General features: G+C 69.1%; 108 protein-coding genes and 4 pseudogenes (2 of these 112 running past the window's edge). 51 read left to right on the top strand and 61 right to left on the bottom strand.

Annotated elements, in window-relative coordinates:
• The 4 genes from NV348_RS09315 to NV348_RS09300 form a co-directional block, all read left to right on the top strand.
• Positions 1-101, top strand: partial view of an isoprenyl transferase gene (locus NV348_RS09315; protein WP_218719531.1) — the 3' end only. 679 nt of this gene lie to the left of the window's left edge; only the last 101 of its 780 coding nucleotides appear in the window; the start codon falls outside the window, past its left edge; it ends in the stop codon at positions 99-101.
• Positions 102-130: 29 nt separating this feature from the next.
• The gene (locus NV348_RS09310) at positions 131-472 is read left to right on the top strand and encodes a hypothetical protein (RefSeq protein WP_447146678.1); all 342 of its coding nucleotides are present in this window, start codon (positions 131-133) and stop codon (positions 470-472) included.
• Between the two features lie 89 nt (positions 473-561).
• Positions 562-1,680 (top strand): hypothetical protein, encoded by a 1,119-nt coding sequence (locus tag NV348_RS09305; RefSeq protein ID WP_447146677.1) that lies wholly within the window; start codon positions 562-564, stop codon positions 1,678-1,680.
• A 278-nt stretch (positions 1,681-1,958) separates the two neighbouring features.
• Positions 1,959-3,026 (top strand): hypothetical protein, encoded by a 1,068-nt coding sequence (locus NV348_RS09300; RefSeq protein ID WP_447146676.1) that lies wholly within the window; start codon positions 1,959-1,961, stop codon positions 3,024-3,026.
• Here NV348_RS09300 and coaA read toward each other — a convergent pair whose 3' ends face one another.
• On the bottom strand, positions 3,027-3,959 hold the full coding sequence (gene coaA, locus NV348_RS09295; protein WP_447146675.1) for a type I pantothenate kinase: 933 nt from the start codon (positions 3,957-3,959) through the stop codon (positions 3,027-3,029).
• A 200-nt stretch (positions 3,960-4,159) separates the two neighbouring features.
• Here coaA and NV348_RS09290 point away from each other — a divergent pair, with 200 nt between their 5' ends.
• Together NV348_RS09290 and glyA are read left to right on the top strand one after the other, a co-directional pair.
• On the top strand, positions 4,160-5,362 hold the full coding sequence (locus NV348_RS09290) for a DUF885 domain-containing protein (protein ID WP_447146674.1): 1,203 nt from the start codon (positions 4,160-4,162) through the stop codon (positions 5,360-5,362).
• 205 nt (positions 5,363-5,567) lie between these two features.
• Positions 5,568-6,863, top strand: a complete 1,296-nt coding sequence (glyA, locus tag NV348_RS09285; protein ID WP_357343028.1) for a serine hydroxymethyltransferase — start codon at positions 5,568-5,570, stop codon at positions 6,861-6,863.
• A gap of 65 nt (positions 6,864-6,928) precedes the next feature.
• On the opposite strand, the gene NV348_RS09280 is transcribed toward glyA, so the two are convergent.
• From NV348_RS09280 to NV348_RS09250, 7 genes are all read right to left on the bottom strand, one after another.
• Positions 6,929-7,096, bottom strand: a complete 168-nt coding sequence (locus NV348_RS09280) for a hypothetical protein (protein WP_447146673.1) — start codon at positions 7,094-7,096, stop codon at positions 6,929-6,931.
• Positions 7,097-7,370: 274 nt separating this feature from the next.
• Positions 7,371-8,480 (bottom strand): RDD family protein, encoded by a 1,110-nt coding sequence (locus NV348_RS09275; protein WP_447146672.1) that lies wholly within the window; start codon positions 8,478-8,480, stop codon positions 7,371-7,373.
• Positions 8,477-9,082 carry a hypothetical protein gene (locus NV348_RS09270; RefSeq protein WP_447146671.1) on the bottom strand — a complete coding sequence of 202 codons (606 nt, stop codon included), beginning with the start codon at positions 9,080-9,082 and terminating at the stop codon, positions 8,477-8,479. Before NV348_RS09270 ends, NV348_RS09275 begins: the two co-directional genes overlap by 4 nt.
• On the bottom strand, positions 9,079-10,380 hold the full coding sequence (locus NV348_RS09265) for a hypothetical protein (protein WP_447146670.1): 1,302 nt from the start codon (positions 10,378-10,380) through the stop codon (positions 9,079-9,081). The genes NV348_RS09270 and NV348_RS09265 overlap by 4 nt, the downstream gene beginning before the upstream one ends.
• On the bottom strand, positions 10,377-10,715 hold the full coding sequence (locus tag NV348_RS09260; protein WP_447146669.1) for a hypothetical protein: 339 nt from the start codon (positions 10,713-10,715) through the stop codon (positions 10,377-10,379). The genes NV348_RS09265 and NV348_RS09260 overlap by 4 nt, the downstream gene beginning before the upstream one ends.
• A 181-nt stretch (positions 10,716-10,896) precedes the next feature.
• A complete protein-coding gene (locus NV348_RS09255) occupies positions 10,897-11,880 on the bottom strand; it encodes an LLM class F420-dependent oxidoreductase (RefSeq protein WP_447146668.1) in 984 nt (327 codons plus the stop codon).
• Between the two features lie 46 nt (positions 11,881-11,926).
• A complete protein-coding gene (locus tag NV348_RS09250) occupies positions 11,927-13,120 on the bottom strand; it encodes an FAD-dependent monooxygenase (protein WP_447146667.1) in 1,194 nt (397 codons plus the stop codon).
• Between the two features lie 116 nt (positions 13,121-13,236).
• On the opposite strand from NV348_RS09250, the gene NV348_RS09245 reads away from it, so the two are divergent.
• Both NV348_RS09245 and NV348_RS09240 read left to right on the top strand, forming a co-directional pair.
• Positions 13,237-13,959, top strand: a complete 723-nt coding sequence (locus NV348_RS09245) for a TetR/AcrR family transcriptional regulator (protein ID WP_447146666.1) — start codon at positions 13,237-13,239, stop codon at positions 13,957-13,959.
• 45 nt (positions 13,960-14,004) lie between these two features.
• Complete coding sequence (locus NV348_RS09240; RefSeq protein ID WP_447146665.1) at positions 14,005-14,424, top strand: limonene-1,2-epoxide hydrolase family protein; 420 nt, start codon at positions 14,005-14,007, stop codon at positions 14,422-14,424.
• Positions 14,425-14,436: 12 nt separating this feature from the next.
• On the opposite strand, the gene NV348_RS09235 is transcribed toward NV348_RS09240, so the two are convergent.
• Complete coding sequence (locus tag NV348_RS09235; protein ID WP_447146664.1) at positions 14,437-14,709, bottom strand: hypothetical protein; 273 nt, start codon at positions 14,707-14,709, stop codon at positions 14,437-14,439.
• Between the two features lie 310 nt (positions 14,710-15,019).
• Here NV348_RS09235 and phoH2 point away from each other — a divergent pair, with 310 nt between their 5' ends.
• The 3 genes from phoH2 (at position 15,020) to NV348_RS09220 (ending at position 18,138) form a co-directional block, all read left to right on the top strand.
• On the top strand, positions 15,020-16,396 hold the full coding sequence (phoH2, locus tag NV348_RS09230; RefSeq protein WP_447146663.1) for an RNA 5'-3' helicase PhoH2: 1,377 nt from the start codon (positions 15,020-15,022) through the stop codon (positions 16,394-16,396).
• A gap of 184 nt (positions 16,397-16,580) precedes the next feature.
• Positions 16,581-17,204 (top strand): LGFP repeat-containing protein, encoded by a 624-nt coding sequence (locus NV348_RS09225; protein ID WP_447146662.1) that lies wholly within the window; start codon positions 16,581-16,583, stop codon positions 17,202-17,204.
• Between the two features lie 79 nt (positions 17,205-17,283).
• Positions 17,284-18,138 (top strand): acyl-ACP desaturase, encoded by an 855-nt coding sequence (locus NV348_RS09220; protein ID WP_447146661.1) that lies wholly within the window; start codon positions 17,284-17,286, stop codon positions 18,136-18,138.
• A 51-nt stretch (positions 18,139-18,189) separates the two neighbouring features.
• On the opposite strand, the gene NV348_RS09215 is transcribed toward NV348_RS09220, so the two are convergent.
• From NV348_RS09215 to NV348_RS09200, 4 genes are all read right to left on the bottom strand, one after another.
• Positions 18,190-19,593 (bottom strand): class II fumarate hydratase, encoded by a 1,404-nt coding sequence (locus tag NV348_RS09215; protein ID WP_447146660.1) that lies wholly within the window; start codon positions 19,591-19,593, stop codon positions 18,190-18,192.
• 81 nt (positions 19,594-19,674) lie between these two features.
• The gene (locus tag NV348_RS09210) at positions 19,675-20,079 is read right to left on the bottom strand and encodes a type II toxin-antitoxin system VapC family toxin (RefSeq protein ID WP_447146659.1); all 405 of its coding nucleotides are present in this window, start codon (positions 20,077-20,079) and stop codon (positions 19,675-19,677) included.
• The gene (locus NV348_RS09205; protein WP_447146658.1) at positions 20,067-20,333 is read right to left on the bottom strand and encodes a type II toxin-antitoxin system Phd/YefM family antitoxin; all 267 of its coding nucleotides are present in this window, start codon (positions 20,331-20,333) and stop codon (positions 20,067-20,069) included. The genes NV348_RS09210 and NV348_RS09205 overlap by 13 nt, the downstream gene beginning before the upstream one ends.
• A 638-nt stretch (positions 20,334-20,971) precedes the next feature.
• Positions 20,972-21,256, bottom strand: coding sequence for a hypothetical protein (locus tag NV348_RS09200; protein ID WP_447146657.1), 285 nt, complete (start codon positions 21,254-21,256; stop codon positions 20,972-20,974).
• Positions 21,257-21,426: 170 nt separating this feature from the next.
• On the opposite strand from NV348_RS09200, the gene NV348_RS09195 reads away from it, so the two are divergent.
• The gene (locus tag NV348_RS09195) at positions 21,427-22,053 is read left to right on the top strand and encodes a DUF4291 domain-containing protein (protein ID WP_447146656.1); all 627 of its coding nucleotides are present in this window, start codon (positions 21,427-21,429) and stop codon (positions 22,051-22,053) included.
• A 2-nt stretch (positions 22,054-22,055) separates the two neighbouring features.
• Here NV348_RS09195 and NV348_RS09190 read toward each other — a convergent pair whose 3' ends face one another.
• The 5 genes from NV348_RS09190 to glpX form a co-directional block, all read right to left on the bottom strand.
• A complete protein-coding gene (locus tag NV348_RS09190) occupies positions 22,056-22,586 on the bottom strand; it encodes a hypothetical protein (protein WP_447146655.1) in 531 nt (176 codons plus the stop codon).
• Positions 22,583-28,003 (bottom strand): putative T7SS-secreted protein, encoded by a 5,421-nt coding sequence (locus NV348_RS09185; RefSeq protein ID WP_447146654.1) that lies wholly within the window; start codon positions 28,001-28,003, stop codon positions 22,583-22,585. Before NV348_RS09185 ends, NV348_RS09190 begins: the two co-directional genes overlap by 4 nt.
• A gap of 3 nt (positions 28,004-28,006) precedes the next feature.
• Positions 28,007-28,606, bottom strand: a complete 600-nt coding sequence (locus tag NV348_RS09180; protein WP_447146653.1) for a type VII secretion target — start codon at positions 28,604-28,606, stop codon at positions 28,007-28,009.
• A complete protein-coding gene (locus NV348_RS09175; RefSeq protein WP_447146652.1) occupies positions 28,606-29,007 on the bottom strand; it encodes a hypothetical protein in 402 nt (133 codons plus the stop codon). Before NV348_RS09175 ends, NV348_RS09180 begins: the two co-directional genes overlap by 1 nt.
• A 103-nt stretch (positions 29,008-29,110) precedes the next feature.
• Positions 29,111-30,154, bottom strand: coding sequence for a class II fructose-bisphosphatase (glpX, locus tag NV348_RS09170; RefSeq protein WP_379089034.1), 1,044 nt, complete (start codon positions 30,152-30,154; stop codon positions 29,111-29,113).
• Between the two features lie 124 nt (positions 30,155-30,278).
• On the opposite strand from glpX, the gene NV348_RS09165 reads away from it, so the two are divergent.
• Positions 30,279-30,845: a DUF4245 domain-containing protein gene (locus tag NV348_RS09165; RefSeq protein ID WP_447146651.1), complete on the top strand. Its 567-nt coding sequence runs from the start codon at positions 30,279-30,281 to the stop codon at positions 30,843-30,845.
• Position 30,846: 1 nt separating this feature from the next.
• Here the strand turns inward: NV348_RS09165 and NV348_RS09160 are convergent, their stop codons facing one another.
• From NV348_RS09160 to NV348_RS09145, 4 genes are all read right to left on the bottom strand, one after another.
• Positions 30,847-32,283 carry an FAD-binding oxidoreductase gene (locus NV348_RS09160; protein WP_447146650.1) on the bottom strand — a complete coding sequence of 479 codons (1,437 nt, stop codon included), beginning with the start codon at positions 32,281-32,283 and terminating at the stop codon, positions 30,847-30,849.
• 83 nt (positions 32,284-32,366) lie between these two features.
• Complete coding sequence (locus NV348_RS09155; protein WP_447146649.1) at positions 32,367-32,618, bottom strand: exodeoxyribonuclease VII small subunit; 252 nt, start codon at positions 32,616-32,618, stop codon at positions 32,367-32,369.
• Positions 32,615-33,919: an exodeoxyribonuclease VII large subunit gene (gene xseA / locus NV348_RS09150; protein WP_447146648.1), complete on the bottom strand. Its 1,305-nt coding sequence runs from the start codon at positions 33,917-33,919 to the stop codon at positions 32,615-32,617. Before xseA ends, NV348_RS09155 begins: the two co-directional genes overlap by 4 nt.
• 90 nt (positions 33,920-34,009) lie before the next feature.
• A complete protein-coding gene (locus NV348_RS09145) occupies positions 34,010-34,612 on the bottom strand; it encodes a lipid droplet-associated protein (protein WP_447146647.1) in 603 nt (200 codons plus the stop codon).
• A 114-nt stretch (positions 34,613-34,726) separates the two neighbouring features.
• Here NV348_RS09145 and NV348_RS09140 point away from each other — a divergent pair, with 114 nt between their 5' ends.
• Positions 34,727-35,746 (top strand): 4-hydroxy-3-methylbut-2-enyl diphosphate reductase, encoded by a 1,020-nt coding sequence (locus NV348_RS09140; protein WP_447146646.1) that lies wholly within the window; start codon positions 34,727-34,729, stop codon positions 35,744-35,746.
• 63 nt (positions 35,747-35,809) lie between these two features.
• On the opposite strand, the gene NV348_RS09135 is transcribed toward NV348_RS09140, so the two are convergent.
• Complete coding sequence (locus NV348_RS09135; RefSeq protein WP_447146645.1) at positions 35,810-36,631, bottom strand: DUF6542 domain-containing protein; 822 nt, start codon at positions 36,629-36,631, stop codon at positions 35,810-35,812.
• Positions 36,632-36,682: 51 nt separating this feature from the next.
• Positions 36,683-37,831 carry a DNA recombination protein RmuC gene (locus NV348_RS09130; RefSeq protein ID WP_447146644.1) on the bottom strand — a complete coding sequence of 383 codons (1,149 nt, stop codon included), beginning with the start codon at positions 37,829-37,831 and terminating at the stop codon, positions 36,683-36,685.
• 134 nt (positions 37,832-37,965) lie between these two features.
• On the opposite strand from NV348_RS09130, the gene NV348_RS09125 reads away from it, so the two are divergent.
• Positions 37,966-39,162 carry an exonuclease SbcCD subunit D gene (locus NV348_RS09125; RefSeq protein WP_447146643.1) on the top strand — a complete coding sequence of 399 codons (1,197 nt, stop codon included), beginning with the start codon at positions 37,966-37,968 and terminating at the stop codon, positions 39,160-39,162.
• Positions 39,163-39,196: 34 nt separating this feature from the next.
• Positions 39,197-43,105 carry an AAA family ATPase gene (locus NV348_RS09120; protein WP_447146642.1) on the top strand — a complete coding sequence of 1,303 codons (3,909 nt, stop codon included), beginning with the start codon at positions 39,197-39,199 and terminating at the stop codon, positions 43,103-43,105.
• 62 nt (positions 43,106-43,167) lie between these two features.
• On the opposite strand, the gene yczE is transcribed toward NV348_RS09120, so the two are convergent.
• The 7 genes from yczE to NV348_RS09085 form a co-directional block, all read right to left on the bottom strand.
• Positions 43,168-43,809: a membrane protein YczE gene (yczE, locus tag NV348_RS09115; protein WP_447146641.1), complete on the bottom strand. Its 642-nt coding sequence runs from the start codon at positions 43,807-43,809 to the stop codon at positions 43,168-43,170.
• 150 nt (positions 43,810-43,959) lie between these two features.
• Positions 43,960-44,472, bottom strand: a complete 513-nt coding sequence (locus NV348_RS09110) for a methylated-DNA--[protein]-cysteine S-methyltransferase (protein ID WP_447146640.1) — start codon at positions 44,470-44,472, stop codon at positions 43,960-43,962.
• The gene (locus NV348_RS09105; RefSeq protein ID WP_447146639.1) at positions 44,469-46,034 is read right to left on the bottom strand and encodes an Ada metal-binding domain-containing protein; all 1,566 of its coding nucleotides are present in this window, start codon (positions 46,032-46,034) and stop codon (positions 44,469-44,471) included. The genes NV348_RS09110 and NV348_RS09105 overlap by 4 nt, the downstream gene beginning before the upstream one ends.
• 161 nt (positions 46,035-46,195) lie before the next feature.
• Entirely contained in the window at positions 46,196-46,393 is a 198-nt protein-coding gene (locus NV348_RS09100; RefSeq protein WP_447150986.1) for a YbdD/YjiX family protein, read from the bottom strand.
• 83 nt (positions 46,394-46,476) lie between these two features.
• Positions 46,477-48,729, bottom strand: coding sequence for a carbon starvation CstA family protein (locus NV348_RS09095; RefSeq protein WP_447146638.1), 2,253 nt, complete (start codon positions 48,727-48,729; stop codon positions 46,477-46,479).
• Positions 48,730-48,853: 124 nt separating this feature from the next.
• Complete coding sequence (locus NV348_RS09090) at positions 48,854-49,264, bottom strand: VOC family protein (RefSeq protein ID WP_447146637.1); 411 nt, start codon at positions 49,262-49,264, stop codon at positions 48,854-48,856.
• A 4-nt stretch (positions 49,265-49,268) separates the two neighbouring features.
• Positions 49,269-50,111 (bottom strand): AraC family transcriptional regulator, encoded by an 843-nt coding sequence (locus NV348_RS09085; protein ID WP_447146636.1) that lies wholly within the window; start codon positions 50,109-50,111, stop codon positions 49,269-49,271.
• A 311-nt stretch (positions 50,112-50,422) separates the two neighbouring features.
• Between NV348_RS09085 and NV348_RS09080 the strand changes: the two genes are divergently transcribed.
• A complete protein-coding gene (locus tag NV348_RS09080; RefSeq protein ID WP_447146635.1) occupies positions 50,423-51,334 on the top strand; it encodes a quinone oxidoreductase family protein in 912 nt (303 codons plus the stop codon).
• A gap of 80 nt (positions 51,335-51,414) precedes the next feature.
• Positions 51,415-52,494 carry a redox-regulated ATPase YchF gene (gene ychF / locus NV348_RS09075; RefSeq protein WP_447146634.1) on the top strand — a complete coding sequence of 360 codons (1,080 nt, stop codon included), beginning with the start codon at positions 51,415-51,417 and terminating at the stop codon, positions 52,492-52,494.
• 70 nt (positions 52,495-52,564) lie between these two features.
• Here ychF and NV348_RS09070 read toward each other — a convergent pair whose 3' ends face one another.
• Together NV348_RS09070 and NV348_RS09065 are read right to left on the bottom strand one after the other, a co-directional pair.
• Positions 52,565-53,221: a response regulator gene (locus NV348_RS09070; RefSeq protein WP_447146633.1), complete on the bottom strand. Its 657-nt coding sequence runs from the start codon at positions 53,219-53,221 to the stop codon at positions 52,565-52,567.
• A complete protein-coding gene (locus NV348_RS09065; RefSeq protein WP_447146632.1) occupies positions 53,218-54,357 on the bottom strand; it encodes a sensor histidine kinase in 1,140 nt (379 codons plus the stop codon). Before NV348_RS09065 ends, NV348_RS09070 begins: the two co-directional genes overlap by 4 nt.
• Positions 54,358-54,517: 160 nt before the next feature.
• Between NV348_RS09065 and NV348_RS09060 the strand changes: the two genes are divergently transcribed.
• The 4 genes from NV348_RS09060 to NV348_RS09045 all read left to right on the top strand — a co-directional run bounded on the left by NV348_RS09060 (position 54,518) and on the right by NV348_RS09045 (position 58,464).
• Entirely contained in the window at positions 54,518-55,015 is a 498-nt protein-coding gene (locus NV348_RS09060) for a DUF6326 family protein (RefSeq protein WP_447146631.1), read from the top strand.
• 90 nt (positions 55,016-55,105) lie between these two features.
• Positions 55,106-55,471 (top strand): BlaI/MecI/CopY family transcriptional regulator, encoded by a 366-nt coding sequence (locus NV348_RS09055; RefSeq protein ID WP_447146630.1) that lies wholly within the window; start codon positions 55,106-55,108, stop codon positions 55,469-55,471.
• The gene (locus NV348_RS09050) at positions 55,468-56,418 is read left to right on the top strand and encodes a M56 family metallopeptidase (protein ID WP_447146629.1); all 951 of its coding nucleotides are present in this window, start codon (positions 55,468-55,470) and stop codon (positions 56,416-56,418) included. Before NV348_RS09055 ends, NV348_RS09050 begins: the two co-directional genes overlap by 4 nt.
• 132 nt (positions 56,419-56,550) lie before the next feature.
• Positions 56,551-58,464, top strand: coding sequence for a peptidase (locus NV348_RS09045; protein WP_447146628.1), 1,914 nt, complete (start codon positions 56,551-56,553; stop codon positions 58,462-58,464).
• A gap of 8 nt (positions 58,465-58,472) precedes the next feature.
• Here NV348_RS09045 and NV348_RS09040 read toward each other — a convergent pair whose 3' ends face one another.
• Positions 58,473-59,051, bottom strand: a complete 579-nt coding sequence (locus NV348_RS09040; protein ID WP_447146627.1) for a TetR/AcrR family transcriptional regulator — start codon at positions 59,049-59,051, stop codon at positions 58,473-58,475.
• A 44-nt stretch (positions 59,052-59,095) separates the two neighbouring features.
• Here NV348_RS09040 and NV348_RS09035 point away from each other — a divergent pair, with 44 nt between their 5' ends.
• The 3 genes from NV348_RS09035 to NV348_RS09025 all read left to right on the top strand — a co-directional run bounded on the left by NV348_RS09035 (position 59,096) and on the right by NV348_RS09025 (position 61,205).
• Complete coding sequence (locus NV348_RS09035; protein ID WP_447146626.1) at positions 59,096-59,950, top strand: phytanoyl-CoA dioxygenase family protein; 855 nt, start codon at positions 59,096-59,098, stop codon at positions 59,948-59,950.
• A 125-nt stretch (positions 59,951-60,075) separates the two neighbouring features.
• A complete protein-coding gene (locus NV348_RS09030; RefSeq protein WP_447146625.1) occupies positions 60,076-61,026 on the top strand; it encodes an alpha/beta fold hydrolase in 951 nt (316 codons plus the stop codon).
• Between the two features lie 23 nt (positions 61,027-61,049).
• Positions 61,050-61,205 carry an AraC family transcriptional regulator gene (locus NV348_RS09025; RefSeq protein ID WP_447146624.1) on the top strand — a complete coding sequence of 52 codons (156 nt, stop codon included), beginning with the start codon at positions 61,050-61,052 and terminating at the stop codon, positions 61,203-61,205.
• Here NV348_RS09025 and NV348_RS09020 read toward each other — a convergent pair.
• Complete coding sequence (locus NV348_RS09020; RefSeq protein WP_447146623.1) at positions 61,188-61,799, bottom strand: class I SAM-dependent methyltransferase; 612 nt, start codon at positions 61,797-61,799, stop codon at positions 61,188-61,190. The genes NV348_RS09025 and NV348_RS09020 overlap by 18 nt on opposite strands.
• A 119-nt stretch (positions 61,800-61,918) precedes the next feature.
• On the opposite strand from NV348_RS09020, the gene NV348_RS09015 reads away from it, so the two are divergent.
• Both NV348_RS09015 and NV348_RS09010 read left to right on the top strand, forming a co-directional pair.
• Positions 61,919-62,848, top strand: a complete 930-nt coding sequence (locus tag NV348_RS09015) for a DoxX family protein (protein WP_447146622.1) — start codon at positions 61,919-61,921, stop codon at positions 62,846-62,848.
• Positions 62,849-63,099: 251 nt separating this feature from the next.
• Positions 63,100-63,387, top strand: coding sequence for a hypothetical protein (locus NV348_RS09010; RefSeq protein ID WP_447146621.1), 288 nt, complete (start codon positions 63,100-63,102; stop codon positions 63,385-63,387).
• 5 nt (positions 63,388-63,392) lie between these two features.
• On the opposite strand, the gene NV348_RS09005 is transcribed toward NV348_RS09010, so the two are convergent.
• Together NV348_RS09005 and NV348_RS09000 are read right to left on the bottom strand one after the other, a co-directional pair.
• Positions 63,393-63,716, bottom strand: coding sequence for a hypothetical protein (locus tag NV348_RS09005; protein ID WP_447146620.1), 324 nt, complete (start codon positions 63,714-63,716; stop codon positions 63,393-63,395).
• A 19-nt stretch (positions 63,717-63,735) separates the two neighbouring features.
• Positions 63,736-64,221, bottom strand: coding sequence for a MarR family winged helix-turn-helix transcriptional regulator (locus tag NV348_RS09000; RefSeq protein WP_447146619.1), 486 nt, complete (start codon positions 64,219-64,221; stop codon positions 63,736-63,738).
• Positions 64,222-64,273: 52 nt separating this feature from the next.
• Between NV348_RS09000 and NV348_RS08995 the strand changes: the two genes are divergently transcribed.
• Complete coding sequence (locus NV348_RS08995; RefSeq protein WP_447146618.1) at positions 64,274-65,719, top strand: MFS transporter; 1,446 nt, start codon at positions 64,274-64,276, stop codon at positions 65,717-65,719.
• A 3-nt stretch (positions 65,720-65,722) separates the two neighbouring features.
• Here the strand turns inward: NV348_RS08995 and NV348_RS08990 are convergent, their stop codons facing one another.
• A complete protein-coding gene (locus tag NV348_RS08990) occupies positions 65,723-66,454 on the bottom strand; it encodes a helix-turn-helix domain-containing protein (protein WP_447146617.1) in 732 nt (243 codons plus the stop codon).
• A gap of 17 nt (positions 66,455-66,471) precedes the next feature.
• A complete protein-coding gene (locus NV348_RS08985) occupies positions 66,472-67,245 on the bottom strand; it encodes a helix-turn-helix domain-containing protein (protein ID WP_447146616.1) in 774 nt (257 codons plus the stop codon).
• Between the two features lie 390 nt (positions 67,246-67,635).
• On the opposite strand from NV348_RS08985, the gene NV348_RS08980 reads away from it, so the two are divergent.
• From NV348_RS08980 to NV348_RS08970, 3 genes are all read left to right on the top strand, one after another.
• The gene (locus NV348_RS08980; protein ID WP_447146615.1) at positions 67,636-68,220 is read left to right on the top strand and encodes a CHAP domain-containing protein; all 585 of its coding nucleotides are present in this window, start codon (positions 67,636-67,638) and stop codon (positions 68,218-68,220) included.
• Between the two features lie 188 nt (positions 68,221-68,408).
• Positions 68,409-69,557: a hypothetical protein gene (locus tag NV348_RS08975; protein WP_447146614.1), complete on the top strand. Its 1,149-nt coding sequence runs from the start codon at positions 68,409-68,411 to the stop codon at positions 69,555-69,557.
• 161 nt (positions 69,558-69,718) lie between these two features.
• Positions 69,719-70,438, top strand: a complete 720-nt coding sequence (locus NV348_RS08970; RefSeq protein WP_447146613.1) for a DUF1906 domain-containing protein — start codon at positions 69,719-69,721, stop codon at positions 70,436-70,438.
• Position 70,439: 1 nt separating this feature from the next.
• On the opposite strand, the gene NV348_RS08965 is transcribed toward NV348_RS08970, so the two are convergent.
• Both NV348_RS08965 and NV348_RS08960 read right to left on the bottom strand, forming a co-directional pair.
• Positions 70,440-70,799 carry a hypothetical protein gene (locus NV348_RS08965; RefSeq protein ID WP_447146612.1) on the bottom strand — a complete coding sequence of 120 codons (360 nt, stop codon included), beginning with the start codon at positions 70,797-70,799 and terminating at the stop codon, positions 70,440-70,442.
• Positions 70,800-70,901: 102 nt separating this feature from the next.
• Positions 70,902-71,621, bottom strand: coding sequence for an Rv1157c family protein (locus tag NV348_RS08960; protein WP_447146611.1), 720 nt, complete (start codon positions 71,619-71,621; stop codon positions 70,902-70,904).
• Positions 71,622-71,947: 326 nt separating this feature from the next.
• Here NV348_RS08960 and NV348_RS08955 point away from each other — a divergent pair.
• Positions 71,948-73,204: pseudogene (locus tag NV348_RS08955) on the top strand (mannosyltransferase); the annotation flags it as partial.
• A 4-nt stretch (positions 73,205-73,208) separates the two neighbouring features.
• On the opposite strand, the gene NV348_RS08950 reads toward NV348_RS08955, so the two are convergent.
• Both NV348_RS08950 and NV348_RS08945 read right to left on the bottom strand, forming a co-directional pair.
• Positions 73,209-73,508, bottom strand: coding sequence for a 4a-hydroxytetrahydrobiopterin dehydratase (locus NV348_RS08950; RefSeq protein ID WP_447146610.1), 300 nt, complete (start codon positions 73,506-73,508; stop codon positions 73,209-73,211).
• Positions 73,509-73,562: 54 nt separating this feature from the next.
• The gene (locus NV348_RS08945) at positions 73,563-73,739 is read right to left on the bottom strand and encodes a hypothetical protein (RefSeq protein WP_167456179.1); all 177 of its coding nucleotides are present in this window, start codon (positions 73,737-73,739) and stop codon (positions 73,563-73,565) included.
• A gap of 124 nt (positions 73,740-73,863) precedes the next feature.
• Between NV348_RS08945 and typA the strand changes: the two genes are divergently transcribed.
• From typA to NV348_RS08925, 4 genes are all read left to right on the top strand, one after another.
• Positions 73,864-75,768, top strand: coding sequence for a translational GTPase TypA (gene typA / locus NV348_RS08940; protein WP_447146609.1), 1,905 nt, complete (start codon positions 73,864-73,866; stop codon positions 75,766-75,768).
• 149 nt (positions 75,769-75,917) lie between these two features.
• On the top strand, positions 75,918-77,639 hold the full coding sequence (locus NV348_RS08935; RefSeq protein WP_447146608.1) for an ABC transporter family substrate-binding protein: 1,722 nt from the start codon (positions 75,918-75,920) through the stop codon (positions 77,637-77,639).
• Positions 77,621-78,529: an N-acetyl-1-D-myo-inositol-2-amino-2-deoxy-alpha-D-glucopyranoside deacetylase gene (mshB, locus tag NV348_RS08930; RefSeq protein WP_447146607.1), complete on the top strand. Its 909-nt coding sequence runs from the start codon at positions 77,621-77,623 to the stop codon at positions 78,527-78,529. Before NV348_RS08935 ends, mshB begins: the two co-directional genes overlap by 19 nt.
• A gap of 91 nt (positions 78,530-78,620) precedes the next feature.
• Complete coding sequence (locus NV348_RS08925) at positions 78,621-79,061, top strand: hypothetical protein (protein ID WP_447146606.1); 441 nt, start codon at positions 78,621-78,623, stop codon at positions 79,059-79,061.
• Positions 79,062-79,065: 4 nt separating this feature from the next.
• Here the strand turns inward: NV348_RS08925 and NV348_RS08920 are convergent, their stop codons facing one another.
• Positions 79,066-79,809, bottom strand: coding sequence for a TetR/AcrR family transcriptional regulator (locus tag NV348_RS08920; RefSeq protein ID WP_447146605.1), 744 nt, complete (start codon positions 79,807-79,809; stop codon positions 79,066-79,068).
• 175 nt (positions 79,810-79,984) lie between these two features.
• Here NV348_RS08920 and NV348_RS08915 point away from each other — a divergent pair, with 175 nt between their 5' ends.
• On the top strand, positions 79,985-81,508 hold the full coding sequence (locus NV348_RS08915; RefSeq protein WP_447146604.1) for an MFS transporter: 1,524 nt from the start codon (positions 79,985-79,987) through the stop codon (positions 81,506-81,508).
• Position 81,509: 1 nt separating this feature from the next.
• Here NV348_RS08915 and NV348_RS08910 read toward each other — a convergent pair whose 3' ends face one another.
• The 3 genes from NV348_RS08910 to NV348_RS08900 all read right to left on the bottom strand — a co-directional run bounded on the left by NV348_RS08910 (position 81,510) and on the right by NV348_RS08900 (position 84,161).
• A complete protein-coding gene (locus NV348_RS08910) occupies positions 81,510-81,875 on the bottom strand; it encodes a DUF1622 domain-containing protein (protein WP_447146603.1) in 366 nt (121 codons plus the stop codon).
• Between the two features lie 124 nt (positions 81,876-81,999).
• Positions 82,000-83,664: a PH domain-containing protein gene (locus NV348_RS08905; protein WP_447146602.1), complete on the bottom strand. Its 1,665-nt coding sequence runs from the start codon at positions 83,662-83,664 to the stop codon at positions 82,000-82,002.
• On the bottom strand, positions 83,661-84,161 hold the full coding sequence (locus NV348_RS08900) for a PH domain-containing protein (protein ID WP_447146601.1): 501 nt from the start codon (positions 84,159-84,161) through the stop codon (positions 83,661-83,663). Before NV348_RS08900 ends, NV348_RS08905 begins: the two co-directional genes overlap by 4 nt.
• Positions 84,162-84,309: 148 nt before the next feature.
• On the opposite strand from NV348_RS08900, the gene NV348_RS08895 reads away from it, so the two are divergent.
• Positions 84,310-86,910, top strand: a complete 2,601-nt coding sequence (locus NV348_RS08895) for a bifunctional FO biosynthesis protein CofGH (RefSeq protein WP_447146600.1) — start codon at positions 84,310-84,312, stop codon at positions 86,908-86,910.
• 4 nt (positions 86,911-86,914) lie between these two features.
• Here the strand turns inward: NV348_RS08895 and NV348_RS08890 are convergent.
• The 3 pseudogenes from NV348_RS08890 to NV348_RS08880 all read right to left on the bottom strand — a co-directional run.
• Positions 86,915-87,154, bottom strand: a pseudogene (locus tag NV348_RS08890) (thiocyanate hydrolase); the annotation flags it as partial.
• A 38-nt stretch (positions 87,155-87,192) separates the two neighbouring features.
• Positions 87,193-87,276, bottom strand: a pseudogene (locus NV348_RS08885) (hypothetical protein); the annotation flags it as partial.
• Positions 87,239-87,552: pseudogene (locus NV348_RS08880) on the bottom strand (nitrile hydratase subunit beta); the annotation flags it as partial. The pseudogenes NV348_RS08880 and NV348_RS08885, both read right to left, overlap by 38 nt.
• Before the next feature lie 195 nt (positions 87,553-87,747).
• Here NV348_RS08880 and fdxA point away from each other — a divergent pair.
• From fdxA to pruA, 5 genes are all read left to right on the top strand, one after another.
• Positions 87,748-88,071, top strand: coding sequence for a ferredoxin (gene fdxA, locus NV348_RS08875; RefSeq protein ID WP_379028119.1), 324 nt, complete (start codon positions 87,748-87,750; stop codon positions 88,069-88,071).
• A complete protein-coding gene (gene dapC, locus NV348_RS08870; RefSeq protein WP_447146599.1) occupies positions 88,068-89,159 on the top strand; it encodes a succinyldiaminopimelate transaminase in 1,092 nt (363 codons plus the stop codon). Before fdxA ends, dapC begins: the two co-directional genes overlap by 4 nt.
• Before the next feature lie 175 nt (positions 89,160-89,334).
• Complete coding sequence (locus NV348_RS08865) at positions 89,335-90,924, top strand: GMC oxidoreductase (RefSeq protein ID WP_447146598.1); 1,590 nt, start codon at positions 89,335-89,337, stop codon at positions 90,922-90,924.
• A gap of 73 nt (positions 90,925-90,997) precedes the next feature.
• On the top strand, positions 90,998-92,620 hold the full coding sequence (locus NV348_RS08860) for a serine/threonine-protein kinase (RefSeq protein ID WP_447146597.1): 1,623 nt from the start codon (positions 90,998-91,000) through the stop codon (positions 92,618-92,620).
• 74 nt (positions 92,621-92,694) lie between these two features.
• Positions 92,695-94,326, top strand: coding sequence for an L-glutamate gamma-semialdehyde dehydrogenase (pruA, locus tag NV348_RS08855; protein ID WP_447146596.1), 1,632 nt, complete (start codon positions 92,695-92,697; stop codon positions 94,324-94,326).
• Between the two features lie 183 nt (positions 94,327-94,509).
• On the opposite strand, the gene NV348_RS08850 is transcribed toward pruA, so the two are convergent.
• Positions 94,510-95,361: an oxygenase MpaB family protein gene (locus NV348_RS08850; RefSeq protein ID WP_447146595.1), complete on the bottom strand. Its 852-nt coding sequence runs from the start codon at positions 95,359-95,361 to the stop codon at positions 94,510-94,512.
• Between the two features lie 114 nt (positions 95,362-95,475).
• On the opposite strand from NV348_RS08850, the gene NV348_RS08845 reads away from it, so the two are divergent.
• A complete protein-coding gene (locus NV348_RS08845) occupies positions 95,476-96,903 on the top strand; it encodes an acyl-CoA synthetase (RefSeq protein WP_447146594.1) in 1,428 nt (475 codons plus the stop codon).
• 1 nt (position 96,904) lies between these two features.
• Here the strand turns inward: NV348_RS08845 and NV348_RS08840 are convergent, their stop codons facing one another.
• From NV348_RS08840 to NV348_RS08820, 5 genes are all read right to left on the bottom strand, one after another.
• A complete protein-coding gene (locus NV348_RS08840; protein ID WP_447146593.1) occupies positions 96,905-97,576 on the bottom strand; it encodes a molybdopterin-dependent oxidoreductase in 672 nt (223 codons plus the stop codon).
• 144 nt (positions 97,577-97,720) lie between these two features.
• The gene (locus NV348_RS08835; RefSeq protein WP_447146592.1) at positions 97,721-98,599 is read right to left on the bottom strand and encodes an RNA polymerase sigma-70 factor; all 879 of its coding nucleotides are present in this window, start codon (positions 98,597-98,599) and stop codon (positions 97,721-97,723) included.
• The gene (locus tag NV348_RS08830) at positions 98,596-99,675 is read right to left on the bottom strand and encodes an NAD(P)/FAD-dependent oxidoreductase (RefSeq protein WP_447146591.1); all 1,080 of its coding nucleotides are present in this window, start codon (positions 99,673-99,675) and stop codon (positions 98,596-98,598) included. Before NV348_RS08830 ends, NV348_RS08835 begins: the two co-directional genes overlap by 4 nt.
• A 164-nt stretch (positions 99,676-99,839) precedes the next feature.
• Positions 99,840-100,790, bottom strand: coding sequence for a 2,3,4,5-tetrahydropyridine-2,6-dicarboxylate N-succinyltransferase (gene dapD, locus NV348_RS08825; RefSeq protein WP_447146590.1), 951 nt, complete (start codon positions 100,788-100,790; stop codon positions 99,840-99,842).
• A gap of 116 nt (positions 100,791-100,906) precedes the next feature.
• Positions 100,907-101,524, bottom strand: a complete 618-nt coding sequence (locus NV348_RS08820; protein WP_447146589.1) for a DUF8020 domain-containing protein — start codon at positions 101,522-101,524, stop codon at positions 100,907-100,909.
• Positions 101,525-101,749: 225 nt separating this feature from the next.
• Here NV348_RS08820 and dapE point away from each other — a divergent pair, with 225 nt between their 5' ends.
• From dapE to NV348_RS08785, 7 genes are all read left to right on the top strand, one after another.
• Positions 101,750-102,844 (top strand): succinyl-diaminopimelate desuccinylase, encoded by a 1,095-nt coding sequence (gene dapE / locus NV348_RS08815; RefSeq protein ID WP_447146588.1) that lies wholly within the window; start codon positions 101,750-101,752, stop codon positions 102,842-102,844.
• A 36-nt stretch (positions 102,845-102,880) separates the two neighbouring features.
• Positions 102,881-103,684 carry an LOG family protein gene (locus tag NV348_RS08810; protein WP_447146587.1) on the top strand — a complete coding sequence of 268 codons (804 nt, stop codon included), beginning with the start codon at positions 102,881-102,883 and terminating at the stop codon, positions 103,682-103,684.
• Complete coding sequence (locus NV348_RS08805; protein ID WP_447146586.1) at positions 103,681-104,232, top strand: LOG family protein; 552 nt, start codon at positions 103,681-103,683, stop codon at positions 104,230-104,232. The genes NV348_RS08810 and NV348_RS08805 overlap by 4 nt, the downstream gene beginning before the upstream one ends.
• A gap of 11 nt (positions 104,233-104,243) precedes the next feature.
• Positions 104,244-106,010 (top strand): long-chain-acyl-CoA synthetase, encoded by a 1,767-nt coding sequence (locus NV348_RS08800; protein WP_447146585.1) that lies wholly within the window; start codon positions 104,244-104,246, stop codon positions 106,008-106,010.
• Between the two features lie 159 nt (positions 106,011-106,169).
• Positions 106,170-107,054, top strand: a complete 885-nt coding sequence (folP, locus tag NV348_RS08795; RefSeq protein WP_447150985.1) for a dihydropteroate synthase — start codon at positions 106,170-106,172, stop codon at positions 107,052-107,054.
• On the top strand, positions 107,051-107,989 hold the full coding sequence (locus NV348_RS08790; RefSeq protein WP_447146584.1) for a glucosyl-3-phosphoglycerate synthase: 939 nt from the start codon (positions 107,051-107,053) through the stop codon (positions 107,987-107,989). Before folP ends, NV348_RS08790 begins: the two co-directional genes overlap by 4 nt.
• A gap of 159 nt (positions 107,990-108,148) precedes the next feature.
• Positions 108,149-108,472 (top strand): hypothetical protein, encoded by a 324-nt coding sequence (locus NV348_RS08785; RefSeq protein ID WP_447146583.1) that lies wholly within the window; start codon positions 108,149-108,151, stop codon positions 108,470-108,472.
• Positions 108,473-108,624: 152 nt separating this feature from the next.
• Here the strand turns inward: NV348_RS08785 and NV348_RS08780 are convergent, their stop codons facing one another.
• The 5 genes from NV348_RS08780 to NV348_RS08760 form a co-directional block, all read right to left on the bottom strand.
• Positions 108,625-109,719, bottom strand: a complete 1,095-nt coding sequence (locus tag NV348_RS08780) for an XdhC family protein (protein WP_447146582.1) — start codon at positions 109,717-109,719, stop codon at positions 108,625-108,627.
• A gap of 93 nt (positions 109,720-109,812) precedes the next feature.
• Positions 109,813-110,385: a hypothetical protein gene (locus NV348_RS08775; RefSeq protein ID WP_447146581.1), complete on the bottom strand. Its 573-nt coding sequence runs from the start codon at positions 110,383-110,385 to the stop codon at positions 109,813-109,815.
• A gap of 116 nt (positions 110,386-110,501) precedes the next feature.
• Positions 110,502-111,359, bottom strand: coding sequence for a hypothetical protein (locus NV348_RS08770; RefSeq protein ID WP_447146580.1), 858 nt, complete (start codon positions 111,357-111,359; stop codon positions 110,502-110,504).
• Positions 111,360-111,541: 182 nt separating this feature from the next.
• Entirely contained in the window at positions 111,542-111,967 is a 426-nt protein-coding gene (gene tatB / locus NV348_RS08765; RefSeq protein ID WP_447146579.1) for a Sec-independent protein translocase protein TatB, read from the bottom strand.
• A 34-nt stretch (positions 111,968-112,001) separates the two neighbouring features.
• On the bottom strand, positions 112,002-112,698 hold the 3' portion of the coding sequence (locus NV348_RS08760) for a S1C family serine protease (RefSeq protein ID WP_447146578.1). It continues 839 nt past the right edge of the window; only the last 697 of its 1,536 coding nucleotides appear in the window; its start codon lies beyond the right edge, outside the window — the gene reads right to left on this strand; it ends in the stop codon at positions 112,002-112,004.

Here is a 112,698-nt window from a genome sequence, read left to right as displayed (position 1 = left end):
AAATCTGGTTCACCGAGGCGTATTGGCCGGAGTTCCGGCGGGTCGACTTCTTGCGCGCGCTGCGCGATTACGCCGCGCGGCACCGTCGTTTCGGCGTGTGATGCCGTAACGTTCGCGTACTCTGCGGGCAGTGGACCCCGAACAGCCTTCTTATATCAGTTATGAGGAATTCGGCAGGCGTTTCCTGGAATACGCCGTCTCCGAGCAGCGGATCGCCGCGGCCTTCGGTGAACTCACCGGCGCGGCTTTCGATTTCGGGCCGATCGGGGTGGGACCGGGTCGCCTGGCGAAGGTCATCGATATCGCGGAGCCGCGGGCCGGTGATGTGCGGGTGAATGTGGCGAGTGCGACCAAGCGGGGGCAGTTGCTGCGGGTACTGGCCAGTGTCGATCACGAGATCCGGAAGCCGGAGATCGCGGCGGTCCGCAATATCGATGTGGCGACCAGGCTCGACGCGGCCTGGAAGTTGTAGGAGAGTCGCCCCGATCGCGGGCGGGCGCGGGCTACGCTGCTGCCCGGGACCAGGCCCGACGACACGTGCAGGGGTGAGCTGTGGGAGTTGTGACCAAGCCAGGATCGAGTCGGCGCGCGCGGATCGCGGCGCTCGGCGCGGTGTCGAGTGCCGTGCTGCTCGTCGCGGGCTGCGGCGCCGACCGCACGGCGCCGCCCCGGATCACGCCCGAGGACCAGCCGCAGGCATCGGGCGCGGTGTTCGCCTATCGCACCGAGGGGGAACTGGCGGTGGTGCGCGGGGCCGACACCCTCCGTGCGCCGGGGAGCTTCGGCTATTCGTCGGCCACGGTCGGTTTCACCAGGGATGGGAAGTTCGCGTTCGCGGTGGAGTCGGGGTCCAAGGCACTGGTGGCGTTACGGGTTGCCGATGGCGCGGTGTCGCGAATCGAATGCGATTGCACCGATGCTGTCGCCTTGCGCGGGTCGGTGCTGGCGTGGTGGCGGGAGCCGGGTCAGATCATGACCATGGATCTGTCCGGCACCGCGCCCCCGGCACCGGAACAGGATGTGACGCTGCCGGATTCGCCGAGTCCGCTCTCGGGCGGCAGGTGGGACGGGGCCCGGCTGGTCGCGGCGACCGACGAGTTCCTGCTGCTGGCCCGGGTGGAGTCGCGCGGCCTGTGGTGGGAGAAGAACCACCTGTACGCGATCGGCACCGAGGCGATCCTGCCACTGGGCCGGGTGCCCGGCATCGATGCCAACCTGTCGGCCGCCGCCGGACCCGACGGCCACACCTTCGTGCTGGCGGGCACGACCGCGCGCAGCGCGTCCTGCGGCACCGGCCACGTGGCGACCATCGACGCCCGCTCCAACGCCGTGCAGGCACTGCCCGAACTGCCGGGCGAGTGCTCGTCGGCCTACAGCCCGCGCTGGGGCGGGGACGGCACGATGACCGTCGCCACCAGGAAGTGGGCCGACCTGGCGGGCGCGCCCAGCGCCGTCGACCGGTTGCAGTCGGCGGCCCAGGGCTGGGCGCCGGTCGGCGAGCAGCCGGTGGTCGACATGCTGCCGCGAGCCCAGGAGTCGGTGATCCAGGTCGTCGCGGGTGATCCGACCGCCGCGCGCGATACCCCGCGCGGGGTGCTCGTCGTCGAGAAGGGCGGCACGCGAACCGAACTCGCCACCCAGGTGGTATCGCTGGGCGCGCCTGCCGCGACGCAAAGGTAGATCTGCCCCACGATCCGACGGTGGCGCGACCGATCCATGCGGCTCCGCGCCCGTCGCGGCTTCGGCCGTGGTGATCGACCGCAACACGTCGCGGGCGGTCCCGCCGCTGCCGGGCAGTGCTGGAGCGCGACGGCGATCGAATTCCCAGGCATGAGTTCCGGCTCCGGAAGCCGATCGAACCAATGCGGCGTTGGGTCCGTATATCCGCGCGCCGGGCACAGTGCCCGGTCGATCGGCGCTGCACGGTGGCGCCGAGGCGGGGAGCGCCGGAGGTCGTGATGCGGATCAGTGGGTTACGGATGGTCGTCGCCGCGGCGGCGGTCGCGGTCCTCGGGGCGGGGTGCGCGACCGCTACGCCGCAGGGGCCGCAGATCGTGACGACGGCACCGCAGTCGGCGCCGCTGTTCGCGGTGCGCACGACGACCGGAATGGGAGTGGCCGATGCCTCGGGGATGCGCGGCGACCGGGTCGGCGACTATCGCGATATCGGCTTCAGCCAGGATAATTCGCTGGCCTACGCGGTCGACGGCGACGGCGTGGTGACCGCGCTCGAGGTCGCCGAGTTGCTGGTCGCCTCGGGCCGCGTCGACTGCCACTGCACCAGGGTGTTCCCGCTGCACGACGCGGTGGTCGGCTGGTGGCGCGACGGCGCGATCATGCAGGCCGACCTGCGCACGCCCGATCCCACTGTGCTGCGGTCGATCTCGCTGCCCATACCGCGTGATCCGCTGGGGGAGGGCGCTTCCCTCACCGGCACCGAGCTGATCGCTCTGGACCGGAACCTGGCCGTGCTCACGCGGATCGAGTCCATCCCCGGCGCGAACTGGGGCATCAACCACCTCTACGTCGTCGACCTGAATTCCGGTGCGGTGCAGCAGTTCGGCCGCATCGCCGACGTGAACACCCCGTTCCGCCAGGCGGTGATCGCACCCGGCGGCCGGTCGGTCGTCGTGGCGGGCTACAGCCGTGACAATGTCGCCTGCGGCGCGGCTTCGGTGCACCGGCTCGATCTGACCACCGGGACAGTCGATTCCGCGGGTCCGCCCTTCCCGTCGTGCAGCTCGATCGCCGACATCCGCGGTGACGGCACGGATGTCGTGCTGACCCGCCTGGTCTGGCACCGCGACGAGCCGCAGCTGCTCGTGTCCTCGACGGTCTGGCGCTACCGCGACGGCTGGACCCAGGCCGGCGCCGACCCGGCCCTGCGCGTCCTCACCGATCCGATCGCCGTCGAACTACGGCATACCGGCGCGGCGGCCCCGTTCGGCACCATCGCCGGCGACCTGTCCATCGACGGGAAGCCGGTGCTGCGCGACGTGATCGAGGTGCTGGCCACGCACCGCTGATCAGAGCTTGCGCAGCCGCAACCGGTTGATCGTGTGGTCGGCGTCCTTGCGCAGCACCAGCGTCGCGCGCGGGCGGGTCGGCAGGATGTTCTCCACCAGGTTGGGTCGGTTGGTGGAGTTCCAGATGTCGCGCGCGGCCGCGGTGGCCTGCTCGTCGCTGAACCCGGCGTAGTGGTGGAAGTGCGCGTCGGGGTCGGCGAAGCCGGTCTCGCGTAGCGCGAGAAAGCGCTGCACGTACCAGTTCTCGATGTCCTCGATCCTGGCGTCGACGTAGATGGAGAAGTCGAACAGATCCGACACCATCAGCCGCGGTCCGGTTTGCAGCACATTGAGGCCCTCGACGATGAGGATGTCGGGCTGCCGCACACAGTGCTTCTCGTCCGGCACGATGTCGTAGGACTTGTGCGAATAGACCGGCGCGCACACCTCTTCGGCGCCGGATTTCACCTCGGTGACGAAGCGCAGTAGCTTGCGCCGGTCGTAGCTCTCCGGGAACCCCTTGCGGTGCATGATGCCGCGGCGGGTGAGTTCGGCGGTGGAGTAGAGGAACCCGTCGGTGGTTACCAGGTCGACCCGGGGATGGTGGTCCCAGCGGGCCAGCAGCGCCTGGAGCACGCGCGCGGTGGTCGACTTGCCCACCGCGACACTGCCCGCGACGCCGATCACGAACGGCACCTGTTTGTCGGGATGCTTCTCCCCGAGAAAGGTCGCGGTGGCGGCGAACAGCCGCTGGCGGGCCGCGACCTGCAGGTGGATGAGCCGGGCGAGCGGCAGGTAGACCTCGGCGACTTCCTCGAGATCGATCTGCTCGCCGAGACCACGTAGGCCGGTCAGTTCCTCCTCGGTCAGGACCAGGGGAGTCGACTTGCGCAGGGTGCGCCACTGCTTCCGGTCGAACTCCACATACGGGCTCGGCTCGCTCATCCGTGCCACCTACCCGACGCTCCGTTCGGGCGCACACGCACAGCTGGGCTGCCCGTCCAGTGAGATCCGGGATAACTCTGACCGCATGTCGCGATTGTGCTCCGTCCCGGCCATCCGCGCGCAACAGGGGGTTTGGCTACCCGTCGGTAACGAGCAACAACGCCGAGGTAGGGCCCGCTTTTCCGAATTACCCCGTAAGGTCGGACGGCATGGGGTCACATCCACTCGTCACTGAATACCTGCGGCTCGGACTGGCTTTCGATCGGCTCGAGGAAGGCTTCGTCGACGCCTACACCGGCGATCCGCAGCTGCGTCGCGACAGCGAGAACGCGCCGGTCCCCGACCCGGCGGAGCTGGTGAAGCGGGCCGTCGACCTGCGTGCCGGCCTGGCCGACGCCGGGCTGTCGGCACGGCGCACCGAATTCCTCGACGCCCATCTGGTCGCGATGGAGTGCTCGGCGCGCAAGTTCGCCGGGGAGGAGATCGGGTTCGTCGACGAGGTCCGCGCCTACTTCGACGTCGACATCGCGCCCGGCGACCCCGACGACTACCGCGAGGCGCACCGCCGGATGGACGAGGTACTCGGCGGGGAGGGTCCGCTGGCCGAGCGCGCGGCCGCCTACCGGCGCGGCGACGAGATCCCGCCGGACAAGCTCGCGGTCTGCGTCGAGGCGTTCTCCAGTGCGCTGCGCGAGCGGGTCCGCGAGCGCTACCCGCTGCCCGACCACGAGACCGTCACCTACGAGGTGGTCGGCGACAAGCCGTGGTCCGGATTCAACTACTACCTGGGCAATTTCCACTCCAAGGTCGCGATCAACTCCGACCTCAAGCAGCACATGGCGCACCTGCCCGCGCTCATCGCGCACGAGGCCTACCCGGGTCATCACACCGAGCACTGCCGCAAGGAGGCCGGGCTGGTCGCCGCGGGCGAGGACGAGCAGACGCTGTTCCTGGTCAACACCCCGCAGTGCCTGATGGCCGAGGGCCTGGCCGACCTGGCGCTGCAGTCGATCATCGGGCCGGGCTGGGGACTGTGGGCGCAGGAGATCTACGCCGATCTGGGGCTGCGCTTCGACGGTGAACGGGCCGAGCGCTTCTCGACCGCGGCGGCGAAACTGCTGAGTGTGCGTCAGGACGCGGCACTGCTGCTGCACGATCAGCATCGCGGGGAGGACGAGGTCGCGGCGTTCCTGCAACGGTGGAGTCTGGCCACGCCGGAGCGGGCACGGCAGTCGCTGCGGTTCCTGTCCTCGCCGCTGTGGCGGGCCTACATCAGCACCTACGTGGAGGGCTACCGCCTGCTCGGTGGCTGGCTCGACACCGCGGTCGACGCGCAGGATCGGGTCGAGCGATTCGGCCGTCTGCTCGACGAGCCGCTCACGCCGGGCGCCATCCGGCGCATGCCGGTGTGAACTACACCGATGACGGCGCAGCCGCCGGGTCCATGACTGTGTCATCGGTCACCGATGGAGTGGCTGTTACGGCCGCCGGTGCTGCTCGCTGGGGGTCGTCGGTGCGGCCGCAGGGCTGTGAGCTGCGTCTCCCGGGTAGCGGCCGGGTCGGTGTTGCGCTATCCCCGTGCTCGGGCGTCCGCGCGCGGCCCATAGACTGAGGGTCGTGACGCAGACGACCGCTTCGGTGAATACCCAGTCTCTCGGTGAGCTCGATCCCGAGTTGGCCGCCGCGATGGCGGGCGAGCTCGCCCGCGAACGCGACACCCTCGAGATGATCGCCTCGGAGAACTTCGTGCCGCGCGCGGTCCTGCAGGCGCAGGGTTCCGTGCTCACCAACAAGTACGCCGAGGGCTACCCGGGCCGCCGCTACTACGGTGGCTGCGAGGCCGTCGACGTGGTGGAGACCCTGGCGCGCGACCGCGCCAAGGAGCTCTTCGGCGCCGAGTTCGCCAACGTGCAGCCCCACTCCGGCGCGCAGGCCAACGCCGCGGTGCTGATGGCGCTGATGAATCCGGGCGAGACCCTGCTGGGCCTGGACCTGGCCCACGGTGGTCACCTCACCCACGGCATGCGCCTGAACTTCTCGGGCAAGCTCTACGACGTCCACTCCTACGGTGTGTCGAAGGAAGACCACCGCATCGACATGGACGAGGTGCGTGACATCGCCAAGGCGTCCAAGCCGAAGGTGATCGTCGCGGGCTGGTCGGCCTACCCGCGGCACCAGGACTTCGCGAAGTTCCGCGAGATCGCCGACGAGGTCGGCGCCTACCTGTGGGTCGACATGGCGCACTTCGCCGGTCTGGTCGCCGCCGGTCTGCACCCCTCGCCCGTGCCGTACGCCGACGTGGTGTCCTCCACCGTGCACAAGACCCTCGGCGGCCCCCGCTCCGGCCTGATCCTGGCCAAGCAGGAATTCGCCAAGAAGCTGAACTCGGCGGTGTTCCCGGGTCAGCAGGGTGGCCCGCTCATGCACGTGATCGCCGCCAAGGCCGCCGCGTTCAAGATCGCCGCCACCGAGGAGTTCAAGGACCGCCAGGTGCGCACCCTGTCCGGCTCGCGCATCCTCGCCGAGCGCCTGACCGGCGCCGACGTCAAGGACAAGGGCGTCTCGGTCCTGACCGGCGGCACCGACGTGCACCTGGTCCTGGTCGACCTGCGCAACTCCGAGCTCGACGGCCAGCAGGCCGAGGACCTCCTGCACGAGGTCGGCATCACCGTCAACCGCAACGCCGTGCCGTTCGACCCGCGCCCGCCGATGGTCACCTCCGGCCTGCGCATCGGCACCGCCGCCCTGGCCACCCGCGGCTTCGGCGACGCCGAGTTCACCGAGGTCGCCGACATCATCGCCGCCGCGCTGGCCGGCACCTCCGACACCGAGTCGCTGCGCGCCCGCGTCGCCAAGCTGGCCCAGAGCGTCCCGCTCTACCAGGGCCTGGAGGACTGGCGCCTGCTCGGCTGAGCCGACACCCCGACCGAACGCCCTCGCCCGCTGATTCATCCAGCGGGCGAGGGCGTTTCGTTGTTTCAGGACAGGTCGATGCCTTTGTCGGCAGCCAGCCCCGCCAGCTTGGCGGCCTCGTCGATGGCGACGGCCACGTAGGCGTGCCAGCCGTCGTCGTCGCGCCGCAGCAGGTATTCGTAGTCGCTGTCGACCAGCGGTTCGCCCGCCGTGTCCCGGAAGTGCCAGCGCACGCGCAGCCGCGCGATCCGCTCGGTCAGCGCGGCGTGTTCGAGCAGGGTGTGCTCGACGCCGCCCCATCCCCAGCTCGCGATACAGCGGATAGGACTGCGCGAGCCCCCGCGCCATCAGCGCACGCGAGTCCAGTGCCCCGGCGAACTCGTCGCTCAGGATCATGCCCGGTAGACCCCACAGCGCGGCCGACCGTTCGGAATCGAAGGCCGCCAGCGCGGCCTGATAGTCGTCGAGGAACCGCTCGAGCTCATCTACGATCGCCATCCTCCGAACCTAGCGAGCGACGGTATCGCCCACCAGGTGATCGGACCGTGTCCCGAAGACCTGCCGCGCGTCACGCCGCCGCACCGAGGGGAGCAGATAACGCTCCGGCCGTTCGGGGACAGAGCTGTCTCCGAGGACCAGCAGCGGCATGATCACGCCGATCAACCAGGCCGCGAGCAGCCTGCGCGCCCGGGGGTAGCAGCCGGTGTCGCGGTCGATGACGACCAGTCCGAAAACGGCTTTGCCGAGCGTCGTCCGCGTCACGGACTGGAGCACGACCCGGTCGACGAACGATGCGAGCAGGAAGTACCCGATCATCGTCCACCACGCGATCTGCGTGCTGTTCCAATCCTGGCGCGTCACGGCATGACGCGTCACCTCGTCGCTGAGGAACACGACACCGAACCCGATCGCCAGGTGCACGACGATGTCGAGCAGGTAGGCCAGCGTTCGGCGCAGCTTCCGCGGTGACGGGAAGGTGGCATCGTCGAGTCCGCCGTGCTTGCCCGGCGGTTCGGGCGTGCTCGCGGGAGAAGCGTTGTGCGGCTGGGGAACCGGAGCCGCCGATTTGTCCTTGACCAGCAAGGTGGTACCGAAGCGCGGCGCCACGTAGAACAGCGACCGATAAGCCAGCTGCGCGCCGGCTCCGCCCGGTTTCGCGATGAGACCCGCCTTGTTCGGTACCCCGGCGAACCAGGCGACCCGGTCGTCGCTGTCGAATGTTCGTGACGTCCACTTGCGCAGCACCAGAGTTCCCGCGACCGTCCCCCGGTCATCCAGCAGATTGACCCATTCCTGAACTTCGGGCCGAAGGGTCTCGATATTCCACACCTGCCAGCGATGCCGCGCCGACAACCACCGGCGAAACGCGGTTCGCGTCATGACCAGTCCGGTGATCGTCAGCGGCAGAAAGGCTAGAAGAAAGAACACCGCGGCATCGGAGTCCCGCCCATCAGCCTCGGCCGCCGAGCTGGAAATTCCGGCCGAATGCAGAAACGCGGGAACGCAAGCAATTCCGCAGGTCAGCACCACCAACGCCCGCGCAGTCGTCCACACCAGCGTCCACAAAGTGCGCGGCGTACGCCACGCCCGCGCCTCCAACTGCTCCCGAACCGTCATGACATGTCCAGGGTGACTGTGGCCGGGGCGCCGAAGACTACCGAGCCGGCCATGTCGGCCACCATCTTGCGGCACAGCGCTCCTCGTTCGGTATCAGGGGACGCGAGCTGGATCGCTGCGAGCACGGTGCCGTCGTCGGACGACACGACTGCTTCCAGCTGGTACACCGAATGGGCGCGTTCGGTACCCGCCAGCTGTGCAGGTACTTCCCCGACCTTCTCGGTGAACAAGATCGGATGTCGTTCCGACTCGATCAGCGCCGAATGCCCGGTGGCGCTGTCGTTGCTCCGCGATCGGACCACCGCGGCCAATGCCAGGCGGGGGCTGCGCGGTCCGCCCGGTGCGTCGACTACCGACACGGTCAGGCAGGAATACAGCGGCTGCCCGCCCGGGATCTGGTGGCCGCCGATCCCGATATACCGGGTGCCGTTGTCCACGAGATTTCCGATGAGCGCGGTGACGGCGCCCAGGATCGTCGGCTTGTCGGACGGCGGTTGCTTGCCGGTGAAGTCGAACAGGTGCTGGGCATGGGTTACGACGTCGGCCAGCGGAATCTCCGAATAGCCTTCGGGAATCGCGACAGTGACTACTTGTTCACTCATTCGGACTCCCCAACGGACATGAGTTGACCACCGCTCGCGGCACCGAGGCCGGCCTTGACCGCGCGGTTGATCATCTCGATGCCACCGACTGTCGTATCGATGCTGTCCGTGTGGCGGCTTGCCTGACTGAAGTCGAGAAGAACGTCGGTCACCTCGACCCCACCGAATCGCGCGGGTATCGCCGATGCGAGCGGATCCAGCACCTTGTTCGACAGAATTCCCGGACTTTGCGCACCGTCGGTGAACGCGCCCATCACCTGGCTGAACTTTGACGACGACGTGGCGGCATCGGTGGCCGAGTTCGCCAGCGCCGCAGCGGTATCAGCTTCGGCGAACAGTGCCTTGCCACCCTTGACGACGCCACCGACACCGGGCAGGACCGAGAGCGTGTCGGTGGTCAGTGTGGCGCCCATGCTGCCGATCGCGGCCATGTCGAACTCGCCGTTCATGATGTCGCCCACCGTATCCTGGTACTCCGGGTTCAGAGCGTTCATGCCGAGTGCGCCGAGCCCACTGGCCAACGCGACCACACCGAAGACCGCGCTCACCGGAGGTGGCGTGACCAGCGCGAGAAGGCCGGTGACCGCCGACGTCGCGGCGAGAGCATCGTGAATCGTCTCCTGGTTGTCGTTGAGCCAGTCCCAGAGTCCTTCGAACAGACCCTTGTCCGGTTCGCTCGGCGCGAAGTTCGCCCCGGCCGCGTCCAGCTCGGTTGCGGTCGTGGTGGCGGCGGAATTGTGGGTCGTCTGTAGTTCCTTCGCGCGGGTGATGATCGCATCGATCGCGCGCTGCGCGTCGGTCACCGCTGTGGTGGCAGCGGTGACCTTGTTGTTGGCCGCGTCGAGGCGGGCCTGAGCGGATGCGAGCGCGTCCGCATCGGTGAACGTCTGGCCGGCGAGATCGAGATCTGGATTGGCCCGGGCCTGCTGGAGCGCGGTGACCGCTTGCCCGTGGGTGGCGCGGGCTGTGGCAGCCTCGGTCTCGAGGCCTGCGGCGGTGTCCTGGTATCCGACGAGGTTGGTGTGCCATGCCTGGATGACGGTGGCGGCACCGTCGAGCGATTTCTTCGCGTAGGTCAGATCTTGGAGGAGAGTCGCGTCGAGACTCTCCCGGAAGGCATCGCCCGCTTCGCCCTTCCAGACGTCGTCGTTGCTGTTGCGCAAGCGGTACAGCAAGATGCTCAGCTCGTCGATCTTGTCGGCGGCGCTGCGGACCTTCGTGCCGAGCGTGCCGACCTCGGTGGCGGAACCGGGAGCGGGATTGAAACCGAGATTGGGATAGGGGTTCTGGGGAGTCACTGGCCGCCCTCACCCGGTGCGGCCGGTGTGGTCCCGATGCCGTTGCCGTACAGCGTGAGCAGGGTGGCGATGGTCGTGTCGAGGTCCTGGTAGGCGGTCAGACACTCATCGACGCCGTCCGCGGTGGTGCCGGCCGACTCGCCGATCCGTTCGATGCCGAACTTCCAACGCGTCTGGAAGCTGTCGGCGGCATCGTTGAGAGCCGCGGTACCGAGATCGAGCTTGCTGTCCTTGGACATCGAGTTCATCACGTCGGTCAACACCTGCTCGGCACCGCGCAACGACTGAACAGTCTTGATCAGGACATCGACATCGACGTCCAGAAACCCGGTCATCTACCCTCCCCAATTGCTCGTTCTGTTGGTTGGACGCACGAAGGCTCGGTTCGGTTCCCTCGGTGAGGTGAGGATTGCGCATCGGTTCTTCGGATCCGGACTGCCAACATAGCCGCAGACGCGGAACCGCCCGCGGTGCCGTGGTGGGCAGCGCGGGCGGGGTGAGCGTGGGTGGGGTGGGTCAGCTCACCAAGGGGCGCAACGCCTTGGCTGCTGCTTCGATGACCCCCGGTTCGTGGCCGTTGGTGATCATGTTGACGATGATGCCGTCGATGCCGTGGTCGAGGACACGGGTCTGGATCTGCTCGGCGACCTCGTCGGGGGTGCCGACGAACTGGCGGTCGGCGGGGGAGTTGCGGATCTCCTCGGGCGACAGCGCGGACAGGTCGATGCCGGCGCGGGCGAGCATGTCGGACTGGAGTTTCCGGGCGCGGTCGCCGTCTTCGTCGGCGATGACGAAGGCGAGGAAGCTGGTCTCGAGGGTGGCCGGGTCGCGGTCGGCCTCGGCGCAGCGCTGGTGCAGTGCCGCGATTTTCTGGGGCAGCAGGGAGGCGTTGCTGATGATGTTGAGGTGGTCGGCGAAGCGGGCCGCCAGCGCGAAGGTCTTCTTCTCGCCACCGCCGCCGAGCATGATCGGCAGGTCGTCGCGGACGCGGGGCTCGTTCATGGCGTTCTCGGTGTGATACCAGGCGCCGTCGAAGGTGGGCCGCTGTCCGTGCAGCATCGGGGCGATGATCCGCAGCGCCTCCTCCAGTCGCTGGAAGCGCTCGGTGAAGGTGCCGAACTCGAAACCGTACTGCTGGTGCTCGAGCTCGAACCAGCCCGCGCCGATGCCGAGCACGGCCCGTCCGCCGCTGACCACGTCGAGGGTGGTGACGGTCTTGGCGAGCAGCGCGGGATTGCGGTAGGTGTTGCCGGTGACCAAGGCGGACAACTGGATTCGATCGGTCGCCGTCGCCAGTGCGCCGAGCGCCGTGTAGGCCTCCAGCATCGGCTCGTCCGGCGCGCCGATGCCGGGTAGCTGGTAGAAGTGGTCCATCACGAAGGCGGCGTCGAATCCGGCCGCCTCCGCCGCCGCGGCCTGCGCGATCACCGTGGGGAACAGCTCGCGCACCGAGGACGTGTTGCTGAAGTTGGGCATCTGGTAACCGAGACGAATGCTCATAGCGGCGACGATATGACTTGGAGTGCACTCCAAGTCAAGGCCGGATTCAGGGCGCTTCGGTGACTCCGGCCAGCGCCGGGTAGTCGATCAGGTCGATGTCGTTGGCGGCCTTGTCGCCGTATTTCAGCATCAGCGAGAAGCCGCGCGAGCCGAGGAACCGGTTGCGGACCTTGATGCCGAGCGCGGTCTTCGGGGCGAGGAACGGGCCTGCGTTGCTGTTGCCCGCGATCTTGGCGTAGCGCTTCATGATTCGGTCGTAGGCGGCGAACGCGGTGACGTGGTCGCCGCCGGCGACGGCCAGTTCGCCCGCGAGCACATACGCGCCGACAACGGCCAGACCGGTGCCGAACCCGCCGAGGGTGTTGCCGTAGGCGGAGTCGCCGACCAGGGCGACGCGGCCGCGCGTGTAGGCGCCCTTCATCCGCACCTGGCTGATCGAGTCGAGGTAGATGTCGTCGAAGTCGGCCAGCTCGGCGAGCATGCGCGGAACGTGCCAGCCGATGCCCGCGTAGGTCTGCTCGATGATGCGCCGCTGGGCGGCGGTGTCCTCGCGGGAGTAGTCCAGCGGCGCGGACGCGAACATGTACAACTGCTGGGCCTTGGAGCCGCCGTCGATCGCGAGCTTTCCGGGGGAGTTGTGGGCGAAACCGCGAGCCCGCTCGCGGGGGAGGTCGGTGTCGCTCCAGCGGCTGGCGCCCGCCACGCCGTAGTAGTACCCGAGATGCTTGACGAACTCGGCCTCGGGTCCGAACGCCAGTTTCCTTACCCGAGAGTGGATTCCGTCGGCGCCGAGGACGAGGTCGAAGGTGCGCGTCGCCCCGTGTTCGAACTCCACCCGCACGCCGCCCGCGGTGTCGGTGAGTGCGGTGATGGTGTCGCCGAAGACGTATTCGCAGTGCTTCTCGGTCTGCCGGTACATGACCTCGGCCAGGTCGCCGCGCAGGATCTCGATGTCGCCGCCGGTGAAGTCGCCGGACAGGAAGGCCAGTTCGCGCTCGTTCTCGTCGACGAAGACCACGTCGGTGGTGCCGGTGCGGCGGGCGCGCACCTCGTCGAGGATGCCCATCCGCTCGAGCACGGTCAGGTGGGTCGCGCCCTTGAAGTCGACGGCCTGGCCGCCGGGACGCAGCGCGGGGGCGCGCTCGACCACGGTGACGGTGCAGCCGTAGCGATGCAGCCAGTAGGCCAGGGCAGGCCCCGCCACGCTGGCGCCGGAGATGAGGACGGTCTGGTTACGCATGGTGTGCTCCTGTGTGGTCGGGATCTGTGTCCGATGGAATCTGTATCCGGTGGACGCGAATAAGAGTATGGTAGACACAGTTTTGCGTCAACCGGAGTTCTCGAGAGGATGGACCGATGCCGCCGCCGACCACCGTCGACCTGCTGTGGGGCACCGCCCAGCGCCCCAAACGTGGGCCCAAACCCGCGCTCACCCTGGACGGGATCGTCGCCGAGGCGATCGCGCTGGCCGATGCCGAAGGTCTGGCCGCGCTGTCGATGCAGCGACTGGCCGAACGGCTCGGCTTCACCAAGATGTCGCTGTACCGGTACGTGCCGGGTAAGGAACAGCTCACGGCGCTGATGCTCGACGCCGCGATGGGTGCACCACCCGCGATCGACGCGGTGCCCGGCCGCTGGCGCGACGGCCTGCGGAGCTGGGTCGAGGCGATCTTCGAGCGCTTCCGCGCCCACCCGTGGGCCATCGAACTCACCCTCGGTATCCGGCCGTTCGGCCCGAACGAGATGGGCTGGACCGAGGCCGCGCTCACCGCGCTCGACGACACCGGCCTGACCGGCCCCGAACGGCTCGACACGATCGTGCTGCTCAACGGGCATGCCCGCAGCTTGGCCCAGGTGTTCGCCTCGGTCGGCGGCGACGCGCAGGAGCAGTTCACCGACCAGTTCACCGCGATGATGACCGCGGCGGGTGACCGTTATCCGGCGGTCACCGCGGCCTTCGCGGAAGAGGCGGCAGCAGTCTCCGCGGGCACTACCGAGGCGGGCGCTGCCTTCGACTACGGCGTCGACCGCATCCTGGACGGTCTCGCGGTGCTGATCGCGCAGCGGGCGGATCGGTAGCGCCGAGGTCTGGTCTGGGAACGGCGAAGGTCCTAGGCTCGCCTCATGACCGACCAACCGGAGCTGCCGGAGAACGCCGTCACCGTCGTGCGGGAGTTCTTCGTCGCGCTCGAACTCGGCTCCGTCGACGAAGCGCTCGAGCTACTCGACCCGGCGATCGTCTGGCAGAACACTGGACTGCCGACCGTGCGCGGCAAGAAGCGGGTCGCCGGCTTGCTGCGCGGGCTCGACCGGCCGCAGCTGGGGTTCGCGGCGGACATGCACCACATCGCCGCGGACGGCGACATCGTGCTCACCGACCGCACCGACTACCTGCGCGCGGGACCGGTGAACATCGGCTTCTGGGTGAGCGGCACCTTCGCACTGCGCGAGGGCCGAATCGTGCTGTGGGACGACCACTTCAGCATGGGCAACGTGTTGCGCGGCACGGTCGTCGGAGCGGCGCGGGCGGTGCTGCGCCGCTGAACCCGGCCCGGACTACCCGTGCTTGCTCAGGTAGTCCAGGTAGGTCGGTCGCAGGACATCGGCCAGTTTGCCGTCACCCGCGTGGATGTAGTCGTCGATCATCGGCAGCACGTACTTGATGTCGGCCGCGCTCTCGCCGAGGTCGCCCGCTTCGGCCTGGGCCGCCGGGATCGACTTGAGCAGGTTCCACAGGAACTTCACGTCGCCGCGCCGCACGGCCGTCTTCACCGCGCGATCGTGCAGTTCCTTCGACGACAGCTTCTCCAGATCCTGGTCTTCGGCCATGCCTCGACTCTAGCGCTCGGCGGCTCACCTGGCGCGGATCCGCGGCGTCGGCGCCGGTTAACGACAAATTCACGGACACGTCCGGCTGTCCGGCAGCGCGGCCGGGAGTTGGACGGTAGCGTCGGTGATGCGGGTCGCGTCGGTGTGGCTCGTACGGGAGGTCCTGACCGTGACTGAGCAACTCAGTGCGAGAGGGCCGAACGGCACCCGGCCCTCGTGGCGGTTGACCAGCGCGTCACCGCCTACCAGGACGGACCGGTCCAGCGAGATCGTTCGCGCGGGTGCCGTGCGAACACATAAGGAGCCCACCGTGACTGCTGCACGCTCCGTTTCCGCCCCCGCGATGCACACGGCCTCGGCCTCGAAGAAGGGGGTCCGCCCCTCGCGTTCCGGTCGCAAGACTTTCATCGTCGACACCTCGGTCCTGCTCTCGGATCCGTGGGCCGTCACCAGGTTCGGCGAACACAAGGTGGTTCTACCGCTGGTCGTGATCAGTGAATTGGAGGCCAAGCGACACCACCACGAACTCGGCTGGTTCGCCAGGGAAGCCCTGCGGATGCTCGACGACCTGCGGGTCAACCACGGCAGGCTCGACCAGGCACTGCCGATCGGCACCGAGGGCGGCACACTGCAGGTGGAGCTCAACCACACCGATCCGTCGGTGTTGCCCGCCGGATTCCGTTCGGAGACCAACGATTCCCGCATCCTGGCCTGCGCGCTGAACTTCTCGGCCGAGGGCGAGGACGTGGTGCTGGTGTCCAAGGACATCCCGCTGCGAGTCAAGGCGAGCGCGGTCGGCCTGTCCGCCGACGAGTACCACGCCCAGGACGTGGTGACCTCCGGCTGGAGCGGCATGGTCGAACTCGATGTCGCGGGCACCCGGATCGACCAGCTCTACGCCGATTCGGTGATCGACCTGGACGAGGCGCGGGAACTGCCCTGCCACACCGGGATCCGGCTGCTGGGCAGCAGCTCCAGCGCGCTGGGCCGGGTCACCGCCGACAAGCGGGTCCAGCTGGTCCGGGAGCGGGAGGCGTTCGGCCTGCACGGCCGCTCGGCCGAACAGCGGATCGCGCTCGATCTGCTGCTCGACGAGAGCATCGGCATCGTGTCGATGGGTGGCCGGGCCGGCACCGGTAAGTCGGCGCTCGCGCTGACCGCCGGTCTGGAGGCCGTGCTGGAGCGGCGGACCCAGCGCAAGGTGGTCGTGTTCCGGCCGCTGTACGCGGTGGGCGGCCAGGAACTGGGCTACCTGCCCGGTTCGGAGAGCGAGAAGATGGGCCCGTGGGCGCAGGCCGTCTTCGACACGCTCGACGGGCTGGCCAGCCGCGAGGTGATGGAGGAGGTGCTCAGCCGCGACATGCTCGAAGTGCTGCCGCTGACCCACATCCGCGGGCGCTCGCTGCACGATTCCTTCGTGATCGTCGACGAGGCGCAGTCGCTCGAGCGCAATGTGCTGCTGACGGTGCTGAGCCGACGGCTGGGCACCGGTTCGCGCGTCGTGCTCACCCACGATGTCGCCCAGCGCGACAATCTGCGGGTCGGCAGGCACGACGGCGTGGCCGCGGTGATCGAAAAGCTCAAGGGGCATCCGCTTTTCGCGCACATCACGCTCACCCGTTCCGAGCGCTCGCCGATCGCGGCGCTGGTGACCGAAATGCTCGAGGAGTACGGACCGAACGCCTGATCTCCCGGCAATCAGGCCGCGTCACGGCCTGAATCCGTTTGATTACGGCGAACTGTGGGTATTATCCGCGGCGACACCAATCCAGCAACGGCTCGGCGAACAAGATTCCGCCGGGCCGTTGCGGATGTCGGCCAGGCTCCATTCCGGGGGCGTGCCCCGGGGGGCCACTCGCGAGAGGATGGATATGAACCACTTCGCTCGACGTACTGCCGCCGGAGGCGCCGCCGTCATCGCCGCCGCCGGACTGTTGCTCGCCGCGGGGTGCGGCGACGAGGACAAGGACAACGCCACCGACACCGTCACCTCGGTGATGGGCAGCATGCCCATGAGCCCCGGCGAGAGCATGCCGATGACCCCCGGGGGCAGCATGCCCATGAGCCCTGGGGAGAGCATGCCGATGACCCCCGGTGGCGGCATGACCACCTCCGCGACGGCGGCCGGCGATTCGACCACCATCTCCACCCCGAACGGCGACATCACCGTCTCCGGTGAGGTCTACAAGAAGTACGTCGCCGCCGGCGGCGCGAGCAGCCCGCTCGGCGCGCCGGAGGAAGCGCAGGAGACCGGTCCCAACGGTGGCCAGTACCAGGACTTCACCGGCGGCACCATCTACTGGAGCAGCGACACCGGCGCGCACATCGTGTGGGGCGACATCCGCGAGACCTGGGAGGAAGAGGGCGGCGCCAACGGCCCGCTCGGCTACCCGACCAGCGACGAGACCAGCACCGCCAACGGCGGCAAGCAGAGCGAGTTCACCGGCGGCACCATCGTCTGGGTCAACGGCGAGACCACGGTGACCAAGAAGTAGCTCGTGCGTCCGGCCCGGCGTGGGGACCCGATCGCCCCGTAGGTCCCCGCGCCGACGGCCGACCCACTATGTTGTCGGGGTGCAGAAAACTTTGACCGACCGTGAGCTGCTGGATTCGCTCGCGGATGTGGTGGAAACCAACCTGGCCCGGCACATCGAGGCCGCCGAAGGCTGGCAGCCGCACGACATGGTGCCCTGGGCGGACGGCCGCAACTTCGCCTTCCTCGGCGGCACCGACTGGACCCCCGAGCAGTCCGAGCTGAGCGAGACCGCCGAGCTCGCGCTGACGGTGAGCGTTCTGGTCGCCGACAACCTGCCGTCCTACCACCGTGAGCTCGGCAAGCACCTGCGCACCGGTCCGTGGTGGCGCTGGGTCGGCCGGTGGACGGCCGAGGAGAACCGCCACGAGATCCTGATCCGCAACTACCTGATGGTGACCCGCGCGGTGGATCCGGTCGCGCTCGAGCGCGCCCGCATGGCGCACATGACCGAGGGCTTCAACCGCCCGCCGCTGCACCTGATCGAGGTGCTGGCCACCTGCGCGTTCGAAGAGCTCGCCGCCGCCGTCCGGCACCGCAACACCGCCGCGCTCGGGGAGAACCCGATCGTCACCGCGCTGGCCGAGAAGCTGGCCGCCGACGACGAACTGCAGGCCGAGTTCTTCGCCGTCCTCGTCGGCGCCGCCCTCGACCTGGTCCCCGACCAGGCCGTGCGCGCCATCGCCGACCAGGTCGCCGCCTTCCGCGTCCCGCACGTCGACCTGCCCGGCGGCGGCTCCAGCGACGAGGCGCTGGCCGAGGCGGGCATCTACGACCCCGCCAAGGAAGGCGAGCTGGTGTTCAAGCCGCTGCTGCAGCGCTGGAACATCTTCACCCGCACCGACTTCAGCGAAGAAGGCGAGAAGGCCCGCGCCGAACTGGCACACCTGGCCTGATCTTGTCGTGCGAGCGGCCGTCACCGCATGAGGTGACGGCCGCTCGCCGTTTCAGTCGCGGTCCACGTCTGCCATCGCCAGCACGTCGAGCTTGCTGTCGAGTTCCTCGACCGAGAGCTTGTCCGGGGTCAGGCCGCGGTCGATGACGGTCTGCCGGATCGTCTTCTTCTCGCGCAGTGCCTGTTTGGCGACGGCGGCCGCCTCCTCGTACCCGATGGCCGAGTTCAGCGGCGTGACGATCGACGGGGACGACTCGGCCAGGGTGCGCAGGTGCTCCTCGTTTGCGACCAGGCCGACGACGCACTTGTCCGCGAACAGCCGAGAGACGTTGGCCAGCAGGCGAATCGACTCCAGCAGATTGCGCGCCATCACCGGGATGTAGACATTGAGCTCGAAGGCGCCGCTCGCGCCGCCGAACGCGATGGCCGCGTCGTTGCCGACGACCTGCACCGCGACCTGCGTCACCGCCTCGGGCAGTACCGGATTCACCTTGCCGGGCATGATCGAGCTACCCGGCTGCAGGTCCGGCAGCTGCAGTTCGCCCAGACCGGTCAGCGGGCCCGAACCCATCCAGCGGATGTCGTTGGCGATCTTGGTCAGGCTGACCGCGATGGTGCGCAGCGCGCCGGAGGCCTCGACCAATCCGTCGCGCGCCGCCTGCGCCTCGAAGTGGTCCTTCGCCTCACGCAGCGCGTCGATTCCGGTGCTGCGCACCAGTTCCGCGACCACCTTCGTGCCGAAACCGGCGGGCGCGTTGAGCCCCGTGCCCACCGCGGTGCCGCCGATCGGCAGCTCGCCCAGGCGCGGCAGCGTGGCCAGCGCCCGCTCGATGCCCGCCTCGATCTGGCGGGTGTAGCCGCCGAACTCCTGCCCCAGCGTCACCGGCACCGCGTCCATCAGATGCGTGCGGCCCGACTTCACCACCGTGCGCCACTGATCCGACTTGTCCAGCAGCGCCAGCCGCAGATGCTCCAGCGCGGGCACGAGGTCGGTGATGACGGCCTCGGTGGCGGCCAGATGCGTCGCGGTGGGGAAAGTGTCGTTGGACGACTGCGACATGTTCACATCGTCGTTGGGATGCACGGTCACCCCGTTGCGCGCCGCGATCGAGGCGATCACCTCGTTGGCGTTCATATTGGAACTGGTCCCCGACCCGGTCTGGAACACATCGATCGGGAACTGATCATCCTGGCGACCCTCGGCGATCTCGTTCGCCGCCGCGATGATCGCCGCCGCCTTCCCCGGATCCAGCAACCCCAAATCCTTGTTGACCTGCGCACAAGCGGCCTTCAACAGCCCCAGCGCCCGGATCTGCGCCCGCTCCAACCCCCGCCCACTGATCGGGAAGTTCTCCACGGCCCGCTGCGTCTGCGCCCGCCACAGCGCGTCGACCGGAACCCGAACCTCACCCATCGTGTCGTGCTCGATGCGGTACTGCACGTCGTCATCAGCCATGCCTCGACCCTAGGACGATCTCGCCCCGAGTGGGGTTCCCACACCACCGCAAAATCCCACACTCCGGTGGGGAATATGTCATCACCCGACCATGCGGACATCCACCCCGGGAAGTCCGCCGAAATCGGCGCGTTTGTCGGTAGTGACGACGGTGCGACCCGTCGCACGCGCAGTCGCCGCGAGGATCAGATCGTGTGCACCTCGGGGCGAACCCGTACTCCGGACGTGGGTCAGTAGCTCAGCATGATGCTCGGCGACCGTGTCGTCGTAAGGGATGCTCGGCACGATAGCCCGGAACTCGGTGAGGAAGGTTCGCGCGCTCGCTAGCTTCGCCGGGTTCGTCTGACCAGCCAGCCCGGTGAGGTACTCCGCGATGACGACCGCCGCGACAGCGACGTTGTCGTCATCGGCGATGACATCAGGAAGGGCGACAGTGCCACGATCGATGGCGATCAGAATGCCGGTATCGAGGATCAGCTTTCCCATGGATCGCTGTCCGCGTCGGCGCTCGCATAACGGTCGATCGACTCGACCGCAGCTTCGAACTCCGCATCCAAACCGATGTTGCCGGCCCACTGCTTTGCCAGCTTGTTCAAGCTCTTACCGTTCGCCCGTGGCGCCGGAACGAGGCGCGCCACGCACACGCCTTTACGGGTGATGACGAACTCTTCCCCCGCCTCGGCCTCATCGAGAACCCGCGCGAACGCCCGCGCGGCCTCGGTCGCGCTGATCTCCTTCATGCTGGCATGGTATCAGAATCTGATAATCAGATGCAGCCGTCTGCGGCGCCAGGTGCAAGGCGATGGGTCGGAGCTGGACGATCTTTGACGCAATGATCGCGTCACCACATCATTGAGGGCGTCTTACCGACCTGACCGGCACGTCTCCGATGAGCGGATCCTGTCCGCGCTCCATGACGTGGCGATGGCCGGGCGAGTGCGCAGGTCGCGGTACGGAACGAGCGAAGGGCTGAGCGTGCAGCAGGCCCAGCGCGATCTGAAGTCACTGGCACAGCGCCTTGCAGCCTGTTGCGCGAACAAGGGCGCGCTATTACGTTGCGGGGGAAAGCCTTCCTCAGAACGTATTGGAGGCTGTGTAATCATGCCGAAAAAGGGAAATCTTAACTATTGATTCGAATTCCTCTGAAATTACGCCCGAAAAATGCAGAAGGGCATTGTGCGGTGGGTCCAGTAGATCGCAGGTGCGGCCGTAGCGAAAAATGTTCGCGACCGTGAGTTCCGGAGCTATCTCGTGGCCATCTCTCAGGATTCCGCCGTACGCCGTGTCTCCGATCTTGACTGTTCCTGACAAGCATTGGACAATACACTCCGCCTGGCTCGGGCTGGTGATGGTGTGCTCGACGATTTCTATGGTTCCGCTAGTTGCCATGGGTGCCTACTCTGTCGATGAATTCTTCTATTTGGACTGGAGTCAGTTTCGGGGTCTCGCGCAGTAGTGGAGATAGGTCATCGATGCCGATGGATCTGGGAAGGTGGATTCCCATTTGTTCGAGTGCTGACCTGGCGACGGAGACTGGCACTTGCATGCTCGCACGCGCGGCGAACTCGCTTGCCGACAAACCCACGGCCACCTCCGCCTCTGCGGCAATGTATCCGCCCACGCGTTCAACCCCGGCGATGTCCTCTGGTCGCGCGATCTGCACGACAGCCTCTCCATATCGCTCGGAGTGAATGGCGAAGGCGGTGGCAACGCCCGGATCGCTAGATGTTGGGAGGTACCCGGAGAACTGCGTGCCAGAGCCCGAGAGATGCGGCGGTGCATTCTGACCCCGGGAGTTCTGGCCAGTCAAGTACTTATGGAAAGATGTCAGGCATGGGTACACCAGATCGTCAGATTCGCGCAAGCTATAAACAAGACTCAATCACCGTATATCAGGCGTATCAACCCGAGATCGCCACGCCGGCCATCAGAAATGGCCGCTTCTCCTCAGGGTTCAATCGGAATAGAATGACATGGATAAAGCCGTCATTTCTATGGATGATGTACCGGTCGGGATGGGCAACGAAACCTGGCCAAGTGAGCATCCTGGCCATCGATATATCAAGGGACGGTTTCGAATGGGCATTAGCCAATTCAACTCTATCGCATTTCGATTCCGACATGTATGCCTCGCGTGAGAGCTGGAAAACCAGCCTGTCTGCACCGGTGCGGATTCAATGGGACCCTGAGCGGGATATCTCCATGAACAAGTTGGCATATCGTTCTTTGCAAGTCGGACTTTCTGGTGAAGCGGTCGGGCGATATTGTGATGCCTGGATCGTCAACATCGAGGATAAGACGAGTCTTGCGCACCAGATCAACTACCTAATCAGGGATGGTAAGCGCAATCACGCTGCTGAATTGCTGCCAACGGAGAAGGTTTATCCAGTTTCAGGTGAGGTAGCTTCTCGCATCGGAATAACTCAGCCAGTCCAAGCAGATGGCCAAGAGAATTTCTGATGCTACGACTCCTTGGTAGATAAACGTCGCTTCAAATGGCGACGGGCAAAATTTGCAACCTCCTCGTCGGTTGACTCTGTAAGTCGTGTCAATGCCTTTTGGGCGTCAGCCCCAGGCGCGACCTCCAACGCTCTCACCGCCTTATTTGCTAGCGCGCGAGCTGAATCGAATTCCAGGTAATCCGGAACCCACTCAGCAAGCCGCGTCAGCGCTGCCACGGCTTCTGGAGAACGAATTTCCCCTAACATCGACGCAACATCTTCGTGCTTGTAGTGCCAATCACTAAAAGCCAGCTCGACAAGTTGGTCAATATAATCCAAATCGATGCCGAATTGGCTGGCAACTATTAGTGAAAGCTCGACACCATCGGCATCTTTCTCGTGTATTGCCTGGTCCAGTAGACTTAGCGAGAGGGATTTGCCATCAGAAGAGTTAAAGTGGCGTAACAGCTGATCCTTGGTGATTCGTGGTGCAGGATTGCTAGGCGAAGTGACCAGCTTGAGTATCTCGTCCTGATCTTCCGGCGCGATCATCGAATCGTCCTAAATCCTGCGATTCCACGGTTGAATATCTCAAGAGCTCGGCCGGTGCCGAGCCCAATGTTGATATGCGAGGGGCCCTCGCCCTTGAAGAAGGCGTTGTCGATTGCCCACCCCTTCGAAACGGTCGGCATCTCAGGATAGGCATCGCGCACTGCTCTGGACATGTCGCGCACTCCGATTTCTCTTAGTTCATCAATCGTTCCGGGATGGAGCTGAAACTCTACGAGTCGACCTGCGTAAGACTCGGAAAACCCCTGCGTTGGTGAAATGAAAGTCTCGCGCGTCGGAAGGAGTTCGCCCGTCGCATTTAGGTGATTGAAGTGGTCGTCACTCATGGTTCGATAGTACACATCGGCATCGGTGTAGTCCGGCGATAGCCCTAGTGGATCCGACCACAGGTTTGGGTTTAGTGAATAGCAAAACGGATTGTGACTGGGTGCCAGGCCGAGTGGATCGGGGGTGGTGTACCGAGACGATGAGGGGTCATATACGCGGAACCCATTATGGTAGAGACCGGTTTCGGTATCGAGGATTTGGCCAGCAAATCCCATCGGTATAGCTGCACTACCACTCCATGTTGCGAATCCCCACAAACTTCGAGTAGCGAACGCTTTCGAGACTGCATTCTCCACGTCGATGAGTTCGCTCGGAGCTCCCGAGGGATCGAGTAGTATTGCTACAGATTCACTGGTGCCGAAATTTCTGAATACTTTCGATTGTATCAGCGGTGAATCGGTGCCGGGACGGTAGTGCCATCGCATTTCTGCGTCGCCGGCCAGCTCTTCGATAAGTTGTGTTGAATCGTAGACGTATGATCGCGACTGAATAGTCTCGCCAGCGCTTGTGAGATGGCGTTTAGTTATTCTCCGTCCGAGCGCATCGTAGTCGTACTGCCACCAGTCAAAACTTGGGGTGTATACATCGGTCAGTTGATTGAGCGAATTGTAACGATAGTGCCAAACATCAGGCTTGCGGGAAATGCGAGTGGTGACTTTGCGGATCAGGCGACCGGCAGGATCGTAATAATAATGGTTGCGCCCGTCCCGGATCAGTAGATTGTTGTGGTATTCCCTGCCTCCCATCCGGTATTTTTTGGTTGGTTCGGGACCAGTTTCGTCGGTGTCTGCGACAAGGCTTGCGGTGATGTTGCTGACCGGGTCGTACTGATATGCTTCAGCAACCGCACTGTTTCGAGTGATGGTGTTGACTCGGCCGATGGAATCGAGGGCATAGATATTCCGGACCGTAGCTGTGCTCGGACGGATCGTGGTGTGCTCTGTGAGGTAGCCGTCGGGGCGGTAGGTGTAGTTGTCGCGGCGGATGGTAGATGGGGATGGGCGGTTCGACGCTGATGCACCGAAGTCGCCTAGATCGAGAGTGAATTCGTGGGCAGGGAAGCCAGTGACGTGTTGCGAGGCGACGTTGCCGGTACTGGTGAATGTGCGGTCGATTTGCACCTCGCCAATTCGCCAGCCGGCGAGACGTCCTGCTGAGTCGTGGTTGAACGTGACGTCGGTGCTGTCGGCGGACAGCGCGGTGACTAGGCCGCGGGCGTTGTGGCGCCAGGTTGTGGTGTTGCCTGTGGGGGTGGTACGTCGGATGCGACGACCGCGGTGGTCGTATTCATTGACCATGGGCGGCTGGTCGTCGAGCTTCTGGGTCGCGAGTTGGCCGGTGGGGGTGTAGGTGAATTCGAGTGTGTGAGTGCGGGTTTCGCCGGTGCCGTTGATGGCGGTGACGATTCGGCCTGCGGAGTCGTGCGTGTAGGCGAGGTACTCGCCGGTGTCGGCGGTGATCGAGGTGAGATTGCCGACGAGGTCGTAGCGGTGATGGCGGGTGACGCCGGTGGCGGGGGTGACGGTGGCGATGCGCCCGTTTGCGGAATGGGTGTAGGTGGTGGTCGCACCCGTGTAGTCGGTTTCGGACTGTAGGCGGCCGGTGGCGTCGTATTCGTAGGTCCAGCGTTGGCCGAGGGGGTTGATGACGGCGGTGAGGGCTCGTTCGGTGTTGTAGAGGTAGCGGTGGACCGAGCCGTCGGGGTCGGTGCGGGTGGCTACCTTGTCGAAGCCGCCATAGGTGTATGACGTGACGTGGCCGGCTCGGTTGGTGTGGGTGAGGAGGTTGTTCTCTCCGTCGTAGGTCCAGGATTCGGAGTAGCCGTCGGGGTCGATGCGGCGGGCGGGCCGGCCTTCGGGTGTCCATTCGTAGCGGGTGACGGCGCCGAGTTGGTCGGTGACCTGGGTGGGGCGGCCGAAGGCGTCGCGTTGGATTTCGGTGGATGCGCCGTAGGGGTCGGTCACCTTGATCGGCAGGCCCGCGGGGTCGACGTCGATCTGGGTTCGGGCGCCGTCGGGGTCGCGGATTTCGGCGACCGCGCCGCCTTCGTGGTGGCGGTACTCGGTTCGTGCGCCGGCGGGGTCGATGACCGCGACGAGATTGCCTGCCTTGTCCCACTCGCGGTGCTGCGTGGTGCCGTCGGCGTTGGTGATGGTCGACGGGCGGTTGGGGTAGGCGTAGTCGATGGTGATCTGGCGGCCGTCGGGGCGGGTGATGGCGGCTACATCGCCGTCGGGGGTGTAGTTGTAAGTGGTTGTCGCGCCGTCCGGTTCGGTGACCGAGAGCGGCTTGCGGGCCGCGTTGTAATCGATGTGCCGGTGGCCGCCGTCTGGTGCGCGGAGATCGCGCAGGCGGAGGTCGCTGTCGAATCCGTAGCCGGTGACCGCGCCTCGGGAGTCGGTCATGCGGGTCAGGCGGCCGGTGCCGTTGCCGAATTCCAGGTATTCGTATTCGGCGTCGAAGACGCCGTTGGTGCCGCGCTGGGAGGCCACCCGGCCGGATTCGTCGTAGGTGTTGGTGACCCAACTGCCGTTGGAATCGGTCCACGACAGCATGCGGTGCTCGTCGTCGTAGGCGAAGCGGGTGACGCCACCGATGCCGTTCGTAACAGTCGTCAGTTCGCCGTTTTCGTAGCCGAATTCGCGTACCAGCGTTGAGGTTTCGACGCCATCGAGCTCGCCGACGACGGAGATCGCGGTGACCCTGCCACCGGCGGAGTCGAGGACGACGCGATAGCCGCCGGAGTGGGTGACCTCGGTCGGATCGCCATTGTCGTTGTAGTGGAAGCGGATCCGGTTGTGGTGGCGGTCGGTGATCGCGGAAATCGCGAAGTTGCCGAGGAGAGTGTCGAGGCCGTCGAGCGTGGGTTCGGGTGCGAAATGCCAGACCAGTTCGCGATCCGGGTCCCAGAGCCGGTACCCGCCGGTGTCGGTGCGGGTGAGCTTCCAGCGTTGTCCACCGGTGATCGGTTCGACGCCGACGCCGACTTCCGCGTGCGGATAGGCGAGCAGCATGCCGTCTTCGAAAACAACCGTGACGCAGTCGTCGTCGACGACGACGCGCATATCCAGAGTGGCGGACCAGGACGGGCCGAACCAACGGCCGAACCGGTAGTTGGAGTGGTGTGCTCGCTTGAGGACCAACCGCAGAACACCGGGGAGATCAATGTCTGTCAGGGGGAGGAGGAAATCGCCGGTGGCGATCTTGACCGGGTCGCCGGCCTTCGGCGTTTGGTCGTCGGTGGCGGTCTTCGCGGGTCCGTCGGTCTGGGCGTCGTCGCCCACACTCGGCTTTCCCTCGCCGCCCCGGTCATTACCGTCCCGGTCGATCAGGGTGTCGGAGTTGTTCGGGGTGCCGCCGTCGGGACCGTTGTGCGCACCGGGTTGGGTATCGCCGTCGGTGTCACCCGGGCGATTTCCTGCGTCGTCGGCGTGGGGGACCGCGTTGTCGGGGTTCGCTGGCGGCGGCGCGTTGTCGGGATCCGGGGATGCCGCTCCCGGCGAATCCGAATCGGGCTTCCCGTCGCCCCGATCGTTGGGGACCTCCGGGTCGGTCTTGGGACCGTTGTCCGCATCGCCGTTGTGCGGAGTGCCGTCCTCGCGAGCGGGCGGCGCGTCGGGGTTCGTGTCGGCTCCCGGGCTGTCCGGCGAGGTCGCGGGCGATTCGGGTGAGCCATCGCGGGGGGCGCTGTCGTCGAGCGTGGGGGAAGCCGGATCGTTGGCGCGCAGGTTGTCCGGCGATTCAGGATTGGCGGGGGCAGGGTCGCCGTCTCGGGCGGGGACATCCGGGTCGCCGCCATGCCCCGCTGGGCTGGTCGGTGCTTCCGGGCTGGGGTTGGCCGGGTTCGATGCCGGCGCGTCACCGGCGGGATTCGTGCTCGGCGCCGCGGGGTTTTCCGGCGCATGGGCCGCGGGCTGGGTCGTGGGTGCCTCGGGCATATTGCGACTCGCGTTGCCGAGGCGTGCGGCATCGGTCGCCTTGTCGACCACATTCGCGCCGGCTTTGGCGGCACCACCGGCGCCACCCGTCGCGACGGTCATCAGTGCGTCGCCGGTCAGTGCGCCCAGCGCTTCGGATGGGTTGGTCTTGAACCCGGACAGCATGGCCGCCGCGGTCGCTTTGGGGTCGGCGGCGGCCAGCACCATGCCGGTGCCCAGGTCCGACATCTTCGACAGGTACTCGGCGGGATGGGTGACGTTGTAGGCGTCGATCGGTGAGATCGATCGCACGAACTGGACCATGCCGGTCAGTGAGGTCAGCAGGCCGGACGAGAAGTTCAGTTTCGCCTGGTCCAGTGCCGCGCCGAGGTCTTCGAAATTGCTGCCCCAGCGGGACAGGAACGGTGGTTCGGTGGGCGCGGTCTCGGTCGCCGCGGCGATCGCGGTCACGGCGGTGTTCGCGGCGTTGTCGCGTTGGGTGCGGGCGCCGGTCAGAATCGCGCGGGCCTCGTTGCGGATATCGGTCCAGGTGTCGGTGAGGTTCTTGCCCTTGCGATCCTCGTCGGATTTCGCGTTCCACTCGTTCTTGCGGTCGCGTTCCTCGCGGTCGGCGGCTTCCCACTTCGCGATGGCGTCGGAGGCTTTGGCTTGAGCGGCGGTGACCTCGGCCGACCAGGCGGCCAACGCGGTCTTGGCTTTGCCCATCGCATCCGCGCCGTCCCACCACAACTTGGGCTGCTTGGCGTATTCGTCGTGGAAGGCGGAGGCCGCCGAACCCGACCAGTCGGCGACGTCGATCTTGCGCAGCGCGTCACCGGTCTGATCGATCGCGGTTCCGATCGTGCCCAGGTGCTCGGCGACCTCGTTGATCTTGGCTACGTCACCGCGGATCAGCTCTGTGGGATCGGTGGTCTCGCCGAGTTCTTTCTCCGGGACCGCGCCGCCGGTGGCGTCGACGATCTTGTCGCCCAGATCGTCGAGGAAGTTCGACAACCCGTCGGCGCCGACAGCTTTCGCGACCTTGGACTCGGCGTCGAGGACGGTGTTGTAGGCCTGGCCGACCTTCTCGGTCGCGGTCTCCAGCCCGTCTTCGATCTTGTCACCGAGGTCGTTGAGGAAATCCCCGATACCCATGAACTACTGCCCCCCGGCCTTCTGCCTGTCTTCGTTGATCTGGGTGACCTTGGCGGCCACACCCGTGTCGAGGGAGTACGCCTTGTCCGGATTGGTCGCCAGGTACTGCCCGACCTGGCCCAATGTCGACACGTTGTCGCCCATGTGCGAAAACGCTTCGGAGAAGGAGGCTCCGCTGTAGTTGGGATCGGCGGCGAGATTCCAGGTGTTCTCGCTGAGGACCTGGTCCCAGGACTTCTTGTCGATCTCCTCGTCGGTGAGGTGCGGGTTACCGGCGAGGTGGGTGAACATCTCTTTGAGCGTGTTCGAGGCCTGCTGGTCCATGAGGTAGTAGCGGCCCGCGGACAGGTCGAGGACCTCGGCGATCTCGTTGCCGGATTGGACCAGCGCGCGTATGCCCCACGACCAGCGCTCGGTGAAGGTCTCGAACGTGGTCTGCACGTTCGCCTTTCCCGCTTCCATGGCCGACATCGTCAACTGTGAGAATCCTCGGCCGACCGCGCCGGTCTCGCCGACGCCCAGTTCCGAGAGCTCGCTGATAATGCTCGTGATGCCGGTCGCGGCCTGATTCAACAGGGCCGGGTCGACATTCAGATCCGACATCAGCCGTGTCCGTGACGGGTCGTCGGTTCCTCGGACACCTGCGGTGGGAAGACCATGGGCGCCGCGGACAGCATGTCGATCGCGACGCCGGTCGGGTCCGTCTGGGCCGCGGCGAACTCACGGAGGCGGCTGCCGAGGAATGTGTGGAATCGGTATTCCTGCTCGGCGACGACGCCGCGGGTCGTCATGAAATGCGCGTATTCTGCGACGCCGGTGAAGGCGCACAACCAGTGCACCGCACCGGATTCGAGGGTGTACACCCGATCCTCGGGGCCGATCAACGGCACGAGCAGAGCCGAGGATTCGAAGGCTGCCGACAACTCGGCCGGTGCCCCGAACCCGGCGTAGAACGCGGCGATCTCCGAGCGCAACCGCCCGGAATCCACGTCGATGACACTCATGTCGGTTCCCCCCATCCCCTGGTACCCCTGCGAGCCACCGTAGTGAACCGCGCAGGGATCGATCAAGGACAGGGCCGCGCACCGGGGTGCGCGGCCCGTCACATCACGGGAGGGGCGGGTTGGCGCTGTCGTCGCCGTCGAAGTCGACGGAAGAGTACTCGCGGAGCTTGGTGAGGCGGTGGTAGGCGTCGATCATGCGGACGGTGCCGGACTTGGAGCGCATGACGATCGACTGGGTGGAGGCGCCGCCGCCGAAGTAGCGGACGCCGCGCAGGAGGTCGCCGTCGGTGACGCCGGTGGCGCAGAAGAAGACGTTCTCGCCCGCGACCAGGTCGGTGGTGGACAGGACGCGGTCCAGGTCGTGGCCCGCGTCGATGGCCTTCTGGCGCTCCTCGTCGTCCTTGGGGGCGAGCATGCCCTGGAGTTCACCGCCGAGGCAGCGCAGCGCGGCGGCGGCGATGATGCCCTCGGGGGTGCCGCCGATGCCGACCAGGATGTCGACGCCGGACTCGGGGCGCGCGGCGGCGATGGCGCCGGCGACGTCACCGTCGGAGATCAGCCGGATGCGGGCGCCCGCGTCGCGGGTCTGCTGGATGATCTCGGCGTGGCGGGGGCGGTCCAGGATGCAGACCGTGAGGTCGGACACCGAGGACTTCTTGGCCTTGGCGACGCGGCGGATGTTCTCGCCGATCGGGGCGGTGATGTCGATCGAACCGGCGGCGTCGGGGCCGACGGCGATCTTGTGCATGTAGAACACGGCCGACGGGTCGAACATGGCGCCGCGCTCGGCGACCGCGAGCACCGCGATGGCGCCGGGGGAGCCCTTCGACATCAGCGTGGTGCCATCGATCGGGTCGACGGCGAAGTCGACCTCGGGACCGGTGCCGTCACCGACCGCTTCGCCGTTGTACAGCATCGGCGCTTCGTCCTTCTCGCCTTCGCCGATGACGACGACGCCCTTCATGGAGACAGAGCTGACGAGCTGACGCATGGCGTCGACGGCCGCGCCGTCGCCGCCTTCCTTGTCTCCGCGACCGACCCAGCGGCCCGCTGCCATCGCACCTGCCTCGGTGACGCGGACCAGCTCGAGGGCGAGGTTGCGGTCGGGTGCCTCGCGGCGGCTGGGGGCGGGCGATGATGCCGTCATTGCGAAGTGCCTCCTTGGGCGTTGGTGTACGGGGGCAATTGTCGCATTAGGATCGGCACGCCCGTGCATGACCTGCGATGCCCCGTCGGTGGCCTGGTCAGAGCCCGAGTGGATACTGGTAGCCGTGGCCCAGCAGAAGCACCGGATCTTCAACGACTATCGCGACCTGTTCTGGTCGCTGATTCCGCTGGTGCTGATCGCGATCGTGCTGGCGGGCGCGGCGAGCCAGTGCACCGTCGCGACGAACGGACCGACCCAAGGTCAGGTGCCGCATTTCGATGTCGACGGGGCGCTGAAGTCCGACGCCAAGACCCTGCCCTTCGCGATCCGCAACCCGGATCTGCCGCAGGACTGGGTGTCGAACTCGGGCAGCCGCGACACGATCGTCACCTCGGGCGGCGGCCCGGTGAGCACCGTCGGCTTCCTGACCCCGCAGGGCGCCTACATGCGGTACTCGCAGACCTCCGCCTCCGAGGAAGCGCTGTCCCGGCATGTGCTCGGCTCGCGCTACGCCACCGGCACCCAGGACATCGACGGGCAGAAGTGGGTCGTCTACACCGAGCCGACCGAGGAGACCGCCTGGATCACCGATCTCGGCGGCGTCCGGATCCTGATCACCGGCGCGGGCAACGAGGCCGCGTTCACGACGCTGGCGCGGGCGATCACCGCCGCGCAGCCGCTGTCGAAGTAGCTCAGCGGCTCGACGTGTCGCTGAGCCGGTAGGTCCAGCCGGAGGTGGGCAGGGCCGTCGAGGTCGTGATGACATCGGTGGCGAGAATGTCGTCGACCTTGCCCTGCGCGAGCAGGCCGTGCGGGTCGAAGGCGCGTTTGGTCGCGATCTCCCGCGGTCCCCACGGTTTCATGCCGCCCGCGCGGAGCACCGGCGTGTGCGGGTTGGCGATCGAGAGCCCGGCCCGCTGCAACCGCTCGGTGATCGCGGCCAGCTGGGCCTGATCCTCGTACTCGAACACCGGTGAGCCCTGGCAGGACAGGCCGCCGTCGATCCGCTTCATCTCCACGTGCAGCGGCCCGAGGTCGGCGAACTCCCGGTGCACCCGCACGATCGACTCGTACAGGTCCGCGTGCGGGAACAGCGCCATCAACCCGGTCAGCTTCTCGTTGCGGCGCTGGTAGTGCAGCATCGAATGGCCCCAGGTGAACTCGTAGAGCGGCACGCCGTAGACGCCCTTGCCCTCGAGGCAGCGGTAGCGGATCTGCCCGCCGCACGCGTGCACCAGATCCTCCACGTTCGGCACCGATTGCACCGCGGCCAGCACCAGCACCATCGCCGCGCCGTCGGGGACCAGCCCGGCCAGGCCGGGGAAGTACCGCGGGAGCGGGTGCGCGTGCGGGGAGACGACCTTCTTGAGCACGCCGTCGCTGGTGCCCAGGTCGACCGAGAAGCGGGCGGCCTGCTCGAACTCCGGGAACGAGATCACCAGTTCGTGCCACTCCCAGGCGGGCGCGACGGGCAGTTCGACCTCGGTGATGATGCCGTTGGCGCCGTAGGCGTGGTGCACGGTGTTGACCTCGCGGCCCCGCAACTCGACCAGCCGGGGTTGCTCCTCCACCGTCATCACCTCCAGCGCGGTGATATTGCCCGCGTCGCGCAGGATGCCCCACTGGCAGCTGCCGACACCGGCGTGCCCACCGGCGATGTAGCCGCCGATCGTGGCCTGCTGCGCGGTCGAGGGGTGCATGCGCAGTTCCCAGCCGGACGGGCGGATGGTCGCGTCGATGTCGGCGACGACGGTGCCGGTCAGCGCGCGCACCGTGCGGGGTGGCTGTCTGGCCCGGTCACCGTGCCAGCCGACGACACCGGCGATGGCGGTCACGTCGATGACCGCGCCGCCGGACAGCGGAACGCCCTGGCCGAACTGGCCGGAACCCGCGCCGCGCACCGTGATCGGGACCCGATGCCGCGCGCACGCCGCGACGGCGACGCGCAGTTCCTCCTTGGTGCGCGGGGCGATGAAGATCTCGGCATTGCGGCCGCGCAGCAGATCACGCAGGACCGGGCTCTGGGCGAACCGATCCCGGCTCTTGGTGCGCAGCCTGCGCGTGTCGACGGAATGGTCGACCGCGCCGAGTTCGGTGCGCAGTCGGGTCAGCGCTTCGGTACGTGACATCGCGGTGCCTCCCAGTGCTGTCGAGACGTGCGCACCAGGGTGCCCGCACCGTGTTTCGTCGCCGTAAAGGCGGCGTTGCCCGGCTACTCGCTCGCGTCGTCGGCGTGCGAGATGGCGTCCTCGACGCGTTTGCGGGCGCCGGCCAGGTGCTGTTCGCAGCGGGTGGCCAGGGCCTCGCCGCGTTCCCAGAGCGCCAGCGAGTCGTCGAGATCGAGACCGCCCTGTTCGAGCATCTTGACCACGTTGACGAGTTCGTCGCGGGCGCGCTCGTAGCCGAAGGCGGCGATCTCGGCGAGGGTGTCGGCGGGCTCGGTTCCGGCGTCGGGCACGGTCATTTCCCCTTGTCGTCGGTGGCGGGTGTCAGGCGCTGGGTGCCGAGCGCGGCGGCGGTGACCGCGCCGTCGGCGACGCGGATGCGGAGCTGGCTGCCCGCGGGGGCGTCCTCGATCGCGCGGACCACGTGACGTTGCGGTCCGGCGACGCGTTGCACGACAGCGTAGCCACGGGCCAGCGTCGCGGCGGGACCGACGGCGGTGAGCTTCTCGCGCAGGTGCGCGGCGGCGGTCGACTCGGTGCGCAGCGTCTGCTCGACGGTGCGCCGGGCCGCGGTGCGCAGCCGCTCCACCTCGTCGTGACGATGCCGCAGCTCGCGCAGCGGATCGGCGAGCACCGGGCGCGAACGCAACTGGGCGATGATGTGGGTCTCGCGCTGGACCCAGCCGCGCAGCGCCGCGGCCGAGCGAGCCCGCATCTCGCGCACGCCGGCGAGTTCGGCGGCGGCGTCGGGGACGATCCGCTTGGCGGCGTCGGTGGGGGTGGCGGCGCGCACGTCGGCGACGAGATCGCTCAGCGGAGCGTCGGGTTCGTGCCCGATCGCGCTGACGATCGGGGTGGTCGCGGCGGCGATGGCCCGGCACAGCGCCTCGTCGGAGAACGGCAGCAGGTCCTCGGTGCTGCCGCCGCCGCGGGCGAGCACGATCACGTCGACGGCCGGATCGCGATCGAGGGCGGCCAGCGCCTCCAGCATCTGCGGCACCGCCGTCGGACCCTGCACCGGCGTGTTCTTCACGACGAAACGCACTGCGGGCCAGCGGTTCTGGGCGACGGTGAGCACGTCGCGTTCGGCCGCGCTCGCCCGCCCGGTGATCAGCCCGACGGTGCCGGGCAGAAACGGCAACGGCCGCTTGCGCCGTGGATCGAACAGCCCCTCCGCCGACAGCAGCGCCTTGAGCCGCTCGATCCGGGCGAGCAGTTCGCCGATGCCGACCGGCCGGATCTCGGTGACCCGCAGCGACAGCGTGCCCCGGCCGGTGAAGAACTGCAGCTTGCCGTAGACCACCACCCGGCTGCCCTCGGTGAGCGGAACGGGGCTGCGCCGCAACAACTCCGGATCGCACGTCACCGACAGCGACATGTCCGCCGAGGTGTCGCGCAGCACCAGGAACGCCGTGCGGGTGCCGGGCCGCAGACTGATCTGGGTGACCTGGCCCTCCACCCACACACTGCCGAGCCGGTCGATCCACTGCGCGACCTTCACCGCGATCGAGCGCACCGGCCACGGCTGCTCCGCCGAACTGCCCGGTGCGCCCGCCTGCGCGGCCGCGTCGGAGCTCGCCGGGGAGCCGTCCTCAGTCATACGTCAGGTATACGCGGCGCTACCGACACAAACAAAAGCGACCGCAACCGGCGCGTCGGCGCGGATTGCGGTCGCTGCGAAGGCGGTGGGCTACTGCGCCTGGACCGTCGCGATCCGGTTGGTCAGCATGGTGACGAACGGCGCGCGGGCGCGGGTCTGCTGCTCGAAGTCCAGCAGCTGGGCCAGCTCCTCGACGGTCAGCATGCGCAGCCGGGCGCGCAGCTGAGCCAGCGTCATCGCCGGGTAGTCGTAGCGGATGGCGACCTCGGGGGCCTGCACCTCCTCGGGCTCCGGCTCGGCCGCAGGCTCCTCGGTGGGCGCCTCGGACTCGAGCAGCAGCAGCGACGCGGGCGCGGCCTTGCCGTTGGTCTGCTCGGCCGGGAGCTCCTCGGTGAACAGATCGAAGCGGCTGGCCTGGCCGTTGGCCGACACGGTCGGCTCGGGCGCGACGTCCTCGTCGAAGGTGGCCCACGCGGGCTGCTCCTGCGGGGCCGAACCCAGACGTTCGAACAGGCCGTCGCCCTTGAGCGCGAGGCTGGTGACGAACTGCTGCACGTGCATGGTGGTCTGCAGCACGCGGCTCAGCGCGGTGATCGGGAAGTTGACCGCGGCGACGGGCAGCCGCCTGGTCTCTTCTACGGCGTAGACAGCGGCACCGGCGGCGACCCGGGCCAGGTACGGAGGACGGAACATGGTCCCAGCCTGCCGCAAACCGCCTGTGATGCAAAGGTCCAGACCGCCCCGATGTGACTTTCGCCCCGCTATCCGCCCTGATCCCGCCCGCACGGCGCACGTAAGCTGTGCACTATGACCTCGGCAATTCCCTTGAACGTCGGTATCACGCGCTCCGCGGGCGCGTCCGCTGCCGGTGGCAAGCGCGTGCTGCTGGCCGAGCCGCGCGGCTACTGCGCAGGCGTCGACCGCGCCGTCGAGACCGTGGAGAAGGCGCTGGACAAGCACGGCGCCCCGATCTACGTGCGCAAGGAGATCGTGCACAACCGGCACGTGGTGGAGACGCTACGTGAGCGCGGCGTCGTCTTCGTGGACGAGACCGACGAGGTACCGGAGGGCGCGCTGGTCGTGTTCTCCGCTCACGGGGTGGCGCCGATCGTGCACGAGACCGCCGCCGAGCGGAACCTGCGGACCATCGACGCGACCTGCCCGCTGGTCACCAAGGTGCACCAGGAGGCCAAGCGCTTCGCCCGCGACGACTACGACATCCTGCTGATCGGCCACGAGGGCCACGAGGAGGTCGAGGGCACCGCGGGCGAGGCACCCGAGCACGTGCAGCTGGTCGACGGTCCCGACTCGGTGGACAAGGTCACCGTGCGCGATCCGTCGAAGGTGATCTGGCTCTCGCAGACCACGCTGTCGGTCGACGAGACCATGGAGACGGTCCAGCGGCTGCGCGAACGGTTCCCGACGCTGCAGGATCCGCCCAGCGACGACATCTGCTACGCCACCTCCAACCGGCAGACCGCGGTGAAGGCGATGGCGCCCGAATGCGATCTGGTGATCGTGGTCGGCTCGCGCAACTCCTCCAACTCGGTGCGGCTGGTCGAGGTCGCCCTCGGGGCGGGCGCACGGGCCGCGTACCTGGTCGACTACGCCCGCGAGGTCGATCTCGCCTGGCTCGACGGGGTGCGCACGATCGGCATCACCTCGGGCGCGTCGGTGCCGGAGATCCTGGTGACCGGCGTGCTCGATCTGCTGGCCGAGCACGGCTTCGGCGAGGTGCAGCCGGTGACGACGGCCAACGAGACGCTGGTGTTCGCGCTGCCGCGTGAGCTGCGCGCGTCGCGCCGCGATACTCCGGCCCAGGGCTGACGCCGGACCGACAGATAAAGAGAATCCCCCGTCGCGTGCTCGCGGCGGGGGATTGCTGGTTTCTCACCCGTTGTCGGGCCTGCGCCGTTCGGTGCGGCCGGTGTCGGCGCGATCGCGATAGCGCACCGTCGGCTGTGGGTGCGGCTGCGGCTGCGGGTCGGGTCTGCGGCGCGGGGCGCGCGCGGGTTCGGCCTCGCGGGGGGCGGCGTTGCGGCCGGCGCGCGGTTCCCTGGTCCTGGCCGCGGCGGGCGCGCGCTTGGGTTCGGTCGCGCGCGGGGCGCGGCGGGCCGGGCCGGCCATGTCGACCTCGGTGGCCGGGTCGTCCAGGACGGCGGTGGCGCGGCGGGTGCGCTGGCGACCGGTGTCGCTCGGGGTCTCGGGACGGCGGCGCTTGACCGGCTTGCGCTCGGTCTGGCGTTCGGCGGAGAGCGGGCGGGCGGTGGCGGGTGTGCGCTTGGCGATCGCGATCCGCGCGCCACCGATGGCCAGCACCAGCACGGTGGCCAGCATCATCGTCGGGAAGCGCTCCACCAGCGGGATGATCAGGTTCATCAGCACGTCTTTGATGGAGGTGGTGGCGCGCCCACCCAGCAGCTGGCAGGCCACCGGCACCGCGACGAACAGCAGCAGCGGCGGCATGACCATGGTGGAGAACAGCCCGCGGAACCGCACCGCGCAGACGGCCAGCACACAGCCGAGCACATACAGCGCGGAGAAGGTGCCCGTCGGGTAGGTCTCGCCCCCGATCGCGTCGATCACGAACCCGAACATCGTCATGCCCGCGGCAAGCAGAATCGCGGCCCAGGCGGGGATGCCGGGTACCGAGGGCAGGATCGAACGTTGCGGCGCGGGCACCCGGGGTCGCGCACGTTGGGAAGCAGCCACACCATGACACTAACCGCACAACGCGCCGTCAGGCGCTGCGGCACGGGGATCTCAGTGGCGATCCTCGGCGTCGGCGAAGGCCACGGCCCGCGGTCTGGCCTCGGTCAACCGAATTGCCGGGAGCTCCTGATCGCCGATGCCGTGATCGTGCATCCGGCGCGCGGTGACCAGCACCCGCGACTCGACCGAGCCGACGGTGGCGTTGAAAGCCGCTACCGCCTTACCGAGATTCACCCCGAGATTGTCCAGATGGTCGGCCACCTTGCCGACCCGGGTGTAGAGCTCCTTGCCCAATTGCTGCACCGTTGCCATATCGCGAGACAGCGCTTCCTGTCGCCAGCTGAACGCGACCGTCCGCAGCAGCGCGATGAGCGTAGTGGGGGTTGCCAGGATCACGTTCCGCCCGAACGCGTACTCCAGCAGGCCCGCGTCGGTGGTGAGCGCGGCGTCGAGGAACGGATCGCCCGGCACGAACAGGACGACGAACTCGGGCGCCGGATCGAACGCCGCCCAGTACGCCTTGTCGGCCAGCTGGTCGACGTGGGCGCGCAGATGCTTGGCGTGCCGGGCCAGCAGCTGGTCGCGGGCGGTGGGGTCGTCGGTGGTCGCGGCGTCGAGGTAGGCGGTGAACGGGACCTTCGCGTCGACCACGATGTGCCTGCCGCCCGCGAGCCGCACCACCAGATCCGGTCGCACCCCACCGCGATCGTCGGCGCCGGCCCGGTACACCTGGGTGTCGAAATCGCAGTGCCTGGTCATACCCGCCAGCTCGACCACCCGCTCCAGCTGGATCTCGCCCCAGCGGCCGCGGACCTGGGGCGCGCGCAGCGCCGCGACCAGCTGCCCGGTCTGATCGGAGAGCCGGTGCGAGGTGCGCTGCATTCCCGCGACCTGCTCCCGCAGACCCGAGTACGCGTCGATCCGATGGTGCTCGACCTGGCGGATCTGCTGCTCGAGCGCGCCGACCGCATCACGTAGCGGATCGACCATCGCGCCGATCGCGGCCGAATGCCTGCGCGCCGCATCCTCGTTCGCCGCGTGTAGTGATTGCTGCAGCAACCGTTGATTGTCCCCGGCCGCGGCGAGCCTGGCCTCCGCCGCGGCGGCACGCTGCCCGCCCCGGGCGGAATGCCCCAACCAGCCGAGACCGAACCCGGCAGCGAATACCAAGACGAGCGCGACGAGCATCGAGGCGGTCATAGCGGCGATAGTGCCGGAAGCCACCGACAAACTCGCAATCAGCGAGCAACCCGGGCGTGGTGACGCGCCGGTGCGGCACACTCGCAGGGTGCGTCGATTGAATTCTGTCGGGGGTGTGGCCTAAGTTTCGCGGCATGCGGATCCTGCACACCTCCGACTGGCACATCGGGCGCACCTTCCACGGTGTCGACCTGCTAGCCGACCAGGCGGCGGTGCTGGCATCGATCGCGGAGCTGGTCGCGTCGGAGTCGGTCGACGTGGTCGTCGTCCCGGGTGACGTCTACGACCGGTCCATCCCGAACGCCGACGCGATCGCGGTCTGCAATCGCGGGTTCGAGGCGATCCGGGCCGCGGGCGCGGTGATCGTCGCGACCTCGGGCAATCACGATTCGCCCGCCCGGCTGGGTGCGGGCGCCAGCTTCGCCGCGGCGGGTGGATTGCATCTGTGCACCCGGGTGGCCGATGCCGACCGGCCGGTCCTGCTGGCCGACGACGACGGCGAGGTGGCGTTCTACGGGATCCCGTATCTGGAGCCGGAGATCACCCGCGCCGAACTCGGTGTGCCGCAGGCCCGTTCGCACGCCGAAATTCTCGACGCCGCGATGGGCCGCATCCGCGCCGATCTGGCGGGCCGCCCCGGCACGCGCACCGTCGTGCTCGCGCACGCGTTCGTCGTCGGCGGGGAGGCGACGGGGTCGGAGCGATCGATCTCGGTGGGTGGGGTCGAGACGGTGTCGATGTCGGCGTTCGACGGGATCGACTATGTGGCGCTGGGCCACCTGCATTCGCCGCAGACCCTCTCGGAGTCGGTGCGCTACAGCGGTTCTCCACTGCCGTACTCGTTCGCCGAGAACACCCACCGCAAAGCGGTCTGGATCGTCGACCTCGACGCCGACGGCCTGGCCGCGGTGCGGCGCCGCGATCTACCGCTGGTGCGTGGGCTCAGCAAGCTCACCGGCACCCTCGACGAGTTGCTCACTGCGGCCGGATTCGCCGACGCCGAATCGCATTACGTCTCGGCGACGCTCACCGACAGCACCCGCCCGGTCGACCCGATGCGTAAACTGCGCGAGCGGTTCCCGCACGCGGTGCACGTGGAATGGGTTCGGCCCGAGGGCAATCCGGAGCTGCGCTACCGCGAGCGGGTGCACGGCCGCCGCGATGTCGAGGTCGCGGCGAGTTTCCTGACCGATGTGCGTGGGGAGCCGACCGGAGGCGAGATGAGGTGGGTGGAGCGTGCGCTGGCCGCCGCGGTGCGCGAGCCCGATGCGGGGCGTGCCGAAACCCGGCGTGCGACCGACGAATTCGAGGCCATGGAGGTGACCGCGTGAGCGCTGCGCGTGGCGGCGCGGACGGTGGCGCGGCGTGAGACTGCATCGACTGGAGATGGTCGCGTTCGGTCCCTTCGCCGAATCCACCGTCGTGGATTTCGATGTCCTCGGCGCGGACGGCCTGTTCCTGCTGCACGGCCACACCGGCGCGGGCAAGACCAGCATTCTCGACGCCATCGCCTTCGCGCTGTACGGGCGGGTGCCCGGCGCGCGCGGGGAGGGTAAGCGACTGCACTCCGATCACGCCGACCCGCAGACGCCGCCGAAGGTCACCCTCGAAGCCACCCTGGGCGGCCGCCGTCTGCGGCTCACCCGCAGCCCGGCGTTCGAACGGCCGAGCAGCCGCGACAGCACCCGGTTCACGGAGGTGCAGGCCAAGGGCACCCTGGAATGGCTCGACGGGTCGGGCGAGAACCTGTCCAGGCTCACCGATATCGGCGAGGAGGTCGTCCGCCTGCTCGGCATGAGCGCCGACCAGTTCTTCCAGGTCGTGCTGCTGCCCCAGGGTGATTTCGCCAAGTTCCTGCGCGCGGAGAACGAGGACCGGGAGAAGCTGCTCGAAAAGCTCTTCGACACCCAGCGATTCGGCACCGCCGAGACCTGGCTGGCGGACCGGCGCCGGGCGGCGGAGGCCGATCTCACCGCGCGCACGCAGGGCATCGATCGGTTGATCACCAAGGTCGGCATGGCCGCGGGCTACGGCGGCGCGGAATCCGTCGGGCTGCCCGACGCGGTGGCCTGGTCCCAGGACCTGCTGGCCACCGCACGCACCGCACTGGCCGAGGCGAACGCGAATGCCGAACTCCGCCAGAAGGAGTCGGCCGAAGCTCGCGCCGAGGCCGAGGAGCAGCGTCGCGTCGCCGGATTGCACGCCCGGATGGCGGCGGCCCGCGCGGAACTGACCACCTACACCGCCGATGCCCCGCGTCGGGCCGAGCTGGAACGCGAACTCGAACAGGCTCGCCGGGCCGAGCCGGTGGTGCACGCCATCGACGAGGCGCGCTCGGCGGTGCGCGCGCTGCGTCGCGCGGAGGCGTCGACCCGGGCCGTCGCCGGTGAACTGGCCGTTCAGCTGGGTGCCGAGGCCGCCGCCGATATCGCGGGGCTGGACTTGCTGACGGTGGTCCTCGATGACGCCACCGCCGTGCCTGCCGAGGGATTGAATTCCGCTGATGGCCTGGGGGATACGCGGGCCGATGGCGACGTGGGTACCGACAGCGGATCGCCGGAAATCGCCGGACGGCGATCCGGTCCACGCGGTGTGCGGCGAGCGGATCTCGGCCGGGTGCGCGAAGTCGAGGGTGACCTCGACGGCGCGGTGAGCCAGTGGAACGCCCTGCTCGGCGTGCTCGGTGAGGTCAGGGCCGATGCCGAGCTCGCTCGTCAGCTCGCCGTGGATCTCACCGCGCACGAGGCCGAAGCGGCGCGCCTGACCCAGCGTGCGGGCGAATTCGCGCAGCGCCGTGCCGATCTGCCCGCCGTGATCGCCGGCGCGGGGGAGCAGTTGCGCGAGGCCACCGATGCCGCCGCCGCACTGCCCGGGCTGCGGACCGAGCTCGGCAAGTGGCAGGAGTCCGCGGCGGCCGCCGTCGAGTTGGCCGCGCAGCGACCGGCCTTGGACCGGGCGCAGGCCGAGTTCGACGCTGCGCGACGGACCCATCTCGACGCCAGGGAGCGCGTGCTCGACCTGCGCACCCGCCGTTTGGCGGGCATGGCCGCCGAACTCGCGGGTGCGCTGTCGGCCGGCGCGCCGTGCACGGTGTGCGGATCGGCCGAGCATCCCGATCCCGCGCGCCCCACCGACGACGCGGTGTCCAAGGACGCCGAGGACGCCGCCACCGCCGCCGAGCAGGCGGCCGAGGCCGCGCGCGACCGGATCGCCGAGCGCATCGGCGTCATCGAACGCGAGATCGAGGCACTGACCGCCCGCGGCGGCGATGCCGACCCGGTCACCCTGGCCGACGCCGTCCGCACCGCCACCCACCGCTTCGACGACGCCGCCGACAGCGCCGCCCGCGTCGCCGCCCTCACCACCCGCCTCGACACCCTGCGGGCCGAGGAAACCACCCTGCACGAGCAGTCCCGCGACCTCGATGCCCGCCTCGGCACCGTCACCGCGACCATCACCGCCACCCGCACTCGCCTCGACGAACTCACCCTCCGCCTGCGCACCGCCGCAGGCGCCGACGATTCGGTCGACACCCGCACCACGCGCCTCGAATCCCTCATCACCGCCGCCACCACCCTGCGCACCGCCCGCACCGAGGAAGCCGCCGCCCGCGACGCCGTCCGCCGCATCGCCACCCGCGTCGAGAACCTCGCCCAGGCAGCCGGTTTCGTGCCCGAGGGATACGAACGGACCGGCACTACCCCGGTCGCCGTGCCGCACGAGGCGACGGCCGCTGGCGCGGTCACAGCTGCGACCGGCGACGGCAGTGCCACGGCCGCGGCTGGTGACGGTAGCGCTTCGGCTGCGACCGGCGACGGCAGTGCCACGGCTGCGGCTGGCGACGGTAGCGCCACGGCTGCGGCTGGCGACGGTAGCGCCACGGCTGCGGCTGGCGACGGTAGCGCCACGGCTGCGGCTGCCGACGGTAGCGCCACACCTGCGACTGCTGATGGCGCCGCCACAGCCGCGACTGCCCCGGCTGCTGACGGTTCCGGTGCGACTTCAACAACTGTCGACACCGTGGGGTCGGAGCCGAAGTCGTTGACTGCCAATGATGCTCGAGAGTTGACCTCCGACGACGGAGCTCGAGCCTCGGCACCCGATGATGGTGTGGCGGTTTCGGTGCCCGCGAACGGAGCGGCGGTAGTAGTCGACGGCAGCGGATCTTCGCCGTCCGACAGCGGAGTCGGGGTGGGGGAGTCCTCCGGTGACATCGACGCGCAGGCCGGCGATGACGAATCCGCTGACAGCGTGGACAATCCGCGATCCCGTCCCACACGAGCCGCGCGCCCGGTACGCGTAGAGCCCGAGATGCCCACCCTGTTCGACCTTTTCGACGACGATCCGACCGACGACGAACCCGAACCGGAGCCCGAACCCGTACCGCAGCGGGATGACATCGTCCTGCTCACGGCGTACGCCCAGCTCGTCACCGCGCTCGCACGCACCGCGGCGCAGCAGTCGGCGATCGAGGCCGAACTCACCGCGGCCGACCGGGCCCGCGCCCATGCCGAAGCTGTCCTCGCCGAACCGCAGATCCAGGCGGTGGCCGAGCAGGTCCCGGCCGACCTGGCCGCGCTGGAACAGCGCTTCGCCGACGCCCAGTCCGCGCTCACCGCGGCGGTGGCGGCCGAGTCGGCGGCCGCCGAGCGGGTCGCGCAGCTCGAACAGCTGGGGACCCAGCTCTGGGGCGAGGTCGAGCGAATCGCGCCCAAGCAGCGCGATTTCGACGAGCTGGCCACGCTGGCCGACGTGGTCGCGGGGCGGGGCGAGAACAATCGCCGGATGTCGTTGCGCTCCTATGTGCTCGCCGCGCGCCTCGAGGAGGTCGCGGTCGCGGGTTCGCTGCGGCTGCGCCGGATGTCGGGCGGCCGCTACGAATTCGTGCACTCCGACAAGGCGGGTCCGCGTGGCAGGCGCGGTGGTCTCGGCCTCGACGTCCGCGACGACTACACCGGTGCGGTCCGGTCCGCGAAGACCCTCTCCGGTGGTGAGACCTTCATGGCCTCACTGGCTTTGGCGCTGGGCCTGGCGGATGTGGTCGCAGCCGAGGCGGGCGGCCTGGTCCTGGACACCCTGTTCATCGACGAGGGCTTCGGCAGTCTCGACGCCGACACCCTCGACGCGGTGATGGGTGTCCTGGACGAACTGCGGGCCGGCGGTCGCGTCGTCGGAGTGGTCAGCCATGTCGACGAGATGCGTCAGCGGATTCCCAGCCGACTACACGTCCTGCGCGGCCGGACCGGCTCGCACCTCCAAGCGACTGTCGCCTGACGACGCCGCTCGCCCCGGGCAGCTGCCGATCAAGCGGTGGTTTCGCCCCGGGCCTGCGCCGATCAGGCGGTCGGTTCGGGCACCGGATCGGCCCGGACCTCGCCACCGGCCTTCGGCGCGAACCCCGGCAACCACCCGTCGACATACGGGATCATCAGCTGGATCAGCGGCCCGATGCCGAAGGCGTAGACCAGCGTGCCGATCCCGACACTGCCGCCGAGCAGCCACCCGGTGGTCAGCACTGTCGCCTCGATGCCGGTGCGGACCGACCAGACCGGCCACCCGGTCCGGGCGACCAGGCCAGTCATCAGTCCATCGCGAGGTCCTGGACCCATCCCGGCGCCGATGTAGAGCACGGTCGCCGCGGCGTTCACGGTCACGGCGAGCGCCATCGCCGCCACCCGCGTCCAGAGGGCATCGGCCTCCGGGATCAGCCACAGCCCGGCATCGACCGACACCCCGATCACGATCACATTGCTGACCGTGCCCAGGCCGGGCATCTGGCGGAGCGGAATCCACGCGAGCAGCACGACGACACCGGTCACCGCGGTGACGGCGCCGAAACTCAGGGGCACGTGCGCGGCGACACCCTGGTGGAAGACGTCCCACGGATCGAGCCCGAGCCCGGCCCGGATCATCACCGCCATCGACGTCCCGTACAACCACAGACCGGTGTAGAGCGCGATCAGGCGACGAGTGAGCATGGGTACCAGAATCCCGGCCCACTGGACCTCACAAAAGAGCCAATCGTGAGGTACTGGACTGATTCGTTGCGGCGTGTCGGCTATCCAGCGGCTCGGCTCTCGTATGTGAGCGGCCCATCCGGTCGCGAGCCCGCCTCGGTGCGCTCGACCTCAGGATTCGTGCGCGAGCAACCACCGCTTGGCATCGAGTCCCCAGCGGAATCCGCCCAGCGCCCCACCGATCCGCAGCACCCGATGACATGGCACGAACAGCGCCGCCGCATTGCGCGCGCAGGCGTTCGCGGCGGCCCTGGTCGCGTCCGGGCGACCGGACAGCCCGGCGAACTCGGTATAGGTGATCGGCTCGCCCGCGGGCACCTTGCGCAGGACCTCCCACGCGTGGGTCAGGAACTCGCCGGAGCGCTGTCGCACGGTGATCGCGTCGATCGCGGTCAACTCGCCTGCGTGATAGTCGGTCACCGCCCGGGTGACCTCGCCGAGCGAATCCCGCAGTCGCAGCTCGGTGGGACGCAACGTGGGGTGGATGACGCTGGTGAGTTCGGTCGGATCATCGGTCCAGCCCGAGCCGAGCACCGCACCGTCGGTATCGACGATCGTGGTGAACGGGCCGATCGGCGTGATGACGGTCGCGACGTCGGCGCGTCGAATGCTGTTGTCGGTCATGATGCTTCGCTTCCGTTGACGGGTCGGGAACGGCGGGACGCGGCGATGACGCCGCGATGTTCGAGCGCCGTCTTCCACAGGTGCATGGACAGGTAGGAGCGCCAGGGCGCCCAGCGGGTGGTGTGGTCGAGGTCGAGGCCGGCCAGCGCCGCGCCCTGGCGCACGACCAGGTCGGTGCCGAGCAGGATGTCCGGATCGGCGAGCAGGCGCATGGTGACGTAGTCGGCCGTCCACGGCCCGACGCCGGCCAGGGCGAGCAGGTCGCGGCGGAGCTCGGCCGTCGTGCGGCCGGAGTGCAGGACCAGTTCGCCGTCGGCCATCGCGCGCGCCGCCGCCACGATGGCCGACACCCGGCGGGCCGGGCCGGTCAGCACCTCCGCGCCGCGCTCGGCGATCGCTTCGGGTGTGGGGAACAGTCTGGGCGCCGGACCGTCGATCCGTTCGCCGAGCGCGTCGACCAGTCGCGCGGTGTGCGTCGCCGCCGCCTGGACCGAGATCTGCTGGCCGATCATGGTGCGAAGCAGCAGCTCCGGCCCGTCGAGACAGCCGGGGACCCGGATGCCGTGGCTCAACCCCTTGCCGGGAATCATTGCGGCTGTGGACGACACCGTCGCGAGATCGCGAAGTCCGTTGTCCGCGTGCGGCGCGGCGATGCCGAGACCTTCATCGATTCCCTGCGGATCGGCGTCCAGGTCGAGCAGGTGCCGCACCCGCGCCACCGTCGGCGCCAGATCGCGCATGTCCCGCAAGGTCAGTTCGGCGCGCACATGTCCGGGCTGGAACGACAGCCGAACGGTGGCGTGCCCGTGCGGAGTTCGCAGCCCGCGCGTGTAGACGCCGTCCTCCCACAGCTCCATGCCCGGCACCGTGTGCGCCGACAGGAACCACGACAGCCACGCGGTGTCGAGCGGCTCCCGATACGGCAGGCGCAGCGTGAGCAGCCCCGGCGCGGCGGGCGCGACCACATCGGAGCGCGGCGAGCGCCGTGACTCGGTGCGCATGGTCGTCGGGCTGACCGCGAACACCTCGCGCACGGTGTCGTTGAACTGGCGGATACTGGCGAATCCCGCCGCGAAGGCGATGTCGGACATGGGCATCTCGGTGGTCTGGATCAGCAGCCGCGCGGTGTGCGCGCGATGCGCCCTGGCCAGGGCCAGCGGGCCCGCGCCGAGCTCCGTGGTGAGTACCCGGGTGAGCTGTCGCTGGGAGTAGCCGAGGGTCGAGGCGAGCGCGGGCACCCCGCCGCGCTCGATCACCCCGTCCCCGATCAGCCGCATGGCCCGCGCGGCCAGATCGGCCCGGACATTCCACAGCGGCGAACCCGGCGCGGCATCGGGTAGGCACCGGCGACAGGCGCGATACCCGGCCTGCTGGGCCGCCGCGGCGGTGGGTAGGAACGAGACATTGGCCCGCTTGGGCGTGATCGCGGGGCAGGAGGGCCTGCAGTAGATGCCGGTCGTGCGCACCGCGGTGAAGAACTGCCCGTCGAAGCGGGAGTCCCGGGTCGAGACCGCCCGGTAGCAGCGCTCGAAGTCCAAAGCCGTGATCGTCACGGGTTCCACAATGCCCGCAGACCGAACGGGTCGCTAGCGGAAATCAGACACTAATCCCGGGTGCTCCGTGACGGGTATTCCGACGCGGATGAGGTCGCCCGGTCGGCATTCCCGGTCCCGGTACCGGGCCGCGGGGGTGGAGAACCGGATCGCCCGCGCGACCAGGGCGATCAGCAGCAGCGGGTGGTGGGGTTTCGCTCGGCCTCGGCGTAGCGGTCGCGCCAGTACTGGCGCTCGCTGGGGACCGGGCAGCCGGGGTGATTGCGCCGCAGGTGGTCGACGTAGCGCTGGTAGTCCTGGCCGCCGTTGATCGCGCTGTACCACCGGGCGACCCCACGCGCGCCCGCCCACAGCCGCGACAACAGCATCCGTGCGGGCGGGCGCGGCGCCGTGGCCGCAGGGCGGGGGGCGGCCGATCCGATGAACCGGCCGTCCCCGTCCCGCGACACACTCACGACACGTGCGCCGATCCGGGTGCGGTCACCTTGCCCTCGGCGATCAGCACGTCCCACTCCTTCTGCACGTCCTTCTCCGCGGCCGTCGAGACGAAACCGCTGGGCGCGAAGATCTTCGACGGCTGCTCCTCGGACTCGGTGCTCGACACCGTGCCCGAACGGATGGCCCTGGCGCACACGATCGCGCCGACCACGGTGACGATCAGCACCAGCACCGCGAACACGATCGAGAGCGTGCCCTGGATGAAGGTGTTGCGGATGGCGATGTCGACCTGCTCGGGCGTCTTCGCGGTCAGACAGCCCGTCCCCGCCTCCTTGGCGGCCTGGCACAGGCTGTGCTGCTTCCAGTAGCCGAGCTTGGGATCGTCGGAGAAGATCTTCTGCCAGGACGCGGTCATCGTGACGAGCAGATCCCAGACCAGCGGAATGCCGGGAATCCAGGCCCATTTCAGCAGGCCGCGCTTGATGATGATGGTCAGCACCACCGTCAGCGCGATCGCGGCGAGCAGCTGGTTGGCGATGCCGAACAGCGGGTAGAGCGCGTTGATGCCGCCGAACGGATCGTTGACGCCCATCAGCAGCACGCTGCCCCAGCCCGCGACGACCAGCAGCGAGCACAGCCACGCGCCGATCCGCCAGGACGGGTCACGGAACTTCGTGAACCCGCCGCCGAAGTTGCCCAGCGCGTCGGAGACCAGGAACCGGGCGACACGGGTGCCCGCGTCGATCGTGGTGAGGATGAACAGCGCCTCGAACATGATCGCGAAGTGGTACCAGAACGCCTTCATCGATTCGCCGCCGAGGAACTTGTGGAAGACCTCGGAGATACCGACCGCCAGCGTCGGCGCGCCACCGGTGCGCGAGATGATCGACTTCTCGCCCACGTCGGAGGCCGCGTCGGCGAACAGCTCCGGCGTCGCGGGCGGACCGGACAGGCCGAGCGTATTCGTGTAGGCCGCGGCCTTTTCCGGGGTGCCGCCGGTGAGACCGAGCGGGGCGTTCATGCCGAAGTACAGGTGCTGATCGATGATCGAGGCCGTGATGATCGCCATCACCGCGACGAACGACTCCATCAGCATGCCGCCGTAGCCGATCATCCTGGCATTGGATTCCTTGGCCAGCAGCTTGGGTGTGGTGCCGGAGGAGACCAGGGCGTGGAAGCCCGACAGCGCGCCACAGGCGATGGTGATGAACAGGAACGGGAACAGGCTGCCCGCGAACGCGGGACCCGTTCCGGTGTGCGCGAATTCGGAGACCGCGGGCGCCTTCAGCACCGGCATGGTGATCAGGATGCCGGCCGCCAGCAGCACGATGGTGCCGACCTTCATGAACGTCGACAGGTAGTCGCGCGGGGCGAGCAGCAGCCACACCGGCAGTACCGAGGCGAAGAAGCCGTAGGCGATCAGGCACCAGGCGATGGTGGTGCGCGAGAGGGTGAACCAGTCGGCGCCCCACTCGGTTTCCGACACCCAGCCGCCGCCGACGATCGCCGCCAGCAGCAGCACGATGCCGATCGCGGAGACCTCGCCGACCTTGCCCGGGCGCAGATACCGCAGGTACACACCCATGAACAGGGCGATCGGGATGGTCATCGCGATGGAGAACACACCCCACGGGCTCTCGCCGAGGGCATTGACGACGACCAGCGCCAGCACCGCGAGCAGGATCGTCATGATGGCCAGGATCGCCACGATCGCGGCGACACCGCCGACCGCGCCCAGCTCGTCGCGCGCCATCTGTCCGAGGCTGCGGCCGCGCCTGCGCGTCGAGGCCCACAGCACCAGGTAGTCCTGCACCGCGCCGGCGAACACCACGCCGACGACGATCCAGATCGTGCCGGGCAGGTAACCCATCTGCGCGGCGAGCACCGGGCCGACCAGCGGCCCGGCGCCGGCGATAGCGGCGAAGTGGTGACCGTAGAGCACCCGCCGGTCCATCGGCATGAAGTCTTTGCCGTTGTCGTAGATCTCGGCGGGCGTGGCGACATCGTCGCGCGGCTTGGTGATCTTCCATTCGATGAACCGCGCGTAGAACCGGTACGCGATGATGTAGGTACAGACCGCCGCGATGACGATCCACACCGCGTTGACCGACTCGCCGCGCACGAACGCGAGGATCGTCCACGCGATCGCGCCGAGCACGGCGATCCCCGCGAACACGGCCTTCTTGGCGGGCGTGATCGGGGTGCGATCGACGACACCGACCGGAGGCAAGTCCGGGTCGGTCCGCAGATATTCGATAGTCGCCATGTGCCAACTCTCCTGGTATAACGCGCAGAGCCTCGGGTGAAACATCGACAACGTAGCCGATCGCCCCAGCGCGCCGGACAGGATCACACACGGTCGCGGCGAAGATGAAATTTTGTTCAGCCGGTCATTCGCCGCGGTAGGTGCCGAAGCTCCAGAGGTTGCCTTCGGGGTCGGCGACGCTGAATCCACGCGAGCCGTAGTCCTCGTCGCGCAGGTCGCGGATGAGGCGCGCGCCGGCCGTGGTGGCCCGCGCGTGCAGTGCGTCGGGTTCGTCGGTGACCAGGTAGAGCGAGGCGACGCCGGCCGGGCGGGTGCCGAAGGGGCTGTCGTTGCGACCGGTGGAGCCGAACATGATGCCGCCGCCACCCGGCCAGCGCAGTTCGCCGTGTTCGACGACCGACGCGTCGTCTTCTCTGGCGTAGACGGCGACCTCTTCGAAACCGAAGGCGGTGGTGAGGAATTCGATCATGGCGCGAGCGTCGTCGAAGGCGAGGCAGGGCCAGACCGTGGTCTGGGTATTGGTTGAAGTGTCCATGGGTTCAGCCTCCCGCCGCGGGGGCGTTCGGGTCTTGGACGGATGGAATCTCCTCGGCCAGCCAGGTCGTCGGGGCGCAGCCGGCGAGCTCGGCGAAGTCGCGGTTCAGGTGGGCCTGGTCGTAGTAGCCGCAGGCGGCGGCGACCTGGGCGATGGAGACATACGACGGCGTGTTCGCCAGCATCCGGCGCGCCCGCTCGAACCGGATGATCCGCGCGGCCAGCTTCGGGCTCGTGCCGAACTCGGCGGTGAACTTGCGGGTCAGATGCTGCCTGCTCCAGCCGATCCGCTGTGCCAGCGGCGTGATCTCGCAGGTGCCGCCGGTACCGACGAGCGTGCGCCAGGCCCAGGACAGTTCGGGTCCGGCCAGGGTTTCGGTGCGCGCGGCCGCGGTCAGTGCCCGGTCGCAGGCGGCGAAGCGGCCGGGCCAATCCGGATGCGACTGCACGGCATCGGCGAGCTGGTCACCCAGCGGGCCACTGGCGTCGGCGCATTCGATCGAGACATCCCACAGCTCGCTCGCCGGCATGCCGAACAGGACCCGGCTGCCCAGCGGGGTCAGCTCGATCGCGATGCCCTCCTGGAAGCCGGTGTGCGCGATCATCGCCGGGCTCGCCTGCAGGCCACTCAGGACACAGCGGTAGCTGCCGGGCGTCTGGTGCGGATCGGTGTGCTCGACCACGTCGATCGTCGGGCCGATGGCGACGATGAAGGTCATGTGCCGGGAGGGCAGACCGCGGTGCAGGCCGGGCTCGAACCCCGCGAGCCGGTAGCCGAGGTAGCGGTCGATGAAGGCCGCCAGGATCGGCGCGGGGGCCGCGGTCACCACCTCCGTGGTCGACTCCATACGGTCACGCTACGCCGGGAGCGGTGGCGGCGGCCAGGGCCATGAGCACGCCTGAACTCGGGCGACGACCAGTCGCACTCGAGACTTCGCGTCGTCGGCCCGCCGACCGTTTCGCGCCTGCCGGCGGCGATGGGCGCGCGGGTGTGGCGTGGCCCACGCGTCCCTCGTTCCGCCGCAGGGTAACCATCCTGTGAAGGTGCTCTCCGTGCCCTGTGCGCGGCGGTGAGATTTAGCACTCACAGGTCCGTGAGCTGTGGTTACGCGCACTCAGCCGGTTACCGTTGCGCCTTCGCTCAAACTCAGGAGGTGTCATGCGGCGAGTTCGGTACGAGCGCAGCGGTGGTCCGGAGGTGCTCGAGGTCGTCGCGGCCGAGGTGCCGGTGGCCGGTCCCGGTGAACTGCTGGTCAAGGTCGAGGCCATCGGGGTCACCCTGTCGGCGATCCGGCGGATCAGTGGTCCGCAGGAGTTGCGGGCCGAGGTGGCCGGTGAGGTCGTCGCGGTCGGTGACGGGGTGGACGGATACGCGGAAGGTTACCGAGTCGTCGGCCTGTGCGCCGACGCCTACGCCGAGTACGTCGTGCTGCCCGTCGACCAGGCCTCGGCCATCCCCGACGGCGCGTCCGCGGTCGACGCCGTCGCGTTGATGCGCAGCGGTCTGGTCGCGCTCGGCGCGCTCGACACCGCGGCCCCGCGCGAGGGGGAGACCGCCCTGATCACCGCCGCCGCCGGTGGTGTGGGCCACCTCGCCGTGCAACTGGCCCGCGTCCGCGGCGCGGGCTGGGTCGTCGCGGCGGTGTCCGACGAGGCCAAGGCCGATTTCGTGCGTGGTCTCGGTGCCGACGAGGTCGTCATCTACGACCGGCTGCAGGCCGCCAAGCAGGCCGATCTCGCGCTCGACGGTGTCGGCGGCACCGGCCTGAGTGCCGCGCTCGGTGCGCTCGCCGAAGGTGGCCGGGTCGTCACTTACGGCACCGGCGGCGGACTCATCGACACCGAGGACCTGCTGGCCGGCGGCAAGACGCTGTCCGGCTTCCGGATCGGCCGCCTCGCCCAGCGCGACCCGGCCCGCTACGAGGACCTGCGCCAAGAGGTCTGGCAGTTCTACGCCTCCGGCTTGCTGCATCCGGTCGTGCACGCCGAGTTCGCCCTCGACGAGGCCGCCGCCGCGCACGCCGTCATCGAGCGGCGCGCCAACCTGGGCAAGGTCGTCCTGGTTCCGTGATCACCGTCGGCCCGTCCCGCCTGTGCGGGGCGGGTTCCGGTGGTTCGGCGACAGGTCGCACCGCGTAGACTCTGCTCCTCGTGAGCCTCACCCTCGGAATCGTCGGCCTGCCCAACGTCGGAAAGTCGACGCTGTTCAACGCGCTGACCAAGAACGACGTGCTGGCCGCGAACTACCCGTTCGCGACCATCGAGCCCAACGTCGGCGTGGTCCCGCTGCCGGACCCGCGCCTGGACAAGCTGGCCGAGATCTTCGGTTCCGAGAAGACCGTGCCCGCCGTGGTGTCCTTCGTCGACATCGCGGGCATCGTGAAGGGCGCCTCCGAGGGCGCGGGCCTGGGCAACAAGTTCCTGGCCAACATCCGCGAGGCCGACGCCATCTGCCAGGTGGTGCGCGTGTTCGCCGACGACGACGTGGTGCACGTCGACGGTCGCGTCGACCCCACCGCCGACATCGAGGTCATCGAGACCGAGCTGATCCTGGCCGACCTGCAGACCCTCGAGAAGGCCATCCCGCGCCTCGAGAAGGAAGCCAAGGTCAAGAAGGACCGCAAGCCGCTGCTCGACGCCGCCAAGGTCGCCCAGGAGTTCCTCAATGAGGGCACCACCCTGTTCGCGGCGGGCAAGAAGGTCGACGGCGAACTGCTGCGCGAACTCTCGCTGCTCACCATCAAGCCGTTCCTCTACGTCTTCAATGCCGACGAATCGGTGCTGACCGACGAGGCCAAGGTCGCCGAGCTCAAGGCCGCCGTCGCCCCCGCCGACGCCGTCTTCCTCGACGCCAAAGTCGAGGCCGAACTCCTCGAACTCGACGACGAGTCCGCCCTCGAACTCCTCGAGTCCATCGGCCAGACCGAGCCCGGCCTGCACGCCCTGGCCCGCGCCGGCTTCCACACCCTCGGACTGCAGACCTACCTCACCGCAGGCCCCAAGGAAGCTCGAGCCTGGACCATCCACCAGGGCGACACGGCCCCCAAGGCCGCCGGTGTCATCCACACCGATTTCGAGCGCGGTTTCATCAAGGCCGAACTCGTCGCCTTCGCCGACCTCGTCGACGCGGGATCGATGGCGGCAGCCAAGGCCGCGGGCAAGGTCCGCATGGAAGGCAAGGACTACGTCATGACCGACGGCGACGTCGTCGAATTCCGCTTCAACGTGTAATCCATTGCGCCTGGTGTCATCCGCACCGATTTCGAGCCCGGTCCCTCATCGGCGGTGACCGAGTGGTGCACTAGTCGGCTCGCACGCGTCTGGTGTCGTATGCCCACATCGCGATCTCGACGCGGTTGCGGGCGCCGAGCTTGGTCATCAACGATGCGACGTGGGTCTTGACCGTGCTCAGGCCGACGAAGAGCTCGGTGGCGATCTCGGCATTGGTCCGGCCCCGTGCCACCAGCGCGAGCACCTCCTCCTCGCGCTCGGTGAGCGGGTCGATGGGCTGGACCGGTACCACCGGCGCCTGGTCGGCGAAGGTCGCCAGCAGCCGGCGGGTGACGTTGGGGGCGATCAGCGCGTCTCCGTCGGCCGCCGCGTGGATGGCCTGCACGAGGAGCTCCGGCCCGGCGTCTTTGAGCAGGAAGCCGCGGGCACCGGCGCGTAGGGCGCCGAGGACGTACTCATCGAGGTCGAAGGTGGTGATCACGACGACCGCCATCGGGCCCGCTACGCCTGGCCCGGCCAGGCGCCGCGTCACCTCGATGCCGTCGAGCCCGGGCATGCGGATGTCGACGAGGAGGACATCGGGACGCAGCCGGGTTGCCAGGTCGAGCGCTGTGAGCCCGTCTGCTGCCTCCCCCACGACCTCGAGGTCGGGTTGCGCGCCGAGGATCATCACCAGCCCGGTCCGGACCAAGTCCTGGTCGTCGGCTACGACGACACGGATGGTCATGCCAGCGCCTCCACCGGCAGCACTGCCTCGACCACCCAGCCACCCTCGGGCCCCGGCCCCGCGGAGAGCGATCCGCCGAGGAGCTGGGCGCGTTCGGCCATGCCCAGGAGGCCGAACCCAGGCTCCGGGACCGACCCCGGCTCGGTCCGTCCATCGTCGGTGACACGCAGCCTGACGGTGTCGCCCTCCCGGCGTACGTCGATCCCGACGCGGGTCGCGCTCCGGGCGTGCCGGACGGCGTTGGTCAGCGACTCCTGCGCGAGCCGGTAGAGCGCGGCGTCAATGGGTCGTGCCAGCTGGGATAACGAACCGTCCAGCGAGACGTCGACGGTGGGCGTCGCGTCGGCGCGCGCCAGAGCAGGCAGGTCCGTGACACCCAGCTGCGGTGAGTAGGTGACGGCTTCGTCCTCACGCAGTACCCGCACCATGGATCTCATCTCTGCCAGGGTTCGCGACGCTTCGGACTCTATCGCGGCCAGGACCTCGGCAGCCTTCTCCGGCTGGATGCCGGCGACCACGCGACCGGCCTGCGCCTGCACCGCGATGGCCGAGACGTGGTGGGCCACGGTGTCGTGCAGCTCGCGGGCCAGCGCCACCCGCTCCTGATTGCGGATCTCGCGCTGTTGACGATGCCAGAGGTCCGCGCGGTAGCGGAACACCGCCGCGAGGGCGACGAGCAACAACAAGAGGACGCTGCCGCCGAAAACGTCGGCCCAGCCCGCGGCGGAGGCGTACATCCCCAGCGCGACGACGACTGTCACGAACGCCGTCCCCAAGACCATCTCGCGTCCCGAGCCCCACCGCACCAGGGAGTAGAGCAGGATCAGGACGGCCATCATGGAGTAGAGGCCGAGGTCCCCGGCGTGCGCGGTCAGCTGGAGGACCGAGAGCAGCCCGGCGACGCCCCACCCGACGAGGACGGCCATCAGGGGGCGGGCCCGCCGCCAGAGCAGGGCAGGTATCAGCGCCAGGGCGAGTACCGCCACCAGGGGTCGCCAGGCCGAGCCCGGCGCAACGATGCCCTCGACCAAGGCGGCGGCCGCGAACATGCCCACCAGCAGCCAGTCGAGACGACCGATGGGTGGGGCGTCAGCAGGCCGCGGCTCGTGCCAGAGGGAGCGCCGGACAGTGACCACAGCTCGAGTTTAGGGATCGGCGCGCCCTCGGCGTACCCGCCGAAAGTACGAGAGCGCGATCATGCCATCGGCCAGGTGAACTCCAGCCTCCGGGCCGGTGTGCCCGCCGCCGGGCTCAGCGATCGTGGACCTATCGATCCGCACCAGAACGGAGCCCATGATGAGAACACGTCAATCCACCACCACACTGGAAGACCAGCCGATGCCGGTGCGAGCCAAGCTCGCCGCGGCGTGGACGAGCTTCATGTTCCTGTACGCCTACGTGGACATTCTCAACTTCTTCACGCCCGGCACCATCGAAGACATCCTCGACGGCAGGGTCTTCGAATTCGACCTCTCCCAGACCTTTTCGACCACGGCGCTGACCCTCATGGCCATCCCGATCTTCATGGTCGTGCTGTCGATGACGCTGCCCGCCAGGGTGAACCGCATCGCGAACCTCATCGTGGCTTCGCTCTACGTCCCCGTCACGGTATTCAATGTGGTGGGCGCGTCCTGGCTGTACTTCTACGGCCTTGGCATCGTCTTGGAGGTGATCCTTCTCGCGCTCATCCTGCGGTACGCCTGGACCTGGCCCCGCACCGCACCTTCGGCGACCATGGCGACCGGCCCGGACCGTGAAACCGTTCGCGGCGAGCGCTTCGGCTCCTCGGTGTGATGTCGGCCCGGAAAACTATGTCGCATAGTAAATTGGGCGGCCGGCAGCTGTCGTGGTGACGTCGCCGGGAGGTGACCGAACGGGGGAGCGATGCAGGGGCTCGGGGCGCTCGAGAGTCAGGTGATGGCGGTGCTGTGGGAGGACTCGGGCGCGCTGTCGGTGCATGATCTGGTCGATCGGCTGGACGACGGGCGGCGGACCCCCGCGTACACCACGGTGCTGACGGTGGTGACGCATCTGTGGGAGAAGAACTGGGTGCAGCGGGAGAAGGTCGGTCGGTCCTACCGATACCGGCCGACCCGGACTCGGGCCGAAGCGACCACGGATCTGCTGCGCGAGATCCTCGATGCCAGTCCGGATTCCCCCGCGGTGCTGCTGCACCTGGCGCGCACCGCCAGCGCGCGTGAGGTCGACGCGCTGCGCCGGGGGCTCTCCGACGATGCGCACGGCCCATGATTCTCATCACCGCGCTGCTGGCCGCGGGTATCGCGCTGGCAGTGCTCGCGCCGTCGGTGCTGTCCAGGGCCGATTTCACCGCCGCCCCGGTGGTCGGGATGGCCGCGTGGCTCGGCGCGGTCGCCGCCACGGTCGGGTGTGGCGTGCTGGCGTTGATCGCGCTGGCGTGGCCGGGTGATCCGCCGGGAAATGTGCTGGCGGGCAGGCTGGTCGAGAACGTGGCCGCGGTCGAGCCGGTCGTCGTCACCTGGGTGGCGGGGCTGATCATGCCGGTCGCGGTGATCGGTGCGGTCGTGCCGACCGGGCAGCTGGCGCGGATCGCCGTCGGGCACCGGGGACGCGGTGCCGCGCTGCGTCGCAGGCACCGGGAACTGGTCGAGATCGTGGGCCGCGTCGATGCCGCGGGCACCAAACTGGTGCGGCTCGAGCATCCGGTTCCGCTGGCCTACAGCGTCGCCGGACGTGGTGGCTATGTGGTGGTCACCGACGGGCTGGAACGCTGTCTCACCGAGGCGCAGTGGCGCGCTGTCCTCGCGCACGAACACGCGCATCTGCGCTGGTTCCATCACCACATCCTCGGTGTCTGTCAGGTTCTCGCCCAAGCCTTTTCGTGGATTCCGCTGTTCGCCGCCGCACCGGCCGCGGTGACCACCCTGGTCGAATTCGCCGCCGACCGCGCGGCCGCGGCCTCGACCGACCCGCAGGCGCTGCACGCCGCGCTGCACGCCGTCGCCGCGCACGGGTCGGCCACGCCGGCGGCTCGGCTGGCCTTGATCGACGAGTCGCTGGCCATGCGTCTGGAATGTCTGTCGGCGGCGCCGGAGTCGCGCTCGGCCGCGCGCCGCACGGCCGCGACGATGCTTGTCGGGACGATGTTGCTCGCGCCTGCCGCCGCGGTCGTCGCGGTGGGGCTGAGCGCGGCGATGGTGTGCTTGATCGCGGTCTGAGAACCGCCACAAAAAACTATGCTCCATAGTATTTTGACGGGAGGTCATTGTGAAACATCTCTAGTTCAGAAATGAGAAGCCTTGCGTTCCAACCTCCCCCACACGGGTCGAGCGCGTTCGACATCCCTGCCGGTGCTCGCCGTAGCCGTGCTGGCCGCGGGGCTCACCGGGCCGGGGTCGGGGTCGGCCGTCGCCGAGCCCGCCGCCGAACAGACGCGCTATTCGCTGGTGAACGGCTGCTATCGGATCGACACTCCGGCCGGGCCGCTGGTTCCGGCGGCGGGCCCGTACCGGATGCGCGCGTCGGCGCTCGGCGAATATCTCCTCTATGGGCGACATCGCGAGGTGCTCGCGGTCTCGGACGGCGTGATCGGTCCCGCCGAGACCCCGTCGGCCGCCGCCGTATGGACGGTGGTCGGCTCCGGCGCGGGCGGATTCGTCCTCACCAACAGCGCGACCGGGACCAGCACGCCCGCCACCTTCGTCACGGACAGCGGTTGCGCGGATTTCCCCGAGGCGCAGACCGGCGCCGAAGGCACGCCGGGGCCCAGCGTCGGCGCCGACGGCTCGATCGTGGGCACCATCGACGCGCACGCGCACATCACCGCCTACGAGTTCATGGGCGGCAACTTCCACTGCGGTCGCCCCTGGCATCCCTACGGGGTGACCTACGCGTTGCCGGATTGCGCGCAATATCGCACCGGCACCAACGGTGTGGTCGCCGACTTCCTCGACTACGGCGAACCGTTCCACGGCTCCGATACCCGTGGCTGGCCCAGCTTCCGCGACTGGCCGAAACCCTCGGTGCTCACCGCCGAAGGCGCATACTGGACCAGCATCGAGCGCTCGTGGAAGGCCGGCCTGCGGGTGATGACGGTCGACCTGGTGGACAACGAATCGCTGTGCGCGATGCTGACCGACCGCCGAAACCCCTGCGACGACATGGCTTCCGTGCGCATCCAGGCCGACAGCCTGCGCGCGTTGCAGGACTACATCGATGCCCAGTCGGGCGGTCCGGGGCAGGGCTTCTTCCGGATCGTCACCGAGCCGGCCGAAGCGCGCCGGGTCGCCGCGTCCGGCAAGCTCGCCGTGGTCCTCGGCATGGAGTTGTCCGACCCCATGGGATGCGGTGTGTTCCTCGGGCAACCCGAATGCACCCGGGCCGACGTGGACCGCTGGCTGACCGAACTCCGGCGCATCGGTGTCAGCAGCTTCTTCCCCGTCCACAAATTCGACAACGCCTTCGGCGGCACGAAAATGGACCACGATGTCACCGGCCTGCTGGTGAACGCGGGCAACTTCATGCAGACCGGCACGTTCTGGAATGTCCAGCCGTGCCCCGGCCCCGAGCACGACAGCACTCAGCTTTCGGTGCCCATCGCGGGTCACCTCAATCAGTTCCTCGCCAACCTCACCGGACCACTGCTCGGCGGCGCACCGCTGCCGCTGTATCCGGCGGGCTCGCACTGCAACGCACGCGGACTCACCGATCTGGGCGCGTACCTGATCGACAAGATGATCGACCACGGCTTTCTCATCGAAGTCGATCACCTGAGCGAGGCCACGGCCGACGAGGTCATGAGCATCATCGAAAAGCGCGGCTACCCGGGCGTGCTGTCCTCACACGGCTGGGACTCGGCCAAGACCACCGCGCGTGTCTATGCCGCGGGTGGTTTCGCGACGCCCTATGCGGGCGGCCCGGCGAGTTTCGTGCAGGCCTGGCGCGAGGCACGGGTATTGCCCCGGCCCGCAGGCGATTTCGGCTTCGGTTTCGGCTCCGACATGAACGGGATCGCCGGGCAGGGTGCGGCGCCCGGCCCCGACACCGTTCGCTACCCCTTCGTCTCGCACGACGGTCGGGTGACCTTCCAGCGGGAACGCTGGGGCGATCGAACCTTCGACATCAACACCGACGGCACCGCGACCTACGGAACCTACGCCGACTGGCTCGAAGCGGTCCGGGTCCTCGGTGGTCCCGAGATCATGACCGACGTCTTCCACGGCGCGGAGGTGTACCTGCGGCTCTGGGATCAGGTCCGGCGATAACGGGCCGCTCAGGCGATGCCGAGGGTCGACGCGGTCAGGTGCCAGAGGCGGTCGGTCGCTTGCTGCCTGCCGGCGGGGGGCGTCGACTTCAGCTGCTGGGCGATGCCGTGGCGGAGCCCGCCGATGACGTAGGCGCCCGCGCTGGCGGGGTCGAGGTCGGCGGGCAGCTGGCCGATGGCCTGGCCGTGGCGGATGTTGTCGGCGGCCATGGCGCTCATGGTTTCGATGTGGACGGCTTCCAGTTCGGCCAGGTCGGGGTCGAGGGCGGCGCGGGTGAGGAGGATGGGGGCCAGCGGGTCGGCGTAGTGGTAGGCGACGAACAGGTGGGTGCGTTCGCGTTCGCGGGTGGCCCAATCGGCGTCGGCGGGCAGGTGGGCGTCGGCGATGGCGTGGCGCAGGCCGTCGTAGAAGCCGTCGTAGATCGCGGCGAGCAGGCCGCTCTTGGAGCCGAAATGGTGGTAGAGCGCGCCGGTGCTCAGCTTCGCCCTGCGGGTGAGCGCGCTCAGCTCCAGCACGCCGTTGCCGCGGACCAGTTCCTCGCGCGCGGCGGTGAGAAGTTGTTGACGTCCGATCGGGGCCCGTGCCATATTCGAAACATAACAGAACTCAGTTATGTTCAAGGGAGTGGCCCATGACCGGCGAAGTTTCCTCGTTGACGGACCTGGGTGGCGACCTGGCCGGCACGTATCGCAGGACCGTCAGCAGCGGGGCGGCGGTCGATCCGGCCGTCGCCGAGGCGGACCTGGCCGCGGTACTGCGCGACGGGTACGTCATCCTGCCGGACCTGCTCACGCCGGACCAGCTCGACGAGATCCGCGCCTCGGTGGCGCCGCTGCTGGATCGGCACGGGCGCAACCAGTTCGAGGGCCACACCACCCAGCGGGTGTACAGCGTGCTGAACAAGACGGCGAGCTGTGACCGCATCGCCGACCACCCGCGAGTCCTCGCCCTGCTCGACCGGCTGTTCCAGCCGAACTACCTGCTGTCCATGCTGCAGGTGATCAATATCCTGCCCGGCGAGCAGGCGCAGATGCTGCACACCGACGACGGCTTCTACCCGCTGCCGCGCCCGCGCGCCGCGCTCGGCGCGGCCACGATCTGGGCCATCGACGACTTCACCGCCGAGAACGGCGCCACCGACATCATCCCGGGCAGTCATATCTGGGACGATCGGCTGCCGAACGAAGCCGACCGCGAGCCCGTGGTGATGAGCGCGGGGTCGTGCGTGTTCTTCCCCGGAACGCTCTGGCACGGCGGCGGCGCGAACCGGTCCGATCGGCCGCGCCTGGCCGTCACCGCGCAGTACTGCGAGCCGTGGTTGCGGCCGCAGGAAGCGTTCACCCTGTCGACCACCCGTGACACCGTGCGCCGGGTCTCGGAGGACATCCGGCGCATGCTCGGCTACAGCATTCACCCGCCGTTCGTCGGCCAGGTCGACGGCATGCACCCGAAGCGGCTGCTCGAGCCGGGAGCCATGCCGCTGTAGCCGGGCGCACCAAGGTGGGGTTCCGCGCACCCTCGGGGGTTCGGCGCCAGCACTCGGGGCCCTGATGGCGGGGGCGGATTCGGCGCAGAGTTGAACCTGTCACCGTCAGCTATCCGGAGGTTCCGATGTCGATCAGCATCACCGCACACGCGGAGCGTCGGGTCACGGTCACGACCGGTGACGGCGTCGAGCTGGCGGTTCGCGAATACGGCCGCCGCCGCGCGGACCTCACCGTGGTCCTCATCCACGGGCACTGCCTGCGCACCGAGTCGTGGACCGATATGCGCGACGCCCTGCTGCGCGAGAACCCCGGCGCGCGGGTCGTCTGCTACGACCACCGCGGCCACGGCGACTCGGCGACGGCGCCGCGACAGACCTACCACCTCGAACAGCTCGGCAGCGACCTGCGCGATGTGCTCGACGCCGTCGCGCCGACCGGGCCGGTCGTGCTGGTCGGCCACTCGATGGGCGGGATGACCGTGCTGACCTACGCCGCCCGGTACCCCGAGGAGATCGGCACCCGCATCGTCGGCGTCGGGCTCGTCGCGACCGCGGCGAGCGGGCTCGCCGACGCGGGCTTCGGGCGGCTGCTGCGCAACCCGATCATCTCCGTCTTCCAAGCCGCGGTCCGGCGCGCGCCCCGGCTGATGCAGCAGGCGAAGGTGCTGGCCTGCAAGGTCTTCGCGCCGGTCGTGCGGACCGCCGAGTTCGGTGATCGCAAGGTCAGCGCGCAGGTGCTGGCGCTGGCCGAGGCGATGCACAACGCGACGTCGATCGTCACGATGGCGACCTTCCTGAGTGCCTTCAAGTCCTTCGACCGCACCGACGCGCTGCCCGTGCTGTCGCAGATCCCCACCCTGGTGCTGTGCGGCTCGGCCGATCTGATGACGCCGCCGTCGCATTCGGTCGCCATGGCCGCCGCCGTCGACTACGCGGATTTCGTGATGATCGACGGTGCCGGGCACTCGGTGATTCTCGAGCAGCCGGCGCTGGTCGCCGCGGCCGTCGCGCGACTGGTCGCGCGGGCGCGCGCGACCGAACGGGTCGAGGTCGCCGCTCTGGCGCTCGCGGCCTGATTCGGGTCGATCGGGCGCGGTCGGTGGTCAGGATCGCCGAGACCGGCGGGTTCTCCTCGGCGCGGCAGTTCTACCGTGTCTTCCAGCTCGAGACCGGCATGACGCCGGGGCAGTTCCGCGTGGTCAGGGCGACCTCGGTGTGGGTGCCCGCCCAGCCCGGACTACCGCTGGGCGCGTGAGCAGGCCAGGGCGGCATGCGGGCGGACATCGCCCTCGGCCGGGCGCTGCTGCCGTTCCAGTTCGGTGAAGCCGGCCGCGCGGAGCACCTCGGCCAGCTCGTCGACCGGCCAGCGATAGGCCGCGGTCACCTTGTGCGGGAACATCTCGACCTGCTCGGCGCTGTCGAAGAAGCCGATCACCAGGCGCCCGCCCGGTACGAGTACCCGGGCGAATTCGGCCAGGATCCCGGGGAGTTCGGCCGGGGTGAAGTGGATCAGGGAGTACCACGCGAGCAGGCCGCCGACCGAGGCGGCGGGCGCGTCGAGGGTGCGCAGGGAGCCGTCGCGGAACGGCACGTCGGGGTAGCGCGAGCGCGCGTGGGCGATGAACTCGGGGACCAGGTCGATACCGGTGACGGTGCTGCCCGCCGCGTGCAGGGTCTGGGTGAAGTGGCCGGGGCCGCACCCCAGATCGAGGACCGGGCCGGCGGCGTCGGCGAGATGGCGCAGGGCCAGGTCGGCGTCGTCGGGATGCAGGTCGGCGGGGCTGCCGAACAGGTCGATGTACAGCTCGTGGATCGCGGCGTAGGCCGTGCGGACGGTGGTGTCGGACACGGCGTCGACGGTAGCGCGGGTGTGATCGGATCGTTGTGTAGATCGTTTGTGGTGTGGGGTCGCGGGTAGTCGAATGGTGAGGAGCCGTTCTCCCCAGTCGTAGACGAAGGGATCTGACGATGCCGATCAAGCCCGTTCGCCGCGTTGCCCGCACACTGCTGGCGGCCACATTCGTCGCCGGTGGCGTCAACGCCCTGCTTCATTCGAAACCGCGTGCCGCGGCGGCGACCGCGCTCGCCGACCAGAGCCGGGCGAATCTGCCCGATTCGCTGGCCGCGCGGATCCCCGACGACCCGGGCCGCCTGGTCAAGGTCAATGCCGTGGCACAGATCGCGGGCGGTGTGCTGCTGGCCAGCGGCCGCGCGCCGCGACCGGCCGCGCTGGTGCTGGCTGCGACCGTGGTGCCGGGCACGGTCACCGAGCAGGACTTCTGGGCCGAATCGGATCCGGATCGCCGGGCCGCCAAGCGGGCGGGGTTCCTGAAGGATCTCGGGTTGCTCGGCGGATTGCTGATCACCGCGTCCGATACCGCGGGCAAGCCGTCGCTGGGCTGGCGCGCCAGGCAGGCGCTGGCGCGCCGGGAACCGCGCGTGGCGGCCGAGAGCGCGGCCATCGTCGATGCGGCCAAGGTCCGTGGCGCGCACTTCGCCGAGGTCGCCAACGAGCAGGGCGCACATCTGGCCGAGATCGCCCGCGACCGCGGCCCGCAGCTCGCCGAAGCGGCCCGGGAGCGTGGTGCGCAGCTGGCCGAGGTCGCCAAGGATCGTGGGCCGGAGTTGGCCGAGACCGCGCGGGAGCGTGGTGCGCAGCTGGCCGAGGTCGCCAAGGATCGTGGGCCGGAGTTGGCCGAAGCGGCGCGGGAGCGTGGTGCGCAGCTGGCCGAGGTCGCCAGGGAACGCGGGCCGGTGCTGGCGGAGGCCGCCAGGGAGCGGGGCGCGCATCTGCTCGATGTCGCCTGGACGCGTGGAGCGCAGGCGGCCGACATCGTGCGTGATCGCGCGGAGCGATTCGAGGAGGCTGCGCGGGAACGCCGGAACGCAGCCCACTGACACTCGGACCGCGCAGGGGCTGATCGAACCGACGCTCGACCGATGTCTCCTCGACGGCGCCTGCCCCGAGATCCGTGGTCTGTCAACGGTGCTCGGCCCGGCGGACAATGAACACGGGTCGGGCTGTATCGCCGAAAAATGCCCGCCGGGAACCGAGCAAAGTGGTCAATCCACGCGAATCGGGTTTGGCGGGTGGATTCGGCGTGAATACTGCATGTTCGCAGTGCTTTTCGGAGAGTGGGATTCAGCTGATGGTGTCCGGTCGTGAAACGTCCAAGTACGCAGTGCGCGCCGTCGTGGTCGGCGTCGCGATGACGATCGGGCTGCTCGGTGCCGCCGCGCCCGCGTCGGCGCTGCCGGGCTCGGGTTCGGCGACCGGCTCGGCCACGGGGTCGGCGGATCTGGCCACGGGCTCGGCCACCGGATCGTCGGGTGCCGCCGCCGCGGGTGCCGCCGGTGCCTACCTGACCTGGCAGTCGGCGCAGTTCATCCAGAAGACGATCCAGATGCTGCTCGCCCTCCCGCAAAATCAGCTGTAGGGCAACTACTTCCAGGCCCGTTCCCAGCGTTCGGCCGCCCAGTCCCGCACGTCGGGGCTGAGCGCGATCGCGGGCAGCAGCAGCGCGAAGCCGATGAGCAACACGGCCAGCCGGACCCAGACGCTGAGTTCGGCGACGGCGCGCAGCAGCGCGGGCAGCACGCAGATCGCCGCGAAGACGACCAGGATGATGGCCGCGAGATTGCGGCCGGGGCCCGCGATCAGCGCGGCGCAGGTGCCGAAGCACAGGCCGAGGACCAATCCGCCGACGCCGACGAAGTAGTTGTCCCAGGCGAGCCAGCTCGGGCGGGTAGACCGTTGAGTGACCACGCGGCGGAGCTTAGCGCGCTCAGCCTTTCGCGTGCGGAGGTCTGGGCCACGGATTTTCCTCGATCCGCTCGACCGAGTGGTTGAACTTCTGCATGAGCCTGCTCAATTCGGCGACGTCGTCGGGGTCCCAGTCGGCGACGACGATGCCGATCCCGGCGGCCCGATGCTGCTGATCTGCGGCCAGCGCCGCCTTGCCCGCGGCGGTCGCGCGCACCTTCCTGGCGACGCCGCCGTCCGGATCGGGGACCCGCTCCACCAGGTCCTGCTTCAGCATCGCGCCGACCTGGCGATTGATGGTGGAGATGTCCAGCTGGAACGCTTCCGACAGTTCCCGCAGGCTCAGCGGTTCGCCCAGGTCGAGGCGGGTGAGGATGAGGAACGCGGACCGGTCCAGCGCGAAGCCGGGGCGGCGGCGCGTCGTGGTGGGGAAGTGGCGCGAGATCAGGTTCAGCTCGAACACCAGGCGGGTGAACGGGGTGTCGTCGGCGGGGCCGGAATCGGACATATGCCAACTATGTCGCGTGGGTCATCGCGAAGACAAATTGTGTACTATACACATGCTGTGTACGGTGCATAAGGTGTCTGTTACCGCCGCCGACGTCACGCCGGCATCTCCCGAAACCCGCGGCGTTACGCCGGCCGTGCTCATCGCGGTACTCAGTACCGTCGGTATCGTCGTCTCGCTCATGCAGACGCTGGTCATCCCGATCATCCCGTCGCTGCCCGGCCTGCTGAACACCTCGGCGTCCAACGCTTCCTGGGTCGTCACCGCCACGCTGCTGGCCGGCGCGGTCGCCACGCCCATCTCGGGCAAGCTCGGCGACATGTTCGGCAAGCGGCTGGTGCTCGTCGTCAATCTCGGCTTCATGATCGTCGGCTCGGTGATCTGCGCGAGCTTCTCCTCGCTGCTGCCCGAGATCGTCGGCCGCTCGCTGCAGGGCGCCGCGGTGGGCGCGATCCCGCTGGGTATCAGCATCATGCGCGACGAACTGCCCGCCGAGAAGGTCGGCGGCGCGATGGCGGTGATGAGCGCGACCCTCGGTGTCGGCGGCGCGATCGGTCTGCCGTTCGCGGCCGTGATCGCGCAGCACGCGAACTGGCACGTGCTGTTCTGGACCGCCGCCGGGCTCGGCGCGGTGTGCGCGGTGCTGGTGTTCGTCTTCGTGCCGGAGTCGCCGGTGCGCACGCCGTCGCGGTTCGATTTCGGCGGCGCGGTCGGGCTGTCGATCGCGCTGCTCACGCTGCTGGTCGGCATCACCAAGGGCGCCGACTGGGGCTGGGCCAGCGCGTCCATCCTGACCCTGTTCGCCGTCTCGCTGGCGAGCTTCCTGCTCTGGGGGCTCTACGAACTGCGTCAGTCCGTGCCGCTGGTCGACCTGCGGGTCTCCGCGCGACCGCGGGTGCTGTTCACCAACCTCGCCTCGATCGCGGTCGGGTTCGCGCTCTACGGCATGTCGCTGACCTTCCCGCAGCTGCTGATGGCGCCCGAGGCGACCGGCTACGGCTTCGGTCTGTCGATGGTGGTCGCCGGCCTGGCGATGGCGCCGACCGGCCTGGTCATGATGCTGCTCTCGCCGGTCTCGGCGCGGCTGTCGGCGAAGAAGGGCCCCAAGCTGACGCTGGCCGTGGGCTCGGCGGTGATCGGCATCGGTTACCTGTGCGCGGTGGTGATGATGGACAGCGTCTGGCAGATCATGCTGTCCGCGGTGATCGTCGCCGGTGGCGTCGGCCTGGCCTACGCCGCGATGCCCGCGCTGATCATGGGCGCGGTGCCGATCAGCGAGACCGCCGCGGCCAACGGCCTGAACTCGCTCATGCGCTCGATCGGCACCTCCACCTCCGCGGCCGTGATGAGCGTCGTGCTCGCGCACATGACCATGCAGCTCGGCCCGCACGTGCTGCCCTCGCGCGAGGGTTTCCACACCGCCTTCTTCCTCGCGATGGCGGGTGCGGTGGTCGCGATCGTGCTGACCGCCTGTATCCCGGTCCGCAAGGCCGACTGAGGTTCAGCCGGCCGGGATCGGCGCGTAGACGACCAGCGACCAGTCCCGGCGCGGGACCAGCGACGAGCCCAGCGAGTGCACGGTCATGGCGGTCGTCGCGCCGGTCTCGGGGTCGCGCAGGTACATGACCGGTCCGTCCAGGCTGTGTGCCCCGGCCGGGTCGCTGGTCCAGAACTTCGTCCACTCGGGCGCCTGCGCGCAGGTCTCGACGATCTCGTCGATCCGCTGCTGCGGTGCCAGACCGGGCCCCATGATCCGGAACCCGTACACGCACATGTGTGTCTGGGTGTCCCAGTCGACGAGGGCGGTCTTGGCGCGCGGGTCGAGCAGCATCCACTCGAGCATGGAGGCGCCGGCCTCCAGACCGGGGAACCACTGCCGCCACGCGGTGTTGGTGGCCACCACGTCGAACGTCGGGTGCATCTGCATGCTGGCCGGATGGGTGATTCCGTCGAGCAGCACCAGGTCGGTCGGGCGCACCAGGGGCAGCGGCACGGATTCGTAGCGGGCGGCGATCGCCAGCGAGATCAGGTGGTCACGCATCACGTCCGGGACGGAGAGCGCGTCGAACAGCGCGGTCAGCGCCTCGAGCGTCGGTGGCCGGGTGCCCTGTTCGATCTTCTGGATGAGCGCGGGCGAGATGCCGGCGACGGCACTGAGCGCCGTGCGGGTCAGTCCCGCCGATTCGCGGCGTTCACGCAGGTACCGAGCGATCGGCGGATGCGGGTTCTCCACGTCGGATGCTCTTTCGGCTAGTCGGTCGTCTTCGGCGTGAACGTGATCATCGACCAGTTCCGCCGGGGCAGTGCGAAATCGAGGTTGTGCATGGCCATGGCGGTCGGCGCACCGGTCTCGGCGTGCACCACCGTCACTTCCGGGTCGTCGAGGGCGTGCGGCGTCGGCGGCTCCGTGGTCCAGAAATACTCCCACTCCGGCGCCGCGGACAGGATCTCGATCAGCTCGTCGATTCGCGCCTGCGGCATCGAGCTGGGGCCCATCAGCCGGAAGGCGTAGACGCTCAGGTGGATGTGGCGTTCCCAGTCGTGGATCACCGAGCGGGCCGCCGGGTGCAGCAGCATCCACTCGAGCACGGTGATGCCGGGCAGCAGGCCGGGGAACTGCCGCCGCCACGGCTCGTTCACGGCCAGCACGTCGAACGCCGGATACTCCTGCAGGCTGGCCGGGTAGGGGAGGCTGTCGATCAGCAGCCGGTCCGCCGCCGGTACCGACGGGGTGGTGACCGGCAGCGGGCTGTCGAAGCGATGCGACAGCGACATCATGATGATGTGGCCGCGGAACAGCTCGGGGACGGCGAGCGCGTCGAACAGCGCGGCGAGGGCCTCCAGCGTCGGCGTGCGGGTGCCCTGTTCGATCTTCTGGATCAGCGCGGGGGAGATGCCCGCCGCCCGGCTCAGCGCCGCCCTGGTCAGCCCCGACGATTCGCGACGTTCGCGGAGATATCGGGCGATCGAGACGTGCGCGTCCTCCACCTGAGCGATCCCGCCTTTCTGGCCGTACTGGGACAAACTGGGACAGTCGTCTAGCTTGACCGACAGTAAAGCGTTCGCAAAAATTCTCACCGCCGGACGGGACAGCGCCCGGCTGTCAGTCCATCGCGACACGGTGATCCAGGCCGGAGTCCGCGCTGGTCACGACTGTGTGTTCCGGAGCGGTACGTGTTCGAAACCACGTCCGCGCCCCCGTGTGTGGACGTCGCCGGAGGGGACGGCACGCACGCTGGATGCGCGCCGAGAGCGCGGTAGCGAGCCGATACCCGGGTGGCGCAGGGGTCCATCCGGTGATCGTCTCCCACCCGGCCCGCTCCGGAGCACGCAATATTCGCGTCCCGGTCCGGGAACCGCGACCGTCTCCGGTTCGTCTCAGAGAACAGAAGACAGATCGAAAGCGGGGGGGCGATGACACAAGTGCAAGCTGAACGGACCGGTGGCCGGGGACGCTGGGCGCTCGGCATCTCGGGATTGCTGGCGGTGACGGCCGTGGTCGTCGTCGGACTCGTGTGGTGGCAGCACGACTGGGGTGAACAGTTCCCCGCGCTGGACAGCGAACAGCTCGACGAGCAGCAGAGCGCCCTGGTCGACGTGCTGCGCGGCGAATACGACCGGCCCGGCGCCGGGACGAAGTACGCCGAGGGCGTCGAGGAAGCCTGGTGCGCCGACTTCGTCAGCTGGACGATGCGCGCGGCGGGCAGGCCGCTGGCCAATCCGAACTCCGGATCGTGGCGTATCCCGGGCGTCTACACGCTGACCGAGTACTACCAGCAGGTCGGCCGGTTCACCCCCGGCAACGTCGGATACCGGCCCAGAACGGGCGACGTGGTGCTCTACGGGCCGTCCAGTCCGCTCGGCCAGCACACCAACATCGTGCTGAAGGCCGAGGGCGACACGATCACCACGATCGGCGGCAACGAGCTGGGCGGGGTACGGGTGCGCACCATCCGACCGGCCGAAACCGCTGATCTGGTCGGTTATGGGCGTTTCTGAAATCGATTGTCGCTCAAGACAACTGCCATGAACCTGGACGGCGGTACCACGCGGGTACCCGTACGATGGAAGCGGTGGCGCCCGGCAGCGCCCCGGCCGACCCCTCCGTCCTGCTTCCCCCTCATCGGCAGGACGGGGGAGTTGTGCCATCACCGGCAGGTTTTCCTGCGTCACGTACGGTGTCCGATGTGCGCGGGAAAGTGACCGATGAGGCTCGTCGAGACCCGAGGTGGATCGAGTATGCCGATTTCGGCGAGCGCTTCGTCACCTACGCGGTGACCGAGGAGCGCATCGCCGCCGCGGTCGCGGGCATGACCGGACGCGGCGTGACGATCGGTCCGTTCTCCCTCGGCCCCGCCGGACTGGCCGGATTCGTCGCCGAGGGCATCCTCGGGACCCCCGTGGTCACCCGCAACCCCGGTGACGCGCTGGCCTTCGGCGTCCGGATTCCGTTGACGCTGGCGGTGAAGCTCGTGCTCGGCGGGCGCAAGCTGCGCCTGGCCGCCGTGGTCGAGATCGGGCTGACGCTGCACGCGCGCACCGCGCAACCGCTGCTGGTGGTGATCGACGTGGCCCCCGTGTCCGCCAGGGACGTGAGTTTCACGCTGCGCGCCGAGGCCATCGACACCGCGTGGGAGATGCTGCTCGACCCGATCGCGGGCCTGGTGCAGCGCGAGGTCGCGAACCGGGTGAACGCCATCGTCGGCGATCCGAAGGTCCGTTCCGAGCGGGTCTTCGACATCGAGGCCATCCTCGACGGCTACCGCTCGCCGCATCGCAACGACACCGTCTTCGAGTGGATCGACTTCCGCGAGTTCGGCCTGCGCTTCTTCACCCACATCGTGACCAGGGACCGCGTGCACGACGTGGTCGCGCAGATGGCGGGCAGCGAGATCGTGGTCGGACCGCTGTCCGAGGGCCCGCGCGGCGCGGCCACCGTGACGGTGCGCGGCGCGATCGAGCAGCCGCGCGTGATCGATCGCGGGTTGGGTGCCCCTGGCGACCCGCGCGTGTTCGACATGACGCTGCCCGTCGGCCTCGACATCACCGTCGACGTGCTCAAGGCCAACCACTACCGCGCCGACCTGGAGATTCCGCTGGTCCTCACGGCCAGGGCGGCCGAGCCACTGCAGATCGTCATCGATGTGCCGCCGCCCGCGCTCGAGGACATCTCGATGGAGTTCACCGCCAAGGGGCTGCGCGCGGCCACGCTGGCCCGGCTGGCCGGGATCAAGCGACAGGTGATGGCGCAGGTCGTCGCCGTGGTCAGCACGGAGCTGGCGGATCCGTCGGGCCGCACCATCGATGTGGGCGCGGCCATCGACAGCGCCACCTGATCCGCGTGACAGCTGGGACGAAAGTGACCTTTGGTTCTGGCGGTTCCCCTGTGGTTGTGGTGAAATGAGTGCACGTTCGAGGCTCCCGGCGCGCGGGATTCGGGGAAGGCGCGCCGGGCACGCTGCCGGTTGAAGGTCGGGTTGCGCGAAGGAGCTCTGCGATGCGTTCTGTTCCGGTGACCCGGCGGGAGTTCTTCGGATTCGCCGCCGCCGCGACCACGGTCGGGCTCGGCCTGGCCGCCACCTCCGCCACTCCGGCGGCCGCCCAATCCTTCGGCACCCTGGTCGATTACGCCGCCGGCGTGCCGTCGGCCGAGGCGATCAAGGCCGCGGGGCACATCGGCGTGATCCGGTACGTCTCCGATCGCAGGCCCGGCGCGGAGTGGATGGCGGGCAAACCGCTGCTGGCGGCCGAGGTCGAGGAATTGTGGGCGGCCGGATTGTCGATCGTGTCGAACTATCAGTTCGGCAAGGGCCCGACGGCCGACTGGCGCGGCGGCCTGGAAGCGGGCAAGCAGCACGCCGAGCGCGGCTGGGAATTACACACCGCCGCCGGTGGCCCCGACACCGCGCCGATCTACGCCTCCATCGACGACAACCCCTCCGAGGAGGAGTTCGACGAGATGATCGCCCCGTACATCGAGGGGTGGCAGTCGGTGCTCGGCGCCGATCTCGTCGGCATCTACGCCAACACCCCCACCATCGACCGCGCGCTCGACGCCGGGCTGGGTTCCTGGTTCTGGCAGCACAATTGGGGCACGCCGAAGGGCTATGTGCACCCCGGCGCACAGCTGCATCAGTTCGAGATCGACAAGCGCGATATCGACGGTATCGGCGTCGATCTGAACCGGGTGCTGGCCACCGACTACGGCCAGTGGTGAGCTAGGTCTGGCAGTGGCAGGTCGGCGCGAGCCGCAAGTCCGGCTCGTCGTCGGGGATGACCCGCAGTGCGCTCCGGCCTTCGGGTTCGGCGAGCACGCCGCGCCACGACAGCAGCGACCAGCGCGATAGACCCGACAGTGCCGAACCCAGGCTCGCGAACGAGCCGGAGGAGATCGCCGACCCGAACGAGCCGACCGAGCCGATCGAGAGCACCGAGCCGACACTGCCGATCGACAGCACGGAATAGGCCGACCCGATCGACAGGATCGAACCTTCGGATCGGTAGGACAGGATGGAACGGCTGGACCGCCTGCTCCGGATCGACCGAGCGGCGCGGGGTGAACCTTGCGTGGTCGCCATGGTTCTCGGTCTACCACATCGCGATGCCCGCGGGAACCCGCTGACAACGACAAAGCCCGGCCGGTTCCCGAGGGAACGGACCGGGCTCGGTGCGTCGATGACCTAGACGGTGAAGAAGCCCAGGGTCGGCAGGAAGTTGCAGGTGCGCGGGGCGGCGCCCTCGGCCTGCGTGGTCAGCGAGCCGGAGACGACGGCGACGACGCGACCGTGCCCGGTGCTGGCGATGGCCGACAGGGTGGCCGGGCCGCCGGGGTTGATCTTGGCCTCGTCGGTCAGCGTCTGGATCGCGGACTGGCGGGTGTCGAGGTTGAGCCACTGCACCGTCATCGGCGGGTTCTGCTCGGCGGTCGGCGCCTTGGTGCCGAGCGCGGTGAACACGAAACCGGCCTGACCGGCGGCGACGCCGGGCGGGGGCAGCTGGGCCGGACCGGCGACCGCGAGTGCGGTGCCGACCGAGTCGGCGCCGTCACCGATGCAGCCCTTGCCGATCGTCGGGTACAGGAACTGGGCGATGACCGGGCCGTCCTGCGGGATCTCCGGGCCACCGCCGCCGCTGCCGTCGAGGAAGGTGATGATCCGCTCGAGCGTCGACTTGATGGCCGGCGGCAGGTTCAGGGTGGCCAGCAGGGCGCGCGCCTGATCGAGCAGCGCGGTCTGCGGGCTCGCGACGTCGGCGGGCCCGGCGATCAGCCCCGCGACGGCGGGGGCGAAGGCGGCGAGCGCGTCGACCGGGACGCCCTCGGGCACCATCGGAACGCTGAGCGGCGCGGCCTGCGGGGCAGGCGCCGGAGCGGCGATGGTCGACGCCGGCGCGACGAGCATGGCGCTTGCCGCAATGGCGAATGCGGTCGTTGCGATCCGCGATCCTCGGCTACGAAGCACTTGTCTAGCCGTCCTTACCTCGGTGTTGCGATGGGGCGAGGGGTGTCGAGCCCTTCGATGTCGGGGTCACTCTAAGGACATCGCTGCCGTGTTGTACAGCCGCCCGGCCGCAGGCGGCGAACCAGCAGCCGTGTTCATCGACGCTAACCCCCGCTGGTGTTACAGCTGGGGATGTTGATGCAAATGTTACCTATGGTGTCGCGCGCGCCCGCGCGAACCCGTGCGCGCGGCTGTCCGCGCCCGCCCGGTTAAGGTGAGGAAAGCACCGCGACGCCGCCCACTCGACCGAAAGCCTGGCATTGAACCGACACCTCCGATGGGCTCTCGCGCTGCTCGGATTGTCCGTGCTCGCCAGGCTGGGCTGGATGCTGTTCGCGAAGAACGGCCTCAATGTCGTCGATCTGCACGTCTATGTGGATGGCTCGGCCGCGCTGCTCACCGATCGTCTCTACGACTTCACCTACGCGGAGAAGACGCCGGACTTCCCGCTGCCGTTCACCTATCCGCCGTTCGCCGCGCTGGTCTTCTTCCCGCTGCACTATCTGCCGTTCGCGGCGGTCGCCGTCGGCTGGATGCTGGCCACCGTCGCCGCGCTCTACGGCGTGATCCGGATAAGCTTCGAACTGCTCCTCGGCGCCGAACGGGCCGGGCAGACGCGGTGGATCACGGCCGCGGTCGGCTGGACGGCGCTGGGCGTCTGGCTCGAGCCGGTGCGCACCACCATCGACTACGGCCAGGTCAATGTGTTCCTGGTGTTCGGCGCGATGCTGGCGGTGCGCAGTGCGCGGTGGTGGATCTCGGGCACGCTGGTCGGCCTGATCGCCGGCATCAAGCTGACGCCCGCGATCACCGGGCTGTACTTCGTGGCCCGCCGCCGCTGGGCGACGGTGCTGTGGTCGGCGGCGGCCTTCGGGTTGACCGTCGCTGTGAGCTTTCTCATCAACGCGCACGAGGCGAAGCGGTACTTCGGCACGCTGCTCGGTGACGCGGACCGGATCGGGCCGGTGGGCTCGGTGTGGAACCAGTCGCTGCGCGGCGCGCTGAGCCGGATCCTCGGTGACGACGTGCAGTCCGGGCCGTGGTGGATCGCCGCGGTGCTGGTCACGGCGGTGCTGGCGGTCCTCGCCTGGCGCACGCTCGGCCCCGACGACCGGCTCGGCACCCTGGTGCTGGTGCAGCTGTTCGGGCTGATGATCTCGCCGATCTCCTGGTCGCACCACTGGGTCTGGCTGATCCCGACGGTGCTGTGGCTGCTCTACGGTCCGCTGCGGGGTCAGCGCGTCGCGCGGATCATCGCCGGCTTCTGGGTGCTGACGATGCTGATCGGCGTGCCGTGGGTGCTGTCGTTCGCGCAGCCGACCATCTGGACGATTCCGCGGCCGTGGCCGCTGGCCTGGCTCGGCGCGGTCGACGTGATCGGGGTGTTCGTGCTACTCGGCTGGCTGATCTGGCACGGCCGCGACACCCTGCGCGCCCAGGCGCGCGGGCTCGGCCGCCGTGCCGAAGTGTCCGCGGCGAGCTGAGGAGTCAGCCGCCGACAATGTCGTCGATGGTGTGCGCCATGGCCGTGTCGTTGGCGGTGAGGCCACCGGCCGAGTGCGTGCTCAGGGTGAATCGCAGTGTGCGCCATCGGATATCGATGTCGGGATGATGATCGGCCGCCTCGGCCGCCGCGGCGACCTCGCGGACCAGTTCGATGCCGGCCGGGAACGACGTGGCCTGCACCGTGCGGGTGATCGCATCGCCGTCGCGGGACCAATCCGGCAGGGTGGCCAGGGCGATGGTGATCTCGGGATCGGAGAGCAGCGCCGGTTTCGGAGTACCCATACCTGCAGTTCTACGCCTGGTTCGGGCGGCACGCATCGCCCGTGGTCATCCGCCTCAGGCCGCGCGCGCGTGTTTGAGCGCCTTTTTGAGATCTTTGCCGCACACTCCGGCGGCCTCGGCCTTCTTCATGCGCATGATGACGACCGGGCATTTGAAGCAGCGCGTCTTCTTTCTGCAGCACTTTTTCTTCGGCTTCAGGCTCGACACCTTCTTCGCCTTCACCTTGCCCATGGGGGTTAGCGTACCCTAAGTACAATGCCTGACACGTGCGTGCCACTCCGGTACCGGTAGGGTGTAACAGGCCGCGATGCCAGATGAATGCGCGCCAATACACCAACAGCAGGAGGATTGAGGCGTGTCGTCTACACGCGATTTTCGCAACGTCGCCATCGTGGCCCACGTCGACCACGGCAAGACGACGCTGGTCGACGCCATGCTTCGTCAGTCGGGCGCGTTCGCTGAGCGAGCCGAACTGGTCGACCGGGTCATGGACTCCGGAGATCTGGAGCGCGAGAAGGGCATCACCATTCTCGCCAAGAACACGGCGGTCCACCGCCATCACCCCGACGGCTCCGTCACCGTCATCAACGTGATCGACACCCCCGGCCACGCCGACTTCGGTGGCGAGGTCGAGCGCGGCCTGTCCATGGTCGATGGTGTCGTGCTGCTCGTCGACGCGTCCGAGGGCCCGCTGCCGCAGACCCGGTTCGTGCTGCGCAAGGCGCTCGCGGCCAAGCTGCCGGTGATCCTGGTCGTCAACAAGACCGACCGCCCCGACGCCCGGATCGAGGAGGTCGTCGAGGAGTCGCACGACCTGCTGCTCGACCTGGCCTCCGACCTCGACGACGAGGCCGCCGAAGCCGCCGAGCTGGCGCTGGACCTGCCGGTCCTCTACGCCTCCGGCCGTGAGGGCAAGGCCTCCAAGGAGCGTCCCGAGAACGGGTCGGCGCCCGACGCCGAGAACCTCGACGCCCTGTTCGACGTGCTCATGGAGAACATCCCGGCGCCCAAGGGCAACCCGGAGGCGCCGCTGCAGGCCCACGTCACCAACCTCGACGCCTCGGCCTTCCTCGGCCGCCTGGCGCTGGTTCGCGTGCACAACGGCGAGCTGCGCAAGGGTCAGAACGTCACCTGGATCAACGCCGACGGCGCCAAGCAGGTCAAGATCACCGAGCTGCTGCAGACCATCGGTGTCGAGCGTCAGCCGGGCGAGGTCGCCGTCGCCGGTGACATCGTCGCCATCGCCGGTATCCCGGACATCATGATCGGCGACACCCTCGCCGACGTGGACAACCCGGTCGCGCTGCCGCGCATCTCGGTCGACGAGCCCGCCATCTCGGTGGTCATCGGCACCAACACCTCGCCGCTGGTCGGCCGGGTGCAGGGCCACAAGCTGACCGCCCGCATGGTGAAGTCGCGCCTGGACCAGGAACTGATCGGCAACGTGTCGCTGCGCGTGCTCGACATCGGCCGTCCCGACGCCTGGGAGGTGCAGGGCCGTGGTGAGCTGGCGCTGGCCATCCTGGTCGAGCAGATGCGCCGCGAGGGCTTCGAGCTCACCGTGGGCAAGCCGCAGGTGGTCACCAAGCAGGTCGACGGCAAGGTGCACGAGCCGTTCGAAGAGCTGACCATCGACTGCCCCGACGAGTACCTGGGCGCGATCACCCAGCTGCTGGCCGCCCGCAAGGGCAAGATGGTGCAGATGAGCAACCACGCCGCCGGTTGGGTGCGCATGGAGTTCATCGTGCCCTCGCGTGGCCTCATCGGCTTCCGCACCGTGTTCCTCACCGAGACCCGCGGCACCGGCATCGCCAACGCCGTCTCCCACGGCTACGCGCCGTGGGCCGGTGAGATCCGCGCCCGCCACACCGGTTCGCTGGTGTCGGACCGCGCGGGGACCGTCACCCCGTTCGCGATGATCCAGCTGGCCGACCGTGGTCAGTTCTTCGTCGAGCCGGGCTCGGACACCTACGAGGGCATGGTCGTCGGCATCAACCCGCGTGCCGAGGATCTCGACATCAACGTCACCCGCGAGAAGAAGCTGACCAACATGCGCAGCGCGACCGCGGACACGTTCGAGACCATGGCCAAGCCGTTGCAGCTCGACCTCGAGCTGGCGATGGAGTTCTGCGCCGGCGACGAGTGCGTGGAGGTCACCCCGGAGGTCGTCCGCGTGCGCAAGGTGGTGCTCGGCGCCAACGAGCGTGCTCGCGACCTGTCGCGCCGTAAGGCCCGCGACCGCGCGGTGAGCAACTCCTGATCAGGTTCTGACAGTGGGACGGTGCTTCGGTACCGTCCCACTGTCGTTTCCGCAGTGACCGGTGCCGGGCTCCGGGCAGATGAGCGAGGTAGGGTGCCAGAGTGAGTTCGGGGGTCAGACGCGCAAGGTGGCGCGTGGCGGTGATGGTGATGACGGCCTCGACGGCGGTCCTCGCCGGTTGCACCGCGAATCCACCGCCGCCGATCGAGAGCACCGATTCGCCCAAGACCACCCAGGCCAAGCCGGGGAAGAACACGGTCGTGGTCGCGATCGACGACATCGGCATCGGTTTCAATCCGCATCTGCGCTCGGATCAGTCGCCCGCCACCAACGCGGTGAGCTCGATGGTGCTGCCGAGCCCGTTCCGGCCGGTGGCGGCGCAGGCGCATCCGGCGGTGGTCGACTGGGTGCCCGACGCCTCGCTCATCGAATCGGCCGATGTCACCGCGCAGGAGCCGTTCACGATCACCTACACGCTGCGCAACCAGGCCAACTGGTCCGACGGCGCCCCCATCGCGGCCGAGGACTTCCGGTTCCTGTGGCAGCAGATGACGACGCAGCCCGGCGTGGTCGATCCGGCCGGGTACCGGCTGATCTCGGACGTGGCGTCCTCCGGTGGCGGCAAGACGGTCACCGTGACGTTGACCCAGCCGTATCCGGCCTGGCGTGAGCTGTTCTCGAACCTGCTGCCCTCGCACCTGGTGAAGGATTCGCCGGGCGGGTTCACCAGCGGGCTGGTCGACCGGATTCCGGTGTCGGGCGGCAATTTCACCATCAAGTCGGTCGACCGCGGTCGCGACGAGATCCTGCTCGAGCGCAACGACCGTTTCTGGGGCACCCCGGCCGCGCCGGACCAGATCCTGTTCCGTCGCGGTGGCACCCCGTCGCAGCTGGCCGAGTCGCTGCGTACCGGCGACGCGCAGATGGCGCTGGTGCACGGCGGTGTCGCGACCCAGGCCCAGCTCGCCGCGATCCCGTCGGTGCGGACCACGATCATGCCGCAGGCGCGCGAGCTGCAACTGGCGCTCAACGGCCGCTCGGGTGACCTCACCGACGCGCGCGTGCGCAAGGCGGTGCTCGCGCTGCTCGATCCCGCGCTGCTGGCCACCGTCGGCGCGCAGACCGGCGGCTGGGTGGAACCCGCACGCGCCCAGGTACTTCCGCCGTCGAGCCCCGGCTACGTCCCGACCGCGCCGCCCCGGCCGAGCACCGAGGAGGCGTTCGCGCTGCTGGCCGAGGCCGGTTTCGGCCGCGCGCCGGAGACGCCGCAGACCGGCTCGCCGACCTCGCCCGCGCCGCGCCCGCGGTCGGTCGCGCGCAACGGCAAGGGCCTGTCGGTGCGGATCGGCGCCGTCAACGAGGACGCGGCCGCGCTGGCCGTGGCCAATACCGCCGCCGACCAATTGCGCAGTGCCGGCATCGATGCCACCGTGCGCGGCCTGCCCGCCGACGAGCTGTACGGCAAGGACCTCACCGAATCCGCGATCGACGCCATCGTCGGCTGGGAGCTGGCCGGTGACGACCCCGCGACGGTGCTGGCCTCGCGCTACGGCTGCCCGCCGCCGGAGCTGCCCGGCGCCGACAGCAAGGCGCTGGCGGCGGCCGAGGCCTACCGCAAGGCGCCCAGCAATATCGGCGGCGTGTGCGACCCGAGCCTCCAACCCTCGATCGACGAGGCGCTGCGCGGTATCGAGGTGCCGCGCGTGCTGGCCGAGGCCGAGCCCAAGCTGTGGGAACTGTCGACGGTGCTGCCGATCGTGCAGGACAACGTCGTCGCCGCGGCGGGTCCGCGGGTGGACGGCGTCTCGCTGGCCGGCGCGATCCAGGTCGGCATCTTCGCAGACACGGCGCAATGGCGGAGGATCCCGTGACACATTCGACCCGCGAGACCGGCGGCCTGCTGTTGGTGCATGCCCACCCCGACGACGAAACCCTCACCACCGGTGGCACGATCGCGCACTATCGCAAGCGCGGCCGCCCGGTGACCGTGGTGACCTGCACGCTCGGCGAGGAAGGCGAGGTCATCGGCGAGCGCTGGGCGGGCCTGGTCGCCGCCGAGGCCGACCAGCTCGGCGGCTATCGCATCACCGAACTCACCGCGGCGCTGAACGCGCTGGACGCGGGCGCGCCGTGGTTCCTCGGCGGCGCGGGCCGGTGGCGCGATTCCGGCATGGCGGGCACGCCGTCGGCCGCGCATCCGCGGGCCTTCGTGAACTCCGGCGACGCGGCGGTCGAGGCACTGGTCGAGGTGCTGCTGGAGCTGAAGCCGCGCGTCGTGGTGACCTACGATCCGCGCGGCGGCTACGGCCATCCCGATCACATCCGCGCGCACGAGATCACCACCGCGGCCGTCGACGCGGCGGCCGGGCGGGGCTGGGACGTCCCCAAGTTCTACTGGACCGTCACCGACGGCGACCTGCTGCGCCAGCACACCGCGGCCCTGGCCCGCCGCACCGTCGACGAGCTGCCCGGCGCACTGCCCGCCGGCTGGCGCCTGCCGGTGGAGGCCGAGCTGGCCGCCATGTCGACGACGGGCGTCACCACCGTGGTCGACGTCTCCGACGCCGTCGCCGCCAAGCGCGCCGCGATGCGCGCGCACGCCACCCAGGTCACCGTCGCCCCCAGTGGCCGGGAGTTCGCCCTGTCCAACAACATCGCGCTGCCGGTGCTGCCGGAGGAACACTTCACCCTGGTACGCGGCCCGCGCGGCCAGGTCGGCGCAGACGGCTTCGAACACGACCTGTTCGCCGGGCTCGAGTGAGCCGCTGGGCGATCGACCGCCCGGTGGCGACCAGGCGCATCGCCGGGTCGGGCGGCGCGGTCGGGCGGTCCGGCCGAATAGACTCGCCCCCATGGTGACCGACTCCGCGAAGCCCGCAGGCACGCCGACCGCCGTGTTGCGGTCCGTGCGCCTGCCCGCCCGGTTCGACCCGGTGCTCTCGGGGCTGATCGTGGTGCTGCTGCTCGTCGACGCGCTGATCACGCTGGCCGTCGAGGTGCTGTTCCTGCCGCTCTACGCCGGCGCCGTCGCGCTGCCGGTGGCGGCGCTGCTGGCCGCGCCGATCAATGTGGGACTGGTCTACGGCATGGAATCGGTGACCTCCCGGCTCGGTTTCGCTTTCGCGCCGATCGTGGTGTGGGTCTTCGGATTCCTGGTGGCGGCCTCGCGCGGTCCCGGCGGAGACGTGTTGCTCGGCAGCGACGGTCGCACCCTGCTGTTGCTGGCCTGTGGGGTGCTCGCGCCGGCCGCCTACCTGTACTACCGCTCGAACGTGGGCCCGTTCCGGAGCTGAGGCGTCAGCGGCGCCGGGTCTCGGCGCCGTCCAGGATCAGGTCGATCGCCTCGGAGAACTGGCTCATCTTCCCGCCCGCCGCCTCGGCGACGACCTGCTGTCGCTGGCCGACATAGCGCCGGTGCAGGCGCGGATACGGCTCCGAAGCGGCGGCGCTGGCCGCCATCACCTGGTCGACCCACTGCTGGGGCGGTAGCCCGCTGCGGGCGACCGTCGTCAGCATCACGGCCTCGTTCGTGCAGGACCCGACGATGAATTGGAACGCCGTGTTGGTGGTGACATCGACGACGTCGTCGGGGAAACCGCCCGCCTCCACCAGGGACAGCATCGAGTCGGTCAGCCGCATCATGTTGGGGCCCAGGTAGGTCAGCGCGGCGTTGCCGAACACGATGGTGACCCACGGATGGGCCAGCAGGGTCGCGCGCAGCCCGTCGGCCTGCTCGTGCACCCGTGCCCGCCAGTTCGCCGGGTCCGGCTCCGGGAACGGCACCTCCCCGATGACCTGATCGACGACGAGTTCGAGCAGCTCGTCCTTGTTCGCGACGTGGGTGTAGAGCGAGGTCGCGCCCGCGCCGAGCCGGGCGCCCAGCTTGCGCATGCTCAGCGCGTCGAAGCCCTCCTCGTCGAGCAGCGCGATCGCCTCGGCGACGATCTGATCTCGGCTCAGCGCGGGCTGATCTCGGCGTTCACGGGTCGGCCTGGTCCACACCGATGCGATCTCGGTCGAGTTCGAGCTGCCCGCGGCCATCGCTGCCTCCTGTGCTGGTGATGTGTCGGTCTCCACGTCGCGTGTCCGCACAGCATAGCTCGCTTTGAACACCGTACGGGTAGCGAACGCTGTACCTATTGCGCACGTCGTTCATTGAACGTACGGTGTTCGGCATGACCGCACGGTGTGCGGCAATATTCGAGAGGAGAGCAGGATGGACCCGCTCGCAACGCCTTCCATCGATTCGGTGGTCCGCAATCCCCGCCGGTGGCTGATCCTGATCGTGCTGTGCCTGAGCTCGCTGGTGCTGGTCGTGGACAACATGGTCCTCACCGTCGCCATCCCGCAGATCGCCACCGATCTCGACGCGAGCGCCCAGCAGATCCAGTGGATCATCGACGCCTACCTGCTGGTCTTCGCCGGCCTGCTGCTCACCTCGGGCAGCCTGTCGGACCGGTTCGGCCGCAAGCTGGTGATGGTGATCGGCCTGGTCCTCTTCGGTGGCGCGTCACTGCTGGCCGCCTACGCGAGCAGCGCCGAACTGCTCATCGCGGGCCGGGCCCTGATGGGCATCGGCGGCGTGCTGATCATGCCGAGCACTCTGTCGATCCTGATCACCGTCTTCGACGACGACGAGCGGCCCAAGGCGATCGGCGCGTGGAGCGCGGTGGCCACGGTCGGCATGGTCGGCGGTCCGGTCGTCGGCGGCGTGCTGCTGGAGCACTTCTGGTGGGGTTCGGTGTTCGTGCTGAACGTGCCGATCGCGGCGGTCGCCATCGTGGCCGCGCTGGTGCTGATGCCCGAGTCCAAGGGCCCGTGGCGCAGGCCCGACATCCCCGGCACGCTGACCTCGATCATCGGTATGACCGCGCTGGTGTGGACCATCATCTCGGTGCCGCACGCGGGCTGGACCGATCGCGACGTGCTGGCCGGCTTCGCCGTCACGGTGCTCGCCCTGGGTGCCTTCGTGCTCCGCGAACTGCGCACCGACGAGCCGATGGTCCCGTTGCAGCTGTTCGGCAACCGCACCTTCACCGGTTCCAGCTTCTCGCTGGTCCTGGTGACCTTCGCCAACGGCGGGCTGGTCCTGGTGCTCACCCAGTACCTGCAGTTCGTGCTCGACTACTCGCCGATGCGGACCGCGCTGGCCTTCACCCCGATGGCGGTCACCCTGCTCGTGGCCAACGGCATCGGCGCGGTGCTGGTCGGCAAGCTGGGCGCGCGGATCGTCACCATCGCCGGTCTGATCGTCGTCGCCGCGGGCTTCGCGGTGCTGGCCACCCTCGACGCGGGCGCGAGCTTCACCCTGCCCGCCGTCGCGATGGCGCTGCTCGGCGCCGGCGGCGGTCTGGCGATGCCCGCCGCGATCGGCGCGCTGATGAGCGCCGTGCCCGAGGACCACGCCGGCGTCGGCTCGGCGCTCAACGACACCATCCAGCAGGCCGGTGCGGCGCTGGGTGTGGCGGTGCTCGGCGCGGTGCTGGCAGGCACCTTCGCCGGGGCCATGCCGGACTCGGCGCCCGCCGCGGCCAGGGAGTCGATCGCGGGTGCGCTCGGTACCGGCGACGGCACCGTCATCGGGCCGGCGCGCGATGCCTTCTGCACCGCCATGCAGGTCACCTTCGGTGTGGGTGCGCTGGCCTCGGTCGCCGCCGCGGTGCTCGCGGTCATCCTGATGCGGGACGCGAAAACCGGTGCGGAGGAATCGGAGCCGAAGCTCGAGGTGACGGCTGTCTAGGTCACGTCGCGGTCGGCGCTTCCTCGGGTTTCTGCTGCCACGGCCACCGGCCGGTGAGCTCCAGCTCCAGCGAATAGCTGAGGAAGGTCCGGACCAGCACAATCAGTGCCAGTACTCCGACACTGGTGAAAGTCGGTGCGATGGCGACGGTTCGGATGATGTCGGCGGCGACCAGGAATTCCAGCCCGAGCAGGATGGCCCGGCCGAGGCCGCGCCGGTAGACGCGGTAGGCGACCTCGAAATCCGCGTGCCCGGCCAGCGCGTGGAGGAACTTGACGGTGCCGACGAGTCCGCCGATGACGATCGCCGCGACGCCCGCGCCGTCGAGCGCCTGACCCGCGGTCTCGATGATCTCGGTGAACTCCACACCAACCACCCTCCGTCCGCACTACCGGCCTGGGGGAAACGCTACGCCGCGCGCGGGCGCGGGCGCGGGCCGACACTCGGTGCCGCGGGCGCACGACCCATGGTCGCCGATCGATGTGCGCCGGTCAGCGGCTGCCCTGCACGCCGGGGGTGACGGCCTCGATGAGGGCGACGGCCTGGTCGAACGGGATGTCGTCCACCAGGTAGGCCTTCTTGCCTGCCGCCGTCGCGGCGACCACGGTGGCCAGCCCGGCCCGCCGCTGCCAGTAGGTCCGGCGGATGGTCCAGCCGATGATGCCCGGTGCTTCCAGGCAGTCGCGATTGCGGTCGAGGCTGCCGCGCCGGGTGATCAGCCAGGTGGGGCCGGTGCTGCCGGGCAGTACCCGATGGCCGAGGCTGCGGTAGCGGTCCTCGGCGAGCGCGGCCATGATCACCGCGAACATCGCCGGCAGGCCCCAGAACCACCCCGGCAGAGGACCGCTGACCAGGGCGATGGCGATCAGGACGACGACCAGCCCGCCGACCGGCCACGCGGCCTTGGAGTAGCGCCGCCGTCGTGCCGCCGGACCGTGCTGGACCAGCTCGATCGTGCCCAGCGCGGCGCCGGTGATCGGTTGCGGTGCGGCCTGTTTCGCCAACGATGTCGAGGCACCGGCCGATGCGGGCCAGGTCGCTGGTTCGGCGCCGGTCGGCGATCCGGGTGCTGCTCCGGAGTCCGGTCGCGGTGCCGGTTCGGCGCCGAGCGGCCCGTCCGGCTTGCGACGGGTGCGCAGCAGTTCGTCGAGGGTGCGTTCGACCGCGGACCGCGGAGCCTGCGGAAGGATCTTCTGCCGCGGGTTCTCCCCGGTCATGATCATCTCCAGCTGGGCGGCCTTGGCGGCGCGCAGCAGCAGGGGATCGTTGAGCGTCGCGCCGCGGAACCGGGCCAGGTCCAGGGTGATCTGCCGGGTGGTGAACAGACCGTGGCGCAGGTGCAGGGTGGCGCCGTTGTCGATCACCTTCAGCCCGAACCAGGTCGCGAGGTACTGGGCGCATGCGGCCAGGCTCACCAGCGCCACCGACACCAGCGTCAGGCCCACGATCACGATCGCCACGATGGGCGGGCTGTCGTCGTCGAGGTGCTGCACGGCGGGTGACTTCGAGAGGATGTCGATGAGTCCGTACTGCGCGCCGATGCCCGCGATCGGTACGACCACGGCCAGCCCGGTCAGCGACAGCGGCGCGTAGCGCACCCACGCGGCCTGCCAGTGTCCGATCTCGACCCCGGATTCGGCGGCGGCGTCGCGCGGGGCGACATGCGGCGCCCCGGGCGACGTCGGCTGGTCGGTGGGGAATTGCCCGGTGTGCGAGAGCAATTCGGCCCGCAGCGCCGGGATCCGGCTGGTGTCGAGCGCGTCGAGCTTGAACTCCTCGCCCTTGTCGGTCTGCTTGCCGGTGCCGATCGCCAGCACGGCGAGCCCGAGCGCGCGGTGCAGCAGCGGCGCTTCCACGTCCACCGAACGGATGCGCGGGCGCGGCACCGACAGGGTTCGCCGCTGCACGATCCCGCTGCGCAGCTGCACGTGATCGGCGTCGATGCGAAAGGAGGTGGTGAACCAGCGCGCGACACCGAACCCCGCGACCAGGGTCACCGGGATCAGGCTCCACAGCGGATTACCGCTGGTGGTACCGACGATGATCGAACCGAGCAGCACCGGAATGTATTTCATGATCTCGTTGATCGGATACACCATCAGCATGCGCGGGTCGAGGCGCTGCCACTCGGCCTGCGGTGCGGGCGGGGTGCTCACGTGGCGTCCCCGCGGTGCTGGGCGGCGATGGCGGCCAGCCGGGCCACGGTCTGCTCGGCGACCGGCAGATCCAGCGCGCTGATCTTCACCGCCCCCGCCGAGGACGCGGTGGTCACGGTGACGGTGGCCAGCCCGAGCATCCGCTCCAGCGGCCCGCGCTCGGTGTCGACGGTCTGCACTCGCGAGATCGGCGCGACCCGCGACTCCTGATCCAGCCACCCGACTCGGGTGTACACGGCCTCGTCGGTGACCTCCCAGCGGTGCACGGCATACCGCCACAGCGGCACCACGACCACCCCCAGCACCGCGAACACGACCACGGCCACCCCCGCGACCAGCTGCCACCCACGATGGTCGGTGTCGAGCAGCGCCCACACCACGAGCGCCACGCACAGCACCGCGATCACGATCGCGTTCTCCAGCGCCCACAGCAGCTTGGCCTTGGAACTCGGACGCCAGGCCGGTTCGGCCAGAATGGTGGAGCGCGGCAGCGACATGAGGACATGGTTCCATGCGAGGCCGGGGAGTTCACCCCCTCGGGAATACCAGGGGTCGCGCGGAGGGTTGTCGTGCGACGAGGACGACAAACCCGTGCCCATCCGGGCCCGTGACCAGCCGACCGCACGTTCTGGAAAGAAGTAGCGCATGATCGACGGGGTGACCGAGCTTCCGAACCCGAGCGTTCCCCTGCCGCCGCCGAGTCCCGCCGCCATGCGCCGGGCGCTGCGCCGGGCACGCGACGGTGTCACCCTCAATGTCGACGAGGCCACCGTCCTGCTGCACGCGACCGGCGACGATCTCGCCGATCTGTGCGCCAGCGCGGTCCGGGTCCGCGACGCCGGCCTGGAGTCGGCGGGCAGGCCCCGCACGATCAGCTACTCGCGCAATGTCTTCATCCCGCTCACCAAGCTGTGCCGGGACAAGTGCCACTACTGCACGTTCGTGACCGTGCCGGGCAAGCTGCGCGCCGAGGGCCACGGCATGTTCCTGGAACCGGACGAGGTGCTCGCGATCGCCCGCGAAGGTGCCGCGCTGGGTTGCAAGGAAGCCCTGTTCACCCTGGGCGACCGGCCCGAGGACCGCTGGCCCGAGGCCGCGCAGTGGCTTGACGAGCGCGGCTACGACTCCACCCTGGACTACCTGCGCGCCGTCTCCATCCTGGTGCTCGAGGAGACCGGCCTGCTGCCGCATCTGAACCCCGGCGTGCTGAGCTGGGCCGAGATCGCCCGGCTCAAGCCGGTCGCGCAGTCGATGGGCATGATGCTCGAGACCACCTCGACCCGGCTGTTCACCGAGAAGGGGCAGTGCCACTACGGCAGTCCCGACAAGGATCCCGCCGTGCGGCTGCGCTCGATCACCGACGCGGGCAGGCTCTCGGTGCCCTACACCACCGGCATCCTGGTCGGCATCGGCGAGACGCTCACCGAGCGCGCCGAGTCGATCATGGCGATTCGCAAGCAGCACCGCGAGTTCGGGCACATCCAGGAAGTGATCGTGCAGAACTTCCGGGCCAAGGACGACACCGCCATGCGCGATGTCCCCGACGCCGATGTCGCCGAGTTCCTGGCCACCGTCGCGGTCACGAGACTGCTGCTCGGACCGGACGTTCCGGTGCAGGCGCCGCCGAACCTGGTCTCGCACAGCGATTGCCGCGCCCTGATCGCCGCCGGCATCGACGACTGGGGCGGGGTGTCGCCGGTGACGGTCGACCACGTGAATCCCGAACGCCCGTGGCCGAATCTGGACACCCTGCGCGAGATCACCGAGGCGGCTGGCTTCACCCTGGTGGAGCGCACCTCCGCGCACCCGAAGTATGTGCGCGCCGGGCACCCGTGGATCGATCCGCGCATCGGCGCGCACGTCGCCGCGCTCACCGATCCGGCGACCGGGCTGGCCAGGCCCGACGCGCTGCCGGTCGGCCTGCCGTGGCAGGAGCCCGACGAATCGTGGGACTCGGTCGGCCGCGTCGACCTGAACACCGCCATCGATACCGAAGGCCGGAACACCGAGAGCCGCAGCGATTCCGGGCTCGGTCAGGAAGTCGTCGGCGCCTTCGGCGACTGGGAGACCATCCGCGAACACGCGCGCGACCTGGCCGTCACGGCGCCGGAACGGCTCGATTCGGATGTGCTCGACGCCCTGCGCGCCGCCGAGCAGGACCCGGCCGGACTGACCGACGACCAGTATCTCGCGCTGGCCACCGCCGACGGCGTGAACATGGACGCCATCGCGGCACTGGCGGATTCGCTGCGCCGCACGGTCAACGGTGACGACGTCACCTACGTGGTGAACCGGAACATCAACTTCACCAACATCTGCTACACCGGCTGCCGGTTCTGCGCGTTCGCCCAGCGCAAGGGCGACGCCGACGCGTTCACGCTGAGCACCGACGAGGTCGCCGACCGTGCCTGGGAGGCGCACGTCGACGGCGCGACCGAGATCTGCATGCAGGGCGGCATCGACCCCGAACTGCCGGTCTCCGGCTACGCCGATCTGGTCCGCGCGATCAAGGCCCGCGTTCCGTCGATGCACGTGCACGCGTTCAGCCCGATGGAGATCGTCAACGGCGCCTCCCGTGGCGGCCAGAGCATCCACGACTGGCTCTCCGCGCTGAAGGAGGCCGGGCTGGACTCCATCCCCGGCACCGCGGCCGAGATCCTCGACGACGAGGTGCGCTGGGTCCTCACCAAGGGCAAGCTGCCCACCTCGGCCTGGATCGAGGTGATCACCACCGCGCATCGGCTGGGCATCCGGTCCAGCTCGACGATGATGTACGGCCACGTCGACAACCCGAAGCACTGGGTGGGTCACCTGCGGGTGCTGCGCGGCATCCAGGACGAGACCGGCGGCTTCACCGAATTCGTCCCGCTGCCGTTCGTCCACCAGAGCGCCCCGCTCTACCTGGCGGGCGCGGCCAGGCCGGGCCCGACCAACCGCGACAATCGCGCGGTGCACGCCCTGGCCCGGATCATGCTGCACGGCAGCATCGACAACATCCAGACCAGCTGGGTCAAGCTCGGCACCGTCGGCACCCAGGTGATGCTCACCGGCGGCGCCAACGACCTCGGCGGCACCCTGATGGAGGAGACCATCTCCCGGATGGCGGGCTCCCAGCACGGCTCGGCCAAGACCGTCGCCGAACTCACCGAGATCGCCGCGGGGATCGACCGGCCGGTGCGCGAGCGCACCACCGTCTACGGGCAGGTGCCGCCCAAGCCGGTGGCGTTGCCGCTGTCGATCGGCTGAGCTCGTCGAGTTCGCGTTCGTCGACGATGCCGCGTGCCACGACGGAGTGCGCCAGGGCGACGAGCTGGTTCTCGGGGTAGGGCAGGGTGGGGTAGATGGTCGCCGAGAGCGCGTCCTCGTCGTAGCGCCTGGTCTGGACATCCAAGCCGCCCGGTGCGCACCGGGCGTGATCGAGCGCGTCGCAGAGCCCGTCCAGGCTGGTCTTCCACGGCGGCAGGGGATTGCTGACGCCGTATTCGGCAGCACCATGAACCGGTGCTCCTGATTGGAATCGTGCACCCGCACCGCGACGTCGGCGGGCAGGGCGAGCCCGAACTCCGAGAGCACCTGGCGGGGCCAGATACCTGGTGCGCCCGAGATCGACATTGCCGATCCGGCGCCGCTCCTCGGACAGCCAGATCCCCCGCCAGGCGAGTACCTCACAGATCACATAGGTGTTGTGCTCCCAGACCTCGTACTGTTTGTTCTCGGAGGTGATCGCAGCGTCGGGTTCACCGCCGACATCGTGGTCGGTTTCAGGTAGGCCCACAGCCGTGCGTGGTCGAGGAGGTCCGGCGGCGGCGCGTCGGGAAATTCGGGATACGAGGATGTGAGCCGGGCTACCAGATCAAGCGCGGCCGCACGATCTTCCGCCGTACTCAGGGCGGCTCCCTTCATTGCGCTGACGACAACGAGATCCTGTACCGAATCCAGGGCCCGATACGCCGGAGGTAAAGAGTGATCGGCTGATCGAGAGTGCGAGTTAGGGCAGGCTGACCTGGGACTGAGGTGCAGTCTCGGGATAGGGTTTCGGTGGCGGAGTACCACCGCAGGTGAGGACAGACTAGGAGAACGGCAGTGCCGTACATCATCGCTGAACCGTGCGTTGACGTGAAGGACAAGGCGTGCATCGAGGAATGCCCCGTGGATTGCATCTACGAGGGTGGCCGCATGCTCTACATCCAACCCGACGAGTGCGTTGACTGTGGTGCGTGTGAGCCGGTCTGCCCGGTGGAGGCGATCTTCTACGAGGACGACACCCCGGACCAGTGGAGCGGTTACATCAACGCCAACGTCGACTTCTTCGACGAGCTCGGCTCGCCCGGTGGCGCCACCAAGGTGGGGGTCGTGGACTTCGATCCGCCCTTCATCAAGGCGCTGCCCCCCATGGCAGAAGAATGAGGGTCAGCAGCCTGCTGCCCGATTTTCCCTGGGACACGATCGCCGCGGTCAAGCAGAAGGCGGCCGCGCATCCCGGTGGGCTCGTCGACCTCTCGGTCGGCACGCCGGTCGACCCGGTCGATCCGCTGATCCAGGCGGCGCTGCGGTCGGTGGCCGAGGTACCCGGATACCCGACCACGCACGGCACCCCTGAGCTGCGCGCCGCCGCCGTCGCGGCACTGGCGCGCAGGTTCGGGATCACCGGCGTCGACCCGGCCGCGGTGCTGCCGGTGATCGGCACCAAGGAGCTCATCGCCGGTCTGCCGCGCCTGCTCGGGCTGGGCCCCGAGGATCTCGTCGTGATCCCCGAGATCGCCTACCCGACCTACGAGGTCGGCGTGCTGCTGGCGGGCGCGAAGCCGTGGCGCGCGGACGGTCTCACCCAGATCGGCCCGCAGAAGCCGGCGCTGATCTTCGTGAACTCGCCGTCGAACCCGACCGGCAAGGTGCTCGGGATCGAGCATCTGCGCAAGGTGGTCGCGTTCGCTCGCGAGCGCGGGGCGATCGTCGCCTCCGACGAGTGCTACCTGGGCCTGACCTGGGAGGGCGAGGCCATCTCGATCCTCGACCCGCGCGTGTGCGACGGCGACCACACCGGTCTGCTGGCGATCCACTCGCTGTCGAAGACCTCGAATCTCGCCAGCTACCGCGCCGGCTTCGTCGCGGGCGATCCGGAACTGGTCGCCGAACTGCTCGAAGTGCGCAAGCACTCCGGCATGATGCTGCCGTTCCCGATCCAGGCCGCGATGACCGCCGCGCTGAGCGACGACGAGCACGAGGCGCGCCAGCGCGAGCGTTACCGCGCTCGTCGCGAGATCCTGCGAAAGGCGTTGCAGGAGGCGGGTTTCCGGATCGATTTCTCCGACGCCGGGCTGTACCTGTGGGTCACCCGCGGCGAGTCGTGCCGGCGCACCCTGGACTGGCTCGCCGAGCGCGGAATCCTCGCCGCCCCCGGCGATTTCTACGGTCCGCGCTCCCCGGAACATGTCCGGATCGCACTCACCGCGACCGATGAACGGGTGGCCGCCGCGGCCGAACGTCTGGCCTGAACCACCGCTTCCGCAAACCCCGGGCATCTTCGTGCCCGGGGTTTCGTTTGTCCGAAACACGTTCGTTTCAGTGCAAGTCTCGGTATAACAGGTTCTCATTGCAGTCTCGATGAGGAGCCGCTCGGTGCGTGAATTCTTGTATGAAAAGCCAGGTCAGAACCGATACACCGGAGGTGTGTCGCGACGCGGGTTCCTAGCTGCAACAGGTTTCACGCTAGGAGCGGTCGCGCTGGCGAGTCGCGCGGTCGCCGCGGCGGCGCCCGCGGCCGACGGCGACAAGGTGCCCGCCCTGGTGATCGGCAGCGGCTACGGCGGCTCGGTCGCCGCGCTGCGCCTGGCCCAGGCCGGCGTGGACGTCCTCGTCGCCGAGATGGGCATGTCCTGGACGAAACCCGGACCCGACGGTGACGTCTTCTGCCCGGTCCTGAAGCCCGACGGCCGATCCTACTGGCTGCGTGACACCACCGATCAGCCGGTGGGCTACTTCATGGGCGGGTCCTACAACAAGGACATCGACCGCTACACCGGCGTGCTCGATTCCGAGGGCTTCGGCGGCATCCGGGTCTACCAGGGTCGCGGTGTCGGCGGTGGGTCGCTGGTCAACGGCGGCATGGCGGTGACGCCGAAGCGGGAGAACTTCGGCGCCATCCTGCCCTCGGTGAACGCCGACGAGATGTACGCCACCTACTACCCGCGGGCCAACAGCGCGCTCGGGGTGAACACCATCGACCAGAACTGGTTCGAGTCGGCCGAGTGCTACCAGTTCGCGCGGGTGGGCCGCAAACATGCCGAAAGATCCGGTTTCGGCTGGACTTTCGTGCCCAACGTCTACGACTTCGAGTACATGAAGAAGGAGCAGGCGAACACGGTGCGCCGGTCCGCGCTCGCGGGCGAGGTGATCTACGGCAACAACGCGGGCAAGCGCTCGCTGGACAAGACCTACCTGGCGGCGGCCACCGGCACCGGCAAGGTGACCATCGCCGCGCAGCACATGGTCACCTCGGTCACGCCCAGCGGCAGCGGCTACGAGGTGGAGATGGCCGTGATCGATACGCAGGGCCAGACCACAGCCACCAAGAAGGTCGTCGCGGACCGGGTCTTCTTCGCGGCGGGCAGCGTCGGCACCAGCAAGCTGCTGGTCGCCATGAAAGCCAAAGGGCAGCTGCGCAATCTGTCCGACGCGGTCGGGCAGAAGTGGGGCAACAACGGCAATGTCATGGTCGGCCGGGCCAATCACATGTGGGACGCCACCGGCAGTCTGCAGTCGGCCATGCCGTGCCTTGGCATCGACAACTGGGCCGACGCGGGCGGTCCGGCCTTCGCCGAGGTCGCGCCGTTCCCGTCCGGCATCGAGACGTATGTGAGCCTGTACCTGGCGATCACGAAGAACCCGAACCGGGGCAAGTTCACCTTCAACTCCGGTACCGGCAAGGTGGATCTGAACTGGCAGACCGCCTGGAACCAGTCCTCGATCGACGCGGCCAAGCGGATCTTCGACAAGATCAACAAGAAGGAAGGCACGATCTACCGGACCGATCTGTTCGGTGTCTACAAGACCTGGGGTGACGACTTCACCTACCACCCGCTGGGTGGTTGCGTGCTCAACGAGGCCACCGACAACTACGGTCGCCTGCACGGCTATCCGGGCCTCTACGTCATCGACGGCGCGTTGATCCCGGGCAACACCAGCGTGAATCCGTTCGTCACCATCACCGCGCTGGCCGAGCGCAATATCGAGCGGATCATCGCCGACGATCTGCGCTGATCTCGCGTTCCGGCTGCCGGATCGGCTAGGGTCCGGCAGTCGGCGCAGTTTGGGATCGAAAGGCTCGTCACGGATGCACGGGGTGGAATTCGGCGCGGGCACGGTGTTCGCCGGATATCGGATCGAACGGTTGCTCGGGCGGGGCGGGATGGGGACCGTCTATCTGGCGGCGCATCCGCGGTTGCCGCGCCAGGTGGCGCTGAAACTGCTGAATCGCGAACTGTCTTCGGACCCGGAGGTGCGCGGCCGGTTCGAACGCGAGGCCGATGTGTCGGCGCACCTGGACCATCCCGGCATCGTCTCGGTGCTCGACCGTGGCGTCGAGGACGGGCTGATGTGGATCTCCATGCAGTACGTCGACGGCACCGACGCGTCGGTGTTCCGCGGCGCGCCGGTGGATCCCGCTCGCGCGATCGACATCGTCGCCCAGACCGCCGAGGCGCTGGACTACGCCCACGAGCGCGGCGTCCTGCACCGGGATGTGAAGCCCGCCAACATCTTGCTGGCCGCGGCACGCACCGGCGACCGCGTCCTGCTCACCGACTTCGGCATCGCCCGCCTACGTGGCGACGCCCGCCAGCTCACCCGCACCGGAGCCTTCCTGGCGACCCTCGCCTACGCCTCCCCGGAGCAGCTCTCCGGCGCGTCCGTCGACCACCGTTCCGACCAGTACTCCCTGGGCTGCACCCTGTTCACCCTGCTGACCGGCGAAAGCCCGTTCCCCGCCGACAATCCCGGCGCGGTGGTCGCCGCCCACCTGAGCAAGCCGGTGCCGCGCGCGTCCGCGACCGTCTCCACACTGCCCCCGGGGATCGACGCGGTGATCGCCCGCGCCCTGGCGAAGGACCCGGCGGAAAGATTCGGTAGCTGTGCGGAATTCGCGCAGGCCGCGGTGGCCGCGCTGGGTGGCGCAACACGCGCGCCGGCGCAGGCGAGCACGCCCGGTCCCGGCCACTCCGCGCCGCAGCGGCCGGGCACACGGCCGGAGCCGAGCTCGATGGCGACGCTCGTGGCGCCATCGGCGCCCCAGCCGCCGATCGCCGCAGGACCCGGCTGGAACGCGGCACCGCGCGGCTACGGCCCGCATCCGGGTGCGCGGACCGCCCCACCACGCACAGCGGTGTCCTCGCGCTGGCGCGCGCTCGCGGTCACCCTGCTGGTTCTCGGCATGGTCGCGGGTGTCGGCGTGGTCGGGGTCGGCGCGATCTACTGGAAGTTCGTGCGGCCCAGCCGGATCGCGCCACCGCCCGTGGCCTCGTGGGGTGAGCACCGCTATCTGTACAACGACTTCTCCCAGATGCTGCCCAAGGACCCGACCGCCACCGGCTGGTCCGACTCCCAGTGTTTCGCCACCGGCGCGCTGGTCGTGCAGCCCGGTGATCCGGTGCCGGTCCGGCAGATCACCTGCACGGACTCCCAGGGCGTCACCTCCTGGTACACCGAGTACGCGACCGCCGCCGACGCGGACGCCTATCTCGACCGGCACGCCACGGCGGACCCCAGCACCACCCGTGGGGCCGCCGTCGGCGCCAACGCCACCGTCACGGCCTGGCGTCCGCGCGCCGGGGAGCCCTTCACCCTCGCGGTGCGCCGCGCGATCGACGGAGTCGGCCAGCCCGCCGTCGTCGAGGTGTCCGCGCCCGGCGGCTCGTTCGAATCGACCCAGCTCAACTGGTACCTGTGGGCGCCGCTGTAGGCGTGCGCGCCCGCTACGCGCCGCGCGACAGTCTGATCCGGGCGATCTTGGAGGCGCGGCGATAGCCTCGGAGTATGGACGCTGTCACGGTGGTTCCGGTGCCCGCGAACGAGCCCGCGCAGTCGTATGCGCCGGGGACGGCGGGGCGGGGGCGGCTGCGGGCGCGGCTGGCCGAGATCGCGGGGGAGTGCGTCGATGTGCCGCTGGTGATCGGTGGGCAGACGCGGGGCGGCGACGGTGAGCGGCACGGCATCGTGGCGCCGCATCGGCGGTCGCTGGTGCTGGGGACCTATACCGACACCACGCACGAGGAGGCCGACGACGCGATCGCGGCGGCGGTGCTGGCGGCGCCGCAGTGGCGGGACATGTCCTTCGACGAGCGGGCCGCGGTCTTCCTGCGGGCCGCCGATCTGATGTCGGGACCGTGGCGCGAGACCGTGGCGGCGGCGACCATGCTCGGGCAGTCCAAGTCGGCGGTGCAGGCCGAGATCGACGCGCCGTGCGAGCTGGTCGACTTCTGGCGGTTCAATGTCGCCTACGCGCGCCAGATCCTCGAGGGGCAGCCGCAGTCGGGCCCCGGCGTGTGGAACCGGATGGACTACCGGCCGCTGGAGGGCTTCGTCTACGCGATCACCCCGTTCAATTTCAGTGCCATCGCGGGCAATCTGCCCACCGCGCCCGCGCTGATGGGCAATACGGTGATCTGGAAGCCGGCGCCCACCCAGACCTTGGCGGCCTGGGTCACGATGCGGATCCTGGTGGCGGCCGGTCTACCGCCCGGGGTGATCAACCTGGTCACCGGCGACGGCAAGAGCCTCTCCGAGATCGCGCTGTCGGATCCGCGCCTGGCCGGTATCCACTTCACCGGCTCGACCCGGACCTTCCAGTACCTGTGGCAGCGGGTCGGCGCGAATATCGGTGGCTACCACACCTATCCACGTCTGGTCGGGGAGACCGGCGGCAAGGACTTCATCCTGGCCCATCCCTCCGCCGACCCGGAGGCGTTGTCCACGGCCATGATTCGCGGCGCCTTCGAATATCAGGGCCAGAAGTGCTCGGCCGCCTCCCGCGCCTACGTGCCGCGCTCGCTGTGGCGGGTGATGGGGGAGAAGTTCCTGGCCACCGTCGAGGAGCTGAGCTACGGCGACGTCGCCGATCTCGCGAATTTCGGTGGGGCGCTGATCGATCAACGCGCCTACGACAAGGTGGTGGCCGCCATCGAACGCGCCAGGGACGCGGGCGTCACCATCGCCGCGGGCGGCACCTACGACGACAGCGTGGGCTGGTTCGTCCGCCCGACGGTGCTGATCGCCGACGATCCACACGACGAAGCCTTCCGCACCGAATACTTCGCGCCGATCCTCTCGGTGTACGTCTACGACGACGACGCGCCCGACGCCTTCGGCGTCCTGCTGGCCGAGGTGGATTCGACCTCGCCGTACGCGCTCACCGGCGCGGTCTTCGCCCGCGACCGCGCGGTGATCGAGAAGGCCGCCGCCGCCCTGCGTTACGCGGCGGGCAACTTCTACATCAACGACAAGCCCACCGGCGCGGTGGTCGGTCAGCAGCCCTTCGGCGGCGCCAGGGCCTCCGGCACCGACGACAAGGCGGGTTCCCCGCTGAACCTGCTGCGCTGGGTCGCCCCGCGCGTACTCAAGGAGACCTTCGTCCCGCCGACCGACTTCCGCTACCCGCACATGGACTGAGTAGGCGCGCTCATCGACGCGCTTCGCGCAACCCTGGCGCCGCGATCGGCCGCCGAAGTTCACCTGCGTTCCAGGTCGTTGGGCATGCCGATGGTCGACCTGACGTGCGGCGTGGTCGAGCCGCGTGGTGACAGTGCTGGTCGGGCCGGGCCATCGGCACCTCGACCTGCTCGAAAGGCAGCCTCAGATCAGTGGCTTGCCCCGCCGCTGCCTGCGCCGCATGTCGGCCAGGGTGAGGTTGAACGGGAAGTTGCGGATCACGCGCGGCATCCGGCCCGTCACCTTGCCGCCGGCGCGCATCAGCCGGTTGAGCGTGCGTTCGTCGCGCTCGGTCCAGGTCATGCCCATCTCGTCGCGCAGGTGGCCGGGGAGCAGGCCGGTGGTGTACCAGCGGTGGAACCGGGCGAACGGCAGCCGCAGGGCCGGGCTGATCATCTTCAGGTCGAGCAGGTCGTCGAAGTAGGCCTTGATCGTGGCGTCGATGTGGGTCTGGGGCAGATGCTCTGCCCAGTAGGCGTCGAAGGCGGCGCGATCGGCGGGCCACAGCTGCCTCGGCACCTGCAAGGTGGCGCCGAGGTGGTGGGCGTATTCGTAGAAGGTGTCGGCGATCTCGTCGTCGGTGGGGCCGTAGATGCGGGCCATCACGTCGACCGCGCCCCAGTACAGACAGGCGGCCACCCACAGCTGCAGGTTCTTGTCGAAGGCGTTGTACTGCACCGGGCTGTCCGCGGTGGAGCGGACGTACTTGTGCGCGCCGTTGATCGCGGTCCGGTAGGCGGCGCGATCGGCGTCGTTACCCATCAGCGCCACCGACAGGTAGGTCAGGGTGGTCCGTGTTCGTTTCACCGGATGCCGCATGATGCTGCCGCTGTGGACGGTGGATTCCGTGACGCCGTAGCCGACGGGTGCCAGGCTGAGTTGCATGATCACATTGGCGGTCGCGCCCCAGAATGCGGTCGATCCGTCGACGTAGTCCCGGATGTCGAATTCCGCCGGTTCGGTCCGACCCGAACGTGCGCGAGCAAGGATGGTCATCGTTGACCCCTTCATCGGTGAGAGAACTATATGGAGAATGTCTCATCATGTCGCCGGGGAGTCAACGGACCGGCGGCGCGCGAGCGCCGAACCTCGCCGCGTTAGCGTGGACGGATGCCTTACGGTCCGCCGCTGCTGCTCGCCTCGCTCGATCCGATCGCCGTCGCCGCCGGTGCCGACATCCCCGACGCCGTCACCATCGATGATGCCACTCTGTCGCGCTCCGATCTGCTGGGTGCGGCGACCTCGGTGGCCGAGCGGATCGCCCGCGCCGACCGGGTCGCGGTGCTGGCCGAACCGACCGTGCGCACCGTGCTCGCCGTGGTCGGCTGCCTGATCGCCGGGGTGACCGTGGTGCCGGTGCCGCCCGATTCCGGCGCGGCCGAACTCGAGCACATCCTGCGGGATTCCGGTGCGCAGGCCTGGCTCGGCGCGGCGCCCGAAGGCACCGGGCTGCCGGTGGTGCCGGTGCGGCTGCACGCGCGGTCCTGGCACACCTATCCCGAACCCGATCCCGCGTCGACGGCCTTCATCCTCTACACCTCCGGGACCACCGGCGCGCCCAAGGGCGTGATGCTCAGCCGCGGCGCCATCGCCGCCGGTCTCGACGCGCTCGCCGAGGCGTGGGGCTGGACCTGGAAAGACACCCTGGTGCACGGGCTTCCGCTGTTCCACGTGCACGGGCTGATCCTGGGCCTGCTCGGGCCGCTGCGGGTCGGCAGTCCGGTGATCCATACCGGCAAGCCGACGCCGGAGGCCTACGCGGCGGCGGGTGGCAGCCTGTACTTCGGGGTGCCGACGGTGTGGTCGCGGATCGTCGAACAGCCCGACCTGGCACGGCAATTGGGCAAGGCGCGCCTGCTGGTGTCGGGCAGCGCGCCGCTGCCGGTGCCGGTGTTCGAGAAGCTGGCCGAGCTCACCGGGCAGCCGCCGGTGGAGCGCTACGGCATGAGCGAAACCATGATCACGCTGTCCACCCGCGCCGATGGCGAGCGCAGGCCGGGCTGGGTCGGCACGCCCGTGCGCGGGGTGGAAACCCGGTTGCGCGACGAAGCCGACGCCGCGGTCCCGCACGACGGCGAGAGCATCGGCGCGCTCCAGGTGCGCGGGCCGATGCTGTTCGACGGCTACCTCAACCGCCCCGACGCCACCGCGGCGGACTGGACCGAGGACGGCTGGTTCCGCACCGGCGACGTGGCCGTCATCGACGCAGGCGGATTCCATCGCATCGTCGGACGCGAGTCGATCGACCTCATCAAGTCCGGTGGTTACCGGATCGGCGCCGGCGAGATCGAGACCGCGCTGCTCGGCCATCCGGCGGTCGCGGAGGTCGCCGTGGTCGGCCTGCCCGACGACGATCTGGGGCAGCGCATCGTCGCCTTCGTGGTGCCGCGCGACGGTGGTTCCGCCGAGCTCGGCACCGAGCTGATCGCCCACGTGGGCGCCCAGGTCTCGGCGCACAAGCGACCCCGCGAGGTCCGGTTCGTCGACGCGCTGCCGCGCAACGCCATGGGCAAGGTGCAGAAGAAGCTGCTCGGCTGACTCAGCGCCGCCGCGTCGTGCTCCCGCGCGCGCTCAGCTTCCGGATCGGCCCTATCAGCGCGTGGTAGATGGGCCGCACCGCGCGACCGGGCAGATAGCGGTGCCGTTCCTCCGCCCACACCCGCGCCCTGCGGTGGGCCGCGAGCGGGGAGAACCGTTCGGGGTCGGGCGGCTCGCTGACGTGGAACTCGATGCGGCACAGGTGTTTCGTATTGACGAAGCCGTACTGGCTCGGGCTCACCAGCCGGATCGGCGCGCCGTGGTCGCTGTCGAGCGGCTGCCCGTCGAGGCGGTCGGCGATGAGTACGTCGCCGGCCAGCACGTCGTCGAGCAGCACGATCGACTGGTATCCATCGAGCCCCGCGAACACGACGTGGCTGATCGGTGTGCCCGGGCGCAGTAGTGGTTCGACCCGCTGCCGGTAGAAGGTCTCGAACCCGATGCCCGCCCAGCGCAGGCCGGTCGCCGACCAGCCTGCGACGCAGTGGAAGTCGGCCAGCATCTCCGTTCGGGGAAGCTCGGCGAGCTCGGTCAACGAGAGCGTGACGGTCTCGGTGAGCGCTCCGCCGAGCTCGATTCCCGGGTCGGCGGGGATCGGTGGCGGCGGGTGGTGCAGGTGGGTGCCGAAGCGCGGGAAGCCCTCGACCGCGCGTTGACCAGGGGGAAGTGCCATGACGATCCTCCAGTTATACGGTTCCGTATATCTGGAGAGCGTAGCGGGCGAGGGCGCCCGCGTCGAGGGCGGTCGAGTCCTACATCACCGAGCGCCCCGACGCGCTCATCCGTATCCACGCGAACCGGGTCATCGACTTCGGTTTCACCCCGGAATTCTTACCGCGCTGAGCTTTTCGGGATTGCGCACACAGTAGACCGCAGTGATCACACCGTCGGTGACCTCGATGGAGGTCACCTGGTCGAGCACGCCATCGATCGTCACGGCCACGCCGGGCATGGCGTTGAAGACGCCGACCCGCACGCCGATCTCGCCCATCCGGCCGCCCTTCGCGAGCAGGCCGATGACGAGCCGGGCCACCTTGTCCGGGCCGAGGACCGGCCTGCGCACCGCGTTGACCACGCCGCCGCCGTCGCCGATGTAGACCACATCGGGCGCGAGCACGTCCATCAGTGCCTGCACATCGCCGGTGGCCGCCGCGATCGAGAACCGCTCGACCACCGACTGCGCCTCGGCCGGTGTCGCGATCGCGGTGTGCCGCTTCTCGTGCACGCGATCCCTGGCGCGCTGATTGAGTTGCCGCACCGCGGTTTCGGACTTTCCGACGGCCGTGGCGATCTCGGCGTAGCTGAACGCGAAGACCTCGCGCAGCACGAAGACCGCGCGCTGCACCGGTGTCAACGTCTCCAGCACGAGCAGCATCGCGGTGGTCACCGCCTCGCCGGTCAGCACGTGCTCGACCCCGCCCTCGGACTCCGCGGCCAGCGGCTCGGGCAGCCACGGCCCGATGTACTCCTCGCGCCTGCGCGCGGCCGAGCGCAGCACGCCGATCGCCTGTCTGGTGACGATCTGGGCCAGGTAAGCGCGCGGATTGTCGACGCTCGCGTGGTCGACCTCGCGCCAGCGCAGGTAGCTGTCGTGCAGCACGTCCTCGGCGTCGACGACCGAGCCGAGGATCTCGTAGGCGATGGAGAACAGCAGCCTGCGGTTCGCGGCGAAAACCTGCTCGGGCTCGGTGTTCACGGCTTCGGGCCGCTCAACCACACACTGTTGCCGGTGCGCGCGCCCCACGCGGCGTACCGGACGATGCGCTCCTTGACGAACGCCGCGCCGCGGCCCGCGAACGACATCGGCAGCGGGCTGTCGTCGCGGCGCGAGGACTGGACCACGGCGTCGCGCCTGCCGATGCTCAGCGCTTGGCCGCCGTATCCCATCGAATAGGGCTGCGGCTCGCGTTCCTCGATCATCCGCACGAGCGTATCCACCGCGTGCGCCCCCTGCGGAGCGGCGGTCGCGCAGGCCATCCGCGCGCCGGGTACGGCGGCGCAGTCACCGACGACGAACACCCGCGGATCGGTCACGCTGCGCAGGTACGGGTCGACCAGCGCCCGGCCGCCGGCGTCCACCGCGAGCCCGCTGCGGGCGGCCAGGTCGGGCACGGCCGACACCACCGCCCACAGCGTCAGGTCCGACTCGATGGCCTCGCCCGAGCGCAGCAGTACGGTCCCGTTCTCGACCGCCTCGACCGCGTCGGTGACGATCTCCACGCCCAGCCTGTCCAGCCCGCGTCGTACCCGCCGCTGCCCGCCCGCCGACAGGCTCGCGCCGATCTCGGCCCCCACCAACCGGATTCGCAGATCCGGCCGGGCCTCGCCGATCTCCGCCGCGGTCTCGATGCCGGTGAGCCCACCCCCGATGACGGTGACGGTCCCGTCCGCGGGCAGCGCGGCCAGGGCCGTGCGTGCCTGTTCGGCGCCCTCCCAGGTGCCGACCGGAATCGTGCCGGGTAGCGGCGCGGCCGTGCTGCCGACCGCGACGAACAGGTGGTCGAAGTCGAGTTCGGTCCCGTCGTCGAGGGTCACGGTGCCGTCGCCGATCTTGTCCGCGCCCGCCACCCGGGTCGCGATGGTGGGGGCGAGCATGTCGGCGAGTGGGGTCGCGGCCGTGCCCGTGCCGGCCAGCTGCTCGTGCAGCCGCACCCGTTCGACGAAATCGGGCCGTGGGTTGACCACGGTGATCCGGGCCGCCGGCACCTTCTTCGCCAACCGATTCGCCGCCACCGTTCCCGCGTACCCCGCGCCGATCACCACGATGTCCATCGTCTGCCTCCTGCCGGAAAGATCTGGGTCGACCATGAGATGCCGGCGGGCTTGTGCTTGTGATGGTGACGCTCGTCACTCTCGATCGGGCGCTTCGCGATCTGGTGTCCGAAACGACAGCGGCCCCGCACTCTCGCGAGTACGGGGCCGCCGGGGAGCTTCGCTCAGTCGTTGGCGTGCAGCGCGGCGTTGAGCTCGATGCCGGTGCCCTTGCGCGGGACGACCTCGACCGCGCCGGTGGTGGAGTTGCGGCGGAACAGCAGGTTGTGCCGGCCGGACAGGGTCGCGGCCTTGACCACGGTGCCGTCGGGGCCGGTGACCTTGGTGCCCGCGGTGACGTAGAGACCCGCCTCGATCACGCAGTCGTCGCCCAGCGAGATGCCCAGACCGGAGTTCGCGCCGAGCAGCGAGCGCTCGCCGACCGAGATCACCTGGGTGCCGCCGCCGGACAGGGTGCCCATGATCGACGCGCCGCCGCCCACGTCGGTGCCGTTGCCGACGACGACGCCGGCCGAGATGCGGCCCTCGACCATCGAGTTACCCAGGGTGCCCGCGTTGAAGTTGACGAAGCCCTCGTGCATGACGGTCGTCCCCGAGGCCAGGTGCGCGCCGAGGCGGACCCGGTCGGCGTCGCCGATCCGGACGCCCGAGGGCACCACGTAGTCGACCAGGCGGGGGAACTTGTCGACGCTGAGCACGGTGACCGGGCCGCGGGCACGCAGCTTCAGCCGGGTCTGCTCGAAGCCGTCCACCGCGCACGGACCGTGGTTGGTCCACACCACATTGCTGAGCAGGCCGAACTGGCCGTCGAGGCTCAGGCCGTGCGGCTGCACGAGGCGGTGCGAGAGCAGGTGCAGGCGCAGGTAGACATCGTGCGCGTCGACCGGGGCGGCCGACAGGTCCGCGATCGTGGTGCGCACCGCGATCACCTCGACGCCGCGCGCCGCGTCGACACCGAGCAGTTCGGCGAACTCGCCCGCCTCGGCGGCGTCGATGCGCTTGGAGCCGGTCTCGGTGAATTCGCCCAGCTCGGGGCTGGGGTACCAGGTGTCGAGGACGGTCCCGTCCGCGGTCACGTTCGCGATGCCGACTGCAGTTGCTCCCTGAATGCTCACGGAGTTCATTTTGCCGGGTCCGCGACGCTTTGTGTCGGCCACCCCCGGGGCCGGACACCGAACACGGGTGCGCGGACGACGATCGTCCGCGCACCCGTGCGTTCTACCGCGTCGGATCAGGGCTGGCCGGTGGCGAACGCGATCACGGCGTCCAGGAACTCCTGGCCACCCATCACGTAGCCGCCGATCAGCGCGCCGGCCGGGATGGTGATCAGCCACAGGAACGGGATGAACGCGCCGATGAGCGCGCCGATGACGATGCCGGGCAGGTTCTTGTTGACCTGCTCCATCAGCCGGTCGTAGGAGCTGATGTCCTTCGCGCCCGCGACGCTCTGCAGCTGGGCGGTGTCCTCCGGCGTCATCGTCGCCGCCAGCTTCACGGTGCGGCCGTCCTCGCTGATCTGCGGGGTGACCGCGATCGGCAGCCCGGCGACCTCGGAGCGCAGCGGCGCCTGGTCGACGGTCACGCCGTCCTGGGTCCGCAGCTGCACGGCGGAGCCGTCGGCGGCGAGCTCGAACCGGCCGCTGTCGACCGCCCAGGTGATGGTCTTGTCCGCGGGCGACACCGAGGTCGTGTAGTTGATCCCGTGGGTAGTACCGGAAGTCGCGCCCCCCGAAGCCACTACGGCAGGCTGCTCGGTCGCCACGGCGGGCTGACCGTTGGCGGTGGCCGCGGTAATCCCCATCGCGGTGATCGCCAGGAATGCAGCGGTAGTGATCTTTCCGAACTTCATTTCGTGTGAATCCCTCCGTAATTCGGCTGCCCGGAAAAGGCAGCGAACGAACGCTAGCGCGATGGAATTTCACTGCCGCGCAAGGGGCTTCATCGTCAAACAATCGTAATATTTGCCATTGATTCGCCCGGATAATGATTGTGGGGGCGCGGCGATCGGCCGTCCGGGGAACGCGCGAGCCGGCGAACCCGGGAGCCGAGTCGGCGTCCGTACTACTGTCGAGATGTGACTCTCGATTTGCATGCCGACCCCGTTCAGCTGACCGCCGCCCTGGTCGACATTCCCAGCGTGTCGCGCGACGAGGCCAAGATCGCGGATCTGGTGGAGCAGGCATTACGGGAGCAGACCACCGGGTTCGAGGTGCTGCGGCACGGGAACGTGGTGCTGGCGCGCACCCATCGCGGGCTGCCGACCCGGGTGATCCTGGCCGGTCACCTCGACACCGTGCCGATCGCCGACAATGTGCCCAGCCGCCCCGACGAGGTCGGCGGCGAGCCGGTGCTGTTCGGGTGCGGCACCGTGGACATGAAGTCCGGCGACGCGGTGTTCCTGCACCTGGCGGCCACCATCGCCGACCCGGCCCACGATCTGACGCTGATCTTCTACGACGGCGAGGAGATCGCCGCGGAATTCAACGGCCTCGGCCACATCGAGCGCGAGCTACCCGAGTGGCTCGACGGCGATCTGGCCGTGCTGGGCGAGCCCTCCGGCGGCTGGATCGAGGCGGGCTGCCAGGGCACGCTGCGGGTCCGGCTGACCACGTCCGGCGTGCGCGCGCACTCGGCCAGGGCCTGGCTGGGCGAGAACGCCATCCACGGGCTGGCGCCGGTGCTGGCGCGGCTGTCGGCCTACGCGGCGCGCGAGGTCGACATCGACGGCTGCGTGTACCGCGAGGGCCTGTCGGCCGTGCGGGTCTCCGGCGGGGTCGCGGGCAATGTGGTGCCCGATGTCGCGGAGGTGGATGTGAACTTCCGTTTCGCCCCCGACCGGACCGTCGAACAGGCCGTCGCGCACGTGCGCGAGGTCTTCGCCGGACTCGACGTGGAGTTCGTGGTGACCGACTCCTCGCCCGGCGCGCTGCCCGGCCTCACCGCGCCCGCCGCGCGCACCCTGATCGACTCGGTCAACGCCCACGGTGGCGGCGGCGTCCGCGCCAAGTACGGCTGGACCGACGTCTCCCGCTTCGCGGCGCGCGGCATCCCCGCGGTCAACTTCGGCCCCGGCGACCCCAACCTCGCGCACAAGCGTGACGAGCATGTGCCGCTGAGCCAGATCACCGCCGTCACCGCGATGCTGCGCACCTACCTGTCAGCCCGCTGACGACTGGTGTTCGACCCGACCCAGTAGCGTGGGGGTATGTCTACCGATTCCGCTGATCAGGCTGGGAAGGTCAAATCGACGGCGAAGTTCCGTGGGCCGGTGATGTTCCGACGCGATCGCAAGCTGGGGGTGCGGACCGCCGACCGGAATCTGCTCGACACCCGCCAGGACAGTGACTGGGTGCACACCGATCCGTGGCGGGTGCTGCGGATCCAGGCCGAGTTCGTCGAGGGCTTCGGCGCACTCGCCGAGGTGCCGCCCGCGGTGACCGTGTTCGGTTCGGCGCGCACGCCCAAGGATCACCCCGAGTACGCGGCGGGCACGGCGATCGGCGCCGCGCTCACCGAGGCCGGTTTCGCGGTGATCACCGGCGGTGGGCCCGGCGCGATGGAGGCTGCCAACCGCGGATCCTCGGAGGCGGGCGGTTACTCGATCGGGCTGGGCATCGAGCTGCCGTTCGAGCAGGGCCTCAACGAGTGGGTCGATCTCGGCATCAACTTCCGGTACTTCTTCGTCCGCAAGACCATGTTCGTGAAGTACTCGCAGGCCTTCGTCTGCCTGCCCGGCGGTTTCGGCACGCTCGACGAGCTGTTCGAGGCGATGACGCTGGTGCAGACCCGCAAGATCACCCGTTTCCCGATCATCCTGTTCGGCACCGCCTACTGGTCCGGCCTGGTCGACTGGCTGCGCGACTCGCTGGCCGGCTCGGGGAAGATCTCGCCGGAGGACCTCGACCTGCTCCAGCTCACCGACAGTGTCGAGGAGGTCGTGCGAATCATCCAGGGCGCGACCGGCGATCACGCGAACATCGAGCGCCTCGGCACCGAGGACCAGTGGTGAGCGCGCCGTATTCCGTCTGCGTCTACTGCTCGGCCAGCACCACCGATCCCGACCTGATCAGCCTGGCCGCCCGCGTCGGCACCGAGATCGCCCGGCGCGGTTGGCAACTGGTCTCCGGCGGCGGTCACGTGTCGATGATGGGCGCGGTCGCCACCGCCGCCCGCGCGGGCGGGGCGCACACCATCGGGGTGATCCCGAAACACCTGGTGCACAAGGAAGTCGCCGATGTCGACGCCGACGAACTGCTCGTCACCGACACCATGCGCCAGCGCAAGCAGCTGATGGAGGCGCGCGCCGACGCGTTCCTCGCGCTGCCAGGCGGCGTCGGCACGCTCGAGGAACTGTTCGAGACCTGGACCGGCGGCTACCTCGGCGAACACGCCAAACCCGTGGTGGTGCTGGACGCCGACGGCTTCTACAGCGGGCTCTTCCGCTGGATCGATGAACTGTACGAACGCAGAATCGTGACGCAGCAGGCGCGCGACCGCATCATCGTGGCCGCCGACCTGCCCGCCGCCTTCGCTGCGCTGGAACCGGCTCAGGGCTAGGAGAATTCGACGTGAGCAACGACGCCCGCTCGACTGTCAGCGTGTTCGATCTCGCCAAGGCGCTGCCCGCCATGGCGCTCGACGCGCCGGGGATGCTGCGCAACGCGCGCGGAATGCTGGTGGGGCCCAAGGACAAAGCGTCCATCGGTCTGTACTTCCAGCGCGTCGCGCATCGCAGGCCCGATCGGGTGTTCCTGCGGTTCGAGGGCCGCTCCTACACCTATCGCGCCGCCAACAGCGAGGTCAACCGGTACGCGTCGGTGCTGTCCGCGCGCGGGGTGCGCCGCGGCGAGGTGGTCGGGGTGCTGATGACCAACCGGCCCGAGACCCTGTTCACCGTGCTCGCGGTGCTCAAGCTCGGCGGCACCGTCGGCCTGCTCAACTACAACCAGCGCGATCAGGTGCTCGCGCACAGCATCGGCCTGCTCGACAGCGTGCTCACCGTGGTCGGCGCCGAGTGCGATGCGGCGCTGGACTCGCTGCCCGCACCCGCCGAGCACGTCCTCGCCGCCGAGGAACTGGCCGAATCCGCCCGCACCGCACCGGATGCCGACCCCGCGGTGTGCGCGCAGGTGACCGCGGGCGAGCGGGCGTTCCTGATCTTCACCTCCGGTACCACCGGCCTGCCCAAGGCCAGCGTGATGACCCATCATCGCTGGACCAAGAGCATGGCCGGGCTCGGTGGTCTCGGCGTGCGGCTGCGCGCCGACGACGGTCTGTACTGCTGCCTGCCGCTGTACCACAACAACGCGCTGACGGTCGCGCTGTCGGCGGTGCTGGCGGGCGAGTCGACGTATGTGCTCAGCCGCAAGTTCTCGGCCTCGGGCTTCTGGGACGAGATCGCCCGCGAGCGCGCGACCGCGTTCATCTACATCGGCGAACTGTGCCGCTACCTGATCAACCAGCCGGTGCGACAGGCCGAGCGGAACAACCGGGTGCGCCTGGCCGTCGGCAACGGCCTGCGGCCGGAGCTGTGGGACGAGTTCCGCAGCCGGTTCGGGATCGGCCGGGTGGTCGAGTTCTACGGGTCCAGCGAGGCCCCGCTGGCCTTCGTCAACGCGTTCGGCCTCGACCGCACCGCCGGTCTGTGCCCGCTGCCCTACGCCGTCGTCGAATACGACGACGAGACCGGCAAGGCCAAGCGCGGGCGCGACGGGAAGCTGCGCCGGGTGCGGTCGGGCGGCGTCGGCCTGCTGCTGGCGAAGGTGAACGACCGCCAGCCCTTCGACGGCTACACCGACAAGCGGGCCTCGGAGTCCAAGCTGGTCCGCGACGGCTTCAAGAAGGGCGACTGCTGGTTCGACACCGGCGACCTGGTCCGCGACCAGCACTTCTGGCACATCGCCTTCGTCGACCGGCTCGGCGACACCTTCCGCTGGAAGGGCGAGAACGTGGCGACCACGGAGGTCGAGGGCGCGCTCGATCACGACGACAACATCGAACAGGCCGTCGTCTACGGCGTCGACATCCCCGGCACCGACGGCAAGGCGGGCATGGCCGCGGTCACCCTGCGCCCCGGCGCGGAATTCGACGGCAAGTCCCTGGCGGCGACCGTCTACCAGCGCCTGCCGATGTACGCGATCCCGCTGTTCGTGCGGGTGGTGGCCGAACTGGAACAGACCTCGACGTTCAAGAGCCGCAAGGTGGAACTGCGCAAACAGGGCTACGCACCGGACGGTGACAGCCAGCTCTACGTCCTGTCCGGCCCGGCCACCGGCTACGTACCCGCCTACGACGGCTACGCCGCCGACGTCGCCGCCGGTCAGGCCCCGCGATAGCAAGGTAACGTCTGATCTCGCATGAACATGGGTAACTCGTCGGGCACGCCCGAACCCCGACCACACGAACAACCGCCTGCCCGGAACACCAGCAGTAGCGGCTCCGAGCTGTCGGCAGGAATCGCGGAGTGGCGGGACAGCTCCGAGCTGTCGGCAGAAATCGCGGGGAGGCGGGACAGCCCGAGCCCTACGTTCTGTGGGCGGCCGGTGGCGACGGATCGGGCCCTGGTCATGGCCATCGTGAATCGCACCCCCGATTCGTTCTACGACCGTGGCGCGACGTTCAGCGACGAGGCCGCCATGGACCGGGTCGCGCGGGCGGTCGACGAAGGCGCCGACCTGGTCGACATCGGCGGGGTGAAGGCAGGCCCCGGTGTCACGGTCGACGCGGCCGAGGAAACGCAGCGGGTGGTGCCGTTCGTCGCGGCCATTCGCGCGAAATATCCGGACCTGTTGATCAGTGTGGACACCTGGCGCGGCGATGTCGCCCGCAGCGCGGTCGAGGCCGGAGCCGACCTCGTCAACGACACCTGGGCAGGTGCCGACCCCGATCTGGTGCATGTGGCCGCCGAGACGGGAGCCGGCATCGTCTGCAGCCACACTGGCGGCGCGATTCCGCGCACCCGCCCGCATCGAGTCCGCTATGCCGATGTGGTCGCCGAGGTGACCGCGACGGTGGTCGCCGCGGCCGAGAATGCGGCGGCTGCCGGAGTTCGGCGCGATGGGATAGTGATCGATCCCACTCATGATTTCGGGAAGAACACCTATCACGGGCTCGAGTTGTTGCGCGGAATCGACGGTCTTGTAAAAACCGGATGGCCAGTCTTGATGGCACTGAGCAACAAGGATTTTATCGGGGAGACTTTAGGTGTCGGTCTGACCGAAAGGGTCGAGGGCACATTGGCGGCGACGGCTTGGTCGGCCGCCGCGGGCGCTCGAATCTTCCGGGTCCACGAAGTCGCCGAAACCCGGCGGGTGGTGGACATGATCGCCGCGATCCAGGGCATCCGGCCCCCCGCACGAACTCTGCGAGGTCTGGCATGAAAATCCAACACCGCGAGCCCGCCTGGGCCACTACCCACACCTGGGACACCCCTGACTGGACGGTCGGCGAACTGGTCGCCGCCAAGGCGGGTCGCACCGTCTCGGTGGTGCTGCCCGCGCTGAACGAGGAAGACACCGTCGCCGAGGTGGTGGCCAGCATACGGCCGCTGTTCGGCACGCTGGTCGACGAGCTGATCGTGCTCGACTCCGGCTCCACCGATGCCACCGCCGAGCGCGCTCGCGCGGCGGGCGCCGAGGTGATCACCCGCGAGGAAGCCGTCCCCGAGCTCGAGCCGGTTCCCGGCAAGGGCGAGGTGCTGTGGCGCTCGCTGGCCTGCACCACCGGCGATCTCATCGCTTTCGTCGACTCCGACCTGATCGACCCCGACCCCGCCTTCGTGCCCAAGCTGCTCGGCCCGCTGCTGACCATGCCCGGCACGCACCTGTCCAAGGCCTACTACCGCCGCCCGCTGCGCCAGGGCGAGTCCGTCGACGCCCACGGCGGCGGCCGCGTCACCGAGCTCGTCGCCCGGCCGCTGCTGGCGGCCCTGCGTCCCGAGCTGTCCCAGGTCCTGCAGCCCCTCGGCGGCGAGTACGCGGGCACCCGCGAACTGCTCACCGCCGTCCCGTTCGCCCCCGGCTACGGTGTCGAGATCGGCCTGCTGCTCGACACCTACGACCAGATGGGCATGGACGCCATCACCCAGGTCAACTTGGGTGTGCGCACCCACCGCAACCGCCCGCTGGCCGACCTCGGCGTAATGAGCCGCCAGATCCTCGGCACCGCGCTGGGCCGCAGCGGCGTCATCGACTCCGGCGCCGCCCTCACCCAGTTCCCGATGATCGGCGGCGAATTCATCGCCCACTCCACCGAGGTCTCCCTCGAGGACCGGCCCCCGATGAAAACCCTGCGCCCCGAACAGGTCGCGGCGTAATCTCCGACCGCGCCGGGCGCCTCGTCACCTCGACGGGGCGCCCGTCCGCTGCCCGGGTTGCGGGCGCCCGCACGGATCCGTACTGTTCGTCGGTTCTGGCGAATGAGGCTGCGGGAGAAGAAGAACGGTGTCGGACGGATTTCAGCACGACGGTGTCCGGTGTCGGCACTGCGGCGCGGCACCCGCGATCGATGTAGATCTGGCGCCCTCCTGTACCTCCGCGATCAGATCGCCATCGACGAATCCATGCAACGGGTGACATCGGGGCAGTGCGTAGGTCGAGTGGAGGTCGGCTGGTTCGGCAACGAGGTTCGCCTGCAGAAGGTCGCGTGTGCTGATCCGGCGGCGATGGGACGGGTGTTGCGGAAGGTGGTCGGTTCGCCGGACCAGCCGACCGGAGCGCAGGACTGCGAGGGGATTCCGGCAACGCTGTTCACCCATACCGAGCACGGTTTCACCCTGTGCGTCGGCCCGCGGAACTGAGCGGGTCTCGCGGGCGACGAGCGGGTGTGGGTCAGACGCTCGAGAGGTCCGAGACATCGGGGTGCTGCGCGGCCAAGCCCTTGTCGAAAGTGACGAGGCGTCCCTTGTTCGCGCGGGCGAGAGCAGCCAAATAGGTGTCGGTGATCATGACATCATGATGATGCGCTGTCGAAGCCGCTACGGTGGATCGGACCGTCGAGGTCGGCGAGTGGCCGGGCCGAAGCGCCGCCGCGCTCGGCGAGGAACTGCGCCAGGACGGAGATCGCGGTCTCCTCGGGGGTGTGCGCGGCCAGGTCGAGGCCGAGCGGGCTTCGGACGCGGGCGATCTCGGCCTCGGTGAGCCCCGCGTCACGCAGGCGCGTGGTGCGGTCGGCATGGGCGCGGCGGGAGCCGAGCGCGCCGACGAAGGCGACGGCGGGCAGGCGCAGAGCGCTCGCCAGCATCGGGACGTCGAACTTGGCGTCGTGGGTGAGCACGCAGACCACGGTCCGCTCGTCGACCCGGCCCGCCCGCTGCTCCGCGTCCAGGTATCGGTGCGGCCAGTCGACGACCACCGCGTCGGCCGCGGGGAAACGTGCTGCAGTGGTGAAGGTTTCGCGGGCGTCGACGACGGTGACGTGGTACCCGAGCGGAGCCGCCGCCACGGTGAGCGCCCGGGTGTAGTCGTTTGCTCCGGCCAGGATCAGGCGGGCGGGGGAGCGGAAGACCTGGACGAAGGTGCGCGGGCGGGTGGCGGCGGCCGGGGCGCAGTCCTGGGCGCCGATGAGACCGTTGTGGCCCGCGGCGAGGAGCGCGGCCGCGTCCCGATCGAGGTCGCGCCACGGCTCGGTGCGGCCGGGGCGCAGCAGCAGGCGATCCGGCGCGGATTCGAGGGTGGTCGCGTAGGCGACCGGTTCGTGCGCCGCGAGCGCGGCGACGAGCGCGCGCAGCAGCGGGGCATCGGTGGCGTCGAGGCGTTCGACGAAGATCTCGATCTCGCCGCCGCAGGGAAGACCGACAGCGAACTCGTCGGCGGCGGCGAAGCGTTCGGTACTCGCGTGGCCGTCGCGCAGGACCTGGTTCGCGGTGGTGACGACCGCGGCCTCGACGCATCCGCCGGACAGCGACCCGATGACCCGCCCGTCGGCGGCGACCGCCATCGCGGTGCCGGTGTCGCGCGGTCCGGCCCCGGTCCGATCGACGATCCTGGCCAGCGCCACCGGCTGCTCGGCCAGCAGTGCGAGGATCTCGTCGAACAGCTCCCGCATCGCCCACCGGCCTCTCCACGGCCACCGATGAGGCATCGTGACCGTTGTGACCAGCCTAGCTATCGCGCAGCATCTGCGCGCGGCGAGCGTGGATCAGTCGAGGATCTCGCGGTGCTGCAGGTCGGCGGGGATCGCGCCGTCGTGGAAGAAGCGGCGGAAGACCTCCGCCGCGCGCTCGGCGGTGAACACCTCTTCGGGGTAGACGTAGGTGTCGTCGTCGCCGTGCGGCAGGTAGACCGTCGGCAGGCCGAGCCGGCCGCCGGGGAATCCGAGGGTGTAGCGGCGGGTGATGTGGTCGATCGTCACGCGTAGCTGGAGGGTCATCGCGTCGGCCGATCCCGCGCACTGCAGGGCGAGATCGCCACGGGCGCCGCTGACGGCGGTGGTGACCTCCGTGGCCGGCATCGGTTCGGGCAGCACGGTCAGATCGAGCGCGTAGCGCTGCCTGCCGTCCATCCGGCGCAGGGGGCGCAGGAAGCTGTCCACGTCCTCGTGCGGGCCGATGAAGACCTTCAGGCGGTCGCTGTAGGTGAGGCGATGGGTCGCGACGATGACGTCGTCCGCGGTCGACTCGGCCTCGAACGGGGGGACGGGTCGGGGATCCTGGGTGCCTGCCGCCCGCACGGGCAGGACCCGGCACGCGCTGGCCTCGGGAGACGAGAACATGTGACGCTCACCTACTCACATTCGGTTACTCGCTAGCAATCTAAACATCGTCGGCGTTCTGTGCTGCATAACAATAGCGTGATGCAGATCACAAAGTGAGCTAAGTTTAGATCTAACTATGGACGAACCCGGGTCGTAGCCAACCGTGGGTCGGTTTCGTGCCGATAAACCGGGGTGAGAAGGTCGGCGTCTAGGGGCTCGCCGGACGTGCGGTCGTATCGGACCGCGATGAGTACCGAGAACAGATGACTGCTCGCGCGTTCGTGCAGGGTGGCGAGCCGGGTCGCCAGCAATCGGATCGCACCCAGGGAGCCGGGCGGGTGCAGTCCATCGATCAGCATGACGCTGCCGCGCCGGTCCGGACGGGGCAGCCGGGCGAGGTAGGCGATGTCGTGCGGTTCGGTGCCGCCGGGCCGGTAGACGCGGCGCGCGGCCCGGTCCTCGATGCCGCGCCGGGTGTCGCCGGCGCGGGTGACGGTCCGGCGCAGGCGCGGATCGGCCACCACCAGCTGGCGCAGGCTGGGCGAGAGCTCGGGCCCGCCGAGGATCACCAGGCCGTCGCGATTGAGGTCGACCGGTCTGCCGGGCAGGAAGGTCTCCACATTCGCCACGAAGCCCAGCTGGCGCAGCAGCTCGGCCAGGCGCTGGGCCGCGCCCGGGTCGGGGGCGCCGAGTAGCCGCCCCGCGCGGACCTCGGGCGCGAGCACGGTCAGCGTGCCGTGCCCGAAGAACAGGCCCTCGGGGACCGGTCCCTGGGTACTCACCTGGTGGATGCGCGCACGCGAGAGGCCGGCGGCGGCCCCGATCCGGGCGAACGTCCAGCCCTCGGCATGGAGTTCGCGGATCACGGCGCGCCTGATCCTGGTGAGTTCGTTGATGGTCTGCTGGGCAGCTGCCACTCCGTCGGTGGCTGCTTTGAGTCTCTCGACCTTGTCCTCGATCGCGAAGACTCGTGCCACGTCATCGGCCGACATGTGCGAAGTCTAGACAGCTCGACAGCATTCCGTGTCTATATCGGTTGACATCGAACTGTATTGCGGCACAACGCGTATCAGGTCCGACTTGTCGGCTATCACAATATTACGAGGTAGCCGCGGCTGTGTCCGGGTCGCGCGACCCCGTGGCAAATGCCGACCGTGCGGTGTGATCTGGGGGCTCAGGTGGCGTCGAAGTCGATCGGCGGGCGCTCGTTGTGCGCCAGCGGCTTCGACAGCGAGGGCGAGGACGACGTCGGTCCGCCCGGCATCCCGCTGCTCGTGCCGAACAGTTGCTGCTTGTCGGGCACCGCGGTCTCCAGCTCGCGCAGCACCGAATCGTCACCGCCCAGCAGGTGCTTGGTGACCGCGGCGCGCGGGCTCATGTTGCGCAGCTCGTTCAGTTCGGCCAGCGGCTTGCGCAGCTCGTCGAACTCCGGCCCCAGCTCCTCCTTGAGCTGCGAGGTGGCACCACTGGCGTAGTCGCGCACCTGGCGAAGGGAACGCGTGGTCCACCGGACCGCGCCGGGGAGGCGCTCCGGGCCGAGGATCACGAGGGCGGCGACGAGCAGGATCATCATCTCGCTCCACCCGATGTTGCTGAACACGCCGTCCAGGCTACCTGGACGGCGCGGTCGCGGCTCAGTCGGATTCGAGCGTGACCGGGACGTCCACCTGCCTGCCATCACGGATCAACTGCACGTTCACCGTCTCACCGATCTTGCGCGACTGCACGGCGACGACCAGCTCGTCCGGCCCGGTGACCTCACGGTCGCCGATCTTCACGATGACATCCCCCTCGACGATGCCCGCCTTGGCCGCGGGGCTGCCCGGCGTCACATCGGCGACGGCGGCACCGCTCATCACCTCGTTGGCGACGGTCTTGGTGCGCGCGCTCAGGCCGATCACCGGGTGGTGCATCTGGCCGTCGCGAATCAGCGTCTGGGCGACGGTCTGCATCACGTCGACCGGGATGGCGAAGCCCAGGCCCACCGAGCCGCCGGTCTCGCTGCGGATCGCGGTGTTGATGCCGATCACCCGGCCCTGCATGTCGACCAGCGCGCCACCGGAGTTACCGGGGTTGATCGCGGCGTCGGTCTGCACGGCGTCGATGACGGCGTTGGTGTCGCTGCCCTCGCCCGCCAGCTTCACCGGGCGGTGCTGTGCGCTGACGATGCCGGAGGTGACGGTCTTGCTCAGGCCGAGCGGCGAACCGACCGCGAGCACGTCGTCGCCGACCTGCACGTCGGAGGACTTGCCGAGATTGGCCACGGTCAGATTCTTGGCCTCGACCTTCAGCACGGCGAGGTCGGTCTTGGGGTCGCGGCCGACGATCTCG

Source organism: Nocardia fodinahabitans, from assembly GCF_052983615.1.
The sequence above is the reverse complement of the archived record's forward strand: the minus strand, read 5'-3'. Positions and strand labels throughout refer to the sequence as shown.

Excerpts from the sequence above, each read along its gene's own strand:
- NV348_RS09300 (WP_447146676.1), top strand. The coding sequence starts at position 1,959 with ATGCGGATCAGTGGGTTACGGATGGTCGTCGCCGCGGCGGCGGTCGCG.
- NV348_RS09290 (WP_447146674.1), top strand. The coding sequence starts at position 4,160 with ATGGGGTCACATCCACTCGTCACTGAATACCTGCGGCTCGGACTGGCT.
- NV348_RS09275 (WP_447146672.1), bottom strand. The coding sequence starts at position 8,480 with ATGACGGTTCGGGAGCAGTTGGAGGCGCGGGCGTGGCGTACGCCGCGC.
- NV348_RS09270 (WP_447146671.1), bottom strand. The coding sequence starts at position 9,082 with ATGAGTGAACAAGTAGTCACTGTCGCGATTCCCGAAGGCTATTCGGAG.
- NV348_RS09260 (WP_447146669.1), bottom strand. The coding sequence starts at position 10,715 with ATGACCGGGTTTCTGGACGTCGATGTCGATGTCCTGATCAAGACTGTT.
- NV348_RS09255 (WP_447146668.1), bottom strand. The coding sequence starts at position 11,880 with ATGAGCATTCGTCTCGGTTACCAGATGCCCAACTTCAGCAACACGTCC.
- NV348_RS09250 (WP_447146667.1), bottom strand. The coding sequence starts at position 13,120 with ATGCGTAACCAGACCGTCCTCATCTCCGGCGCCAGCGTGGCGGGGCCT.
- NV348_RS09245 (WP_447146666.1), top strand. The coding sequence starts at position 13,237 with ATGCCGCCGCCGACCACCGTCGACCTGCTGTGGGGCACCGCCCAGCGC.
- NV348_RS09240 (WP_447146665.1), top strand. The coding sequence starts at position 14,005 with ATGACCGACCAACCGGAGCTGCCGGAGAACGCCGTCACCGTCGTGCGG.
- NV348_RS09235 (WP_447146664.1), bottom strand. The coding sequence starts at position 14,709 with ATGGCCGAAGACCAGGATCTGGAGAAGCTGTCGTCGAAGGAACTGCAC.
- NV348_RS09225 (WP_447146662.1), top strand. The coding sequence starts at position 16,581 with ATGAACCACTTCGCTCGACGTACTGCCGCCGGAGGCGCCGCCGTCATC.
- NV348_RS09215 (WP_447146660.1), bottom strand. The coding sequence starts at position 19,593 with ATGGCTGATGACGACGTGCAGTACCGCATCGAGCACGACACGATGGGT.
- NV348_RS09210 (WP_447146659.1), bottom strand. The coding sequence starts at position 20,079 with ATGGGAAAGCTGATCCTCGATACCGGCATTCTGATCGCCATCGATCGT.
- NV348_RS09205 (WP_447146658.1), bottom strand. The coding sequence starts at position 20,333 with ATGAAGGAGATCAGCGCGACCGAGGCCGCGCGGGCGTTCGCGCGGGTT.
- NV348_RS09195 (WP_447146656.1), top strand. The coding sequence starts at position 21,427 with ATGGGTACACCAGATCGTCAGATTCGCGCAAGCTATAAACAAGACTCA.
- NV348_RS09190 (WP_447146655.1), bottom strand. The coding sequence starts at position 22,586 with ATGATCGCGCCGGAAGATCAGGACGAGATACTCAAGCTGGTCACTTCG.
- NV348_RS09185 (WP_447146654.1), bottom strand. The coding sequence starts at position 28,003 with ATGGGTATCGGGGATTTCCTCAACGACCTCGGTGACAAGATCGAAGAC.
- NV348_RS09180 (WP_447146653.1), bottom strand. The coding sequence starts at position 28,606 with ATGTCGGATCTGAATGTCGACCCGGCCCTGTTGAATCAGGCCGCGACC.
- NV348_RS09175 (WP_447146652.1), bottom strand. The coding sequence starts at position 29,007 with ATGAGTGTCATCGACGTGGATTCCGGGCGGTTGCGCTCGGAGATCGCC.
- glpX (WP_379089034.1), bottom strand. The coding sequence starts at position 30,154 with ATGACGGCATCATCGCCCGCCCCCAGCCGCCGCGAGGCACCCGACCGC.
- NV348_RS09160 (WP_447146650.1), bottom strand. The coding sequence starts at position 32,283 with ATGTCACGTACCGAAGCGCTGACCCGACTGCGCACCGAACTCGGCGCG.
- NV348_RS09155 (WP_447146649.1), bottom strand. The coding sequence starts at position 32,618 with ATGACCGTGCCCGACGCCGGAACCGAGCCCGCCGACACCCTCGCCGAG.
- xseA (WP_447146648.1), bottom strand. The coding sequence starts at position 33,919 with ATGACTGAGGACGGCTCCCCGGCGAGCTCCGACGCGGCCGCGCAGGCG.
- NV348_RS09145 (WP_447146647.1), bottom strand. The coding sequence starts at position 34,612 with ATGTTCCGTCCTCCGTACCTGGCCCGGGTCGCCGCCGGTGCCGCTGTC.
- NV348_RS09140 (WP_447146646.1), top strand. The coding sequence starts at position 34,727 with ATGACCTCGGCAATTCCCTTGAACGTCGGTATCACGCGCTCCGCGGGC.
- NV348_RS09130 (WP_447146644.1), bottom strand. The coding sequence starts at position 37,831 with ATGACCGCCTCGATGCTCGTCGCGCTCGTCTTGGTATTCGCTGCCGGG.
- NV348_RS09125 (WP_447146643.1), top strand. The coding sequence starts at position 37,966 with ATGCGGATCCTGCACACCTCCGACTGGCACATCGGGCGCACCTTCCAC.
- yczE (WP_447146641.1), bottom strand. The coding sequence starts at position 43,809 with ATGCTCACTCGTCGCCTGATCGCGCTCTACACCGGTCTGTGGTTGTAC.
- NV348_RS09110 (WP_447146640.1), bottom strand. The coding sequence starts at position 44,472 with ATGACCGACAACAGCATTCGACGCGCCGACGTCGCGACCGTCATCACG.
- NV348_RS09100 (WP_447150986.1), bottom strand. The coding sequence starts at position 46,393 with ATGCTGTTGTCGCGGCTGTGGGCGGGCGCGCGTGGGGTCGCCCGGTGG.
- NV348_RS09095 (WP_447146638.1), bottom strand. The coding sequence starts at position 48,729 with ATGGCGACTATCGAATATCTGCGGACCGACCCGGACTTGCCTCCGGTC.
- NV348_RS09090 (WP_447146637.1), bottom strand. The coding sequence starts at position 49,264 with ATGGACACTTCAACCAATACCCAGACCACGGTCTGGCCCTGCCTCGCC.
- NV348_RS09085 (WP_447146636.1), bottom strand. The coding sequence starts at position 50,111 with ATGGAGTCGACCACGGAGGTGGTGACCGCGGCCCCCGCGCCGATCCTG.
- NV348_RS09080 (WP_447146635.1), top strand. The coding sequence starts at position 50,423 with ATGCGGCGAGTTCGGTACGAGCGCAGCGGTGGTCCGGAGGTGCTCGAG.
- NV348_RS09070 (WP_447146633.1), bottom strand. The coding sequence starts at position 53,221 with ATGACCATCCGTGTCGTCGTAGCCGACGACCAGGACTTGGTCCGGACC.
- NV348_RS09060 (WP_447146631.1), top strand. The coding sequence starts at position 54,518 with ATGAGAACACGTCAATCCACCACCACACTGGAAGACCAGCCGATGCCG.
- NV348_RS09055 (WP_447146630.1), top strand. The coding sequence starts at position 55,106 with ATGCAGGGGCTCGGGGCGCTCGAGAGTCAGGTGATGGCGGTGCTGTGG.
- NV348_RS09050 (WP_447146629.1), top strand. The coding sequence starts at position 55,468 with ATGATTCTCATCACCGCGCTGCTGGCCGCGGGTATCGCGCTGGCAGTG.
- NV348_RS09040 (WP_447146627.1), bottom strand. The coding sequence starts at position 59,051 with ATGGCACGGGCCCCGATCGGACGTCAACAACTTCTCACCGCCGCGCGC.
- NV348_RS09035 (WP_447146626.1), top strand. The coding sequence starts at position 59,096 with ATGACCGGCGAAGTTTCCTCGTTGACGGACCTGGGTGGCGACCTGGCC.
- NV348_RS09030 (WP_447146625.1), top strand. The coding sequence starts at position 60,076 with ATGTCGATCAGCATCACCGCACACGCGGAGCGTCGGGTCACGGTCACG.
- NV348_RS09015 (WP_447146622.1), top strand. The coding sequence starts at position 61,919 with ATGCCGATCAAGCCCGTTCGCCGCGTTGCCCGCACACTGCTGGCGGCC.
- NV348_RS09010 (WP_447146621.1), top strand. The coding sequence starts at position 63,100 with ATGGTGTCCGGTCGTGAAACGTCCAAGTACGCAGTGCGCGCCGTCGTG.
- NV348_RS09000 (WP_447146619.1), bottom strand. The coding sequence starts at position 64,221 with ATGTCCGATTCCGGCCCCGCCGACGACACCCCGTTCACCCGCCTGGTG.
- NV348_RS08995 (WP_447146618.1), top strand. The coding sequence starts at position 64,274 with ATGCTGTGTACGGTGCATAAGGTGTCTGTTACCGCCGCCGACGTCACG.
- NV348_RS08980 (WP_447146615.1), top strand. The coding sequence starts at position 67,636 with ATGACACAAGTGCAAGCTGAACGGACCGGTGGCCGGGGACGCTGGGCG.
- NV348_RS08970 (WP_447146613.1), top strand. The coding sequence starts at position 69,719 with ATGCGTTCTGTTCCGGTGACCCGGCGGGAGTTCTTCGGATTCGCCGCC.
- NV348_RS08965 (WP_447146612.1), bottom strand. The coding sequence starts at position 70,799 with ATGGCGACCACGCAAGGTTCACCCCGCGCCGCTCGGTCGATCCGGAGC.
- NV348_RS08960 (WP_447146611.1), bottom strand. The coding sequence starts at position 71,621 with ATGCTCGTCGCGCCGGCGTCGACCATCGCCGCTCCGGCGCCTGCCCCG.
- NV348_RS08950 (WP_447146610.1), bottom strand. The coding sequence starts at position 73,508 with ATGGGTACTCCGAAACCGGCGCTGCTCTCCGATCCCGAGATCACCATC.
- NV348_RS08945 (WP_167456179.1), bottom strand. The coding sequence starts at position 73,739 with ATGGGCAAGGTGAAGGCGAAGAAGGTGTCGAGCCTGAAGCCGAAGAAA.
- NV348_RS08935 (WP_447146608.1), top strand. The coding sequence starts at position 75,918 with ATGACGGCCTCGACGGCGGTCCTCGCCGGTTGCACCGCGAATCCACCG.
- mshB (WP_447146607.1), top strand. The coding sequence starts at position 77,621 with ATGGCGGAGGATCCCGTGACACATTCGACCCGCGAGACCGGCGGCCTG.
- NV348_RS08925 (WP_447146606.1), top strand. The coding sequence starts at position 78,621 with ATGGTGACCGACTCCGCGAAGCCCGCAGGCACGCCGACCGCCGTGTTG.
- NV348_RS08920 (WP_447146605.1), bottom strand. The coding sequence starts at position 79,809 with ATGGCCGCGGGCAGCTCGAACTCGACCGAGATCGCATCGGTGTGGACC.
- NV348_RS08915 (WP_447146604.1), top strand. The coding sequence starts at position 79,985 with ATGGACCCGCTCGCAACGCCTTCCATCGATTCGGTGGTCCGCAATCCC.
- NV348_RS08900 (WP_447146601.1), bottom strand. The coding sequence starts at position 84,161 with ATGTCGCTGCCGCGCTCCACCATTCTGGCCGAACCGGCCTGGCGTCCG.
- NV348_RS08895 (WP_447146600.1), top strand. The coding sequence starts at position 84,310 with ATGATCGACGGGGTGACCGAGCTTCCGAACCCGAGCGTTCCCCTGCCG.
- dapC (WP_447146599.1), top strand. The coding sequence starts at position 88,068 with ATGAGGGTCAGCAGCCTGCTGCCCGATTTTCCCTGGGACACGATCGCC.
- NV348_RS08860 (WP_447146597.1), top strand. The coding sequence starts at position 90,998 with ATGCACGGGGTGGAATTCGGCGCGGGCACGGTGTTCGCCGGATATCGG.
- pruA (WP_447146596.1), top strand. The coding sequence starts at position 92,695 with ATGGACGCTGTCACGGTGGTTCCGGTGCCCGCGAACGAGCCCGCGCAG.
- NV348_RS08850 (WP_447146595.1), bottom strand. The coding sequence starts at position 95,361 with ATGACCATCCTTGCTCGCGCACGTTCGGGTCGGACCGAACCGGCGGAA.
- NV348_RS08845 (WP_447146594.1), top strand. The coding sequence starts at position 95,476 with ATGCCTTACGGTCCGCCGCTGCTGCTCGCCTCGCTCGATCCGATCGCC.
- NV348_RS08840 (WP_447146593.1), bottom strand. The coding sequence starts at position 97,576 with ATGGCACTTCCCCCTGGTCAACGCGCGGTCGAGGGCTTCCCGCGCTTC.
- NV348_RS08830 (WP_447146591.1), bottom strand. The coding sequence starts at position 99,675 with ATGGACATCGTGGTGATCGGCGCGGGGTACGCGGGAACGGTGGCGGCG.
- NV348_RS08820 (WP_447146589.1), bottom strand. The coding sequence starts at position 101,524 with ATGAAGTTCGGAAAGATCACTACCGCTGCATTCCTGGCGATCACCGCG.
- NV348_RS08810 (WP_447146587.1), top strand. The coding sequence starts at position 102,881 with ATGTCTACCGATTCCGCTGATCAGGCTGGGAAGGTCAAATCGACGGCG.
- NV348_RS08790 (WP_447146584.1), top strand. The coding sequence starts at position 107,051 with ATGAAAATCCAACACCGCGAGCCCGCCTGGGCCACTACCCACACCTGG.
- NV348_RS08780 (WP_447146582.1), bottom strand. The coding sequence starts at position 109,719 with ATGCGGGAGCTGTTCGACGAGATCCTCGCACTGCTGGCCGAGCAGCCG.
- NV348_RS08775 (WP_447146581.1), bottom strand. The coding sequence starts at position 110,385 with ATGTTCTCGTCTCCCGAGGCCAGCGCGTGCCGGGTCCTGCCCGTGCGG.
- NV348_RS08770 (WP_447146580.1), bottom strand. The coding sequence starts at position 111,359 with ATGTCGGCCGATGACGTGGCACGAGTCTTCGCGATCGAGGACAAGGTC.